This is a genomic window from Bradyrhizobium sp. CCBAU 53338, from assembly GCF_015291665.1.
In the GTDB taxonomy this organism is placed as follows: Bacteria; Pseudomonadota; Alphaproteobacteria; order Rhizobiales; family Xanthobacteraceae; genus Bradyrhizobium.
Window position 1 is genome coordinate 3,170,436 of record NZ_CP030048.1, and the last position, 115,343, is coordinate 3,285,778.

The following is a 115,343-nucleotide window of genomic DNA, read 5'->3' on the forward strand; positions in this document are numbered from 1 at the left end:
TCGACGGTTTCGACAGCGAAGGAATCTTCCCGTCGATCCTCGGCCACGAGGGCGCCGGTATCATCCGCGAGATCGGCGCGGGCGTCACCTCGGTGAAGCCGGGCGATCACGTCATTCCGCTCTACACGCCGGAATGCCGGCAGTGCAAAAGCTGCCTGAGCCAGAAGACCAATCTCTGCACCGCGATCCGCGCGACGCAAGGAAAGGGCGTGATGCCCGACGGCACCAGCCGTTTCTCCTACAAGGGCAAGCCGATCTACCACTATATGGGCTGCTCGACCTTCTCCAACTTCACGGTGCTGCCTGAGATCGCGGTGGCGAAGATCCGCGAGGACGCCCCCTTCGACAAGAGCTGCTACATCGGGTGCGGCGTCACCACCGGCGTCGGCGCCGTCGTCAACACCGCGAAGGTCACGCCCGGCTCCAACGTCGTCGTATTCGGTCTCGGCGGTATTGGCCTGAACGTGATCCAGGGCGCCAAGATGGCCGGCGCCGACAAGATCATCGGTGTCGACATCAACGACTCCAAGGAGGAATGGGGGCGCCGGTTCGGCATGACCGACTTCGTCAATCCCAAGAAGCTCAGCGGCGACATCGTCCCGCATCTCGTCACCCTGACCGACGGCGGTGCGGACTACAGCTTCGACTGCACCGGCAACACCACGGTGATGCGCCAAGCGCTGGAGGCCTGCCATCGCGGCTGGGGCACCTCGATCATCATCGGCGTTGCCGAAGCCGGCAAGGAGATCGCCACCCGACCGTTCCAGCTCGTCACCGGGCGTAATTGGCGCGGCACCGCCTTCGGCGGCGCCCGCGGCCGCACCGACGTGCCGAAGATCGTCGACTGGTACATGAACGGAAAGATCCAGATCGATCCGATGATCACCCACACGCTCAAGCTCGAAGACATCAACAAGGGCTTCGATCTGATGCACGGGGGAAAATCGATTCGCTCAGTCGTCGTGTTCTAGCTCAAGCGTCACACAAAAGGAGGATCGGCCATGACTGTTGCACTCCACCCATCGATCGATAACGGGCTCAAACAAGGTACCGGGCACTTTGCCGGCGGCACGCTCGCCTGCAAATGCAGCGATCATCAGGTCAAGGTCGGCATCAAGGGCGACGTGGCGCACAACCACGCCTGCGGCTGCACCAAGTGCTGGAAGCCGCAGGACGCGACCTTCTCGGTCGTGGCCGTCGTCCCGCGCCAGAACCTCACCGTGCTCGAGAACGGCGACAAGCTCCAGATCGTCGATGCCTCCGCGGTAATCCAGCGGCACGCCTGCAAGGCCTGCGGCACCCACATGTTCGGCCGCATCGAGAACAAGAACCATCCGTTCTACGGTCTCGACTTCATCCACCCCGAGCTGTTCCAGGAGCAGGGCTCGCAGGGGCCGCAATTCGCCGCCTTCGTCTCCTCCGTGATCGAGTCGGGCGTGAAGCCCGAGCAGATGGCGGGCATCCGGTCGCGGTTGAAGGAGATCGGGCTTGAGCCCTATGACTGCCTCTCGCCGGCGCTGATGGATGGGATTGCGACCCACGTGGCGAAGGCCAAGGCCGCCTGAGCCTGCAGGCCAACTGATCCTAAAGGCCGTGCGGTAACCGAACGGAGAGTTTCGCCAAAACTCTCCGTTCGATTCGTGAGCAGTTAGGCTAGCCAAACCGGCCGGCCTCAGGCTAACCGACTGCTCCTGACGGGGCTGGCACCCGCAAAAAGACCTGGTTTGACGGCTTTTTTAGCAAGTTTAGGCGTTCGTGTTTTCCGTGGTGTTCTTCAGATATTTTACGTGGTATGGCTCAAGCCGAGATAATCGGTACCCACGTGCTGTCGATTGCAGGCACGTTTTGGCAACGAGAGGTCGAGCTAACCTTATGGCGACACGTATGAAGAAACCGGCTGCCACGCCGGAGGCCGCGAGCGCCAAGCCAGCGAAGGGCAGGGCTGTCGGCAAAAACGCCGAGCAGTCCCCCTCTCTCGTGACGCAGGCATATGAGGAAATCAAAGAACGCATCCTGATGCTGCATTTCCTGCCGGGGCAGTATCTCAACGAGGCCGCGATATGTTCAAATTTGAATCTTGGGCGTACGCCGGTTCATCTTGCTCTGCAGCGGCTTCAAATTGAGGGCCTCATTGAAATCCTTCCTCGAAAGGGGATCGTCGTGCAGCCGGATAGCTTTGCTGAGATCATCAAGATTCTCGACTCGAGGCTAACGGTAGAGCCTGAGTTGGCCCGTGGAGCCGCGTGCCGCGTTGGCGCTGGCGAAGTTGATTCCGCCGCGATCGAGAGATTGAAGCAGCTTGCGACGGCGACCGATCCAAAGCAGATCCCCCCCGACATTGCCGGCTTTACTGTCTACGACCGACGTTTTCATCAAGAGGTGGCGACGATTTCGGGCAACACTGTGATGAGTGATTTCGCGCGCAGGTTGCACGAGCGGTCGACGCGATTTTGGTATCTCAATCTTTGGCAAACGATCGATGTGAAAACCTCGAACCGACAACACGCCGCTATCGCCCAAGCGATCGCAAATGGCAATGAAGACGCGGCCGCCGACCACATGCGCGCACATATTCAGGCCGTCCGCGACCGGCTCGAGAAAATCCAACTGAGCTCGCCGAACGCACTACGGCGCCCCTCTGGCTTTTTCACGCCGGTACTTCCTCTCGCGTGATATATCTGTTGATGTTTTTTGGAAAGTACGATAGCTCCGCAGCGGACTTGGGTGAGGATGACGCGTTTGTGCGCCCCAAGCCGATGACGGAGTGCAAAAGTGCCCCAGGATTTTCCTCGTCAGAGGTTTGGCTTTGCGCCGATCAATAAGCGCTCGCGTCTAAATCTGCCCAATCAAGCGCGGATCGCGGTTTATCTGATCGTCAATATTGAGGTGTGGCCGTTCGACAAGCCCGTTCCTCGCCAGTATTTTGGCGCGCCGGGAGGCGCCGCCGTGGTGCCTGACGTACCAAACTGGTCGTGGCACGAATACGGCATGCGCGTTGGTTTTTGGAGGTTGATGGATAGCATCGCCGCGCGCGGGATCAAGGCATCTGCTGCTATCAACGGCGAAGTCATTAGCTCCGAATACGAGCCGGTGGCGCGTGCGGTGCGCGATGCCGGCTGGAATTTCATGGGACACGGCTACCATCAGCGGCCGGTTCATTTGTTGCAAGATCAAGCGGCCGATATCCGGCGCACCTTTGAGGTCATCCGAGACTATTCGGGAAAGCCGCCGCTCGGCTGGCTCGGACCTGGCTTACATGAGACGGCGGAGACCCTCGATCACCTGGCTGAGGCTGGTTTCAAATTTGTTGTGGATTGGCCGCTGGACGATCACCCCGTCCGGATGAATTCCAAGAACGGCGACATCTTCTCTATTCCGTATTCCGTCGAGATGGGCGATCTGCCGCTCATGGTTGCCCACCAGCATGAATCTCCAGCTTGGCTCACCCGCGTCATCGATCAGTTTGATCGCCTCTACCTTGAAGGCGAAACGCAGCCGCGCGTGATGTCGATGAGCGTTCATCCTTACATTATCGGAGCGCCCCACCGGCTGAAGTATTTCGAATTGGCCCTCGATTACATCTTGAAAAGAGACGGGGTCTGGTTTGCGACTCCCGAGGAAATCTACGAGTGGAGTGCGCGTATCATCTGATATATCACTTGACATTGTACTCGTAGCCGCTAGTGCTCTCTTTCATGAGAGTGGGGGCGCTCTCGGGATGGAGCTGTGGCCTTGACAGAAATGGTGTCGTCCGCTGCATATATCCTCGCGAATGAAAGAACGGTTCCCGCTCTGCTTGCCAAACAAGCTGCGCGCTATGAGGACCAAAAGCTCTTTGTCTGCGGTGGGGCCTCGTGGACATATCGGTCCTGCCGCGATACGGCCGCGTCTTATGCGGGGTGCCTTCTCCAAGCCGGCATCACAGCCGGAGATCGCGTCGCAATCTTTTGTGGCAACAAGCCGGAATTGCTGGCTGTCTTTCTGGGGTGCGGCTGGATTGGAGCTGTCAGCGTCCCGATCAATACGGCTGCGCGTGGGCATCAACTTCAGCACATGCTCAGCACATCGGGTGCCAAGCTTATCATGATCGAAGCCGAGCATTTGCATGTGCTCGAAGCAATTGATTTCGCACGATTGCCGCTTGCCTCGGCCTGGATTTTAGGCGAGGGGGCATCCGAGGCGGCGAAGAGTCTTCCGGTCAAAACGAGCCGGCTGCCTGATCCTGGGCCGGCCGCAACACCTGCGGCTATCAAGCCTTCCGATCCTCTGACGATCCTCTTTACATCCGGAACGACGGGGCCATCCAAAGGGGTGGTGTGTCCCCACGGGCAATTTTTCTGGTGGGGCATCTACACTGGAAAAGCGCTGGGGCTCGTGGAGCGCGATGTTCTCCATACCACTTTGCCCCTGTTTCACACGAACGCCTTGAACTGCTTCTTCCAGGCTTTGCTGCACGGAGCAACCCAAGTCGTTGATGCGCGCTTCTCCGTCTCAAATTTCTATGAAGCCTTGCGGCAGTCTGGCGCCACGGTAACGTATGTCCTTGGAGCGATGGTGCCGATGTTGCTATCGCGCCCGGAGGAGCCAAGCGAGCGGCAGCACACGGTGCGCTGTGCTCTCGCGCCGGGCGTGCCGGAGCAGGCAAACCGAGACTTCGAGCGCCGTACGGGGATTGCTCTCCTGGATGGGTTCGGGTCGACAGAGAGCAACGCCGTGATCTGTTCGACGATGCAGCATCGCAAGCCCGGCTATGTTGGCCAGGTGATGGATGGATTTGAAGCTCTCATTGTCGACGAGGACGACAACCCCGTCCAAGATGGTCAGCCGGGTGAGCTGCTCCTGAGGGCACGCGAGCCCTTCGCTATGGCGCTCGGCTATTTCGGCATGCCCGACAAAACCGTCGAGGCGTGGCGAAATTTGTGGCTGCACACTGGCGACCGGCTTGTGCGAACCCCTGACGGCTATTTTCGTTTCATCGATCGGTTGAAGGATACGATACGCCGCCGCGGCGAGAACATTTCGTCTTTCGAGGTCGAACAGGTTCTACTCTCTCATCCCGATGTTGCGCTAGCAGCGGTCTTTCCAGTCTCGTCCGATTTGGCAGAGGATGAAGTGATGACCGTTCTCCTCCTGAAAGATGGCGCGACGCTTCGTCAAGAAGACGTTGTTCGCTTCTGTGAGGGCAAGCTTTCCTATTTTGCGATACCGCGCTTCGTCGAATTCGTAACAGATATGCCACGAACTGAGAGCGGTAAGGTACAAAAGTTCAAGCTTCGTGCCCGTGGCAAGACTGACGCGACCTGGGATCGGGAAGCAGCTGGCGTGACGGTGAAGCGGTAGATTATTAGGTACGCCGGTTGTCAGCCTGGAGGCGTTGACGGCCGACCTCAAGGACGCAGGAATCGCCGCTATTCCATCTTGATCCTTGCCCCCTCGATCACGGCGCGCCACATAGCAGTATCAGCCTCGATCTTTTCGGCAAGATCCGCCGCGCCTTGCCCCAGCGGCTCGACGCCGGCGGAGGTGAGCTGAGCTTTGACCTCGGGGTCGGTCAGGACAGCGTGAAGTGTTTCCTCAAGCTGCGTACGGATTTCCTTCGCAGTGCTGCGGGCAACCAGCACAGCGAACCAAGCGCTGGTGTCGAACTTAGACAGCCCTGCTTCGGCGAGCGTAGGGACGTTGGGAAGAAGCGAACTGCGAGTTCCGGTTGTCACGGCGAGTGCTCGCAATGTGCCGGCTTGTATTTGAGGCAGTACCGTCGGCAAATTGTCAAACATGAGTTGAACCTGCCCCCCAAGGAGATCGGTAACTGCGGGCGCACTTCCTTTATAAGGGACATGCAGGAGCCGGATGCCAGTTTGCATCGCAAATAACTCGCCATTGAGGTGCCCGTTCGAGCCTATTCCCTGTGACGCGTAGGCGAGCTTCCCGGGATTTGCTTTCGCGAAGACGATCAACTCAGCGACCGTTTTTGCGGGGACGGAAGGATTTACCACAAGCACGTTGGGGACCTGACCCGTGCGCGTGATAGGCGCTAGATCCCGCTGAACATCGTAGTTCAGGTTTCCAAAAATCGACGGATTCGATGTCAACGCGCTCGATGCGACAGCCAGCCAGGTGTGCCCGTCAGGGGCTGTACGCGCGACCGTCTGGACGCCGATGGCGCCATTCGCTCCCGGACGATTCTCGACGAGGATTGGCTGGGACCAGCGCTCGCGGAGCTTCTGTGCAATCGTTCGCGCGATGATATCGCTGGTTCCGCCTGCCTGATAGGGGGAGATAATCGTGACGGGACGGCTTGGAAACGATTGAGCCCACGCCAAGCTATTTGTGAGCGTCAGCACAACGGCCAGCAATATCCGCTTCAACATCGATTCAACCTCTCGTCTACAGCCATCGATTACCAAGAACCCGCGCCTAAGCGACGTGGCTTGTTGGTGCGTTTTTCTAAAACTCATTCTCATCCACAATCATGCCTCATCGATCGCAACCCTCGCATGCGGGTCCGGTCTCCTATCGAGCTGGGCGGCAGGCCACCGGTTGTGCCGAGCCTCTGCCCACAAAACCACGTGCGGCATCAATTGACAAAGACGATATTTCAGATATTTCAGGTGGTGTGCAAGCTGAAGTTACACTAAATGAGGATTCTTGGGCTGTTGCGCAATCGCGAATGTGGGTGTCGTCCGCCGCAAGGGGTGCATCAAGCTCATCCGCGGCCGTCGGAGAGGCTATGCCATTCGGAATAGTGGAAACCAGCGATATGATCTCTCGTGAAGCCGAGCAGGGTTTGTTGGAGTGGGGGCGTTTCCTCGCCGCGGGCGCTCAGGCTGCGTGCCCTGCGCTTCGCCGCGGCTGCGCGGGACTAAACAGAACTTGGTTCGCGCGAGCCGCCGACACGCCGCGCGGTGCGGACGAAGATGTCTATTCACGTCGAGATGAATCGGGAGAATGATTACGTGACTACGCAACCCAACATGCCTGCTAACATGCCGAAGCTCGACGAAGTGCTGATCAAGAGCAACGAGCAAGACTGGCGTCCAAAGTCCTTGAAGGGCGTGTACGAGAAGGTGCTTTGGCGTGATGACGAGACCGGAGCGTCGATCTGCTTGATCAAGTTCGACAAGGGCACGAGTATCCCGGAACCCCACATGCATGCCTCCAACCAGTTTATGTTCGTGCTGGAGGGGCACTACGAGTACAAGCATAATGGGCTCGTGTTGCGGCCGGGTTCATTCTATTGGAATCCCAAGGGCAATGTGCATGGCCCGACGATCGCGCACGAAGACACGGTCGTTGTCGAAATCTATGATGGTCCGCATTACCCGCAGCGCCCGAGTTGGTATGACAACGATCAGGATGCTCGCTGATGGCCGTCTCGAACCCGAAGCAAGTAATCGAGGTTGGGGCTGCGCGTCTGGCGCGCGACGTTGCGTCGATCTTTGTGGCTGCGGGAATTCGTCATGAGGATGCGGGCATCGTCGCGGAGGACATCGTGGCGGCCGATCTCGAGGGGGTGCCGTCGCACGGCGTCATGCTTGTCCCGATGTATCTGGACCGCGTTCTGCGCGGTTCGATCTCGAAAGCATCGGGCGGTGATGTGGCCGTTGATCGTGGCGGTGCCGTTGTTCTCGATGCAAAGAACGCGTTCGGACAGTTGACTGCACGGCAGGCCGTGGAACTCGTGTCCAAGCGCGCGCAAGACGTGGGTCTTGCAGCAGTCGCGGTCCGAAATGCGTTTCACTTCGGAACGGCGGGACGTTATGCCCGCATGCTCGCGGATCGAGGCTGCATCGGCATCGTGATGTCGAACACGCGTCCGCTCATGCCCGCGCCCGGCGGTGCCGAGGCTCTTGTTGGCAACAATCCGCTCGCTATCGCCATTCCATCCGGCGGTGACCATCACGCGGAAGTCGATCTTGCCATGAGCGCTACCGCGATGGGCAAAATTCGGCTGGCTGCGGCATCGAGATCCTCGATCCCGGAAGGGTGGGCCGCCGATGCGCAGGGTCGTGCGACAACCGATCCCGCGAAAGCTATTAAGGGCATGCTGCTGCCGGCGGCGGGTCCGAAAGGGTTCGGTCTCGCCTTCATGATCGATATGCTGAGCGGAGGGCTTTCCGGGGGTGCCGTTGGTGCCGAGGTGCGTCCGCTCTACGGCGACCCTGCCGACCCGTACAATTGCAGTCAGTTCTTCATTGCGCTCAACGTTTCGCACTTCGCCGAGGACGGGTCATTTAAGGCTCGCGTAGCTGGCCAGCTCGAGCGAATCTCGTCGTCCAAGCGTGCACCCAATGTCGACCGCATCTATGCACCAGGCGAGCTCGTGGACGCGACCGCGAAGAAGAGTGCGGGTGTCTGTCACCTTGCCCCCGAGACCGCGCGAAGTCTGAAGGAAGCAGCCGCCAAGGTTGGCATCAATCTTGACGCTCCATACGTAGCTTAAGAAGGATCGTTCCATGAAGAAGCAAGTTACCACTGAAAAGCTGCGCCAGCCCAATGGCCACTTCTCCCAGGCTACGACAATTGAGGCGCGCGGAAAGCTGGTCTTCGTTTCCGGCATGACCGCCCGCAAGCCTGACGGCTCTATCGCCGGCGTCGGTGATGTCTCTGCGCAGACCCGGCAGGTCTGCGAAAATATCAAGGCTGCGGTCGAAGCCGCCGGCGGCACGCTCGACGACGTGGTGCGAGTCGATGTCTATGTGCGGAATATGGAGCATTTCGATGCCATCCACGCCGTTCGCCGGGAGTATTTCAAGCCGCCGCTGCCGGCCTCGACCATGGTTGAGATCTGCAAGATGACCCATCCGGATTATCTGATTGAGATCAATGCCATCGCCGTGCTGCCCAACGCCTGACGGAAGTAACTAGGATGCGGTTTGCTAGTCTAAATTTCGCCGGCAAGGAGCGCGTCGGCATCGTCGAAAATGACGAAGTCCTCCTGCTGCCAGAAGGGTTGGCTGACGTCGCCGACTTTATTGCACTCGGTGGCGACGGTCGCGATCTGGTCGCTAAACTGCGTCGGGGCGACACGGCGCCGCGCGTTGCTCTTGCGCAGGCGGTGTTGCTGGCCCCTGTTCGACGCTTTCGACGGGACATCATGTGTACGGGGTGGAACTATTGGGACCACTTTGAGGAGGGACGTGGCAAGCGGGAAGGCCAAGAGGTCGATCGTCCCAAGGCGCCGACGTTTTTCAGCAAGGGACCTGGTACCGTAATCGGTCCAACCGATGACATCGCCTTCGACGCGCGGATCTCGGCCAAGTGGGACTATGAAGCGGAATTGGCCCTTGTCATCGGCAGGGCAGGGCGCAGCATTCCCGCTTCACAGGCGCTGGATCATGTCTTCGGTTACTTCCTGGCCAACGACGTGTCGCAGCGCGATCTGCAGCGACGTCATGGCGGTCAGTGGTTGAAGGGCAAAAGCATCGACGATACGATGCCGATGGGGCCTACTGTCGTCACCGAAGACGAACTCGAAGTCCCAGAGATCCGGCTCGAGTGCCTTCTCAACGGTCAGGTGATGCAGAGCGCACTCGTGAAGCAGATGGCCTTCTCCATCCCGGAACTCATCGCCGAGCTCTCGTTCGGGATGACTCTCATGCCCGGGGATGTGATTATCACCGGGACGCCAGCCGGTGTCGGCAATGCGCGCGAGCCGCAGATATTCATGAAAGCTGGCGATCACGTGCTCGTCCGCGGTACAGGGCTGGGCGAGCTTAGCAACCGACTGGTCTCGCGCGATCTCTATGGTGCCAGCGACGTGCCGGCAATGAGTGCATCCTGATGAAAGCGTCGTTCCAAGCCCAAGACGATGTCATCGTTATAACCGGTGGCGCAAACGGAATTGGCCGCGAGCTTGCGCTCGCAGCCACCGAGGCAGGCGCCCGGGTCGTGGTGTGTGACGTTGACGAAGTCGCCATGCAGTCCTTGACCAAGGCGAACAGCAAAGTCTCAGCGCGCCGGCTCGATGTCGGCGATCGTGCTGCCGTGATGACCGCTTTTGCAGATATTGAAAACGAGTTCGGCCATATCGATGGTCTCGTCTGCGGCGCGGCCATTCAGCCGAGGGCTGAAGTTCGCACGATGGACCCAGCCGATTGGAGGAGGGTGATCGCCATCAATCTTGACGGGGTGGTCTGGTGCTATCAGGCCGTCATCCCGGGCATGACTGCGCGACGGAAAGGGAGCATCATCGCGTTTTCATCCGGCCTTGCGCATCAGGGATGGCCGGAGGCGTCGGCCTACGCCGCGACAAAGGGCGCTCTGATCGCCTTTGTCAAAAGCGCCGCAAAAGAGGTGGCCCAGCACCGCGTGCGTTTCAATCTCATTGCTCCCGGTGTCATCGATACACCCCAGTACCGTGCCGCAAACGCCGGAGGCGACGACGCGCGCTGGCGCGCCTCGATCGGCGTCGGATCGCCGGCAGACGTCGTTGGCCCGTTGATGTTCTTGCTCTCGGACGCTGCGACGATGACAGCATCCCTTCTGAGCCGAGACTTTGCTTATTCAGCGTGTGATGCATGACCGAGCCGGGCGCAACGAAGCCAATACTCATCGTCGGCGCGGGTCCGGTCGGGTTGACGACGGCGCTTGGCCTTCACTTCTACGGTCTTCCGTTTCAGCTTTTTGAGGAAGATGACACCCTCTCGCTCGATACGAAGGCTGGCACGATTCTTACGCGGACGATCGAAGCCTTTCGGCGCTATGGCGCAGCCGATGCCGTCCTCGAGAAAGCTCTGCGCCTGGACGAGATCGGCGGGCTCGACCGAGCAACAAATACGCCCACACTGTCGGTGCGCACTGAGGTACTAGCGGAAGATACGAGATATCCTTTCGTCATCAATCTTCCGCAGCATCACCTCGAGCCGATATTGCACGCGACCGTGGACCGTGTAAGTCCGGGCGCCACGCTATTGTCTCATCGGCTCAAATCCTTCCATCAAACCGACGACGGTGTTGTCGCCACGTTCGAGACTCCCGAGGGCGATCGCGAGATCGAAGGATCGTACTTGCTGGCCTGTGACGGCGGGCGCAGCACGGTTCGCACGGCGCTCGATATTCCTGTCGAGGGCGTTTCGCATGACGTGCGCTATATGCTGGTCGATCTCAAGGTTGATCTCGACCTCGCCAATCCGCGCGATTATCCCTATCTTGCCTACTTCTCCGATCCGGAAGAGTGGATGATCTTGGTGCGCCAGCCGCATTGTTGGCGCTTCCTGTTCCCGCTCGCGCCGGGGATAGAGCCTCCGAGCAATGACGCATTCGGCGAGAAGGTCCGCCGCTTCATTGGAGATGTCGACAAGCTCGAGGTTATCAATACGGTCGTGTACCGTGTGCATCATCGCATCGCGACCGAGTGGCGGCGGGGAAATATCTTCCTGATGGGCGATGCGGCCCACCTGATCACGCCGATGTGGGCGTTGGGCATGAATACTGGTATTCTCGATGCCATCAGTCTGCCGTGGCGCCTGGCTTGGGTCATGCGCGGCTGGGCCGACACCTCACTTCTCGACGGATATGCCCGCGAGCAAATGCCGCTTGCGGCGAACGGTTCGGGCGAGATGGCAGAGCAGGCCCGCAAGTATATGGGCGGCCAAGGCGACGTTGCGGACCTGATGTCAGGTAGCGCCTGGGGGCTTGCTGCCACCCGGACAATGCTCGGCGTCCGCCTCGGTGTTGATGAAAGTGCGCACTGGTCCATGGTCAAGATGGACAAGGGGCCGCCCTTGGTTGGCGATAGAATGCCGGATTTTGAAGTGCAGGCGCCCGATGGTCGACCTCATCGCCTTCATGATCTCATCGACAATACCTTCGTCGCCCTCTATTTCACGGACGCGCGACGGCGACCGGATATTCCAGCCGACAGGCCCGGTCTCAAGCATTACATCGTTTCTCGCTGGGACGCTCCGTTGGATTCCGGCCTCCGCCAGCGAGCTCTGCTGGACGTCGGCGAAAGGCTGCTCAAGCGCATGGGATGTCCACGTGACACGCTGGTGCTGATCCGTCCGGACGATCATATCGCCGCGATCTTGCCGATGGCTGAGGGCAACGCCGACGAGGTCTATCGGCGGATCGTCGGCAAATAGGGTGGGGCCGTTGGAAACAATCGCGCTCGATATTCATACGCATCTGATCCCGGTCCAAGACGCTGCCGTCGTTGCGAGCGAAGGCGTGTGGTGGGACGCAGGGTCATCCAGCCTTACGATCGACGGCCATGCCGTGGGTGTTAAGCGACTGTTTTCTCCTTCAGCCTTGCTTGAGTGGCTAAGCTCGAACAGGATCGGCGCCGCTTATGTATCGGCGCCCCCGCCACTCTATCGTCAACATTTAGCCGAAGAGGCCTCGGCGCAATGGTTTGCTCGCGTCCACGACGGTCTCGTCGCGCAAACCCAGGTTGATCCAAGCCGGCTGACGGCACTCCCTCATCTCCCGATTGAACATCCGGATCTTGCGGTCCAGATTGCAGGCGATGCCGTCAGACGGGGTATCACGCGTTTCAGTGCACCGTCCGGTGCCCCGGGCCGGATGCTCTCCGAGAAGGCCTATGAGTCGCTCTGGCGCGTGCTCAACGACGGCAAGGCCTTTGTCCTTATACATCCAGGCGAAGCTACGGACGAACGCCTCGCGCCATTTTATCTAGGGAACTTGTTGGGCAACCCCTACGAGACGACGGTCGCGATCGCGCATCTTGTGTTCGGCGGAATCGTCGCCCGCTTTCCCGATATTACATTTTGTTTCGCGCATGCAGGCGGGGCTGCGGCGATGCTTGCGGGACGGTTTCAGAAGGGATTTGAAACCGATCGGCCAGGAGTTGATCGGTCGCTGCCCGCGCCCCGATCGCTGTTGAAGCGGCTTGCTGTCGATTGCATTGCGCACGATCGCGAGGCTTTTCGTCTTACCCAAAGCATCTTTGGCGCGTCACGCATCGTGTTCGGTTCTGATTGGCCATTTCCCATGGGCCTGCTTGATCCTCACGCGCAATTGTCCGAGCTTTCCCCAGATGATCGGGCAGCAATTTTTCAGGGTAACAATGCGGCCGTCGTTGGTTGAAAATACGGAGTAAATCATGAGCGATGATGTTGGCTACGATCCGACCAAGCCGCTGGGAAACATCGGAGATGAGATCGTTTTCGAGAATGAGCATGTTCGCGTCTGGGGGCTGAGCTTGGATCCAGGCGAGCGCCAGCCGTGGCACCGCCATGATCTTCCCTATATCGTCGTACCGCTAACCGATGGCGACAACGAGATGATCTTCTCCGATGGCCGGCGCAAGCCGACAAAGGAGACCCCCGGCACGGCACTGTGGCGCGAGCCCGGCATCCCCCACGAATTGATCAATCGTAGCGGTTGGCGCTACCGGAACATTCTCGTCGAACTGAAACTGCCAGGCTTCTCGAAAAGCTGACGCTATATCGGATCGTTCTTTGTGGCAGCCTGAACCCCGTCGCAGGGGCCGAGGGGCGGCGGCATCCTGTCGCTCCATTGCCGCCGCGACGCCAAGCGAAGTGATGCGATTGTATTCGGTCGAGCTCTAGTATTCGCGGCAACTGTCGAGCGAAGACTTAACCCCGTGTTTCAAAAAGGGGGGGCGTCCTTGCCGTAAACGGTTCTTGCTGCATCAGTCCGTCCATGCCTGAACAGAACAGCTCCTTCCGCTTGTTCGGCATCGTCCCGGACAATTAGTCACAGCCACTCGTGCAAGCACAGAGCTACAAAACGCCAAAAAACGCTTCGGCTTTATGCATATCACGAGAAATATCAGTTGCGATGCACGCCCCCTTTGATAACTTTAGCGCGTAAGACCGAGCTCATCATTCGCACTTTGGCAGGGATCTCATGACCATACATTCCCTCAGCGCCGTCGTATCAGGAGCCTTGCGAAAGGGGCTCGCCGCGATCGTGACTTGCTCCGCCATGGCAATAAACGTGCCTGTGGCAAGCGCCGATCCAATCACGGTGAGTGTTGGCATAGATCCCGCTTTTTCTCCGGTCTATGTCGCTCAGCAGCGCGGCCTCTTTGCTAAGGCGGGCCTTGACGTAAAGCTCTTGCGCGTCGCCCAGGGCGGTGAGGCGATGGATGCAATCATCGCCGGACAGGCCCAGCTTGGCGTGGCGGCGGATCAGACCGTCATCCTGCGTCTCGGGCGGGCTGATCTGCGACCGTTGGCTATTCTGCACGACTCCGAGGACTACCTGCGCGCCGTGGCGCGACCGGGAGTGGATGAGCCTGCGCAAGTCAAAAAGATGGGCATCGTCAAAGGGACTGTCAGCGAATACTGCGCGTCGATGTTTGCCGAGAAATATGGTCTCGGCTCGAACATCACCTATGTGAATGCCAGCGGTCCTGAATTCGTCGCTCTGCTTTTGCGCGGCGACATCGATGCGTTCTTTTCGTGGCCTCCGTTTCCGTCCATGGCCCTCAAGCAAGGGGCAAAGGATTTGGCAACCAATGGAAAGGTTGGCTATCTGAGCACAATGTGGGTGACGGCGTCGCCCAGCTGGGTGGCATCGCACGAAACGGAGGCGCACAAGTTCCTCGCCGTTCTTGCTGAGGCAAATCGGCAGATGACGGCCGATCTGCCGGCAGCGGCAGCCGATTTCCAGAAGCAAACCAAGCTTTCCGCCGCGGACACGCTCCCGCTTTTTGGCCTGCTGCGCCTCAAGCTGCGCGATTTCGCAGATGACGATCTCAAGAGCTTCGACAAGATGGCGGAGTTCCAGTTCAGTCGTAAGGCGACGCCCTCAAAGGTTGACGTTAAGAGCTTTCTGGCTCGTGGCTTCGTGAGGGAGCCCTAGGCGTGAGCATTCCCATCGAGCTGAAAGGCGTTTCGGTGAAACTTGGCGATATGGTCATCGCCGATCAGATCAATTTAGACATCGCGCCTGGTGAATTTGTCTGCCTTCTGGGGCCTTCCGGGTGCGGAAAGTCAACGCTCTTGAACGTGATCGCTGGCTTTGTCGAGGCCCACGGCACGGTGCTTGCCGGAGGCATCCCGGTGAAAGGCCCCGGGAAGGAGAGGGGCGTCGTCTTTCAAAGTTCGGAGGCGCTCTTTCCCTGGCTCAGCGTACGCCAGAACGTCGAATACGCGGCGCGTCTTCGCGGCGTGGGTCGTGCCGAACGCGAAGAAAAGGCCGATCGCTATCTTCGGATGGTCGGGCTGTCAGCTGCCGCCAATCGCTATCCCGCAGAGTTGTCGGGTGGAATGCGTCAGCGCGCTCAAATTGCGCGCGTTCTAGCCAATGAGCCCTCTGTCATTTTGATGGACGAGCCCTTCGGTGCGCTCGATGCCCAGACGCGAGAGGTCCTGCAGGTTGAGCTTGAGCGGATCTGGCGCGAGACAGGAGCATCCGTGCTTTTTGTGACGCACGACATTGGCGAAGCCATATTGCTGGCCGACCGCATCGTGACAATGAGTGTCGGTCCCAGAGCCAGGATCAAGACCGTGGCAAAGGTCGATATCCCGCGTCCCCGCGAGCTGGCCAGTACGCGCGCGATCGAGCTTTTGCAGAGCTTGCGCAGCGACATCGCAGTGGAAGTAAACAAGGTATTGGCTTCGCAAGGGCTGACGCAAGGAAGCAGAGTATGAAAGCCATCAGCATGACACCGAACGTTTCGGTATCGTTCGCAAGGCTTTTCAAGAAGCTTTCCGTTGGGGGACTGCTCTACCCGACTTTGTCGATCCTGTTTGGACTGGGTGCCTGGCAGCTGCTCAGTCTCTGGTTTCTTCCTATCTTTCTGCCATCTCCCGCCCTTACCTTTCGGGCCCTCGTCGAACTCGCGCAGGATGGTAGTCTTTGGCAATCCATCGTTGCTTCAACGTTTCGTATCTTGAGTGGCTGGTTCGCAGGCGTCATCGTGGGGATCCCTTTGGGTATCGCCATGGGATATGTCGGCGTCATCCGCAGACTTTGTGAGCCCTACATCGAGTTCTTCCGCTTCGTGCCTCCGATCGCGTTCGTAACTTTGGCCGTCATCTGGCTGGGTCCGGGCGAAGCATCGAAGATCGCATTGATCTTTTATACGACCGTCTTCGCGGTCACTCTGAACGCTATCGCAGGTACCATTGCGGTTCCGGAGATAAGGCTGCGCGCCGCAGCAGCTCTGGGGGCCAGTCGACCGGCCATCCTACGGACGGTCATCGTTCCTTCCGTGGTGCCGCATCTGGTGACCGGCGCTAGGATCGCCATGGGCAACTCGTTTCTCACCATCGTATCCGCGGAAATCGTCGCGGCTGATGTGGGACTCGGCGCTCTCATCTGGAACGCGCGAAATTATGGCCGCACGGATTGGGTCTTTGCCGGCATCCTTACATTGGGATGCCTTGGCTTCCTATACGACCGAGTGTTGCGCGCGCTCTCTTCGGCGGCGTTCAAGCGCTTTGGAGTCAATTTCTAGAGGAGATGCACGATGGATGCGCGAGCCACAGTCACTCACCTGGTGAAACATCTGGCGAGCGGAGCGGTCAAGGTCGTCGATCTGACCGCACCTCTCGGCCCCGATACGCCGGTGATCGAACTTCCGCCGGAAGCCGGCAAAAATTCTCCACGCGTAAAAGTGCACAAGATTTCGCGCTATGACCAGGATGGACCTCTTTGCGCGTGGAATTGGATGGAGCTCGGCGAGCACACCGGCACCCATTTCGATGCGCCGGTTCATTGGTATACCGGCAAAGCCCTCGCAAATGCGTCGACGGACACCATACCGTTGCAGGATTTTATTGCCCCAGTCGTCGTGATTGATCGTTCCAAAGAGGTACAGAAGAACCCCGATTATTTGTTGACGGCCGAAAGCATCCGTGAGTGGGAAGCCGAACATGGCACGATCACTCACGGCAGCTGGGTGTTACTCCGGACCGATTGGCATAAACGGAACACGTCGACGAAGGAGTTTCTGAATGTCGATGGTAACGGACCGCATTCACCAGGGCCGGCGGCTGACGCGATCGCCTATCTGCTGGACAGAGGAGCCCTTGGTTTTGGATCCGAGACAGTTGGGACTGATGCTGGATCCGCCTTTATGATGGATCCGCCATTCCCGGCGCATCACTACTTGCATGGCGCAGGTCGTTATGGACTGGCCAGCCTTGCCAATCTCGACCAATTGCCGCCGACCGGCGCAATCCTCATCGCGGCGCCGTTAAAATTGGTCGGCGGAACTGGCTCGCCCCTACGCGTAGTCGCGATCGTCCCAACCTGATCGCATAAGCATTGTTCCCAGACGCCGCGAAGCCGGCGCCATGAGGACAGTGTGGCTTATGGGAGAGGGCAGCACTCATTCATCGGGCGCGCCACAAGCATCAAATATCGAGGAAACAATGGCTCACACGCCAACTTCGAATATCGATCTCTTCACGCAGGACAGCATCACGAATCCTTATGCTCTGTACAAAGAGCTAAGGGATCTCGGGCCGGTGGTGTGGCTCACCACCAACAAGATCTGGGCCATTCCCCGATATGAAGAAGTCAAGTTTGCGCTGAAGACCTGGGACACGTTCGTCTCGTCTCGAGGAGTGGCGATGGATGCCGCCGTCAACGCTGCTACGTCGGGACCCAAAGCGAACTCACTCACCACGGATCGGCCCCTCCACGACGACATTCGGCGAATTACATCCGCGCCGCTGCTTCCTGGTGCCCTGAAGGATATCAAACCCTTGATCGAAGAGACCGCCCGAAAGACGATTGAGGAGCTTTGCGGACGCGAATCTTTCGAAGGGATGAGTGAGTTGGCGCAAGTGCTGCCTCTGACGATCGTATCCGATCTTGTCGGCCTTCCCACGTATGGCCGGGAGTCGATGCTGCGATGGGCGGCAGCGACCTTCAATGCCATGGGCCCGATGAATGATCGCGGCAAGAGCGCCGTTGAGGAAATCAAGGAGCTTCACGAATTCTGTTTGAAAGAGGCTATCCCCGGAAAGTTGCGCCCGGGAAGTTGGGCCGATCGAATCTATAAGGTTGTCGGCGACAACAAGGCCCTTGTTGATCGTTGCCCGGCAATGATGCGGGAGTACATCGGACCAAGTCTTGATACTACCATCTTCGCGACGGGCCACATACTTCGCCTGCTCGGAGAGAACCCGTCCCAGTGGGCGTTGCTGCGTAACGAGCCGGCGCTTATCCCCGCGGCGATCGATGAGGCGCTGCGCCTTGAGTCCCCGGTGCGGACATTCACGCGCTTCGTCCAGAAAGACACGGAACTTGCCGGCACGGTGCTACCGGCAGAATCCCGCGTTTTGATCATGTTTGCATCGGCAAACCGAGATGAGCGCAAATGGGAACGGCCGGAAGAGTTTGTCGTCACGCGCCGCCCCACCGATCATTTGGCTTTCGGTCACGGCATCCATACCTGCGCCGGTATGCATCTTGCGCGACTCGAGATCACGAGTTTGCTCACTGCGATGATCGAGAAGGTCGACACCATCCAAGTGGGGAAGCCCGAAGTATTCTTCAACAATACGCTCGGTGGCTACGCATCGCTGCCGATGAGATTCAACAGGGGATGAAGATCGCTTCATTCAGACATAACAATCTGCGGGCGTCTCGTCGACCTGCATTCTAGACTGAGAGCGCCTTTAGGATGCCAAACTTGCTCAATGTAAAAATTGCGGCCAAAAGGCCGATCGCTACGGATATCTGCCTGCTCGAACTCTCAAGTGTGAGCGGCGAGCCGCTACCAAGCTTCAGTGCCGGTGCCCATATCGACGTCCATGTCTCAAATGGGGTCGTGCGCCAATATTCACTCTGCAATGCCGTTGGTCAGGACCACCGCTATCTGATTGCCGTGCTTCGAGAGCCTGAGTCGCGTGGTGGCTCCAGCGCCATCCACGACAAGCTAGGGGTTGGCGATGTCATCGAGATCAGCGAACCCCGGAACAACTTCCCCTTAGCGAAGCCGGGCGACAAGGTCCTTCTGCTGGCCGGCGGGATCGGCATTACGCCGCTGCTGTGTATGGCCGGACGACTGCACCAGTCGCGCGCGCCGTTCGAATTGCACTACTGCGCTCGGTCAATCGACCGGATGGCATTTCGCGAGTACCTGGCGACTTGCGATTATCGGGAGCAGGTGCATTTTCATTTCGACGATGGAGACGAAAATCAACGGCTGAATCTGGAGAAAGTTCTTCCGGCGCTGGGCTCAAAGTCGGATATCTATGTCTGTGGGCCGAGCGGCTTCATCGATTGGGCGCTTAAAGCAGCGCAGGCCGGTGGAATACCTTCTGATCGGCTGCACAGGGAATACTTCTCGGCCCCACCCGTCGCGTCCGGACCAAATGATGCGTTCGAGATCGTCGTTGCGAGTACCGGTCAGACGCTCACGGTTCCTGCAGATCGGTCGGCCGCGAATGTGCTGATCGAAGCGGGCGTTCCGCTTGCTGTATCCTGTGAGGAGGGAATCTGCGGATCGTGTATCACCGGCGTGCTCGAGGGGATTCCAGATCACCGCGACGCGGTGTTTACCGATGAAGAACGCGAGGGAGGAGATCGCTTTACGCCGTGCTGCTCGCGAGCGAAGTCGGCGCGCTTGGTGCTGGATCTCTAAGGGCCGCGCTTCGCCACGTCGAAAATAGTCGAATGAAGTGTTCTCGGGCTGCGCCGCGGTAGTGCAGGAAGGGACGCGTCATATGTGTGTGGCGTAAACGGCGCCAATGCTCACGCGATGGTCGGTACGAACGCCCGCATTCGACAGATCAGCACGTACAGGGCGACGATCGCCATCCGAGAGAACCACATTGCCAACCGCATCGGACTGTCGCTGTGCGCCGCTCGGCGCGGGGGAGCCAAGATCCTGATGGATATTGGTGGGGAGGACGCGTTTTCAGGCTAACTTGAACCGGAGTTGCTTGAGGCGGCATGCAGGCAGGCGGCTCACGACGACGTCCGGGATGCGACCATAGATCTTACTTCTTATCGACATTCTGGATAGACATTTGGCATACCGAACGCCTCGCCGCGGGAACGGCGATCTGGCCGTTTCGGGAGGTGGCCTAAGAGCATCAATGGGATATTCGAGCGGCTGCCGCGGCGCCTGGCGTCCTGGTCTGGCGGCAAGAGGACGTCCGGGCTTTCGAGGGCGGTCTCGATCGCCTCAGTCGGCGCTGGAACATTTCGATACGAGAGCCAACACGCGCAGTGGACTGCCGGAGCCATTTCTGATCTTGAGCGGCGCAGCAATGATTGTCGCCCCTTTCGCGGGAAGCTTGTCGAGATTGCAAAGGCATTGCAGGCCGTATCGTCCTGCGCCGTGGAGGTAGTGATGCGCCGGGTACGGCGGCTGAAAGTGGCCGGCTTGACCCGCATCCGTGCCGATTGTTTCGGTGCCAAATCCCAAGACATCACGCTGCTCGACCAGCCAACGGATGACGGACGCGTCTGGACCGGGGGTGTGCGCGCCATCATCCCGAAGATTGGCATAATCCCGACCGGTTCGCTTCGACCAATCCGTCCTCAGGAAGACCCAGCAGCGGGGGGGAATGGCGCCGTGCTGTGCTTCCCAGGTCTCGACAGCAGACACGGTCAGTAGAAAATCGGCATCCGCTTGTGCTGATTGCGAGCAATCTATGACGCATGCGGGCGCGATCATGTGCTCGACGGGCATGGTTTCGACTGAGTTGCTCGGCAGGTCTCTGCCTGTAAACCAGTGTATTGGCGCGTCGAAATGAGTGCCGGCATGCTCACTGAACGAGACGTTATTCCAGTAGGCCGCAGGCCCTCGCGAATCGTAGTGCGAGATTTCTTCGATCCGAATGGCGGCCGCCTGGCCGAGTTCAGGCGGAAGCACGATCACCGGAAAGTCAGGGCTGAGCGTAAAAGTTAGATCGACGATGCCGAGCTCGCCCGTTGCAACGGACGTCACCAGGTCAAGGGGGGCGGTGGCGTGGGGCATGACCGGTTTCATTTGGGCAAAGTGCGACAAGGGGCGGGAGCGGCTTGGCAAATCAATGCACATTGGCAAGATGTTCGCTGCAGAATTCAGCTCGTGTGTATACTGAAATATCTTATGATGTGCATGTGGTCAATGAAGGCTGAGGGGGTCTGTTGACGGCCGAAAACAGGGGAACGACGAGGCAGTGTCCTTCGCTGTACCGTGCCATCGAAGCCCTCTCCAAGAGATGCCGCCTCCGACAACGCCGATCGAGGCATCGGCTGTCAGCGACGTGCCATCGTGCCACCTGACGCCTTTGCGAATCTCCAGCGAAAACCTCTTTCGAGAAGCGTGGGGCGGGGAGCTTCGAAAGCAAGCCGATAGGCACGGGCCTCCTTTTTTAAACGAATGACGTTCGCGGTCTGTAGGATCGCGGGCGTAGCTTTTGTCGTTTTCCTCCCGCTCCGTGTGAGAGGCAATGCCAGATTTGCGGGCGACTCCGTCTCGCATGCAGCGCTGTCGCCTCGGGATGCGGCGACCTCACTGTCACGGTTTGCAAGTTTGGCGCTGACGCAATCCGCCGGACAGGCTCGGCTATTCCGGCAAGATCGGCGGCTTGGGCGTGAAGCCCGGTTCATACACCTGGTCGGCTTCAAGCTTACTCCCTGTGACCTGCACGTTCGAATTGATGAACGCAAAAGTCTTCGCAAATTTTTCTGGGCTGATATGACCGAAGCCGTTGGTCCTGACATCGGCGTTAATCGCGATCCGCTCGAGCAAGTCAATTTCGTCGCGAACGATGCTGCGATCGAGCGCCGGCACCCGCTTGACCATGATCGCAGCGGCTTCATCGCGATGAGCCAATGCATATTGCCAGCCTCGGATAGCAGCACGCACAAAGCCGCGTACGGTTTCCGGATTGTGATCCAGAAAACTCTTGTTGACGCCGATTGAATTCGAATAGAGGTCGAGACCGTAGTCAGCAGCGAAAAGGCACACGGCCTCTTTACCGGGCGCCGCACGACGAATGGCGGGAGCGGCCATCAAGAACTGATCAATACCATCAACTTGCCCGGCAGCAAGCATCGGAACACGTGCCGCGGCATCGATATTGACGACTTCCAGCTTGGAGCCGTCTAGATGGTTCATGTTCATGAAGGCGCGCCAGATCTGTGGGATAAAAGACGCAGAGCTCGATCCGAACTTCAATCCCTCAAGCTGCGCAGGTCTTGTAACGTTGGCGCCTGGCTTCAGGGAATAGACGCAATAAGGTGCCTCGACATAGGCGGCCGCCACGATCTTAATGTCGCCACCGGCCTTCCCCGATGCAACAAGGCTGGGGACGTCGATCAGGCCAATCGGGGCCAGTCCGGTGACCACACCACGGATCGCGTCGGCTGTTCCTTTCGAGGGGAGTATTTCGACATTGAGGCTTTCTTCCTTGAAGTAGCCCTTCTCGAGGGCGACGTACCAAGGCGCGTGCCGGCCAAGGCTGATGAAGTCGAGCATAAACTTGATATCTGTTTCAGCGGCCGATGCAGCGGGCAAATGAGCCGGGATGATCAACGCCAGCGCAGCGGCGATGCCGCCCAATTTCTTTAACATTGGTATTAGCTCCGTTGCGCCCCTTCGAGCTCGCAATTATTGACCAGAGCAACATCATAAGATATTTCAGTAGACATACAAGATAATCCATCAATCAGGTCCTTATCGGCTTTTTCCGAAAAGGCCAGCGACGGGAATTGGAAAGAAGGGGGATGAGCTTCGTCGAAATCCTAAACGTCCGTAAGGTGTTCCGGAGCGACGGAAAGGAAGTCGTCGCGCTGGACGAGGCAAATCTGAGCTCTGACGAAGGGGAGTTCGTCGCGCTACTGGGTCCGAGTGGATGCGGGAAAACGACACTACTGCTGGTGGTTTCGGGGCTTTTGTCGAAGACATCCGGCTCAGTAAAGATCGGCGGTCAAGAGGTCGATGGCCCATATGCGAACTACGGCTTTGTCTTCCAACAGCCGAGCTTGATGCCTTGGCGCTCGGTTCTGCAGAACATCCTCTTTCCCATGGAGATTCTGGGCCGTAACGATGGGAAGGCGAGGAGAAGGGCGGGCGAGCTCCTAGAAATGACTGGCCTAAAGGCGTTCGCAGAAGCCCGCCCGCACGAGCTTTCCGGAGGGATGCAGCAGCGAGTTTCGCTTTGCCGCGCGCTAATTCACAAACCGAAGCTGCTGCTGATGGATGAACCGTTCGGCGCACTTGATGAGTTTACGCGCCTTGAGATGAACGACCTGCTTATCACGCTACAGGCTGAGACCCGCGCGTCTGTCTTGTTCGTGACGCATTCGATATCGGAGGCGATCTACCTCTCAAATAGGGTGCTGGTTTTCAGTCGTCGACCGGCTCGTGTGGCCGCTGAATTCCGGATCAACTTACCGACGCCCCGAAACCAGGCGTGCCGTTTCACTCCTGAGTTCACTTCAGCCGAGCGACGCGCGACCGAGGCGCTTGGCTTGCTCACTACGAACGAACACGAGCGCTGCAAATGACAAGCTCTCTACCGTCCCGAGTTGTCTATCCTTGTACCGGTGCCGCGATCATCCTGTTGCTCTGGTTCACAACATGCTGGTTGTTAAAATTGCCTGAGGTGGTTCTGCCAGGGCCCGATCAGGTGGCGCTTGCATTCATCGATAGTCTCGGCCTTTTGGTTCGAGAGGGGAGCGTGACCCTCGTCGAGACCCTGCTGGGCTTCCTGCTGGCGCTGGCGATTGGGCTGCCGCTCGCGATTGCAATTGCGAATTCGCGTCCACTCGATTTGATGTTTTCTCCTCTCCTGGTGGGATTGCAGTCAGTGCCGAAAGTCGCATTGGCGCCGATCGTTCTGGTCTGGCTCGGAACTGGTCTCGCATCAAAACTTGTGATTGTTTGGCTCGTGGCCTTCTTTCCGATTATTATTGACACAGCGGAGGGGCTTCGATCGACTCCTCGAGAACTCATTCAGCTTGCGCAGAGTTTGAAAGCATCGCGCTGGCAAATGTTCTCCAAAGTCCAGTTTCCGGCAGCGTTGCCATTCATTTTGACTGGAGCCAAGGTGGCTATCACGTTGGCTCTTATTGGGGCAGTAATTGCCGAATTCATGGGATCAAGCAGTGGGCTCGGCTACCTCTTGCTGAGCGCCACTTCGCAGCTCAATACGCCATTAGCTTTTGCGGCGCTTTTTGCGTTATCTTTTGTTGGCCTTGGCGTTTATGGGGGCATCGAGTTGGTCGAGGTTGCGATTGCTCGCTGGTTGCCACCCCGTTCTCACGCGCGGTGATACAGTTACGGAACAGTCGAGGCATAGATAGCATCGGCGCTATCTATCCGCAGCAGAAATGGCGGGATCACGGTTATTATCGTCGGACACTGGCGCACGGGACAACCTTAGACCTCGCGACAAAGGATCGGGCTGCGAGGCAAGGCGGAGTTCATGCAATTGAATCTCCGGGCGAGGTCGTGCTCGCCCATCCATGACGAAACCAAGAACCGGGTAGACTTGACGTAGCCCCTTGCACTTGATGACGCGTACTAAGTTACTCTGGCCGCAGCTTGCTACAAGAGTCATTGTTGCGATCTGGGCGTGACCGAACTTTGCACTGTCGATGCGTCTTTCGGCGGACCGGCGCGTCGTGGTCGGCGGTCCGTTGGCGTTTAAGAGAAGGACATTTGTCCGTTTCTCACGGGGGAGAGCCAACTTCTTCACGACTAAAAGCTCCTGATTGTCGGGTGCCTGCTGCTCATCGTGGTGCGGTTCGCGCCTATTAGACTTCCTGCTGCCTACTCTCATCGTGCGGCGGGGCGGCGATGACGCGGGAGAGCGAGGCGGTTCTGAACGTCGACGTAGTCGGCGTCCACTTCAGGGACATCAGCGCACTTTAAGAAGGTGAGCTTCGCCCAACGACGTGACGAGTTGGCTCTTCTTTTCAGCCCCCACGGCGCCGGCCAGTAGGTCAATACTTGTCATTTCTAGAGTATTAAATTCGCGATTGGCGCAAAACCTCGGTGTCGTTCGATTGCCACGACGAGTGTCCATGGATACGCTTTCATGTTGGCCCGCTGCGTGCCCTCAGCCGCCTTGGCAAGGCTCGGTAGTTCATTTCAGAAGAAGAGAAGGCTATGGTCCTAGGAGCGAAAGTCGGAACGGCGCTATATCAGTTTTCTCCGCCTCCCGGCATGCCTATTGTGGACGCGGACCCGTTTTCGGACGAAAATCTCGCATCGCCCTACGAGCTGCACCAGCTCGTACGCGAGGCCGGGCCAATTGTCTGGCTTTCGCGTTACAATATCGCCGCCGTCGCTCGCTATGCGGAGGTACGTGAAGTATTCGCAGATTGGCGCGTCTATACATCGACGCGAGGCGTTGGAATGGCTGACTATGTCCGACACGGCCGATTTCGAATTCCGAGCCTCATTCTTGAAGTGGATCCTCCTGAACACACGAAGAATCGCTCGATCATGATGCGTGCTATGTCACCTGTCGTCATGGACGAGCTTCGGGACCATTTCAAACAAGCCGCAGACAGAATGGTTTCGAGCCTAGTCGGGCGTAGGCGATTTGATGCGATAAGCGACCTCGCGGAGGCTTACCCACTGCTTGTCTTTCCGGATGCGATCGGCATGAAGCGAGAAGGTCGCGACAACCTGCTTCCATACGGGGATATGATCTTCAATTCGTTTGGACCTGCCAATCATCTGTTCGAGGCCTCGGCACCGCGAGCCGAGCAGGCATTTCCCTGGGTAAGGGATCAGTCTCTGCGGAAGAACCTGTCCGCTAGCGGGTTCGGGATGATCATTTTTCAGGCGGTGGACGCAGGAGAGATTTCCGAGGAGGACGGTGCGCTGTTGGTCAAGTCATTCTTGACTGCCGGGGTTGATACGACAGTGAGTTCACTGGGCGCCGCACTTTATTCGCTCGTCCGATTCCCTGAGGAATGGGAAAAGCTGCATGCAAATCCGAGCCTCGCGCGAGCCGCATTCGAAGAGGCGATCCGCTTTGAGTGCCCGGTGCAGACGTTTTTTCGAACGACGGCCCAAGAGACCGAGTTTGCCGGCTTCACGTTGGAAGAGGGAACAAAAATCTTGTTGTTCCTAGGAGCAGCCAACAGGGATCCGAGGCAGTGGCCGAATCCGGATCGCTATGACATCTTACGGCGAACAATTGGTCACGTGGGCTATGGGCACGGCATCCACGTCTGCCTTGGTCAATTGCTTGCGAGGCTAGAGGGTGAGGCAGTCCTTTCGGCTTTGGCAAGGCAGGTCCGCTCAATCCGAAGTGTGGCTGAGCCGGAGCGACGTTTAAATAATACATTAAGGGGGCTGAAGAGCCTTCCGATAGAAGTTACGCCGGCGTGATGTGCTCCAAACTGCCGGTCCTGATTGGTGTCGGCCGCAGGAGAAACGTTGAAGATGAAAATCTGAAGAGACGGGCTGTTCAGCCAAAAACCCATGCGCAGGCAACGACCAAAGCTCGCAGCATTGCTCATTCGTTCTGCAAAATCGCCATCCCTCATTGAGGGTCTCCAGCGAGTTCATTCGCTCTATCGGGGAGAGTGTTAGCTGAATAGCCCGGACCGTCGAACCCAATCGCGGACCGGTCGCTCACGATCAACCCGACGTCTGAGAACGACGCGTGCAGTTGAAGATGTCCTGAACGTGGGACAGATGCCGGGCATTGCAACGACTTGTCGTCTTGTCGGGTGCGGCGGCCGCAAAAAAACTGATCTCGTTTCGATCAGGAAAACCAAACGATTCGTCCTTGGTTTATGCTCTTCGTTTTCGGCGCGTTGCTCGAAAAGTGATCCATTGTCATGATCGGCGCGGCTCCGCTAGCATTCTTCAAATGTGCAGTATGCTGGAAGAACAGCGCGCGCTCTAAGACGCCGAGTCGCGGCTGCCTTACCAGCTTCGCCTTTCGCGATGAACCCAATGGCGTCAAGCTACCGGCAAGCGCCAGTAGAGCAGGAAGGCCTGATGTCTGAGCATCTCACCAGACGCCGAGATGTAGTCATCGAGGGCGAAGGTAGCCGGAGCTGGTGGCGCAGTGGCCGCACATGTTCGTTTCCTACGAGCGGATCGTTTTTACCAGCGGGCGTCATGATCGAAGAAGGATCTCTGGCCAACGGATACTTTCGAACAGATACGAGGCACCCTACAGTCTGCCGGGCCGAAGCATCGAGCTCGTCGCGAAATTATCATAGTCGGTGGGAAGCGGTTGGATGAGGGCGCTCATCGTAGGCTGCGGGATCGGCGGCCTTACAATCGCACTAATGCTTCGCCAACGCGGCATCGAGTGTGAGCTCTACGACCAGGCAATGGATCATGCCGGACCAGATGTTGGAATCCATTTGCTTCCGCGCGCCGGACGAGAATTGGTGCAGCTTGGTTTGTTGGATCAATTGGATAACGAGGCCCTACGAATTTACGAGTCGGTGTATGCCGACGCGTTGGGCCGGGAGCTTCGGAGGAAGGCCCCTGGCGCCGATGCGCGCTTCGAATATCCTCAGTTTTCGCTGTCTCTAGGACGTCTGCAGAAGATGCTCAGCACCGCCGCATTAGCTCGGTTAGGATCCTCGCGCATCTATTTTGGACATCAACTTAAGTCCTTTACCCAGGACGAAGGAGGCGTTAGAGCCTATTTCTTCGACGAGCAGGGATCGTACTGCAGGACAGCAAGGGGCGACATTTTAATTGGTGCAGACGGGCATCATTCATCGGTTCGTGCTCTACTGTTTCCACATAATACGGGGCGCCGCTTTACTGGAAGAGTAGTCTGGCGCGGGATGCACAATTGGCCGATGTTTCTGACAGGACGTTCGATGTTCATCGCTGCGGCGTCCGCGTGCAAGCTGCAGGTATATCCGATTGCCAAAGGTCCACTGCAAAATCAGTGCTTGACGAACTGGAGCGTGCTTGCCGACATCGGACAAGCTAGGGAAGAACGGCAGGAGCCAGGTCCAGCGCGCCACGGATGCCTGGACGACATCATGCCTTATGCGCGGCGCTTCAGCATTCCTTATTGCGACACATCGGCCCTAATCCAAGCGACCCGTGAAGTGAGGGAGTATCCGCTGTACGAACGGGTGCCACTGCTTCGGTGGTCGTGCGGTCGTGTGACTTTGGTCGGAGATGCAGCACATTCAACCTATCCTGCCATCTCCAATGGCGCGTCTCGGGCGATATTAGGAGCGCGGTGTCTTGCCGATAAGCTAGCTAGTGCGGAACATCCCCGCCACGCTCTTCTCATGTATGAGGATGAATGCTTTCCCAAAGGGCTCCGTCGTTCGATGGCTCCCGCTGCAGATCAACCTTCCTCCACGAACAGCCGTTCGTGGCATGGCTCACAGCACTCAGTTACTGACAAGCCGTCGAATGTTGTAAGTCTGCCGCGACCACGCTCTAATGCGTCCGAGGATCATCCTCTCTGAGGAGGGCTCGCAGTTTAACACGCGCAGAAACGGATCGGTTACGCTATGCGTGCGAAGCCCTCGGGAGAACCGGGGACGATGATCCCGCCTGGGAGGCACGCAGACATCATGTCCGACGGTTGCGAAAACCTCCACCAGGCCGCGTTCAATCAGGACCTTCCAGTCGTGCCTGCTAAACTTCAGGTCCGCCGCCGCGTTGCGGCGTGTGACGCCTATGGATGTGCAATTTGCGAAGTGGCTTCCGAACGCTCGTCGCTTCCTCAGCACCATAAGGACAGAATGTGTTGATCCATGATGTCTGCGATTAGACGTTGATTTGACTTCAGGGCTCTTGGCGCGTCCCCTTGGAAAGAGTTGCCGTTGATGGCGTCTATCCCCTTGTTGACGCCGATCTCATATTTCTTCCTTAGAAATCTGTTTGCTGGAAGCGCATAGAAAATTGATTGGCGCTGCAGATCTCGCTCCGGATTTAGGAGTTCGTTGCGCCCGAACTGCCAGGCGGTATAGCGCTATGGCAACAGCTAAGCCACTGAGAATTCGTAAAGATCGCGCCGAACGTCGCTAATGCGATTTGCCAACTCGGACGGTACCACCGGGTGATGGTAGCGAAGGCGCGCTCTCTTTACCGCAAATCCCGTCCGGCTAACATGAAGCCGCGCGAGCACCGAGCGATCATTGGCATTCGCTTGGTCAGCGTCGGGCAACATTTACCGCGCAGCTTCGGAGAAAGCTTCGATGATCCTCATCTTAGGAGCAACGGGCCAGGTCGGGACACGTATCCTCAGCTCACTCTTGGAGGGCGGCATTGGCTCGACTCCCATTCGGGTGCTCGCGCGTCGTCCCGAAGCTGTACAAAAATTCGCGGGTTCAATCGTAGATGTTAGAAAGGGCGATTTCGAAGATCGCGAAGAAGTGGTCCGAGCCTTGGACGGCGTCACGGACGTTGTGCTCGCCACGGGCGACGACCCCGGGAATGCCGAGCGGGAGATTCGCTTGATCGAGTGGGCAAAGGACGCGACGATGCCTCGCATTGTCAAAATATCGGCAATCACCGCGAGTCTGACACCGCGGGTTAGCGTCGGCGTTGCTCATGGTGCCGTCGAGGATCATCTCAAAGCATCAGGTTTAAATTGGGTAATCCTGCAGCCGACGTTCTTCCTCCAGTCTCTCGCACTGTTCCGCGATCCCGTCCGGAAGCAAAATGTCTTTCCGCTTCCAACGCATGGTGGGGCCGTCGCCTTTGTCGATGTCAGAGACATTGGCGTCGCTGCCGCGCGCGTCTTGCTCGACCTGTCACTTTCGCGGAGAACCTTCATCCTTACCGGGCCGGAAGCCTGGACTTTGGGGCAGGTGTGCGCGGCGCTCAGTGAAAGGCTCGGGCGCAGGATCCGTCACGTCAACCCGCCTCATGTATTGTTCAAGGTAATGCTGTTTACGTTTGGCCGGATGCCGTGGAGCCATGCCAGCCTCATTTCCGGAGTTGCTAAGGCGTGCGCTGCGGGCGACGAAGCGAGTGTGATGACCGACTTGCGCGATCTGATCGGTCGACCCCCGCTCGGTTTGGACGCGTATCTCGATGAGACGATTGACCAATTCAGATAGTCGAATTTGCTCGGCCGTCGCTGGCAACCCAACGCTCTTGAGCCCGCATCCGGAGTTCGGCGATCACCGGTGATACAGCGCGTATCGGCTCGGGCTCAAGCCGTAACGCTGTTTAAATGCACGACAGAAATGAGAGATATCGCGAAAGCCGCATTCGAGCGCAAGTTCTGAAATCTGCTGCTGACCTTGCTTTGCTGACACGAGCTTCTGGGCGGAAGCCGCCAATCTCATATTGAGCAACATCTTGCCGAAGCTTGTTCCGCTATCCTGGCATATCTTGTGCAAGTTGCGAACTGACCAACCCAAGGCTGTCGCCGCGATCGCCGGTGTTAGGCATTCCTCTCGATAGGTCTGCGCCAAGTAACGACGCAGCAGTCCCGCGCGCATGGCAACTCCGGCAGCCAGTGGACCGTTGCCACATTCGGCCCCTTTAAGACTAGTGGAAAGCACGTCTAGGAACAGTTCAACCGAGATGTCGTCTTTCGATCCTGGTACATTAGACTCAATCAGCGTCTCTACGGCCGCAGCCAGCACACGAGGCGCGCCGGTATCTCGCGGCAACCGTCTAGCTATCGAAGAGTCGAGGTTGCTTTCGCCACGTTCTCTAAGCCAGCTCTGTGGAAATTGGATACATGCAGCGCGGAACGGATCACGATAGTTGATCCTGTACGGTTGCATTGCGTCAATCAACACGGCCTCGCCTGCATTAATTTGTGAGACGCCGTCCCGATGTTCCACGAAGCCATTTGCGTGTAGGTGAATATTTAGAAAAAATGTCTCGACGGGCGCTTTGCGAATACCCATCATCGAACGAGTGGCAGACTGACCCGGTGCAAGGAGAAAAGAGACTTTCAGTTCGCCTCTGTCCAAAGTGCTCAGGCGCGCCGAAAAGCTGCTCGCACTAAAGGGTTCGATTTCCAAATCGCAAAAAGTCTTGCGAAGTCGTTGTTGCCACGCATCAACGTCAGCATCCGCGCTGTGCGTAGCGCCAGCAAACGGAGCCGAAGGATCTTGCCGATGCGCACTTGCGCGCAGTGCCAAAGAATCAAGCACTGTCGTCCAAGCCGGCGTATTTGGCGCCGGATAGTATTGAAGCTCGTCACGGGGCACGGCTTCTCCTCCCTGTGACGACAGTAACATCAACTTCAATCTGGAGTCGACGAATGTTGTTCGCTTTCCTTCGGGGCTCACCCAGGGGTTGCAGCGCGGCGTGGCCATCTCCAGGCGGAGCTTTTGCTGCAATGCAACGTTTGAGACGGCCTTCGTGCGATATCCAATCCTCTGTAGGTGAACTTCGATCCGCCCGCATCGGAGAATAGTCGCGACCATCTGGAAAGCATTGCAAACCCTTCAGCTGGCTACTTCCGCTCAATCAGCTGGCCCACTTTCCCAAGGGGGACCCCATGGCCGCTCAACACACAATCGAAACGAAATTCACTCGTGAATACGGAGTACGTTATCCATTTGCTTGCGCCGGAATGGCCTTCGCTGGTTCAAGCCCGGCACTCCCCATCGCAGTCGGTCAAGCTGGAGGTATTGGTGCGTACGGCGTTGGCCCGCTTCCGGCCCCGGTGGTAGCTCAGCACGTCGCGGCAATTCGCGCGGCGGTAGATGCACCTTTGAACCTCAACTTCATTACACTTTTGACCGATGAGAGTCACATGGCGCTTTGCGAGGAGCTGCGACCTGCGATCGTCTCCTTTCACTGGGGACACCCTCGTCGACAATGGATCGAACGCCTACATCGAGCCGGGTGCAAGATTTGGGAGCAGGTTGGTTCGGTTGACGATGCTCGCCGTGCCGTGGGTGACGGCATCGATCTGATAGTCGCGCAAGGGACTGAGGCTGGTGGACACAACTATGGCAGCCTTCCGACATTCGTACTTGTTCCGGCGATCGTTGACGCGGTTGCTCCGGCGCTCGTGCTTGCCGCGGGAGGTATCGCCGACGGGCGCGGTGTAGCCGCAGCGTTGGCCTTGGGTGCTGATGGTGTCTGGGTTGGCACGAGAATGGTAGCGACGACGGAAGCGGACGTCTCCGCTGAGTACAAGGAGCGCTTGACGCGCGCCTGCGGTACCGAAACGACGTTGACCAGCCTTTGGGGCAGGCAGATGGGTGGGTTCAACCCGATGCGTGTCGTTGTCAACAAGATAGTGGGCGAGTGGGCTCATCGCGAGAATGCCGTTCCAAGTGATGGCGAGTCACAGCCGGTCGTCGGCGAGATGACGATGGCTGGTCAACGTATCGTTATGCACCGCTTCAGCAGCTTCGTTCCGCTGGCGTCCGCCGTCGCCGACATAGAGCAGATGCCCCTATGCAGCGGGCAAGGTGTTGGCGTCATCAAAGGGATCGAACCGGCCGCCGTGGTTATCGAGACGATGATGCGCGACGCTTGCGATATCATTGCCAATCTCAGCCCGAGGTCGAGATAGTCAGGGCATGCGCTTGGGATTGCAACGTTAACCGACAATGTCGCAACCGACGCCAAAACCTACGAGACCAGAGATGAGGCGCGAGCCCAGGTTGCTACTACATCGCACGATTTACAGCACGGCCCGCCGGCGCGCGACCATCGGCTATCTGCGGCCGATTGAGTGCGGGCGCATGATCGAATTGACTTAACTTGGTGTCCACCAAATCGGCAGCAGCTCGGTGGTCGAACGCGTGATCGACGCAGCGGTTCGCGGCTTCTCGCTCTCTTCCGTGCGATTTGCCTGCGATAAATTGCGTATAGTGAGGGCGCCTTGATTGGAGCTGTTTCTAAGCAAAGATTAGAGTGGCTTCGACGAAACTATTTAGACGTTCGGCGAGACGATCTTCCAACTTCGATGCTTGATTGCTGCGCCCATATGTTGCTTTACATCGAGCAGCCATATGAAATGCAGCAGATCGCGCTGGCTCATCTAATCGACCGCTTCAATGCGACTAGGGCGGACATCGGATTTGGATCGCCGTCCGATCTCATCTATCAACCGTGCGCGGCGCGACACCGGTTGGATTGCAGTGTGCCGGAAATATCGGGTTACTCGCTGCCAAATCGAGAGCCTGGCCTTCAGATCGTGTGGCAATCCGGTCGCGCAGTTCAAATCGATACCGCGCATGATCCAATTTCCCGCCGATTGAAAAGCTCCATTGAGGAACTCAGAATCCGCGTCAAGATAGCGCGCCGCTTGCAGGTTGCAGATCGGCCTTTTGGCATAGTCTGCGTTGACCAGACGGAAGACCCTCAGCTCTGGGGTTCTAGGGACATTGCATACTTCGACCTCTTTGTCGCAAGCGTTCTGTCGCCGCTCGTTGCCGAAAGCTTGGAGCACCCTAGTGGATTGAATGTCACGCTCACGGCCGCTGAACGGGCCGTGGCGGAGCTGGCCGCTCGAGGGCTCAGCTATAAATCCATTGCGAAGGTTTTGGAAAAATCTCCCAATACAGTTGACAATCAGCTTCGGTCGATCCGCGCGAAACTCGGTGCTCACAATCAGATTGAGATGATACGCGCGCTTGACCTGAATTGCTGACCTGGTCCGGCTCGCGGGTTCACGCCCAGCTCTTCATTTACGGGCGGGATCGGTGAGGAGGTCCAAATTTTCGACGGGCTGAAAGCGAGCTTTGTTTGTGACGAAGATCCCGCCGACCCGAGGCTGTTAAGACCGCATTTTTCTTAAGCGTTTGGTGCCAGCTCTTGGAGCTGTTCACCACCCAGCTTCCGCTTGATTACAAAGGGGAGGGGTGGAGCGATAGAGGCTCATTGGCTCGCCCGTGTCACCGTTAATCCAATATCCTTAGTGAACCTTCACTATTGGCGAAGGTTCGCAGATCTGCTTCCTAGACTTATAGAGCTGGCGCCGTGCCACCCGCGGCTTACGTCGCGAGTCTCCAGGGAGTCTTTGAAAATGAGCTTGCATGTTACGCCAGTATCGCTCCAGGATGCTCTTCAACCCAATCTATACATTGACGGTGCCTTTCGTGAAGCATCCAAAGGCGAGGTTCTAGACGTCATCAATCCGACGACGGGCACGAAAATGGCCAGCGTTGCAGCTGGCGACGCTAGTGATATAGATGCCGCCGTTCAGGCCGCTCATCGCCAATTCGAAGAAGGCGCATGGCGCCGCCTAAGCGGCGCAGATCGCGGCAAGTTGATGTTTCGCGTAGCCGATCTTATCGAGCGCGATCTGAATCTCATTGCGGCAATGGAGGCGACGGACAACGGTAAGCCGGTTGGAATGGCCGCGAATGTTGATCTGCCGAACACCATTGATACGCTTCGCTATTACGCGGGTTGGGCGGACAAGCTCGAGGGACGCAGTATACCCACGGCCGGCGCTTTTGGGCGGCCGACCCTGTCATACACAATCCGCGAACCGCTCGGCGTGGTTGGAAGCATCGGTGCGTACAATGCGCCGACAATGTATATCGGCTGGAAATGCGCCGCTGCTCTCGCGGCAGGCAATACCGTGGTGCTAAAGCCGGCTGAAGAGGCACCCCTCACGTCTTTGTATATCGCCAAGCTGTTCGCCGAAGCTGGAGTTCCCAATGGCGTGTTCAACGTCGTTTCCGGTTATGGGCCCGTCGCGGGCATGGCGCTGCTGCGGCATCCCCTCGTCGCGAAAGTCAGTTATACCGGCGGGGGAGCCGTTGGCCGACTCCTGGCAAAGGAAGCTGCCGAGCTGCTCAAGCCGATTACTCTGGAACTGGGCGGCAAAGCGCCAATGATCGTGCTTGGAGATGCCGATCTCGACGCAGCGATTCCGTTTCTAGCCATGGGTCTTTTCGCTAACCAAGGACAAATCTGCGCCGCCGGAACACGCATTCTGGTTCATCGGTCGCGCCTGGACGCGGTCGCCGAGGCACTCGGTACGGTTGCCAAGCAGCAGGTTCTTGGCGATCCACTGGACGCAGCCACCACCATGGGCCCACTAACTACACAGCGGTCCCTCGATCGAGTGCTCGGCTATATAAACACCGGGCGCAGCGAAGGCGCGAAGCTCATTGCAGGCGGTGAGCGCGTCAAACGCGACGGCTACTTTGTGCAGCCAACTATCTTCAAGGGGCATAATGATATGCGTGTTGCGCGCGAAGAGATATTCGGCCCGGTTGGGGTTTTGATTCCATTCGATTCGAACGAGGAAGCGCTCCAAATCGCGAATGCGACCGAATATGGACTGAATGCCGGAATATTCAGCCGTGATCTACGGGCAGCAAACCTTCTGGCCCGTGGGATTCGGACCGGCGCAGTGTGGATTAACGGCTTTGGGTTGATCGATGCGCGACTGCCGTGGGGCGGAGTGAAAGCGTCCGGTTACGGGCGGGAGAACGGTGCAGCAGGCCTCGATGACGTGACACATGAGAAGGTCGTTACGACGCTGCTGTAACGGCATTCGCTGCGAATTTCCAAACGATCTAAAAGATCAAGAGTGCATTGGAAAAAGAGGTATCGAATTCCTAAGTCATCCGTCTCCAGGAGTTCGCATGAGCCAACCATGCAAAATGGCGCCTCGCTAAGGCAAGATTGTGATCGAACGACTGCTCTCGGCGTTGGATTGCCCGCGAGCTTCCAGACGATGACCTCAGTGAGTGGGGTTGCGATGGTCACTATCATCGCAATGAAGATGCGAGCATTGAGTAGCCATCGGAAAGTCCTTTGGCGCCGGGATACGGGCGGCGTCCTTGGGCCTAGCTGAGAGCCTATCGGAGGGAAAGCTAAACGGTTCGTCGTTGGCTTATACCATTCGCTTTTAGGGCAGTGCTCGGAGCGCGTTCGATTGTCATGCAGGGTTAAGCTCAGCTAACGTTTCCACGATGTGCCGTGCCGGCGAGAGGGTCGGTCAGTGCAGTTATACGCGTCGCGGGACGCGGAAGTTCCGGCTTTGCTTTGCGACGTCGGTGAAGGAAAAGCGCAATCACATCGCTTGGGTGTTTTTGGAGCAGGGAAAGCAGTCGGCAATGCGGAGCTTGGTAGTAATCGATCGTTCGGGTGGCGAGCACGAGCTCTCTGGCGAGGGGTTGGGCAATCGTAGTGTCATGGAAGTCATCCGCGACAGCGGAGTGGAGCAGATCTTGGCTGTCTGTGGTGGCTGCTGTTCTTGCGCCACCTGCCACGTCTACGTCGATCCATCGTTTGTTGATCGGCTTCCGCCAATGAGCGTTGATGAGAGGGAGCTCTTGGACGGTTCTCAGCACCGGACAGAAGCATCGCGGCTGGCCTGTCAGCTCAGATGCTGCGACGATCTCGATGGTCTTAGGCTTACAGTGGCTCCAGAAGATTAAGATGAAGGCTCTGACGCGCGAGGATTTCACGAAACGGTACGACGTCGTCGTCGTCGGAGCGGGCCATGCGGGTGCCCAAGCAGCGATCGCGCTCCGGCAACACAAATTCGTCGGCACGATCGCGATTGTCGGCGACGAGCCGGACCTCCCCTACGAGCGACCGCCGCTTTCGAAAGACTATCTGTCGCGGGAGAAGCAGTTCGAACAGATCCTGCTGCGCCCCTCGCGATTCTGGCAGGATCACGGGGTGGACATGCTGCTGGGTCGTGAGGTTGACATGGTCGATCCCGCCGACAAGAAGGTGATTGCCGACGACGGCAGCGTGATCGCATACGGAGCGCTGATCTGGGCGGCAGGAGGTCGCGCGCGACGTCTGCCTTGTCATGGGGGAGAATTGAAGGGCGTCCACGTCGTGCGTACGCGGGCCAATGTAGACGCGATCCTTTCACACCGAGACGGGGTCGAGAAGGTTGTCGTGATCGGCGGCGGCTACATCGGCCTCGAGACCGCCGCTGTTCTGTCGAAGCTGGGCAAGGACGTCACCGTCTTAGAGGCGCAGGATCGTGTACTTGCGCGTGTGGCGGGGCCGACGATTTCGCGCTTTTACGAGGCCGAACACCGAGCGCATGGCGTTAAAATCAAACTCGGCGTCGACGTGCAGCGGATAGAGGGCGAGCAGGGGCGTGTGGCTGGGGTTTGCCTGGCCTCAGGCGAGGCGCTGGATTGTCAGATGGTCATTGTCGGGATCGGCATTACCCCGTCCATCGACGCGCTGATCTCCGCGGGTGCTCGCTACGGCAACGGTGTCGTCGTAGACGAGTGCTGCCGCACGACACTTCCTGACATATATGCCGTCGGGGACTGCGCGCTCCATACGAGCACATTTGCGGATGGAGACGAAATCCGGCTGGAATCAGTGCAGAACGCCAACGACATGGCAATGACGGCGGCAAAGTCTATCGTGGGAGAGCCGAACCCCTATCGCGCCGTGCCATGGTTCTGGTCGAACCAGTATGACTTGCGACTTCAGACAATTGGTCTATCGATGGGGTACGACGCGGAGGTGGTCCGCGGAAACCCGGCATCGCGCTCCTTCTCGGTGATCTATCTCAAGAAGAGTCGAATCATTGCCTTGGACTGCGTCAATGCGACCAAGGATTTTGTGCAGGGCAGGCGTCTGGTCGAGCGCGGGCTGCTTGCAGCCGCCGAGATACTCTCTGATACGAATGTCGCCTTGCGCGACATACCCTAGAGACCAGAAGTCATGGGTCACTCAGTCGTATTTTCAATGGCCTCCAAACGGCGGAGCGACCCGGGTCAAAAAGTTGCGCTCAACGACATCAGTGCAGTTCACTTAATGGCGGACCGGTCCGACGTCTCAAAAGCACCAAGGAGGATCTGAAAAGGCTCGTTCGCGGCATTGATTTCGATAGGCAAGAAGCGTCTCGCCTAGACGAGACCTCATCATTACCCTGATCAAAAGGAATCCCCCCATGCAGAAAGACACGTTCGAATCGCGAATTGATAGGCTGGTTTATCCGGATCACGTTCATCGGGATGTCTACACCGATCCCGAGATCTTCGAGATTGAGATGGACCGAATCTTCGGACGTGCATGGATCTATGTGGGGCATGAGAGCCAGGTCCCCAATGCAGGGGACTATTGGACGACCGTAGTCGGCAGGGACCCTGTAATCATGGTGCGCGACAAGGCGGGAAATGTCCACGTGCTGCACAACCGATGTCCGCACAAGGGCGCCAAGGTCGTTGCTGAAGGCTGCGGCAATACCGGGCCGATCTTCCGCTGCCCATACCACGCCTGGACGTTCAAGCTCGATGGAGCCCTGATGGGCGTTCCGCACCGGAGCTGGTATGACGGGACCGGTTTCGACCCGAAAGGCGAGGACTTCTCGATCCAGTCGGTTGCGCGTGTGGAATCCCATCGGGGGTTCGTGTTCGCAAGCCTGAGCAAGGAAGGTCCGAACCTGAAGACGTTTTTGGGCGGCGCGATCACCACGCTCGACAACTTCGCCGATCGTGCCCCCGAAGGACGAGTGATCGTCGCGGGGGGGGTCCAGCGCGTCTGGCAAGAAAGCAACTGGAAATTGTTTCTAGAAAATATGAATGATACGGCCCACGCGCCCGCCACACACGAGTCGTCGTGGACGGCCGCCAAGCAGACGGCAAGCAGCCGTTTCGGTGGGAAATCTCCATTTCAGCTTCATATTATCGAGGGCAATGGCGAGCCGAACGCCTTTTGGGAATCGCTCGATTTTCGTTGCTACGATTATGGCCACAGCTACTTCGACGCCATTTTCAACGCTCCCGGCGACAGGATTTCGGTCGAGTACCGGGAACAGTTGAGCGATGCTTATGGCAAGGAACGCGCCGAGGAAATCTTGAAAATCAACCGGCATAATACCGTGCTGTATCCGAGCTGTTCGCCTCATGTCGGATTCCAGCAAATGCGCGTTATCCGCCCGATGGCGGTTAACCGGACCATGATCGAATTCTTCACCTTCAGGCTGGCGGGCACGACGGACGAGTTCTTCCAGAGAACAATCAACTATACCAACATCGTCAACTCCCCTTCGTCAGTCGTGATGGTTGACGACGTTGACCTCTACCGTCGCTGTCAGGAGGGCATGCTTTCTGACGGTGGCCAGTGGATTAGTCAGCACCGCAACTACGGAAAGGATATCCGCGGTGATCACGAGATAATCGGCAAGGGCGTAACCGAACTTCCCATGCGCAACCAATTCGCCGCCTGGAAGAAGTACATGAAGCAACCAACGAGCAGGGCGTCCAACGGACGCGTGATGGCGGCGGAATAGGTGCACGAAGATGAAGGCGATTAAGCTACAGGACGCTGGGTCGGCGCTCGCAACACAGACGACCCCGGAATTCCAGCACGAGATCGAACAGTATCTCTACCGCGAAGCCGCACTTCTAGATGACCGAGACTGGGAAGGGTGGGAAGCGCTCTTCACAGATGACGGCACTTACTGGGTGCCACTAACCCACGGCCAATTGGACCCGCTCAATCACGCCTCACTGTTCTACGAGGATGGAATGATGCGCGAAGTCAGGCGACGTCGGCTGGAGCATGTCCACGCCTGGTCGCAGCTGCCCGTGACGCGTACTGCGCGCGTCGTTGGAAACGTCATGATCCTGTCGGGGGCAAAAAGCCTGGGTCAGTTGAGGGTGCGCTCGACGTTCCAACTGACTGAGTGGCGCGCGCGACGCGACTTGCGTCAGCAAGCGGGCCACTATACGCACTCGCTCATACTTGTCGACAACCAATGGAGGATTCAGCAGAAGCGGGTCGACCTGATAAACTGCGATGGTATTCACAACGCGCTCGAGGTGTGTATTTGATGGGACCGAGCTTGCGGAGCACGGCTCTGGTCGCCCTGCATTATCAAAACGACATCCTTCATCCAGATGGCAAAATTCGGCTTGGGTTTGGTCAGGATGCGACTAATCGAACTGGGGTCATCGATGCGGCCAGACGCCTGCTGGGCGGTGCTCGAGCATTGGGGCTGCCAATCGTGCATGTTCGCACGGCAAGATCCGCTATCGCGGGCACATTTCGCGAGAATGCGCCTATATTCCGCAACGTTGTTGCGCTCGGTGCAGTCATTGAGGGCGAGTGGGGCTCAGAATTCTTTGAGGAACTTGCTCCGTTACCGAACGAGACCGTCGTGGTGCACAATAGAGTGAATGGCTTCTACGAGTCTTCGCTTGAAATGCGGCTCCGCGAGATTGGAGCGGATCGTCTTATTATGTCGGGCGTTGCCACAAATTCTTGCGTAGAGCACACGGCGCGGCATGCCGCGGATATCGGATACGATGTGATCGTTGCTGAGGACGCATGTTCCGCATCGCGGCGCGACGTGCACGAGGCAGCGCTGTTCAACATCGGCCTCATTGGATCCGTTACCACCGTCAGTGATCTCGTTCTGGCAAAATTCCAATGATACGTCTTGATGGCAAGAATCTGATCGTTACGGGTGCGACCCAGGGACTCGGCGCCGACATAGCGAAGCGCTTGATCGAGGCAGGTGCCTGCGTTGCTATCGTGGGGCGGGGCGCCCAAAAGGGTAAAGCGTTGGAGCGGGCATTGGGAGCTCGTGCACGCTTCGTTGAGGCCGATCTTTCTTCCGATCGGGATATTGAGGTATGCGTCGAGAAAGTCATAGGCCTGTTCGGGGCCATCGATGGTCTCGTCAACAACGCCTGCATTTACGATGACCCCGGGCTCGCGGCGACTCGCGAGCAATGGCATCGTTTGTTGGACGTAAATCTGATTGGACCGGCGATACTCAGCGCGAAGGTAGCAGAACGTATGCCCGAAGCGGGCGGGGTCATCGTAAATATCGGTAGCATCGGGGGCAAGACCGGCGCGGCCAACCGCATGTTATATCCGGCCTCGAAGGCAGCCATCCTGCAGATTACCAAGAACCTTGCCGTCACCTTGTCGCCCCGGAACATCCGAGTGCTTTCGGTCTCGCCGGCCGTAACATGGTCTCCGAGCGTCGAGTCCTCGACGGGGTCGATCGACAAGGCCGACGAGCGGGGCGCAGTTCTTCATCCTCTAGGGCGGATCGGTCGGGGGTATGAAGTTGCGAATGCGGTCCTCTTCGCCTGCTCGGAGCTTGCGAGCTTTATGACTGGCACCGACATCGCGGTCGATGGTGGCTATACGAGCGTAGGCCCTGATCAAGGGCTCGGACCGCGCCCTTGGATGAGCGGCCTCCCGATCGTCCCGTGAATTGTTCAGATCAGGCGTAGTCTGTAGAGCTGCGCGGGGTGATAACCATCAGCGTTCGCCCTTACTCCAGACAAGCACCGATGAGATCACTTGCTGTAAAATCCGGGGGTCCAGGGCTTACAGCAAAATTGTCGTTTCAAAGCTAGGAACGCGATCTTGGATCGTGGCAAGATAGGGAATTGGGTCCGATGTCCCCAAGGCTCTGCCGTAGGGCGTTGTGCCCCTAGGGCTCGCGGACGACATCGCCCGAGAACCGTTTTTTATGGACCGTTCTTTGGTTAGTCCAACGCCGACGCGGCCAAGTAGCCGGAGCCGCCGCCGAGGCCGGGACCAGGGTGGACGGATGCGCCAATATGGTAGAGGCCGCGTATGTGGGTGTGGTGATTGACGCTCGTCTTAAATGGGCGCCAGATAAAAAATTGATCTATCCCGCAGAAGCCACCGTAAGGATCGCCGCCCACCAAATTGACATTCAATTTCTCTAGATCGGTCGGAGAGTATGCGCGGCGGGCGATCTTGATTTCTGCGAAATTCTCGATGTGCGTAGCCAAGCGTCGCTCAACTCGGTCGGCATATGCCTCGCGCAGCGCTTCCGTCCAGATGCCATCCTCCGGCGATTGCAGAATTCCTGCGGCATCTCCCTTCACTTTGCAGGGTGCCTCCGGTAGCTGTAGCCAGAGTATCGCCTCACCCGGGGGAGCCCGTGTCGGATCGAGAGCGGTCGGCTGTCCGACACAGATGGTCGGCTCACTAGGTAGCAGCCCGCGTTCTGCCTCGTTCGCTGCGCGCGAAACGCCATCGATGCCGGATGTGAGGTGAAGCAAAGCCACTTTCCCGAGCTCTGGATCGCCCTTCCAGTGCGGCGGCGCCGACAACGCGTAGTGGATCTGCATGTTACCTTTGCCGAAGTGCCGAAGCGGTAGCGCCGCAGCCCTTCAGTCACTTCATGAGGCATTTCCTTCCAGCCGGCCAAGAGGCGTCCGTAGAGCTGTTGGGGAGTGACCGAGCAAAGAATGCCTTTGCGTGCAGCCAAGATCTCGCCACTCGCAAGACGAACGCCGCTGGCGCGCCGCTTCGGTCCGGGCAGTACGGCGTCGACCTCGGCTGAGGTGCGGATCGTGCCGCCCTGATCAGTTATCAGGCGCTCGAAAGCCGTGAGCAGCGATCGCGCGCCCCCCACCGCGATTGGGCAACCCGCCGCCTCGGTCGCAAACGCGATGACCTTTGCCATGGATGCAGAGTAAGCAGCCTCGGGTCCAAGCCCCGTGTGGAGCACCCACGGCGCCCACAAAGCTCGAATAGCTGCTGATGTGTAGGTACTCTCCAGATAGTTGCGCGCGGGTGTCAACGCCTCACCGAACCAGGATGCGAGCCCGCGCAGACCACGCCGCCAGACCTCTCGCGCGATCAGCCTCGCCGTCCGAAGTGACCATAGTTCACCGCCCAACAGGCCGAACAGGAACCCTGCGTCGGCGCCCAATTCGTCCATCTCGCGCGAAAAAGTCGTGCCGTCCCCCGGCGCGAGCGCCTCGAAGGTGGCGACGTTTCGCTTGCGATCCATGGCGAAGATCACGCTGGTACCGTCCGGCATCAATACGCCTGTTGGTACCGGGGAATCTGCCCACTTCAAACCACGTGCCTCAAGATCCTTTCCGAGTAGAGCATGCGCCGGTGAGACACGGAAGAGAACCAAGGTCGTCGCCATCACGTCATGAATGAAGCCGGGAGAAGTGATTTCTTCTGTGCGTAGACACCCCCCGATTTCCGGATTGCGTTCGAGCACCGCCGCCTTTCTTGCCCAACATCGCGGCAGCCACGAGCGCGTTGATTCCACTGCCGACGATTACATAGTCAAAGTCCACGCGCTTCTCCCCACAATAAATATTCATGGCGGCGCTTCGCGCCCTCAAGACGCGCCCTCGGGCCAGGCGGAACCGTGAGGTCGATAATTGTGGCCGCTCCAGAGATAAGGTCGGAGACGAAATCTGCAAAAACTTTGCTGCTGATTCTCTTTCCTGAATGACGTCTCCGCCTCGCTCAACCGACAAGGGTTGCGTCGCGTTCCGTTTGATCGCGTCTCCAGACCAGAACGATAAATAGAAACACCGGACATAGCCAATATTGTCGCGTGCCCCCCACACGCAGCAATTGGGCTAAATACGCACAAAAAGTTGCCGTTTGCTCGCACGGACTTGCATTGAGCAATGGAGATAGATGAGGCTGACGCCGTTGGCACGTTTGCACCGGAGTTCTTGACGCATGCTCGCTGCCAGTAGTTCGAGACGAATACACACAGGGAGCATGAGATGGCCAAGTTCACGCAAGTGAAGGACCGGGGATGGATTACGGAAAAAGTAGTGGGGCACACGATTGATCGTTGCAAGATGTGGTATGATGGAGAAGGCGTATCTGTCTCTCTTGTTAAAATGCCCGCCAAACACCGGCTGGATATTCACCGACATGAGACCTGGGTCAGTGTGTTATCGTATCTGGCTCGATGGTGTGGGAGAGCAAGGAAGAGAAACGCGTTCTCGGCGCAGGGGGACTACTATTTTGTCGAGCCAGGCGAGGTGCACATCGAGACCTCAGTCAACGAGACAATTGTGCTGATCACGAAGGCCGAGCCCAATATCCAATATCCGATCGACGCAAGCGGGAAAAACATCGGCGCTTCTGCACCGGCTTTAAGACGTATGGCAGACGCCTCTTGATCGCGTGGTTTGGGGTCCGCTGTGCGAAGAACCTCGCGGGCGAGGTTCTTCGCGTCCTTCGAAAGGCTTAGAGCCATCCGCCCCAGCTGAATCGGTTGACTCAAACTGTTTCAGGGATAGGGGAATACGACAATTTCGAGGGGCATAATACCGAGATGCAGCGCGCTTTGGCGCATTGCGATTGTGACAACACAGTTAAGCATAGGAGCGTACGGAAATGAGTCGCAGCAAAGAATATAAAGTCGAAGGTGTTCGCGTTGAAACGGCTGAGCCAGCTAAATCAGACCAGCGGCCGCCGATTGTGTTTGTCCATGGGGGATGTCATGGAAGCTGGTCGTGGGAAAAGTTCTTGCCATACTTTGCAGATGCTGGTTGGGAGTGCCACGCACTCAACTGGTACGGTCATAATGGGTCGGATTCCCTTCCGAGAGAACGGTTCGTCCGGCGTAGCATTGCCGATGTAACCGAGGAGATTGGCCATGTGGCCAGCCGGTTTGCCACTCCGCCGATCGTCATCGGCCACAGCATGGGCGGGCTCGCATCTCAGAAGTATGCTGAGCAGAACCCAGTTGCTGCTCTGGTTCTGACCGCGTCAGTGGTACCCAAGGAAGTTGCCGGTATGAACATTGAGATACCGGTGGATATGGCCCAACCCTGGGGTCCCCCGTCATTGGAGGACTCCTTGCATATGTTCTTTCAGGGGCTGACAAAGAATGAAGCCGAGCATTATTACCCTCTGCTCTGCGCTGAGTCGCCGCAAGCGGTGATTGAGGCGACACGTTGTACGGTATCCATCGACAAAACTCGCATATCGGGTCCGGTCCTGGTCCTCGCGGCGGAACTGGATGGGTTAACACCCCCCAATACTGGGCGGGCATTGGCGGAATTTTACGGCGCCGACTATCGCTACTTTCGAGGGCGTGGGCATAATTTACTACTTGAGCCCAGATGGCAGGAGACGGCTGGTATAGTTGCCGATTGGCTGGAGCGATCGGTACTTTGACCTAGGGTTTCTAGCCATCAATCATCCAGACGGCCCTGCTGCTAACTGCACCGGGGATTGCCGCATATCGGCACCTCTCTTAAGGGCCTCCGATCAAAGCTCGTCTTGTTCGATCTCGGATCATAAGTCCCGCTAGCAGACCGGCAGTCTGCTCCTCCCAAGACTTGGCCGCCGCTCGTTGCGGCGGCCATTTTCGATTGGTCTCACGATTCACTTGAATTTGGCGAAGCCAGGATAGCAGATCGCGCTTGGGTAACTTAGTTTCGTCACGCATGCGGACTTTGCCGGCAAGCCAAGGTAAACCGGGCATCACAGCCTTTTCGAAACATTCCTGAGTTCGGCGGCAGCCAATGCAGCTCCGACCATCCTGGCGATATTTGGTCCTGAGGCGAGTTGCGCGGCCACGCCGCCGAAGCCCGACGATTGTTATTTCGCGGCGTCGGCCACGTAGAACCTATTCGCGGAAAAGGGCAGAGGCTCCTCGAGGTAATCGTGAGCTCAAGGTAATCGTGAGAGGGGCCGGAGGCCGTCCCATGATCTCCTCGGAATCGATGCTCACTGAACTTCGCCTCCCTTGGCAAAAGCCTTGGCGCGCTAGCGGGAGTCCTGGCGCTGTGCAGGTTGGTCTAAGGATCTGAAGCTCTCGACGGGAGCTTGTTATCATCCCGCTGAGCAAAACGAGGACAAGCCGATGTGGTTCATGGCCAATCCGAACGTGCCATCGGGACCTCGTCGCTGCACAGGTTGAGCGGGGCATGACGAAGGTTCAGGTGGGCGCTTCGAGAGCAACCTAGCTGATGATTTGGCCGGTAGCTCAACTGACGAGGGGGCCAAGGTTACTGTTGTCTCGGATATTCGAGATAGATAGCGCTGCAAAGCTCAACCGCACTCACAGACTACATCTTCGCAAAAACTTGGAAAACGTCGACCGCGCGATACTTCGTCGGTCGATGAAGTCCACAGATAAAGCGGGTCGCACACCCCACGACAATTCGCTTTCTGAGCATCTGATTCGTTTGTGGCCTAAAGCGTCCTTTTCGTCTGATTGACGGCTTACCTCGCCTTGGATAGCCTTTTTTTTATCGAGAATAGGACGCAACGGCAGCGCCTAGCGCGGTGGATGGAAATCTCGTTCATGACAGAAGCGTTGGAGCATGTTTCTGGTCCTAGCGACCTAGAAGATCCGCGTGCGGCATTGCGCGAGCGTTACGGCCCCCCCCTCGATCTGGGATTGATGGCCCACATCGACTATCTTCACATGCACTATGCTGACTTCATCCGGCGCAGTCCGTTTTGCCTGCTTGCGACAAGCGACTTGCAGGGCCGTCCGTCGGTTTCACCGAAAGGCGATCAGCCCGGATTTGTCGAGGTCGTCGACGCACATACAATCCTGTTTCCTGATAGGCCCGGGAATAATCAAATCATCTCGATGCAAAACATCGCGGTCAATCCAAAGGTTCAGCTGATCTTCCTCGTGCCGGGACGCCTGGAAACCTTGCGCGTAGATGGCCTAGCAAGCATCTCAACCGATCCCGATCTGCTCAAGCGCATGAGTTTTCGTGATAAACCTCCAAAATCTGTGGTCACCATCAAGGTTTATGAAGCCTTCATGCACTGTGGGAAATCGGTCATTCGCGCCCAGCTGTGGGATCCATCAACGCAAGTAGCGAAGGGAGAAATGGCGAGCATTGCGCGCGTCACCAAAGACATATGCGTCGATGCGCCCTACAGCTACGAGCAGATGGAGGAGCTCACACCGGTCATCTACCAAGCGACGCTATACTGAGAGACTTTTGAGAAGAATGAAACGACCAAGGACATATTCGGTCTGATGTCGCGATCTGCGACTTCTTGATCGAGAAGGAGTCGCCCACGACCGTATTGCTCGACGATTTGAGCCATCAGGGTGTGTAAGGTTCCGGAACGAATGCCGCGATAGCGGCGTTGCATCGATGAGATGTACAACGCGCCACAGCTGAGCGAGCTGACAACATCAGAGAACGGGTCCTGATCGTGATCGAGGTCATTTGATCGACCGACGGGCTGTCGCTGCCTGCGGCGGGGCGCTATCACTTCGCGGCGAGCCGCAACCTTCATGATCATGAGCGTTCCGACCCGAGGCGTCGGCATTCTGCGTTGGAGTGCGTGCCGCTTCGTGCCTGGCAATCGCCGTCAATTAGGGCGCTCCAGCCGCCGATGGACACGGTCGAACGCCCGCTATTTTCGTTAAAATCATTTGGTCGGACCAGTTTGTGCGGGGTGATGCACCGCAAACGCGGATGGAGGAGCTTTTTGCGACGCATCGCGATGCTCACCTGGCCGAAAAGCACTTGACAGTTGCTTATATCGAAAATACTTTAAGTATAAAATAATGTTGCAGTTCGCGAAACGCGAAAGTGAAGAGGGAGTGCGCATGGAGTCTATCTGTGGCGGGTCGACTCGTTGCTAGGCGGGTCACTGAAAACGCGCCGCATTCACACATTCCGTGATGGTCTTTTCAAGTGCAACGCCTGGAGACGCATGCTCTCAAGGTTGTAGGTGATGCGGGTGGCTGATTTCGAGAGCGCTGCCGATATCGACGACGTCTTCGATCTTTGGACGTGACATCAAGTTTCTCTTCATGGAGACGCTAAAGCCCATGATCAGCCGCTTTCATCGGTATCGGAGGCAAATACCCTCCAACAAAAGCACTTGGCTTCCGGCATAAGGTCGAGCTCTCGCAGCAATCTCTGTTTTCCACGTACTTTTTGATTGGTATGAACCAAGGGGATGCAGATGTTTGGAGCGCAGGTATTTCGTACAGCTGACGTTGACGAAATGATCTCTATAAGCTCCCGCTCTTTGAGCGCGCACCGACTTATCCTCAAGGATCGTCACGCCTTCAACGGAAGATTATCCCGCGCTCAAATTGGGGCGATATCAATTAATCATCTCAGCTATGGAACGGAGCTAGAGGTCCGGGCCGAGAGTATGGGGGATGACCTCTTCTTTATTGAGGTGCCCCTCTCGGGCGAAAGTGTCACGAGTCTAGGCGTAGCCAAAGTTATAGGGAATGCGAGCACCGGATGCATTTTGTCACCTGACACCGCGTTCTCGTCGATCTGGAGTGCCGATTGCACTAAGCTCCTTATCAAGATAGGTCGCGTCAAGGCCGAGCAACACCTTAGGTCTTTGACCGGAGCGGACCTACGCAAGCCACTTCGTTTCGACATGGAGATGCATTTTGGCTCAGATGCGGTTCGCCCGCTGCGAGGCTTGATCGATGTGTTACTGGCCGAAGCTGCCGTTTCGGAGAGCCAGTGCGACAGAGCTCCATTTCATCGGTGTCTGGAAACAGCCTTCTTAACCGCATTGATATGGACACAACCACATAACTACTCCAGTCAACTTGAAAGACTAAGAAAGCCAGCAGCCGTTCCGTGGTATGTGCGACGCGCTGAAAGCTACATCAAGGTGCACTCATCCAGGCAGCTGTCCTTGGATGAAATTGCAGCTGACGTTGGTGTGAGCGCGCGCACACTTCAGATTGGGTTTCGGCAGTTTCGGGGTGTTTCGCCGATGGCCTATTTGCGGAACTACAGACTTGATCAAGTCATGATGCGACTAGAGCACGCCAACGGCAAAGCCAAAGTGTGCGACTTCGCGCGCAGTGCGGGATTCGTCGACATGAGTAAGTTTGCGCGTGCATACCGAATACGCTTCGGTTGCGGCCCGCGCGAGACACTGCGCAATAGAGCGCCCCCATTATCAGACCTGTCGTCCTGATTGTGACCTACTACTGAAGTGTCATCCAGCGGGAGTTAGAGTCTCGGGGTGTTGTACGCCAAGTGGCGTGGGTGGAGCAACGGATGATCGGCGGAGCTGGTCGGGGTTGCGCAGCCGATCGTCCGTTGCGATGAGGTGGGCGGCGTAGGCCGCTGGTGTCAGTTATGTCAGCGACAAGCGTGACTGGAGATTGTAGTCGGGAGCCAATTGGCGATCTTGGCGCGGGCGTCATCGAGATCGAAGAATAGGGTCTCGTTGAGCAAACTCATCGCGCATCCGGCCGTTGAAACTCTCGACAAAGCCGTTCTGCATCGGTTTTCCCGGTGCGATGAAGTGCCAATCGATGACGGGTGCCCTTGCACCAAGCGAGCATGGCGTTGCAGGTGAACTCGGTGCCATGGTCGGACACGATCATTCCTGGCTTGCCGCGTCGCTCGACGATTGCCGTCAGTTCGCGGGCCACGCGCCGCCCCGAGATCGATGTGTCCGGAATGGCGACCAGGCATTCGTTGGTGACGTCGTCGACGATGTTGAGAATGCGGAAGCGCCGGCCGTTGGCGAACTGGTCGTGGACGAAATCCCGTGACCAGCGCGCGTTGGGCCTCGCCTCGATCAGGATCGGGGCACGGGTCTCCACGGCCTTGCGGCGAGCCCGCCGCTTGCGGACGGTAAGCCCTTCCTCGCGATAGAGCAGGTAGATCCGATTGATCCCCGGCGGCTCGCCGTATCCGTCCGGTGAAGGCCGCCTTGCCGAATGAGGCGTGTTGTTGAGAACTGTCCTTATGGACAGTGATAGGCGCAGTGCCCAAGTCGAACGGCTTAAAGTGGTGGACACGGGTCGGCGGCGGCGCTGGTCCGAGGATGAGAAGCTCAAGATCGTCCTGGAGAGCTTACAGGCGCCGCGCCAGGTGGCGGCAACAGCGCGACGGTACGGCGTTTCGCGCTCATTGCTGCTGCGATGGCGACGCTCGTTTCGGCCGGAGCCGAAGGATGCCGTCGATCAACCTAGCTTCGTACCGGCGATAGTGGTCGCGGAATCAGAGCCGACGCCTTGTCCAGCCGCACCGGCCGGTAGCGGCGGGTCGATCGAGATTGAGTTTGCGACCGGGGCTCGGATGCGGATCACGGGTGCGGTCGACGCGGCGACGCTGAACGCCGCCGTGGCGGCGCTGGCAGATGGACGCTTGCGGTGATCCCCATTGCGTCGGGCGTGCGGGTGTGGATTGCGACTGGCCACACCGATATGCGTCGCGGCATGAACTCGCTGGGCTTGCTGGTGCAGGAAGCCTTCAAGCGAGATCCGCACGGCGGCGACCTCTATGTGTTCCGTGGCAAAAGCGGCAAGCTGATCAAGATCCTTTGGCACGACGGACTGGGCATGTCGCTCTACGCCAAGCGGCTGGAGCGCGGCCGGTTCCTGTGGCCGTCGTCAGCTGATGGCGTGGTGACAATCACCCCAGCCCAGCTTGGATACCTGCTGGAGGGCATCGACTGGCGGCTGCCGCAACATACGTGGCGACCGCAGGCGGCTGGCTGATCGCTGGGATTTGAATCGGTGGCAGGATCATCGGTTCGGACAGAGATCGCGTCTTGTGATTCTCTGGTCGGCGATGGGCAATGATGATTCTCTTCCCGACGATGTGACCACGCTGCAGGCGATGCTGCGCGCCGAGCGAGCGGCCCGTTTGACCGCGGAAGCTGAGGCCCAGGCGGGGACATTGCTGATCGAGAAGCTCAAGCTCACGATCAAGAAGCTCCGACACGAGCAGTTCGGACAGTCCTCCGAGCGAGGCGCATTGCTCGACCAGCTCGAGCTACAGCTCGCCGATCTGGAGGAGAACGTCGTGCAAGCCGAGACCGCGGCGCAGATGGCAGCTGAGAAGATCGTGGTGCCATCGTTCGAGCGTCGCAAGCCAGCCCGCCGGCCCTTGCCGGAGCATTTGCCGCGGGAGCGCATTGTCTATCCGGTGCCTGCCACCTGCCCATGCTGCGGCGACAGCCGATTGCGCAAGCTTGGCGAGGACGTGACCGAGACGCTGGAGCTCGTTCCGCGCCGGTGGAAGGTGATCCAGCACGTGCGCGAGAAGCTCGTCTGCCGGGCCTGCGAAGCGATCACCCAGCCGCCGGCTCCCTCGCATCCGATTGCGCGCGGGCGTGCAGGGTCCAAGCTGCTGGCCCATGTCCTGTTCGCCAAGTACGGCCTGCACCTGCCTCTTCATCGTCAGAGCGACGTCTACCAGCGTGAAGGCATCGAGCTCGACGTATCGACGCTCGCGGACTGGGTAGGTGCCTCCGCGGCAACCCTGATGCCTCTGGTCGATGCGATCCGGAGCCACGTCTTCGCAGCCGAGCGCATCCACGCGGATGACACCACAGTGCCGGTCCTGGCCAAGGGCAAGACCCGGACCGGCCGGCTCTGGACTTACGTGCGCGACGACCGTCCGTTTGCCGGCCCAGATCCGCCGGCGGCCGTGTTCTTCTACTCGCCCGATCGTGGCGGTGCGCATCCGGAGCAGCATCTGGCGGGCTATGCTGGACTGATGCAGGCCGACGCCTACGCCGGCTTTGGTAGGCTTTACGAGGCCAATCGCAAGGGCGGCCCGATCATCGAGGCCGCATGCTGGGCGCACGGCAGACGCAAGTTCTTTGATCTGGCACGGCTCACCAAGGCGCCGATCGCGGCCGAGACGGTCAAGCGCATCGATGTCCTGTTCGCCATCGAGCGCGAGATCAACGGTTTTACTGCGCAGGAGCGTTTGCGTATGCGCCAGGAGCGTAGTCGCCCCCTGATCGTCGAGCTGGAGGCCTGGTTGCGCGAGCAGCGCGCCAAGCTCTCCAGGAACAACGACACGACCAAAGCGATCAATTACTGTCTCAGCCGCTGGGATGCATTTAGCCGCTTCCTTGATGACGGACGGCTTTGCATGTCGAACAATGCTGCTGAGCGTGAGCTACGGGCGGTCGCCGTGGGACGAAAAAATTGGACCTTCGCCGGGTCCGATGAGGGCGGCCGGCGTGCGGCTGCCATCTACAGTCTCATCGCCACCGCCAAACTCAATGACATCGACCCGCAGGCTTGGCTTGCCGACGTGCTGGCGCGCCTGCCGGATCACCCTGCCAAGCGCATTGACGAACTGCTCCCTTGGAAGTGGCAGCCTCAAAGCGTCGCTCACGCCGCTTAAGTGCGATACTGTCGAGACCGCGATACGGTCTCGTCCGGACTGGCTTTTGGACAGCCCGCGATGCACACTCCCAGCCGCGAGCGACGAAAGGACGAGCGATGACCTTGGGAAAGGGCAAATATGACGAGCTATGCCGCGAGATCCGCGAGAAGGTCGGCCTCGGTGGTGGGGAGATCCCACAAAGCGGCGGCGTGCTGCTGATCGTGATGGGCGGCGAGCACGGCAACGGTTTCTCGTGTCAGGCCGACATGGATACGATGCTTGCGCTCCCGGATCTGTTGGAGCGCGTGGCTCGCCAGATCCGGGAGACGGGTCCGTTCATTCCTAACCGAAGTAGTAGACCGCGATGAGCGCGAGAAGGGCCAAAGCCCCGAGCAACTATTAGACGCCGCTCGGAGAATACTCGGATCGTCTGCAATCCGCACACTCAAAGCATCGCTCAGGCCGCCTAAGCGCGATCAGCCTTCCGCCAAAAACGGTTTGCGCGGGGCCTTCGCCGGACGCGTACGGCTCGCCCTCCCGGGCTCGCGGACGAAGGGGCAGACTTTCCGAAGGATCGATGCTCCGGCGACCGAGAGGACGCGCCAGTGCGAAGCGGTTTTCCCTTGCTCGAGGTTCTCTTTTTTAAGCTGACGTTCGCCCGCGCTCGACGTCGGATCACCGCTGTACACTTTTGACGGTTTCGCGTCGGGACGGCCGCGAAGCGGCGCGACAACGCGATCTACTCCAAAAGCGAAGCGCTGCCTAAAAAAACGAAATAATCTGAGTGGTGACGTCACTGCTGCCGTTGGCGATCAAGCTCGAGGCGAATATCACAACAGGCAGGGGAGCCAAAGCACCTGCTCAATGAAAGCCTTTCCGGGAAGTCGAGAGCAGGTTCGGGAGCGGTCTCTTTAAAAAACGTTCGAATTAAAGACGGCTGCGCATTGTGTTTGCGTAAAGGCCGCTTGGTGGAAGAGCTGCGTTTCAGTCGCAGAAGGGGAAACAAAAATGAACTTGAATATGCTCGCCGAAAAGGACCAAGCGCGGATCTGGCGTTGGCAGATAGCCATACTTGCACTCGCTCTCATTGGAGAGGTTTTTCTCGCTGCCGACTGGTACGCATTTGCTGCTGTGATCTCCTTTGTGTCCGAGACACTGCAGCTCGATCACGCTCAGGCTGGATTTGCACAAGGCATCTTCGCCTTGGCTTACGCACTCGGCATGGTTGCGTGGTCTCCGGCGAGCGCGCGCATGAGTGCGCGAAATATGCTGCTTATCGGGCTTGTCGGAACCGGCGTGGGAATGGTGTTACAGACCTTCGTGCAAAGCTATGCTCAGCTTATCGGATTGCGGCTGTTCATCGGCCTCTTCGATGCCGCCATTTTCCTGGGAAACATGAAGCTGATTTTCGGTTGGTTCCCGCAATCCCGCAGAGCAAGCATCGTCGGCTTGGTGCTAGCGGCGTACAGTCTTGCTATCACACTCGATTTTGCCGTTGGTGTGCCGCTTACCCTAGCTGTTGGTTGGAGGGCGTTTTTTGGAACGCTCGCCGCGGGCACATTGGTCATGGGGTTGGTAAATTGGCTATTGGTCCGGAACGGGCCAGCTGAGATCGGATATTCCGGCTTTGCGTGGGAGGAAGCCGATGGGATTGCGTCGCGCGTGCCCTTCCGGCTGATCTTTGCGCAGAAGTGGTTCTTTGTAAGTGCCTTGGGAATTTGCTCCGGTGTCGGCGCGATTGCTGGCACAGCGACGTGGGTGGTTCCCGCTTACATCAAGGTCCAAAACATGCCTGTAGAGAGCGCAGCCCTGATTGGAGTGGCAATGGGGCTATCCCAAGTGGTCTTCTTGACTGTGGGCGGGTATATATCAGATCACGTCAGAAAATCGGTCATGATCAGAATTGGCGCCTTACTCGCTTTGGTTTCGGCACTTCTTTTCACAGTCTCGACGATTTATCCAATGAGCTTCATTTTGCTCCTGGTGTTCGCGGGACTTAGCGGGATGTGCGTAATCGGAGGAGGTGCCATCTTTTCCTTGCTCAGCGAAAAATATCCCCCCTCCATTGCTACAGCCGCAGTGGGCTACGCAGAGATATTTGGCATGGGTGCGAACTTTCTTTCTCCTTGGATCATGGGAGTGGTTCTAACCGAAACGGGAGGTTCATTCACTCACGGCTTCCTGGCTTTCGCCGCACTGGAAGCCATATTCGTCGTGGCGCTGCTTGTGCTGGCGCTTGAACCGAGAGCCGCGAAGAGTATCATTGATGTACGTAATCGCGTGCCGGCTAACTGAAGCGCTGCTTGGTAGTCACAATCCTGCAAAGGATGAGGCCAAACCATTTGAGGCTCTCAAGAGATCGATAAGTTGGTGGGTGCCGCGCTGATACCTGTTCGTGAGCCATCTCGATTCGAGAAAAGGGAATGAAGCAGGTCGATGGTTGAGCAACGGCAACACCACACCAGTGCATCGAAGGCCCTAGGCTTGGTCGACAACAAAACGTTCGTGCGGGTGCGATCCTGCACGAACGGAGGGACCTAATAGTTTAGCTCGAACCGAATGAGATTGTACGCGCTGCACAATCATCGAAGGGCTTCGATCTTATGTCGCACCACGGCTTGGCCGCGAGGGGCAGCGGTGCAGCCCGGCTTGTGCCAGTGGACGCTGCTCAAAGCGGTTCTCGGGGACGACAACAGTAAAACAGGCATGGAGAGTACGATGGCCAGTAATGGCGCGATGATCACACCGGAAACATATTCAGTCGATGGCATTCTCGTTGAAAGGTACTGTGCCGAGCCGGGGTCCGGGTCGCCGCGTCGAAAGATTGTTTGCGTGCACGGGGGAACGCAAGCATCGTGGGCTTGGCAAGATTGTGCGCCGGCTTTTGCAGCTGCGGGCCTCGATGTGCATGCATTAAATTGGCTCGGCCGTAACGGTTCGGCACCGCTCGAGCACGATCAATTGCTCAGAATGTCCATTGCTGATGTAGTGCAGGATATTCGCAAGGTCACCCAACGATTCGATGCTCCCCCGCTGCTTGTCGGTCATTCAATGGGAGGCTTAGCCTGTCAACTCTATGCCCAGACGTACGAAACAAAGGCACTTCTCCTGCTCGCGCCTGTCGTTACGCGGGAGACGAACTCCGATCCAATCGAAATGCCGATATCCATGGACAGTCTGTTTTCTCCGCCGCCCAGGGAGATGGCGTACACCATGTTTTTTCAAGCCCTCGATCCCGCGAGGAGCAAGCATTACTACGACCTGCTCGTTCCGGAGTCTCCAGTTCGCTGCTACGAGGCTACCCGTTTTACGCTCTCCGTGAACCCAGCGCGCATAAATGTACCGGTCCAGATCGTTTCAGGAGCGCTCGATATCTTGACGCCAGCGCCTACGGGTGAAGCGCTTGCGAAGCTTTATAATGCTGAATATCGCGTTGAACCGGAACTCGGACATAACTTGACGCTAGGCGATAAGGCTAAATGCCTAGCGGAAAGTCTGGCTCCCTGGCTCAACCAACACGCTTAGGTAAGGGGCGCGACCCAAGCCAGCCCGGACTCTCGCGCAAGCCGATCGACCGAAGGGCTTAGCGCTATCAAAATGTTGTTGTCGAGCGCAAAGCGACCAGGTTCTGGCACCTTCTCGGCGGTCTTGATTATCAGTCGGGCATTTGATTGTTGTGAGGACGGCGATGGCGTTCCTCGTTTCCTCGGTATGAGCCGCAACACGCCATCAGGCAAGTTGTCCCGTAGCAGTGTCGGCCAGGAGTTCGCGTATGAAGGACAATTACAGGTGGTCGGGCTATCGGCAGGCGCTTCACATGCTGACACATGAGTGCACCCATGTAGAGTTTACCGAACGCTGAACGCTGCCTTTCCCGATATGCTCTTGCAGACCACGATCGGGGCTACGAGCGCTGCCGTTGGGACATTATCAAGGCTTGTTGGGACGAATAAACCGAAGCGCGGATCGATCTCATCGCAAAATCGCGTCTTGAACCAGCTGATCGCTGATCGATCGAGGCGCCGCCGCTCGTGCCGCGTTGGGTTGTCGGTCATATTCATGCGTGCCGTGTGAACGATTCAGCGCGGCCTTTTCACTTGGTCGCGGTAGCGAGCCTCTGGTGAGCATACGAAGCTGGCTAGGCAATCAAAATGCTGGCTGGCTTGGTGTGATCAACAATGCCTTACGCCCTGGTGTGCATCGACCGCGTACGGTACAACGTCGGAAATTCACCCGGATCAGGAACTTATTCCGGCGGGTAATGGACACGCGGGGGTTTCAACTCGCCGACATATGCTTCGACCTCGACCATGGCATGCTGGCCGGAACATCCTTGAGACAGACGCGAGGACCCCCGGTCGCTGGTCAGGACATTCGGATTGCCGTGCCAGCAAAATCTGGCGTCGCTGGGGTCCGGGTCATACCATGCTCCCGTTGGAAGCTGCACAACCCCCGGTCGCACATTTGAGCTGATGCAGAGTCCGGCCAAACACGCGCCGACTTGGTTAAAGACCCGCACAATCTGGCCCTCGACAAGACCACGCGCGGCCGCATCGTCGGGATTTATTCGCAGAGGCGCGCGACCAGAAATCTTCTTTGAACGGCTATACTCGCCGACATCCAGTTGACTGTGCAGTTTATCGTGTGGCTGGTTGGCGATGAGGTGTAGCGGAAAGCGCTTCCCCCTTCCGTTTGCTCGCCAGTCCTCAGGCTCAAGCCACACTGGATGGCCCGGGCAGTCTGCATAACCGAAACTGTCGATTCTTTCAGAAAATATCTCGATGCGTCCGCTAGGAGTAGTTAGCCGATTGGCATCGGGATCAGTGCGGAAATCCGCCAGCAGCACCTGATCGTTCTGACGAACGGGAATTTCAATATAGCGGCTTACCCAAAAGTCTTCATACGATGGCACGTGATGTCCATCTTGCGCTAGCGTTGTGCGCCATTCCTCGTAAAGAGAACGGAGCCAGTCCTCAGCCGTGCGTCCCTCGGTAAATTTGCTGCCAACCTCGAGGCGCTCAGCGAGGCGCGCGAAAATTGAGTAATCGTCTTGAGCCTGGCCATGTGGAATGGTTAGCGCCGGCATAGGGAAGAGGCGCGGGTCGCCCATGCCGGAACCGAAATCATTGCGTTCTATCGTCATCGTGCAAGGCAAAACGATATCCGCTTGTCGCGCCGTTGCCGTCCAAAAGGCATCATGCACGATCACGGTATCAGGCCGGCCGAACGCGTCGTGTAATCGACCAAGGTCCTGGTGGGCATGAAAGGGATTACCACCAGCCCAATATACAAGCCGTATGTTCGGATATTGAAGCCTTTTCCCGTCGTAGTCGTATTCCGAGCCTGGATTGAGAAGCATATCAGCAATTCGGCTTACCGGGATGTATTTGTCGATCAGGTTCCTCAGTTGAGGAAAGGTCGGCGCTGAGGCAATGAGGTCAGGTAGGCCCAGCGCTGCGCCAGATCCGTAACCGTGACCAACACCGCCACCGGGTAGTCCCATTTGGCCGAGCATTGCAGCCAAAACCACACCTAACCATACGGGTTGCTCACCGAACTGGGTCCGCTGTAACGACCAAGCCACCCCTATCATTGTGCGAGATCGCGCCATTTCGCGAGCCAGCTCTCGTATGCGTTCCGCAGGTATTTCACAGATGCTCTCTGCCCATTCGGGAGACTTCGGGACGCCATCGCACATGCCGTGAAGGTAGTGCGCAAAACGGTCGAAGCCAACGGTGTAACGCTCAAGGAAACGATGATCTGCGAGTTGCTCGGTATCGAGAACATGGGCCAGCGCCAGCATCATCGCGGCGTCCGACCCCGGCCGAGCAGCGATCCATTCGGCGCCCGCCGAAGGTGGATCGTCATATACTGGGCCCACCGAGATGAAGCGGCAGCCACGTGCTTTCGCTGAACTGATCCACTTCTCCGTTTCGTGGCGGCTAATTCCGCCGGGGGACACTGCAAAGTTCTTGGCTGGCAGACCACCGAAAGCGACAAACAACTCGGTGTGCATTGCGATGACCGACCAAGCGGTCGCCGACTTGAGTTCCCAATACATGGATCCCAGCACATGCGGCAGGACCACGCCCGCTGTGCCGAAGCTATAGTTTCCGACCGAAGCGACATACCCGCCGAGGCAGTTCAGGAATCGGTGCACTTGGCTCTGTGCGTGATGAAAACGCCCCGCACTAGCCCAGCCGTATGATCCTCCGTAGACGTGGTCGGCACCGAAGTCTCGGTAAACACGCCGCAACTCCGCGGAGGCGAGATCCAATGCCTGCTCCCACGACACAGCTACAAATCGGTCATTCCCCCGCTTCGTGGTAGGCCCCGGCCCTTGCTCCAACCACCCCGCGCGTACGTGCGGGACCGCGATTCGAGCGGGATGATGCTGTGCGGACGCCACGTTTGCGATCAGACCATTCTCCCCTGGATCCTCGTTCCATGAGCGAACATTGGTCAGCCGCTTACCATCACTTTCCGCGTCGAACGCGCCCCAGTGCGTAAGGTGCAATACCACTTCCTGGTCCTCCTTCTTTCTGCAGGCAGTGAGGCCGATATCAAAAGCCATAATGAGATTTTTGATCTGAAGCTGAGTAGAACGTCCTAATTCAAGGACACCTGAATTGTCTTGATCGCGCCGTCCAGTTCGACGCCAGCCTCGTCAATAAGCGCTGCACGTTTCAAGCGATCGAGCCAATCCGCACCGTCATTTCGCCCTACGAGCGCCGGCACGGTATTCATGACGCGATCGAACTTGGACAGACCGCGGGCGTGGGTGTCCGAGTAGCCCTTCACCAGCCGCCGACAACGTAGAACCTCTACGGCCAGCCGGTAGTTTGTCGGCAGGGTCTCGCAGGCCGTCGTGAGCCATTTCTCCAGATGCTCAACCTCGTGCTTGTGCCGAAGGCTCGATAGTCTTGTCCCTCTCAGGGAAGCCACGATATAAAGCTGGAGAAATCCTCCGAGCCTTCGAACTTCGACTCGTCGGCCGCGATTGACGAAACGGTCTAGCGCGCGAAAGAGCGCCGGACGGTCTTCGACAAATTTTCCGATTCGCGCGGGAAGCATGCCGCATATCTCTTCCGCGCGAGGGTGAAGATACTCCGTCGAATAAACGATTTGATCGTCCTTGGCGCCAATTTCCTTGCGCATCCTAGTAAAGCGAGAAGACCTCACTTTGATGTCCGCGACGCGGATGACGTCGTCGTAAGCCATCGCGATAGCCACGTACTTTGCGGCTTCCAGGCTGAACGAAAATCCTGCCACTTCGCCACCATGTTTGCGATCGAGCTCGCTCAGTCGCTTCAGGCGATCTAGATAGGTATGTGCGTATGCTATGTTTTGAAATTCAACTAAGCGCTTCAAGCCTACGAAAGCCATCGGCTGAGCTGGCTCAGGGATCTCCGATCGCAGACGTCTCAGCAACGCATCGAGCTTGGGATGACCGGCGCTTGCCGGGATCGGATCTGACCTCTTCTCAGCTCCTCGCCGAGGCGTCTCGCGGGGGGCAGTTCGTGTTCGGTCGAACGCGGCTGCAAACGCCTTCAGACTCGCAGCAGCTCCTTTTTTGCCACCTCCAATGATCTTCTCGTAGGTCTGCTTCGGGAACGGTAGCGTCTCGGACGCTGCCAGGGCCCCCAGCATGGCTGCGGAAATCATGCTTCCATTGGCAAGAGCAAGTGCTTCCATATCGAAGGCGATAACCTTTCGCGCGGCAACGTCAGTTGCTTCGGTGACCGCGATAGGATCTCCTATGCCATCGCCCGGTGCTACCTTCTCCAGGACAGCAAAGGCCCGGTGCGTAGAGGCAATCAAGGTCGTGCGATCAGGGGTGACCAGACCGCGCAAGACCGAACGTCCGGCCTCCATAAGCTCGGCGGCGATGACCACGTCGACATCACCGGGCGTCGGCATCAGTGACAGGACAGGTGATACCCCATCGCGTGGTAGAAGGGCTTCGATATAGTAGATGGTCGCGCCGGTACGCTGTGCCACACCGGGCACCGAAGTTGACTGTGCGACCCAGCCTTCGGCTTCGGCAACCTCAACAATCCAATCGGCCAGTACCCCGCCACCTTGACCACCCATGGCCAAAACGGCGATCGATAGCGGCTTCTCGCGCGAAAGTTGGTCGGCCATCGGACTCAAGGCGTCCATTCTTGGATCCTCACGAAAATACGATACGTCGCGCCTCACGGCGGCGCTGCATCCATCCAATCACCGCACCGCGCATCTTAGCCAGGAAGCGGTCCCATCGCGTCGGGTTGAAAATGACGTCTGCTCGATAGAAGGAGGGGCATAACACGGCCGCCTCGGACACCTCGCCGCAGTTTCCACAGCCAACACAGCTATTGTCTATCGCGGCGACGGGATCATCCTTCAGCGGATCGTCCGTATGCTTGAGCGAGAGCGATGGGCAGCCGGATAGGCGAATGCAGGCGTGATCTCCGGTGCAGATGTCCTCATCGACGCCAAAGCGCTCCTTCACTGCGCGCTCGCCGGCGGCGACCTTCTTGTTGAACTGGGGCTTTACGCGGCGCTGCTTGTTCAACATGCATTCCGAGGACGCCACGATGATCTTCGGACCCGGCTCTTTGGTCGTCAACGCCTCGCGGAACGTGTCCCGCAGACGCCCAACGTCGTAAGTTCGATCGATTTGCTTCACCCAGGTGGCACCGACTCCCTTCACGGCTTCGACGATCGAATTCTTAGTCTTCCGCCGCGGATTGTCCGCACGCGAGGAGGGAATATCCTGCCCGCCGGTCGCGGCGGAATAGAAATTGTCGACGACGACTATGACGGTGTCTTGCTTGTTAAATACCGCATTGCCCACAGACGAGGCGATTCCGTTGTGCCAAAAACCGCCGTCACCCATGATCGAGATGGCGCGTTTGTCCGCGGGGACGTTGAACGCCGAGGCGGATGCCGACCCGAGGCCGTAGCCCATCGTTGTCCCACCGATGTTGAAAGGCGGCAGAATCGAAAACAGATGGCAACCGATATCCGCCGAAATGTGATGAGACCCAAGCTCCTTCTCGGTCAACTTCAGAGCGGCGAAGATAGGCCGCTCTGGGCAACCAGTACAAAAGCCCGGCGGCCGCGGAGGAACGACCTCCGCCAGTGTCTTCACCTTCTCGTGCGCTAGAATCGCCGAAGGATCAGGAATCGGGGGCTGATTTCCCAGCAGCGGACGCGCATGCGTCAGGAGGAAATCCCGTACGCCCTTTACAACCACAGGCGCCGTGTACTCTCCGCCCATTGGCAGGACGTTCTTGCCGTCCACCTTCGTATTCAGGTCGCGCCTGCGCAGTAGCGTATTGAGTGCCTGTTCGAGAAAGTCGGGAGCGCCTTCCTCGATCATCAAAACCGCCGACTTGCCGGCGCAGAAGTCCGCCATTTCATCTTCGATAATGGGGTAGGCGACGTTGAGCACGTAGAGCGGTATCTTGGACTGTCCGTAAACGTCGGCCAAGCCGAGTTGCTGCAGTGCACGCATGACGGTGTTGTACAACCCGCCTAGCAGGATGATCCCGACGTCACCCTCGTTCGGTCCGAAGAACTCATTGAGGCGCCTGTTTTTGATGAACCCCACCGCCGCGGGCCAGCGCCTTTCCAGTTTTTCCTTTTCGTGCAAGAAGGAGGCTGGCGGTAACACGATGCGATTTACGTCTCGTGACGGATTCTCCATCGCCTGCCGCAGGGTAAACACCGGGCGTTTGTTGTCCTTGGCTACGAAGTGTCCGTGAACGTGACAGGTCCGAATGCGCACCTGCAGCATGACCGGCGTATTGGTGGCCTCGGACAGCTCGAAGCCTTGCTCGACCGCCTGAACTAACATCGGCAGATTTGGCCGTGGATCTAATAGCCACATCTGCGACTTCATTGCGAAGGCGTGGCTACGCTCCTGCATGATGGAGGAGCCCTCGCCGTAGTCTTCTCCGATAATGATCAGAGCGCCGCCAGTGACCCCACCCGAGGAAAGGTTCGAGAGCGCATCCGCAGCAACGTTCGTGCCGGCCGTTGACTTCCAGGTCACGGCGCCTCTCAACGGATACATCACGGAGGCCGACAGAGTCGCCGCCGCCGCGGCTTCGGAAGCCGAGGTTTCGAAATGCACTCCAAGGTCGTCCATCACGTCCTTGGCGTCGGCAAGCACGTCCATCAGGTGTGAAATGGGCGACCCTGGGTAACCGGCCACATAGGACACGCCGGACTGCAGAAGAGCTTTGGTGATGGCGAGAATGCCTTCGCCCCGAAAAACCTCTCCCTCGCCAAGTCGTAGATCCTGAACCTCGCGCTCGAACGACCGCTCCGCCATGAGCTGCTTCCCTCCTGAATTAGTTGCATAAGCATATTTCCGACCAAATCCCTTGTCAAACAGTCTCAAGATATCCCGAATTTTCGCGAAGAATTGCGTGGATTTCATGTGCGGCCAATAAATCCAGATTCATACATCTTGAAAAAGTGGTGTGCCATGCTATGCTCCAATAGTTTAGACCTAAAACAAATGGCCGAGCTTGTGACGCGACCGCATGTGCTGATGGCGTCCGATGGCCTGGTACGAGGGGAGGGGACTATGCTGCTGACTAGGCGTCAGTCGCTCGCACTGGGTGCGAGCGCTTTTCTGAGTGAAGTACTTTTCGCAAATTCGCATGCCATCGCCGCCGGCAAGGATACGCTGACGATCGCATTCAACGTCAACGTTCCGTCGTTCGATCCGACGTCCGGTCCATCCTCCGTCAATCCGACGATCCAGGCGATCTACCGCTCGATCTTCGACCAGTACATCGGCCAGAAGCCGGATCTCACGTTTCAGCCTGGACTTCTGACTGGGTGGGGTTGGAACGAAGACAAGACCAAGCTCTGGATGGATGTCAGAAGCGGCGTAACTTGGCACGATGGATCGCGTTTCAGTCCGGAAGACGTTGTGTTTTCTCTTGAGCGCGCAGCCAAAAAGGACGGAGGCAACCCGGTCCAGTTCATCTGGGCAACTGCCGCAAACTACAAGATCGACGGAAATCGAATCACGGCTGACGTGGTGCGGTACGAGCCAACCTTTTTTATGTGGATGGCTTTCCTCACCGGCTTCGTACTGCCGAAGGCTTACTACGAGAAGGTGGGCGCGGAAGGCTTCGAAAAGAAGCCGATTGGGACCGGGCCGTTCATGGTCGAGGAATATTCCGGTAATGCTTTCCTTCGCCTGAAGGCCAACCCGAACTACTGGGGTGCCAAGCCGGCGTTCCAGACGGTGATTTTCAAGTTCATGCCCGATGCCACCACCCGCGTGGCCGAGATCGAATCCGGCTCATCCGACATCACGCTGGAGGTGTCTTATGAAGAATATGACCGGTTGATCAACAAGCAGGGTCTTGCCGGCGTGGCAGCGCCAATCTCCGATATCGGCATGATCTTCATCACGAACAAGGACGTGATGCTTGACAAGAACGTTCGTTTGGCGGCGATCCATGCCATAGACAAGAAGGCGATCGTCAGCCGTCTGCTGCGTGGCTACGGCGTGCCGATTGATACGCTCGAGGCGCCTGAGTATTCGGCCTACGATCCTTCGATCAGGACGCAATACGACCCAAAAAAGGCCGTCGAACTGCTCAATGCCTCAGGCTTTTCGCCGGAGAAGCCCGTCAAGTTCACGATCCAGACAACGCGCGGCTTCAAGCCTAAAGATTTCGAGATGATCCAGGCGATCGTCGGCATGTGGCGCAAGGTTGGCATCGAGGCCGAGATCGAGGTTTACGAGATTGCCAAGCACTTCGAGCTTCGTACTACTCACAAACTGGCGCCGGCTGCCTTCTACAATTGGGGCAATGCGATCGCCGACCCGACAACCTCGACGGGCTTCGCCATGTTCGGTCCCTCGCCACACTCAGCTTGGAAATCGGATGATCTCGATGCCAAGATCGGTCCGCTCTGGGGCGAAAAGGACGAAAAGAAGCGCATCGAGGGCTGGAAAGCGGTCGACAAGTACATCGCCGAGCAGGGCTACGTTATCCCGCTGCTGCAGTATGTTCAGCCGATCGTCTACAAGTCGGAGCTGAGGGTTACACCAAATACATCGGGTGCGCTGCAGCCGACCCTTGTGGCGCGCGCGTGAACGCAAACGATGTTGGCGCCGCACGGCTTGCGGCACGAGTCTTCGGACGTCCCGTGCCGGTAAAGACCGGCACGGGCAAACCAGGGCTTTGGCAATGATTGCAATGGCCCTTTTTCGGCGACTGACCACGGCAGCCGGTACGCTCGCCGGTGTGGCGATCGTCGTCTTCGTGCTGCTTCGAATCGTTCCGGGCGATCCGGTGGCGATGATGATTTCTCCTGGCGCCAGCGCGAGCGACGTTGCTGCGCTACGCGCGCATTATGGGCTCGATGGTAGCCTGCTCTCGCAATTCGGCATTTGGCTCAAGGCGCTGTTGAACGGCGACCTTGGGGTTTCCATTTCGCTTCGTCGCAGCGTTATGGAGGTGCTCCTCGAGCGGCTGCCGGCAACGCTCGAGCTTTGTATCGCCGCCCTGGAGCTTGCTGCTCTCGTTGGCGGCACGGTTGCCATCATCGGAACCGTTTGGCGCAATTCGTGGGTCGAGGACCTGATCGACGCCGTCAACGGACTTTTGCTCGCCGTGCCGGATTTCGTCTGGGCTCTCGCTCTCGCCTTGCTCCTTGGCGTGTTCTGGCCGGTCCTTCCACTCTCCGGGCGTCTGAATCCTGGCGTGGCCTCTGGCATGGCCACTCCATTCTTTTGGACGGAGAGCATTTTGCGGCTTCGGTTCGACATGTTTTGGGATCTCTGCCGCCATCTCGTTCTGCCAGTTTTCGCGCTGGGTCTGCCGCTCGCCGCGGTGATCGCTCGCGTATTGAAAGGGGCGCTCATCGAAGCGATGGCCCAAGACTATGTTCTTCTGGCAAAGCTGAAGGGAATGTCCCGGTTACGCCTGGTGCTTCAGGAAGCATTGGGTAACGCGATCGGTCCGACACTTGCGCTGACTGGTGTTCAGTTCACATTCCTGGTCGGCGGAACCGTCATCACCGAGCGCATTTTTGCCTATCCGGGCATCGGCAATATGGCCATCGATGCGGTCATCAACCGTGACCTTCCCCTCATCCAAGGGCTCGTCCTCGTCTTTGCCGTGATCTTCATCGCGGTCAACATGCTGGTTGATCTTCTGCAGCTCGTCTTCAATCCGAGGCTGCGTCATGGATGATGCTGTCTCCCTTTCCGGACCTACGAGAGTGATCCAAGCGCAGTCCAACATTGGCTGGCGTCCGCGCCTGGCGAGGTTGGTGACAGAACCGAAGATCGCGATGGGCGGTGGGTTTATCCTTTTGCTCGCGATCGTGGCGGTCCTGGCTCCATACATCGCGCCGCATGATCCACTTGATCAGGACTTGATGACGACGGCGCTTCCACCTGCGGGCTTTGTCGGTGCTGAACCAGGTTATGTGCTGGGGACCGACAATCTTGGTCGAGATGTTTTGTCGCGGCTGATCTACGGTACCCGCATCGCGCTGATCGTCGCGTTCGTGGCAGCGGGCCTCGCGGCCGCCGTCGGCACCACGCTCGGGCTGCTGGCCGGCTGGTATCGAGGCACGGTGGACGCGGCGATATCCAGGTTGGTCGACATCTGGATGTCCTTTCCCCCCGTGCTGCTGTCCATCTTGCTGGTGGCGGTGATCGGCTCGGGAGTGACGTCCGTGATCGCAGCCATCGCCATTATCGACTGGACGCGCTTCTGTCGGGTCATTCGCGCCGAAACCATGGCGCAAGCGCAGCAAGATTACGTGCTCGCCGCTCGCGCGGTCGGCTATCGGCGCCTGCACATCCTGTTCCGGGAAATCTTTCCCAATATCCTGCCAGTGCTGTTGGCGCTCGTAAGCCTCGAGATGGGCATAGCGGTGATCGTTGAGGGCATTCTCTCCTTCGTCGGCCTCTCGGTGTCCTCGGAGACGCCGACGTGGGGCGGCATGATCGCGGAGGGCCGCCAGTATATCCACCAGACCTGGTGGGTTCTGGCCGCGCCACTCGCAGCTCTATTCGCCACCGTGCTGTCCTTCAATCAGTTGGGCGAAGGCTTGCGGCGGGCTCTCGATCCGGTCTTGCGCCGATGACCAATTCAATCCTCAAAATCAGCGATTTGCATGCGATTTCCGACCTGGACGGTCGGCGGATCTTGCGCGGAGTCAGCCTCGACGTTGCGCCAGGCCAGACCCTCGGTCTGGTTGGCGAAAGCGGAGCCGGCAAGTCGTCGATAGCCAAGGCGTTGCTGGGAATATTGCCCCGGACCGTGCGAATAGCCTCGGGGCGTATCATATTCGATGGGCGCGATCTGCGGGAGCTTCCCGAGCGGGAGCTCAATCGGATATTCGGCGACCAAATTGCGCTGATCCCGCAGGATCCGCTCACCGCCTTGAATCCCGGGCGCCGCATCGAGCGTCAGCTCACGGACGGTTTGCGTCTGCGCCGCAAGCTGCCGTGGAGGCAGGCGCGAATTCGCGCGCTTCAGTTACTCGAAGAGGTACGGATCCGGGAGCCAGAGCGCGTCATGCGCTCCTTCCCGCATGAACTTTCCGGAGGAATGCGCCAACGCGTTCTTATTGCAGCAGCGTTCGCTCTCGAGCCAAAGCTCATCATCGCGGACGAGCCGACCACGGCTCTGGACGTCACCGTTCAGAAACAGGTCTTGCGCCTGATGCGGGATCTGCAGACGCATCACCGAACGGCAATTGTGTTCGTCACTCATGATCTTGGTGTGGTTGCTCAGATCTGCGATCGGGTGACGCTCCTTTTCGAGGGGCGCGTCGTCGAAGCCGGGACGACCGCAGAGATGCTGGAGACGCCTCAGCACCCCTACACCAAGGCGTTGATCGCCGCAGGTCCACGCTACGATCGGCCGGATGCCGGACTGCAACCCGTGCCGGACGGGATCATCAGCGCACTCCGGGCCGATATTGTCGCGTCAGACGGAAGAACTCATGGCTGATACCTTGATCGCAGCGAACGGCATCGAAGTCGTTTACGGCGCACGCCGTCGCACCGGGCGAGGGGCGGTCGGCGGCATGAAGGTTCTTCACGGCGTCGATATTTATATCGATCGTCACGAGACAGTTGGGATCGTCGGCGAATCAGGTTCAGGCAAATCCACCCTGGGTCGCGCACTGCTGAGGCTGACCGATGTCGCTGCCGGCAGCATTGCGTTCGAGGGGCGCAATATAACGCATCTGCCGGATTCGCAGATGGTTCCTCTGCGGCGACGCATGCAGATGATCTTTCAGGATCCTATGAGCTCGCTCAATCCACGGCGAAGCATACGCCAGATCTTGACCGAACCCCTGCTTTTCCACCGTGTCGCGACGGATAAAGCCGACGCGGAGCGGCGCGTGCGACGATTTTTCGAGCGAGTCGCTCTGCCGTTGAGTTGCCTGGATCGCGCTCCGCACGAACTATCAGGCGGGCAACGGCAGCGTGTCGGAATCGCGCGCGCGGCGTTGCTCGAGCCGGATTTCGTCCTGGCCGACGAAATTGTTTCCGGACTCGACGTGTCGACGCAGGCACAAACCCTCAACCTCCTGAAGGATCTCTCACGCGAAATGGGGCTCGCGATGGCCTTCATCAGCCACGACCTCTCGGTGATCCGATCGGTCTGCGACCGCGTGTACGTCATGCGTCACGGAGTGATCGTCGAGCACGGTCGATGCGACGACGTTTTCGCGCACCCCAAGGATCCATACACCCAACTTCTCATCGATGCGATCCCGCTGCCGCGCATCGACGCGGGTTGGCTTAATCGAGGACGGTTGGAGGAAATCAGCGAAGGATCTTTGACGATCTGATCAGCGTACGCGGAAGCGGCACCTCAGTCCATCCTGTTCCTGATCGATACAACGGGGGCAGATAACTTCGATGACGGGTGGGTCTCGAGGATGCGTTGCGTCATGTCGACAAGGTCGCGACCTGATCACGGCGATCGCAAAAACAGACGAAGCGGCTTGCTCTGAATGCGAGAATTGAGGCGCGGGCGGGCATCCTAAGCGCCGGATTTGCAATCGTTGCGCAGGAAGTGAAGGAGCTTTCGAGCCAAAGTGCATAGACTGAGATCGCATCATCCATGATGCAACGCGAGGTGGAATCATAGATAAGGCTACAAGCATCGACTTAACATCTATCGGATAAATGTGGAGGTGCGTCGGCTGATTCCTCGTCCTGAGATGCGTGTACATGGGCGCGAGGTGAGGTCGGCCACAACAATGTGGAGACGACTGCTGTGACCTACAATGCGGTACGCACGATCCAGTTCGGACAGTGCGATCCTTCGAGTCTCGTCTATTTTCCGACCTACCTCGATATTCTGGTGGGGGTGGTCGAGGAGTTCTTTGAGGAGATTGGCTTCGCCTGGCCGACTCTCATTCGCGAGAGAAAACTCGGACTTCCGACGGTTCGGCTTGATGTTACATTCAAGCAACCCGGCTTTCACGGCGACCGATTGAATTTCGCGCTGCGCGTAAGGCAGATCGGAACCTCATCACTCGATCTAAATCACCACATTACCCATCAGGACAAAACGCTCTGGTTGGCAGACCAGAGGATCGTTGCCACGTCACTCGAGACCCATAGCGCAACGGAATGGCCAAGCGATCTCCGCTCGGCGCTGGTTCAACGCCTTGACCACCAGGGCGCGCCGCCGCATGGCGAATAGCAGGAAATGAAACGTGACCACAACAACCGTCCGGGAGGTTCAGGAAATCGACCACTGCGACTTTGGCCGGATCCCCACTCGTGACAAGGCGCTGTTGGCGGCAGCATCAACCAACGCAGTTAGACGGTCGAGATCGATTTTCGAGGTGAAGAGTCCGTTGTCGAACAGAACAACGCCATTCACGATTACCGTCTGTGCTCTCGCGCTTCCATTGCCGTAAACGAAATCGGCATCAGAGTTTCAAACCTGCTCGGCATCCAATAGGTAGCCGTCGAAAGCGGCGGGATCGGCGGCCTTCCTCGCTTCGATCGAGTCGATTCCAAGGTCATCCGCGCATCGGTGCCATAGCCCATGCGTCCAACACCCAGGTTTTAAGTTGGACGGCGTTCGGCCATCCAGTTGGTTGCCTTTTGGACAATCGGTGCAGATCATGTTTGCAAAGCTTTGACCTACGCTTTATCGAACTTCCTCAAAGTCGCGTGAGAAAGTGCGCTGGTGGGAGGCGAGGGGGCGGAGGCGGCGATCCCGGCCATCGGAGTCCTCTATTCGTGTTTACCGTGATGCTGTTGCTCAATTATGAGTCAGATCACCTAACGCAGAATAGCCCTTCGACGGCTCTGAAGCATGGCGGCTTCCACCGCACGCAGAGTGCAGAATAATCGGTAGCTTGAACGGCTTGTGGCATCGAGATAGGCGGGAGCCGCGCCTCCGAGATGCGGCTTCCGCAATTCGCCAACCACTGTGTAAGCAGAGGGGCGTGGCCTTCAGTGGCCTGGATTCTTCGGATCCCATAGCTTGACGTTCGATGTCTTCTCGTACGCCATACCCTGCGGATACGTGATTGCTTCGAACTGCAGTCCCCAGGGAGCCTTAAAGTATAGGATCGACTGACCGGCGGCTGCCCCTTCGGTAATCGGGATAGGACCGGCGAACGTCTGAACGCCTTTGGTCTTGAGATATTCGGCCGCGGCCTTGATGTCATCAACGTAAAGGGCGATGTGGTAGCCGCCTACGTCGCTGTTTTTCGGTTGAACGACCTTTTGATCGGGCGAGCTGTAGCTGAAGAGCTCGATATTTGAGCCCGATCCACAACGAATGAGAACGATCTGATTGATGACAGCGTGCTTATCGACGTCGAGCACATCCTGCATGAAGGTGCCCTTGTCATCAGAGAACGGACCGAAGGCGGTTGCCTTCTGGCAGCCCAGGATGTCCACGAAGAAGTTGACGGCCTGGTTCATATCGGGAACGGTAATGCCGGTGTGGTCGTGACCGCGCAGTGTTGGTAGACCTTCGGCCTTTGCAGACGAGGAAACTACAAGGAGGGAAAGGCCTGCTGCGAATACACGCGCGACACGCGTAGAGCTAGTCCCTGACATTTGGGATGATCCTGTGATTTCGGAGAAAGCCCGGCGCGCGATGCGGCTCGAGCTGATGATCGGTGCTTCTGGACTAAAAAATGAAATTAGAATATCAGGGCACAGCAAGGCCTCCCTGATCTGATCAGATTTCGTGCTTTCGGATATTGCGCAGAACCTGATGCAGGGTGTTGACGAACGAACGGTACTCTTCTTCCTGGACACCATCGAACAGCTGCCGGAACTGTTCGTAGAGGATCGGCCAAATCTTTTCGAAAGCCTGTCGGCCCTTTTTGGTAATTGAAACGTCGCGGATCCGCCGATCGTCCGGTCGAGCGATCCGACGAATGAGGCCTTGCTCTTCGAGTTCGTCGAGGGTGCGGCTCATCGTGGATTGCTGCGTGACCGTATAAACGGCGAGTTCGTTGATCGTGATAGATGAATTTAGGCTGAGGATCGCCAACACCCGCATATCGGTTGTCGTGATGCCTAGCGCTTTCAGCGCCTCCGCCATGTTGGCATTGTAACGCGCGGCGATGCGGTTGATCAGATAAGGGGCGAAATGATTGATACCGATTTCGCCAAGGGTAGGCCGGGGGGCTTCCTGGTCGCTCCCATCCTGCATGATGTTGCCGTAAAAGCGCTCGTTCATGAAAGTCCCTCATGAGACGGTCACTCCAGCGAGGAAGCGGCTAGGAAGCCGGAACCGCCGCTAAGGCCTGGCCCGGGATGGACCGATGCGCCTATGTGGTAAAGACCGCGGATATGAGTTCGATGGTTGGTACTGGACTTAAATGGACGCCATATGAAGAATTGGTCAAGCCCGCAGTATCCCCCATAGGGGTCTCCCCCCTCCAAGTTAACATTCAGGGCCTCCAGATCGGCGGGAGAGTAGGTGCGTCTCGCCAGTCTAATCTCAGCAAAATTCTCAATATGGGAAGCGAGCCTGGCCTCGATGCGATCGGCATAGGCTTCGCGCAACGCCTTTGTCCATCGCCCGTCCTGCGGCGTAGGCAGGATCCCGGCCGCATCTCCCTTGATAAGTCGGGGCGTCTCCGGCAATTGAAGCCAAAGGATCGCCGCGCCAGGAGGAGCCCGACTTGGGTCGAGCGCCGTCGGCTGTCCGACGCAGATTGTCGGTTCGGCTGGCAACAGGCCCCGTTCGGCCTCGTTGTTGGCTCGCGATACTCCGTCCAACCCCGGGGTGAGGTGCAGCAGAGCAACCTTCGCGAGCTCCGGGTCACCTTTCCACCGTGGCGCTCGGGAGAGAGCGTAGTGGATTTGCATATTGCCCTTGCCGTGCCGAAATTTTCGCAGTCCCTCCGCGATTTCTTTCGGCGGAGGCCCCCACTCGGCAGTCAGATGCCGATACAACTGGTTGGGCGTAGTCGAGCAGATGACGCCCTTGCGAGCGTAAACGGCCTCGCCATTCGACAGGCGTACGCCGGCGGCGCGACCCTTGGGGCCAGCAAAGACCTTCGCAGCCTCGGTTGAGGTGCGGATTGTTCCTCCTTGGTCAGCAATGAGGCGTTCGAAGGCATCAAGCAACGATCGGGCGCCACCGATCGCGATTGGGCAACCCGCCATCTCAATGGCGAAGGCAATGACCCTCGCCATCGCGGCGGAATAGGCGCTTTCGGGTCCGAGACCGGTATGCAACACCCAAGGAGCCCAAAGCGCATGGACCGCGTCCGAACAATAGGTGTTTTCCAGGTGGTTTCGCGCAGGGGCCAGAGCCTCGCCGGCCCAGGCAGCTAGATTGCGCAGACCACGCTTCCAGGCCTCCCGGACGACCAACCTCGCGGTGCTCAAGGACCATAGACTGCCGCCGAGTAGACCGAACAAGAAGGGAGCGTCGCCGCCAAGGGCGTCCATTTCACGCGCAAAGGCTATGCCGTCCCCTGCTGCAAGTGATTCAAGAGTGGCGACATTACGCTTGCGGTCCATCGCAAAGAGAACGCTAGACCCGTCGGGACGAAGAACGCCCGTCGGCAAGGGAGAATCTGCGAAAGCGAACCCTCTCGCCTCGAGGTCCTTTCCGAGAGCCGCATAGGCTGGAGAAGTGCGAAAAAGCACCAAAGTGGTGGCCATGACGTCATGAATGAAGCCTGGCGCCGTGATCTCTTCAGTGCGTAAGCAACCCCCTATCGTCGAATTACGCTCGAGCAGAAGAACCCTCGCGCCCTTCTTGCCCAAGACGGCAGCAGCAACAAGTGAGTTGATGCCGCCCCCCACCAGTACGTAGTCATAGGCACTCACGCGCCACTCTCCGGTTGTCCGATGACGTTGCTGTTGCGAACGTGTGCGACCGCGATCAGGGAACGAGTGCGAGTGCTCGGATAGGCGAACCCGTTCCGTTGACGAACTTCAATGGCGCAGCAATCAGGATTGCTCCCTTCGGCGGGAGCAGGTCGAGGTTGCAAAGGCTCGCGAGGCCGTATCGGTTTGATTGGTGCACCAGATGGTGAGCAGGAAACGGTGGCGTCATGCCGGCGGCAGAACCCGCATCGGTGCCAATGGTCTCTGATCCCCATCCAATAATGTTCTTGCTCAGCAGATACTGAATAGCTTCCGCAGTCGGACCGGGTGAATGCGGCCCGCTTGCATCGGCGTTCAGGAACGTATCGCTGGATCCATTGCGCTTGTACCAATCGGTGCGCAGCAGCACCCACGATCCAGCTTCAATGGCGCCGTGCTGCTTCTCCCAATCGCGGACACTGTCGGCGGTGAGCAAATAATCGTGGTTTTCCGACGCTTCCTTCGAGCGGTCGATGACACAAACGGGCGCAACGAAATTCTTCACGGGGATTCGGTCGGTCGTGCCGTCCGCGTGGTCCTTTCCGGAAATCCAATGAACCGGTGCATCGAAGTGCGTTCCCGTGTGCTCGCCAAGCTCGAACCAATTCCAGGCCCAGAAGGGGCCATTCTTGTCGTAGTGCGAGATTTCGTGGACCTTCAGGGCCGGGGTATTCTTGCCGATCTCGGGGGGCAAATAGAGGATCGGCGTGTTGGGGCCGAGAGGCGCGGAAAGGTCGACGACTTTCACGGCGCCTGAAATGAGCGCCGTGGCAAAATCTGCAAGAAGTTGGCTCATCCTGTTTTCTCCCTGGAATGTATGCGTCCCGAGGCGTGGTGTAATGCGCCACGCTGGTTTGATTATCAGCGCAAGCTAGATCAAGACATATGAAAATGCAAGTATCTGGCTAGTCGCCTCAAGGTCCGGAGCCGCATTTGAACGGCAGCATATTCTTTCAATGGGGCAGAAATCTCGGATAAAACCACGAAATCAAACTTTAGCGATCCGCGTGGCGTCTGAACTAAGTTGCGGGTTGTGATCAAAAAGATATATGCATCGGTATGTATTTGGGAAGATGGAATGAACACCTTTGACGCGGTAGTGGTGGGGGGCGGACACAACGGGCTTGCTGCCGCGGTGCATCTCAGTAGGCGTGGTTGGTCAGTCGCCGTCGTGGAGGCCGGCGCAGCGGCCGGCGGCGCGGTAAAGACGGCCGAGCTCACGCTGCCGGGGTTCAGGCACGACGTTTTCGCAATGAATTTGTCGATGTTCGCTGGGTCGCCATTCTTTGCGACTTATAAGGATGAGCTCGTTGCGCACGGACTTCGATTTCTGCCTGTTTCCGACTGCTTTGCCAGCGTCTTTCGTGATCACACTTATCTCGGCGTAAGCGCGGATCTAGACAAAACCCTCTCCGCCATATTCGCGATATCGAAGAAGGATGCAGTAGCCTGGCGCGATATGGTGGAACGCTTTCGCGCCGACGCGCCGCATATATTCGCCTTACTTGGGTCGCCGATGCCATCGGTGGCTGCCGTGCGCGCTGTCGTCTCGGCTTGGCGTAAGCAAGGAGTAGCTTGGCTCGCCGACACTGCGAGGCTACTGCTGGCCACTCCGCGAGACTTCCTGGATGCGCATTTTCATTCGCCCCAGGTCAAAGCGATGTTGGCCGCCTGGGGTATGCATCTGGACTTTGCGCCCGATACGGCCGGCGGAGCACTCTTTCCCTATATTGAGGCGATGGCTGATCAGTCCTTTGGAATGGTTGTCGGCGATGGGGGCGCGGATACCATCATCAAAGCCATGTGCGGGCTATTGCGCGCCGAAGGTGTCGACATCCGCTTGAGGTCGCCCGTTGTGGAGATCGAAACAAAGATGGGAGCAGCATGCGGGGTGCGGCTTGCAGACGGAACGCGTATAGGAGCGCGTCGCGCTGTGGTCGCCAACCTGCACCCGCAGCTCGTCTTTGGCTCGCTCCTCCCGCCCGATCCAGGGCGCGCTGAGTTTGATGCTCGTGTTGCGCGTATTCGTCCTGGGCCTGGTACCATGATGATTCATCTGGCGCTCGACGGCCCCCCCAGCTGGCGCGCTGGCGAGCCTCTCGGGCGGTTTGCGTACGTCCACATTGCCCCCGACCTAACAATGATGTCCAAAGTTTATGCGGAGGCTGCGAGCGGTCTATTGCCGGCGGAACCGGTGCTTGTCGTCGGACAACCGACTGCCATCGATCCGAGCCGTGCTCCCGAGGGAAAGCACATCCTTTGGGTGCAGGTACGGGCTTTGCCGTCCGCGATTGTTGGCGACGCCGCCGGCACGATTGAGGCGCGGGACTGGGATCGCGCCAAGGAGCCTTATGCCGAGCGCGTGCTGGAGCTGCTTGAGCAGTATGCGCCGGGCCTGCGCTCGAAGCTGATCGGCCGGGCCGTCTTTTCACCGCTGGATCTCGAACGCGAGAACCCTTGTCTTATCGGAGGCGATAACCTCTCGGGGAGCCATCACCTCGACCAGAATTTCATTTTCAGGCCGGTTGCGGGCTATTCACGATATCGCACGCCTGTTCGCCGGTTGTATATGTGCGGAGCTTCGACATGGCCGGGCGCAGGCACCGGCGCTGGTTCGGGTTTCATGTTGGCGAAAATGCTAGCGGGATCAGCCAAAGGGACCTGACCTAGAACATTCCCTTGACAAGATGCTTTATGCTTAAATATTTTAAGCTTAAAATATTTGTGGAGCGAGGATATGCGCATAGTCTGTATCGGCGGCGGCCCCGCCGGTCTCTATCTGGGCCTCCTGATGAAGCGCCGACATCCAGGGCACTCCATCACGGTGGTCGAACGCAACAAGCCCTACGATACATTTGGTTGGGGTGTCGTGTTCTCCGACGCCATGATGACTGCAATGCGTGTCGCCGATCCCGAAAGCGCCGCCGAAATCGAGGATGCGTTCAACCATTGGGATGACATCGAGCTCATCTTCAAGGGAACGCGCCAGCGCACGAGCGGCCATGGCTTCATCGGTATCGGACGCAAGCATCTGCTCAACATTCTGCAACGGCGTTGCGAGGCTCTAGGTGTCGAGCTGATCTTCGAGCGTGAGGTGGAGACTGATCTCGATTTTCCGGACGCCGATTTGATTGTCGCCTCCGACGGTGTCAATTCCCGGATCCGCACGCGTTATGCCGAACAATTTCAGCCGGACATGGTGATCAGGCCGAACCGCTTCATCTGGCTCGGCACCAAGAAACTGTTCGACGCGTTCACGTTCGATTTCCAGAGAACCGAGCACGGCTGGTTCCAGGCGCACATTTACAAGTTCGACAGCGAAACCTCGACCTTCATCGTCGAGACCACGGAGGAAGCCTATAAGGCCCACGGGCTTGACGAGCTCGATCAGCAGGCTTCGATCGACTTCTGCGAAAAGATCTTCGCCGAGACGCTCGATGGCGCGAAGCTCCTGACCAATGCCCGCCATCTGCGCGGTTCGGCTTGGCTGAATTTCAGCCGCCTGATCTGCGGCAAATGGAGCGTGTTCAACGGCAAGTCGCATGTCGTGCTGATGGGAGATGCCGCGCACACCGCGCATTTCGCCATCGGCTCAGGCACCAAGCTCGCGCTCGACGACGCCATCGAACTTGTCAATCAGTTCGACCGTCATGGTCACGATCGCGCCAACATTGCGACCGTGCTGGAGGCCTATGAGGAGGTGCGCCGTGTCGATGTCGCGCGCATCCAAAATGCCGCGCGGAATGCCATGGAGTGGTTCGAGGTGGTGGGCCGCCGCTATGCCGACACACTCGAGCCGCCGCAATTCTTCTATTCTATGCTGACGCGCTCCCAGCGCATCAGCCACGAGAATCTCCGCCTACGCGATCGCACCTGGCTGGAGGATTTTGAGCGCTGGTACGCGGCGCGTGCGGGCATCAATGTCCGGGATGGCGAGCGGGTGCCGCCGCCGATGCTGACGCCACACCGCGTGCGCGGCCTGACGCTTGCGAATCGGATCGTGGTCTCGCCGATGGCAATGTATTCGGCGCAGGACGGGCTCATTAACGACTTCCACATCGCCCATTTCGGTGCGCGCGCCATGGGTGGTGCCGGGCTGATCTTCGCCGAAATGACTTGCGTCTCGTCGGATGCGCGTATCACACCAGGCTGTCTAGGGCTCTGGAACGACGCGCAGGCTGAGCAGTGGCGCCGCCTCGTCGATCTGATCCACAGCCTTGGGCATGCCAAAGTGGGCATTCAGCTTGGTCATGCCGGGCGCAAGGGTGCGACGAGAGTCGCCTGGGAGGGAATAGATCAACCTCTTAAGTCTGGCGACTGGCCTTTGATCTCTGCATCGGCGTTGCCTTACCTCCCTCACAGCCAGTTGCCGCGGCCGATGGATGGCAGCGACTTGGATCGCGTGCGTGACGATCACGTTGCCGCGACGCGTCGGGCAGCTGAGGCTGGCGTCGACTGGCTCGAACTCCATTGCGCTCATGGCTACCTCTTGTCGAGCTTCCTGTCGCCATTGACCAACCGGCGGTCCGATAGGTACGGCGGTAGCCACGAGAACCGAGCGCGCTATCCATTAGAGGTGTTCAAGGCGATGCGGGCGGTATGGCCGTCGGAGCGACCGATGTCCGTTAGGCTCTCCTGCCATGACTGGACTGAGGGCGGCAACACGCCCGCCGATGCAGCGATCTTTGCAACAATGTTCAAGGATGCGGGCGCCGACGTGATCGATTGCTCGTCGGGGCAGGTCTGGAAGGAGGAGCGGCCGATCTATGGGAGGCTGTTCCAGACGCCGTTCGCCGACCTGATCCGCAACGAGATTGGCATCGAGACCATCGCCGTGGGTGCGATCTCGGAGGCAGATCACGCCAACTCGATCCTGGCAGCCGGCCGAGCCGATCTCTGTGCGATTGCGCGGCCGCATCTTGCCGATCCCGCGTGGACCTTACATGAAGCAGCGCGTATCGGAATCACGGCCGTCAATTGGCCGAAACAGTACCTGTCGGCAAAAGTACAGTACGAAACCAATCTGGCGCGCTCCGCAGCGGCAGTGTCAGCAAAATGAGCGCAATCCAACCTCTCGCCGGCCGACACGCGCTCGTGACCGGCGCCGGCAGTGGCATTGGGGCAGCTATTGCCACTTCTTTGGCGGGTGCCGGTGCGCGTGTCAGTCTAGCCGGCCGTAGACGTCAGCCTCTCGATGACGTTAGTCGCACGCTGCCGAGGGGAGCAAGTCTCGTAGTTGACGATTTCGATGTGACCGATCAGGCGGCGATCGCTCGTGGCATTCTGGCCGCGCGCGAATTGTTTGGTCCGATCTCGATCTTGATCAACAACGCAGGGGAAGCACCCAGTGCGCCGTTCGAGAAGACTGAGGTGGCAGTATGGGCTCGAGTACTGTCGGTTGACCTCACCGGGATCTTTCTGGTCACTCAAGCAGTGCTGCCAGACCTCAAGCAGTTTGGTGCCGGCGCGCGCATCGTGAACGTGGCATCAACCGCCGGCCTGGTGGGGTACGCCTATGTAACGGCCTATTGCGCGGCCAAGCATGGTGTCGTGGGTCTTACCCGCGCCCTGGCGCTCGAGGTTGCGCGCAGCGGAGTAACAGTAAACGTGGTTTGCCCGGGCTTTACGGAAACGCCTCTCATCGAGCGCGCCATCGACACGATCGTCGCAAAGACTGGAAAATCCCGCGATGCAGCGATCGCTGAGCTCGTCAAATCGAATCCGCAAGGAAGGTTGGTAAAACCCGACGAGGTTGCCGACGCCGTGCTCTGGCTCGTCTCGCCGGGGGCGTCGTCGATCAATGGCCAGGCGATAGTGGTTGCAGGTGGAGAGGTGATGGCAGGATGAGTGAGCAATCCGCAATGCAGGAAGGACGTCGACCGTTCGCGTCCTACGCCGCGAAACACCTAAGATTCGAAGCCAGTACCGATGGGCGTGTTGCGATCATTCGCCTGAACCGTCCCGAACGCAAGAATCCGCTGACGTTCGAGAGCTATGCCGAATTGCGTGATCTATTTCGTGATCTCGTCTACGCGTCGGACGTTCGGTCGGTGGTGTTGACGGGCTCCGGCGGAAACTTCTGCTCGGGTGGTGACGTCTTCGAGATCATCGAGCCCCTGACGCGAATGCGGATGCATGATCTTCTTGCATTCACGCGTATGACGGGCGACCTGGTTCGTGCGATGCGCAAATGCCCGCAGCAGATCATCGCTGCTGTGGATGGAATATGCGCCGGCGCAGGAGCAATCCTGGCAATGGCGTCGGATTTGCGATTGGCCACTCCTGAAGCCAAAACAGCCTTTCTCTTTACGCGCGTCGGGCTCGCCGGGGCGGATATGGGAGCATGTGGCATCTTGCCGCGCATCATCGGTCAAGGACGTGCGGCGGAGCTTCTTGCCACGGGGCGCGCTATGACAGCCCAGGAAGGCCATACGTGGGGCTTCTACAACGCCCTGCATTCGCACGGCGATTTGGAGGTTGAGGCGGTGGCATTGGCCCGCACTCTTGCCGACGGACCGTGGTTTGCGCACGGAATCACCAAGGCTATGATGAACCAGGAATGGGCCATGGGCATCGACGAGATGATCGAGTCCGAAGCGCAGGCGCAGGCAATCTGCATGGCCACGGGAGACTTCCGTCGAGCTTTTGAGGCCTTCGCTTCCAAACGCAAGCCAACCTTTGAGGGTGACTGATGGGTTTTCCCGCAAAAACGATTGTCCGCGATTGGATAGAGTGGCCGTTCTTCGATCAGCGTCACCGAGCTCTCGGAGATGAGCTCGACCATTTCGTAAACTCAGGTGCTATCGCAGCGATCGATCACACCGATGTCGATGGCGCATGCAGAAAGATCGTCCGGGCGTTGGGCGAAGCCGGCCTACTAGATTGCGCGGTTGCTACACCGAATGCTGACGCTGGTTCGATTGACTCTCGATCGATCTGCCTTGCTCGCGAATCTCTTGCCTACGCCGATGGCCTGGCGGACTTTACATTTGCCATGCAGGGCCTCGGTTCTGGCGCAATCGCAATTGCGGGCTCGCCCGAGCTTCGGTCACAAGTGCTCCCCAAGGTACGGTCGGGTGAGTGGCTTGCGGCATTCGCCCTTTCGGAGAAGGAAGCGGGCTCGGACGTTGCGGCTATGGCTTGCTCCGCTCGCGCCGAGGACGGTGCCTACATCCTCGACGGCGAGAAGACCTGGATCTCCAATGGAGGGATCGCCGACGTCTACACATTGTTCGCGCGAACCGGCGAAGCGCCGGGTGCTCGCGGCATTTCTGCGTTTGTGCTGTTTCCCGATGACCCGGGTTTCAGCATCGCCGAGCGGATCGATGTGATCGCTCCGCACCCGCTAGCCACACTGCGTTGCACTAATTGTCGGATACCCGCCGAGCGCATGTTAGGAACGCCAGGTGGAGGCTTCAAGATTGCGATGCAGACGCTCGACATCTTCCGTGCCTCTGTTGCGGCAGCATCCCTTGGATTTGCGCGCAGGGCACTCGACGAGGCGCTTCTGCACGCGCGCAATCGCCGGATGTTCGGTGCGACGCTGTCGGACCTTCAATTGACTCAGGCCGCGTTGGGCGACATGGCGACCGAGACCGACGCCGCGGCTATGTTGACGTACAGGGCCGCGTGGCGCCGCGATGTACAGAAGCTGCCGACCACTCGGGAAGCGGCGATGGCCAAGCTGGCAGCTACCGAAACGGCCCAACGCGTGATTGATCGCGCAGTCCAGATGTTCGGCGGTCGCGGTGTAAGAAAGGGGGAGGTCGTGGAGAGCCTCTATCGCGAGATTCGCGCGCTGAGAATTTACGAAGGTGCCACCGAGGTACAGAAATTGATCATTGCACGCGAATTTCTCAAGTCGCGGTGAGAGGACCAGATATGTCGTTACAAGAGCTTGATTGGAATGATCCGTTTGCCCTTGAAAGTCAACTGACGGAAGAGGAGCGGATGGTCGAAAAGACAGCCCGAGACTATGCACAAGCCAGGCTCGCGCCACGAGTTAGAGATGCTTTCCGTCACGAGAAGACTGACGTGGCAATCTTCAGGGAAATGGGTGAACTCGGATTTCTTGGATGTACCGTCTCGCCTGAGTTCGGTGGTGCCGGCCTAGGCTACGTTGCCTATGGCCTCATTGCGCGTGAGGTCGAACGCGTCGATTCGGGATATCGCTCGATGATGAGCGTACAGTCGTCCCTCGTTATGACGCCGATTGAATCGTTCGGCTCTGTCGCTCAGAAGCAGAAGTATCTTCCGAAGTTGGCGACGGGCGAGTGGATCGGCTGCTTTGGCCTGACAGAGCCGGATCATGGCTCGGACCCAGGATCGATGGCCACGCGGGCCAAGAAGGTAGTCGGTGGATACTCCCTCAGCGGTAGCAAGACGTGGATTACAAATGCCCCCATCGCCGATCTCTTTCTGGTCTGGGCAAAATCCGAGGATGGTCTAATCCGTGGATATTTGATCGAGAAGGGCGCGAAGGGTCTGAGTGCACCGGCTATTCATGGGAAGGTCGGACTGCGTGCTTCCATCACCGGCGAGATCGTTCTCGATGGCGTGTTCGTTCCGGAAGAGAACGTTTTGCCGAACGTAACGGGATTAAAGGGTCCATTTACTTGCCTCAATTCGGCAAGGTTCGGCATCGCGTGGGGTGCCCTGGGCGCAGCCGAGGCGTGCTACTCCGTCGCCCGGTCCTATGTACTGGAGCGCAAACAATTCGGGCGGCCGCTCGGTGCCAACCAGTTGATCCAAAAGAAGCTCGCGGACATGGTGACTGAAGTCGGTCTCGGTTTGCAGGGGTGCTTGCGGCTCGGTCGAATGAAGGAAGAAGGGCATCCGCCCGTTGAGTTGACCTCGATCCTCAAACGCAATTCATGCGGTAAAGCCTTGGAGATCGCTCGTGTCGCGCGCGACATGCTTGGTGGAAATGGCATCTCAGACGAGTTCGCAGTCGCTCGGCATCTCGTAAATCTCGAGGTGGTCAACACCTATGAGGGAACACATGACGTCCATGCTCTCATCATCGGTCGGGGACTTACTGGGATCGCTGCATTTGCGAACTAGGCGGATGCTTAATAGGAGAATTGGGAACACAGATGTACAAGACTCTACAACCTGAAGGCTGGGCTAAGCCGATCGGCTATGCCAACGGCGTAAGCGCGAGAGGTCGCACCGTCTTCGTTGGAGGACAGATTGGCTGGAACAAGGATTGCAAATTCGAAAGCGACGATCTGGTTGACCAGATCGGTCAAGCTCTTGAGAACATCGTTTCGGTCCTGGCGTGCGATGGCGGAGGACCCGAGCACATCACGACCATCACCTGGTATCTTACTGATCGTCGGGACTATCTGGCACGGCTTAGACAAATCGGAGAAACGTATCGTCGAGTGATGGGACGGCACTTTCCTGCCATGACAGCCGTCGAAGTGTCTGCACTGATAGAAGACCGCGCTAAAGTCGAAGTGCAAGCGACCGCCGTTATTCCTGATTGAGAAGCGTGCCCTACGTCGGGCGATGCGGGCTTCGTGATCTACTGTGCGTCGATGAGGCTACACGGATTGTGCAGCCCGCTGGCCGATACCTAAAGGTTATACCAATGGCGTGGCCGCGGAAGGGCGAATCGTCGTCACTGGCGGCGTGATCGGCTGGGACGCTGAGGAACGTCTTGCCGATGGCTTCGTGCCGCGCGTCCGTCAGACCTTGAGCAACATCGCGGTCATTCTTGCCGAAGGCGGCGCGCGGCCCGAGCATCTCGTGCGTCTCATCTGGTACGTCGTTGATATGGACGAGTATCTGGCGAATCTGACGGGTTTGGGCCAGGCGTACCGTGAGATATTTTTTTCGGCGATGGCACTGGTTCAGGTCGTTCGCCTGGTCGAGAAGGCGGCGCGAGTTGAAATCGAGGCGACGGCCGTGCTACCGCGCGCTGATGCGCGAACAAGGCTGCGAAGAAAGCAGACTAGCGTTGGCAGAGGCCATGAAGGAGAGTAAGCCGTGAGCGAAGTGGTCAAGCTTGAGCGTCATGATGAAGTCGGGATCGTCACGGTCAACAGCCCTCCGGTCAATGCGCTGAGTGCCGCAGTCCGCGGTGGAATTCTGGAATGCGTCAAGGCCGCGATCGCCGACCCCGCCATCAAGGGCATCGTGCTGACCTGCGCCGGCCGCACCTTCATTGCGGGTGCCGACATCACCGAGTTCGGCAAGCCGCCGAAGCCGCCGGCCCTCAACGACGTGCTGTCCGAGATCGAGAATTCGCCAAAACCCGTCGTTGCTGCGATCCATGGCAACGCGCTCGGCGGCGGCCTCGAAGTCGCGCTCGCCTGTCATTTTCGCGTCGCGGTCAAGGATGCCAAGCTCGGCCTGCCCGAGGTGAAGCTCGGCCTCCTGCCGGGCGCCGGCGGCACCCAGCGCCTGCCGCGCGCGGTCGGTCCCGAGCTCGCGGTCAAGATGATCGTCGGCGGTGACCCGATCGGGGCAGCCGAAGCGCTGAAGAACGGCCTGATCGAGGAGATCGTGGAAGGTCCGGCCTCCGGCGGCGAGGCCTTTGTGCGCAAGCTGCTGGCCGAGAAGCGCCCGCTGCGCCGTCTGCGCGACGACGATTCCAAGATCGCGGCCGCGAAGGCCGACCGCTCGATCTTCACCAATGCCGTCGCGGCGATGACCAAAAAGTCGCGCGGCCTGGAGGCGCCGTTCGCGGCGGCCGACGCCGTCGGCTACGCCATCGACCTGCCGTTCGACGAAGGTCTAAAGAAGGAGCGCGAGGGTTTTCTCAAGCTCGTCGCCTCCGATCAGTCCAAGGCACAGCGCTATGCCTTCTTTGCCGAGCGCGAGGCCAACAAGATCGCGGGCGTGCCCGAGGGCACCAAGTCGCGTCCCGTTAACCGTGTTGCCATTCTCGGCGCCGGCACCATGGGCGGCGGCATCGCGATGTCGTTTGCCAATGCCGGCGTGCCCGTCACTTTGATAGAGATGGGTGAAGAGCAGCTCAAGCGCGGCATGGGCATCATGCAGAAGAACTGGGAAGCGACCGCGGCGCGCGGTGGCATCCCGGCGGATGCACCGGCCAAGCGCATGGCGCTGATCAATGGCGTCGTCGGGATCGAGAATGTCGGCGATGCCGACCTCGTCATCGAAGCCGTGTTCGAGACCATGGCGGTGAAGAAGGAAGTGTTCGGAAAGCTCGACCAGTACGTCAAGCCGGGCGCCGTGCTCGCTTCCAACACCTCGTACCTGAACATCGACGAGATCGCGAAGGCGACCAAGCGCCCGCAGGACGTGCTCGGCATGCACTTCTTCTCGCCGGCCAACGTCATGAAGCTGTGCGAGATCGTCCGTGCCGACAAGACCGCGCCGGACGCGCTGGTGACGGCCGTGACCATCGCGCGCAAGATTGCAAAAGTGCCCGCCGTGGTCGGCGTCTGCGACGGCTTCGTCGGCAACCGTATGCTGGCCCAGCGCGGCAAGCAGTCGGAGAAGCTCCTGTTCGAAGGCGCGCTGCCGCAGCAGGTCGATGCCGTCGTCACGAAGTTCGGCATGCCGATGGGACCGTTCGCGATGGGCGACCTCGCCGGCCTCGACATCGGCTGGCGCTCGCGCAAGGACCGCGGCATCAAGTCGGAGATCGCGGATGCGCTCTGCGAAGCCGGCCGCTTCGGCCAGAAGACCGGCAAGGGCTATTACAAATATGAAGCTGGCTCGCGCGCGCCGATGCCCGACCCCGAGGTCGAGAAGCTGATCGACGAGACGCTGCTGCGCCTTGGCCGCAAGAAGCGCGTGGTCAGCGACGACGAGATCCTCGAGCGCATGATGTATCCGATGATCAACGAGGGCGCGAAGATCCTCGAAGAGGGCATCGCGGCCCGCCCGTCCGACATCGACGTGGTCTGGCTCTACGGCTACGGCTGGCCGATCTACCGCGGCGGCCCGATGTTCTGGGCCGACAGTGTCGGCCTCAAGCACATCGCTGATCGTCTTTCGTACTACGCCAAGGAGACCAACGACCCGAGCCTCGAACCCGCCCCGTTGCTGAAGAAGCTTGCGGCAGAGGGCAAGACCTTCGCCTCGCTGGCGGCAGCATCGAAAGCAGCGTGATGAGAGCGGGTACCTCACCACCATCGTCAGCGTTTAGCACGCTGACGATATCAGTTCCTCGGTGAAGCTATCAACGACCTGAGAGGACGGTTACGTACGCCCGGGCAGGTTTTGACGAGCTGAGCGGAAATGCCCGCTGGCTGCTCGCGTCGGGGACACCTGGGCTTGCGATTGACGGCAAGCTACCGTCCGACATCGCAGGCCAGGCTGATCTGGCGTGGCGCAAATTATCGACATGCTGGCGTTAGCCGGATGACAGTGCACGTAAAGGTGACGCACTATCTGCTGCGCGCCGAGGATATTCCTGCCTATGTCGAGGTTCGGACAGGATTCCTTTGAGGACGCCCGGCCAGCCCCCATGCTGTTGGCGAGCGAATTTGCAGTAGTTTCAAGGAGCTTCCTGCAATTCATCGGATCGAGGACGCGCTCTCTCCTGCATTGATGCATGGCGGGCCGATCATTCATCCGCCCCTGATCCTGATGAATGCTGGTCCCTGAAATTTCTGGCGTGGTACGATATTCATAAAGAGGGCACGCAGCCATCAGTACGTTGGGTCACTCGGATATGAGCATCTCCCATTGGGGACTTCTTCGCCGTCTTTGTGCGCCTGATTGCAAGTCTGTGGGCGCTATGCGAACCAGATCAACTGAGACAATGGCGATGAAATCTCGCTGCACGCAGCTCACCGGATTGCGCATGGAGCCTCGATACGTCACGCAAAGGTTGAACGGAAGGGCCCGGTCAGATACCTCGCTTTTGAGATACGAGAGCGAGATCGAATACGCGATGTGTAGGAAGGGCCAATATTAGTCGCTCTCGGCTAAGCGTTTCCAGCTGGCGTTCGCTGCGTCAAGGTGCTCGACCTTGCGGCGAGCCAGCCGAGTGTCGCAATTGGCGTTCATTCGCGAGCGCGGTCATAAGAACATCTTCGGGTATCGAATTGCCCCAATCATTCATGTTGTAGAGGATACCTTCAAGCGAGAATCCCAGGGGCGTTAGTTCGTAAACCACCCTTGGAGGCGTTTCGGCAAAGGCCGTGCGTGTCACAAGCCCATTCTGCTCGAACCGGCGCAGTCGATGAGTAAGCGTGTGTGCGCTGATACCTACCAACGCTTTGCGTAGGTCCATGAAGCGCTGAGGACCGTGCAAAAGCTCTCTAATAATAAGGGTGGCCCAAGGGCCGCCGAGGAGGAGGAGGAAGCGTTCGACTCCACATGACGGTAACTGTGCCTTTCGAGCCATATGAAAGTTCCATTAGTGCATTTGACGTAACCGATGCGGTAAATGCATTAACATAGACGCAGTTACTGCACTATTGAGATTTTCGTGTCTCATATATTGGCCGTTGCTCCGGAAGTGGATCCCTCGGGATTGCTATTCGAACGTATGGGCTCGGCTAACTCGCATCGAAGCCGCTACAACATGGGCATGAGAGCAGGGGGAGCGATGATATCGAAACCAGGTTTAGGATGGCCCTTTGATCAATCTCCGTTTCACCAAGGCGAGCGGGCGTTGCACGAGCTGTACGGGCGAAGGCAGCAAATTGACTTCGCCGCGCGCCGAGTGATCCAAGACCACTTAACCGAACAGCATCGCGTCTTCTTTGGTCAGCTTCCGTTTGTTCTGATCGGAAGCGTTGACCATGAAGGGCAACCCTGGGCATCGATGCTGGTTGGGCGGCCCGGTTTCGTGGACTCGACTGATCCGGTAATTCTTCGCTTCGAAGCGGATCCACTCCCGGGCGATCCATTACTTCGCCACTTGGTCGATGGCGCACCGATCGGTGTGCTCGGCATCGAGCTTCCGACGCGCCGCCGTAATCGTATCAGCGGTCGTTTTCAGACGCTGGATGAGAGGGGCTTTGCAATTCGAGTGGTTCAGAGTTTTGGGAACTGCCCGCAGTACATTCAAGGACGCGACTTGGAGTTTCTACAGGAACGACCGAGTGCGAACATTGAGCATTCCGATCGGCTTACTCTGCATGACAGAACTATGCTTGCTGGTGCCGATACGTTCTACATTGCGAGCGCCAGTCCGGGCGGACCCGAAGATATTTCGGCGGGAGCTGACGTGTCGCACCGTGGCGGGCGGCCCGGGTTTATTCGTATTGATGATGATAGAACGATTACGACCCCAGACTTTGTCGGAAATTATGTCTTCAACACACTAGGCAACTTGTCAGTAGAGCCGCGTGCTGGTTTGCTGTTCGCGGACTTCAAGTCTGGGGACGTAACCATGATAGCTTGCCGATCCGAGGTGATTTGGGAGGGAGAAGAATTAAGGAGCTTTGCGGGCGCGCAAAGGCTTGTCCGCTTTCACATTAAACAGATTATCAGGTTGCGCGGCGCGTTACCGTTTCGAGCGGTCGGATCGACAGAAGTGTCAACCGAGATCGAGGGAACGGGTACCTGGTCGGAGGCGGTACAGGCCCAGAAAGCAAGCCGTGAATTAGCGCGGTGGCGACCATTTCGAATTGTCAAGAAGGATAAGGAAAGTAGAAACATTCTTTCCTTTGTGCTTGAGCCGGCGGACGATGGAGGCGTTGCTGCGCACCTGGCCGGACAGTTTTTGCCTATCAAAGTGCTAGCTGGGGATGACGGCTCGCATCTAGTTAGGTCTTACTCGTTGTCTGAGGTGGCCAATGGCCGGACCTACAGAATTAGCGTGAAACGCGACGGGATTGCCTCTTGTTGGCTTCATGACCGTCCCACAGGCGCAGTTATTGACGTGCTCCCGCCGCGAGGCGAGTTTATCTTCAACACTGCCACTCGAAAGCCAGTAATGCTGATCTCCGCTGGAGTCGGCGTTACTCCAATGGTGGCGATCGTGAATAGTCTTCTAGTCAATGACATGCGGACGCGTCATGCTGAGCCGATCATCTGGCTGCAGGCGGCTCGGAATGGTGGCGATCTCGCTTTTGCTGCACACATAATTCACAAGGTCCGTCATCATGCGAACTTGTCAGCGCACTTCGTTCTCAGTGCGCCAAACCGGGAAGACCAGGCTGGAAGGCTTGCTGACCACGTCGGCCGGATCGACCGCGACGTTCTGGCCCGTTTGTTGCCCACATCCGACATAGACGCGTATTTGTGTGGCCCTGGCGGCTTCATGCAGTCGATCTATGACGCACTCCTCGGCCTGGGGGTGCCGGACCGACAGATTCATTTCGAGTCGTTCGGCCCGGCAAGGGTATTGCGTAAGCAAGAGAAAATACGCCCCGCTGGTTCGAGCCAATTGATCAGATTTGGGCGTACTGGAAAGGCCATCGCCTGGAGTTCGTCTTTTGGCTCTCTACTCGGCGCGGCTGGTGTGGCGGGTGTTACTGCTCCTTATGGCTGCAAATCGGGTGTATGTGGATCTTGTGCCGCGCGCTTGGTCAGGGGATCTGTGACTTATACACTGCCACCTGTCGCCGAACTGGACGATTCAGAGATATTGCTTTGCTGCACGGTGCCGGAGGGCAAAGATGAGGTCGTCATCGACGTGTGAAATTGCGCTTGCTGGAGCAAACCAAGGGAACGTTGGGTGATACGAAGCGATCATCGAAGTCGAAGAACAACATAATGGGAAGCGGTTCCTGGCCGAGGGAGATGGAATCAACAACGCGCAGGAGCAGGCGAGCCCAGTTGGAGTCGCCAAAGTCGATGACATTTCATCGGTCTCGCGGGAAACCTTGGCGCGGATTTCATCGACCAATGTCTTTCGAAATGGCACGCCATCCTTGTACCAGTGCCATGTCGCATGTGGTGCTGGCCGTCGGAGCTCAGGAACATCGCGTCCTGCACGATCCCAGCAGATGCGCGGTCGTCCCCGAGCCGAGTACTCGAACCTCGCGTCAAACGCCAATTTACGACGCCGCCGTCCTCCCAGCCATATCGCGCCTTCTGCCGATAGGCGACACTCGTTTCATCCAGAAACGCTGATCTCAAGGTCAAAGCGATAAACGATCGACAACGGTGCCGGCGAGGTCAACTTTAGTGCAAGTGCTTGTCCAGCAGCCGGCAACGCGCGCCCGCACGAATGTATAGTCGTCGATTAAGGACATGTGCACTTTTGTTCGGGTTGGGAGCGCCATCGCAATCGGGCGTGCGCGGCGTTGTATCCAGACAAAGCCGTAGGACCGATTATAGTGTCCGCAATATCGTGGAACGGCTTACCGTCAACGATGGAGCCGAGGGGGCAATTGGCACAGGCGATACCTCGCGTGTCGAAGAGGGGGCATTAGTCCATCCCGACTCGGACCCACCACGCCTGAGATGCAGTTGTAGCTTCCCGGTTGCCCATCCTCGGACGAGCCAAAGTCGCTGGCGACGATTGAATAGAGTTTACCTTCATATGCATGAGGCGCCACGTTTAGTGATCAAAGCTGAAATTGGATCGTCGAGTTCGACAGGTTGGCAACTTGGAACTGTCCGCGACCACGCAGGCGGTCTCGATTGCTGGGTCCGTGTCACCAACCCGAGCGGGCTCAACCAGTGCATCTGGTGGAGCAGTGTAAGGTGCCGCCCCAATCGGTTGCCAAGTAGCAGCACGTTTACGACAAGATTTTCCCATTAGTGCATTTGACTTAACCGGTGAATCTCTTGCACCAACAAATTCTCAGTAAATGCCTGATACTAAGGAGAGTTCATGGCTTATGTCGTCCACGGCGCCACAGGCGCACAGGGTGGTCCCCTTGAGGCCATTTGTTAGCTGCAGGGAAGGTGAGTGCTCGGCACGCACGGTAAAGGCGAGCGGAGCGTTCTGGACCACGGCTCCGTGAACTCCCGGCCAACGTTATCGACGAGCGCACCAGCGCACAAAGGCTGCTGGCTGAACGCCGCGCACCGTGAGACAGTAGCTCGCCGAAATCTAAAACGTCACACGGGCGAAATGCCTGATCACAAAACATTCGCTCCGCGGCGCTCGCGCCGGAGCTCCCGCTCCATCAATTTAGCTAGGCCTTAGGAGGTCATCATGAGCATCAATCCTTTCGGCGCTGATCTGTTCGCTGGATTCTATAACGTTAATAATCCCGAGGCCGCGACGCGCCTGGTAGCTGAACGGGTCGCTGACGACTTCGTCGACCATGCGCCGGCCTTCGGGGCGACGCCAAATAAGGCGGGATTCGCCAAGACGGTCGGCTTCATCAACAGCGCATTCCGCCAAGTGTATCACATTGATCGTCTCATCGAGCAGGGCGAGACGGCGGTGGCGATCTGGCATGCGGACGTCACACATGTTGGACAATTTCTGCACGTCGCCCCAACGGGACGAAGCTTCCGCCTGAATGGCATCACCGCCTATGCGATACGCAACGGCAAGATCACTGCACATTGGGAACAGTTCGATGTGCTCGCAATTCTCGTGACATTAGGAGTCGTCCCTCCGCTGGGGGGGTAATCATCTCCGTTATCCAGTTGAGGCCTGCTTTCGCGTTTATCCGCGAAAAGCAGGCTCACTGCTATGCCCTAATCGAATTGAGCTCGGTTAGCCCCTTCAGCTCGAAGTGCTGCTTGCTCGCACTCGAAGCGGGCCTGCCGGCGGGCGTCTTCAACGTCGTCGCCTGGCCGGGCCGCGTCGTCGCCGACGCACTGGTCAATCACCTTGATTTCGACAAGGTCACCTTCACCGGGTCGCCGGGCGTGGGTCGTGGAATGATGAAAGGCGCGGCCGGCAAATTCAAGCGCGTCTCGCTCGAGGTCGGCGGCAAATCGGCCAAACGTTATCTTCGACGATGCCAATCTCGAAGCAGCTTCGAAAGCCGCGGCCTCCCGGATCTTCTCCAACGCCGGCCAGATATGCTCGGCCGGCTCCTGCGTGTTGGCGCAGGAGAGGGCCTATGACGAAGTCGTCGAACGTCTTGCTGCGCGCGCCAAGTCCCTGAAGATGGGCGAGCCGCTCGACAGCAAGACTGCGCTTGGCCCCGTCATCTCCGAGAAGCAGATGAAGTCGATCCTCGACTATGTCGACATCGGCCGTCAGGAGGGGGCGAGCCTCGTACCGGCGGGAAGCGGGTCGCCGAGCGCGGCTACTTCATTGGCCCTGCGGCGTTTGCGAATGTCGAACACGAGATGCGGATCCCGCAGGGGGAAATCTTCGGCCGGGTTTTCAGCGTCATCAAGTTCAGGGATGAGGCCGGCGCTTTGCGGATCGCCAACGGCACGGCCTACAGCGTCGCCGCTGGCGTCTGGAGCGGCGACATCGGCAAGCTCCAGCATTTTGCGGGCCCGCGTCGGCTCGGTCCGGATGAATACCATGGTTACACCGACGTGCGCCTGCCCTGGGGCGGCGAACGCGACTCCGGCCTTGGCCGCGAGCACAGCACCGCTGCGCTCGAAAATTTTACCGAGTGGATACGTTCCGTTCGTCTGGAGCGCATTGTTCGGGGTCGGCGAAGCGCGCTTCGACGACGCCTATTTCAGCACCAGCTTCTACACGGCGCGGCCCAAGGAATTCCGCTTCGCCGGAGATACGCCGCAGGCGGTGCGCGTCAGCGATCCCTTCGCGCAGTTCGCGCCGGGCGAAGCCAAGCCGAACAGGAGCTACTCGTCGCTGACGACGATCGTTCGCTGAGGGAAGACGCCGGTGCAGGACGAAGCCCCCCACCAGACCCGTTGAGATCTATTCCGCGGGACTTTCCATGGTTACTTCCTGCCTGACGTCGTCGCGGGCGAGGATCATCAAGAGGCCGACGATGATGAACTCGACCACGGCAAAGGCAATGAAGGCCCCGGTGAACAGGCCGGCGGAGGCGTCGATGATGGCGCCCATCATCCAGGGGGCCACGAACGCCGAGAAGATGCCGAATACTTCGGCATAGCCGATCGCCGCCGGCGCGAGCGCATCGGAATACTTTTCGCTCAACAGGGCAAAGATCGCGCCGCCGCCAAGCAGCGCAACGCCGCTGAGCGCTGCAAACAACACCAGCATTCCGAATGGCATCGGCGTGACTACGCTCCACAGGAACATCAGTGCCGTGAGAAAGGCAAGGAACGAGGTGAGCTTGATCATGAAGAGCTTGCCCAATCGATCAGACATGTAACCACCGATCACCAGGAACAGCACCTGAGACAGTCCCATCACGGTGCCGATCACGGCGCCGGAGTCCGGCGCCATGTGCTGCACGGTGATGAAGGCCGGCACGACCCAGGTGGCCGTGCCGGCGATCGCGAAGGTGCAGGCCACGATGCCAAAGCCGCCCACCGCGATCCATTTCGAACGGAAGATTTCGCCGAGTGGCAGATGCTGGTGTTGTGCCTCGTTGCCCCAGGTGAAGCCGTCGAGGCCGAGCTCGCGCGGATTGTTGCGGACGACGAGCGCATCGATCGCTGCAACGATCAGCGTGCCCATTGCCAGCACGGCGAAGAAGAACCGCCAGCCGGCTGCGATCGTCAGGGGAATGCCGAGTGCGAAATCCATGGTGATGGCGAGGCTGTAGGCGGCGAGAATGATGCCTACCACCGAGCCCCGCCGACTTTGAGGAAACCAGCCGAAGATCAGCTTCATATTGCCGATGAAGATGCCAGCGTCGAAGAAGCCGATTGCGAGCCGCAGCAATACGAGCTGCATGTAGCTCTGTACGAACACCTGGAGCACCATGCCGAGGCCGGTGCCCGCAAGTCCGATCAGCAGCATATTGCGCGCCGTCATTGCGCGGCTGACCGGCGACCACACCACCATTCCGACGCCGTAGGTCAGCGCAAAGATGCCCTGTGCCAGCCCTGCCTCAGCGGGATTGAGTTTCAGGCTTTCCGAGACGAAGGGCAGTACTGCGGCGAAGGCGTACCAGTCCGCGGCAAGAAAGATCTCGCAGAGGATGGCGAGTGCCAGCATTCCCTTCTGCCATCGTCCAATCCGCTGGCGGTCGCTCTCGGAAATCGTCGTCCAGTTGGTCATCAGCATGGTCATCATCCGTCCTTGCGGGGTGCGTATCGTCGGGGCAAAAGCGCGGCGTCAGGTCGGCGCCGGCAGGAATTCGACCTCGTGCTCGGCGGCGCGTCGCACGACCTCCTGCGGATCGGGGAGGTTATGGATGCGCTCGAACAGCTCCTTCAGCGAGCGCGTTGGAGCCACCCAGAACAGGCTTGTCGCTGTCTCGCCCGACTTGTTGAAGATGCCGTGGGGAATGCCCTTGGGCATGCGCACGAGATCGCCGGCTTTGGCAACGAAATCTCTGCCATCGAGCCAGAGATCGTATCGGCCGGTCAGCACATAGACGAACTCGTCCTGGGTCCAATGCACGTGCGGCGGCACGAAGGTTCCGTCCGGAAACACGGCGTGCCAGGCCATTGAGGCCTCGGAATGTTGCTTGAGCGTGTAGGTCTGGCCCAGAATGTTCCAGACGATGTTGTCGAAACCTTCCTTGGAAGGGGTTACGCCCGGGGGCATCTCGATCATGCTTATGTCCTCTATTGCTGGATTCAATCGGCAAGGAAGTCGATGACGTGTTGCGCGGCAGCGGGCGTCTCTTCGAAGACGAGATGGCCCGTCGCGGGCACCAGCGTCATGCGGGCGTCGGGTAGGCCGGCCGTCCAGACGTGCGCCTGTGCCGTCGGACGCAACCGGTCAGCCGCGCCCCACAACACCAGCGTCGGCATCGAAATCCGATGCAGCCAGTTCGCAAGCTTCGGATTACCCTGCGGCTCGCTGCGGATCAGCTTGGCAAAGCCCGTGACCTCCCGACCCAGGCGCTCGTCGAAGCTGGGATCGGGCACCTTTGGGAAGTAACGCAGCGCCGCTGCGGGATCGTGCGCGAGATAGGCCGGCAATTCCTGCGGCGCGATCTCGAACAATCCCGGGGCGGGCGCGCTCGGCACCACGAGGCCGGCTGGCGCGACCAGCACCAGCTTGCGCACGCGCTGCGCCTGGCGGATCGCGTACTCTGCGGCGAGCCATCCGCCAAGCGAGAAGCCGGCGAGGTCGAACTGCGCAAGCGCGAGCTTGTCGAAGAGATCCATGTAGTGGAGGACGTGATCCTCGATCGTGTCGATCGCAGCGGCATCACCGGAGTCGCCAAAGCCGACGTGATAGGGAATGATCACGGTGTGCCGCTTCGCCCAGTCGCGCGCCATCTCGAAGCCGGTGAAGGTGCCGGTGCCGTGCAGGAACACCAGCTCCGGACCGCTTCCGATCGTGTGGACGACCGTCCGCACTCCGTTGATATCGTACTCCGCGCGCGTGAAGCCGGTGAGATCGGGCGAGGGTTTGACGGTATCAAGCATGGCGCTATCTCCGGTTGAGGTCGTCAGGTCGTGTGATGCGAAGGACTCTCATGCGGCGTTCGCCTGGCGACCGTTGAGAAGCATGGCGAACTGCTCGACGGCATTGGCGAGCCGTGCTGCGATGATTGGAGAGAGCGATTCATCCGGCTCGAACTCGCCACTGCTAGCGTAGATCGCGGTCGAGATGGTGCAAGCCTCGAAGAACCCGAACAGGGGACGGAGTTGGTGCTCGACCACCAGCGAGTGGCGCAGGCCGCCGCCGACGGCGGTGAGCAGCACCGGGCGATTGCGCAGCGCGCCTGGTTCGATCAGGTCGAATACGTGCTTGAACAAGCCTGGATAGGAGCCCTGGAATACCGGGCAGCCGATCACAAGGCCGTCGGCCTGCTCGATCGCCTCGACGACGGCGCGGGCCTGGCCGTCGAGGCCGATGCGAGTAAAGGTGGCTACGCCTGAGCCGGCATCAACGAGGTCGAGGACGTCGGTCTCGAGTCCATGCTGCCCGAGCAGGTCAGCCGCGACGGCTTCCACCAGCACGCGCGACTTCGCCGGTCGCCAACTGTTACCGCAGAATCCAACGATGCGGGATGTCCTCACGTTCACGCCCTTCATGTCTGGCCGCACGCTCAGCCCGTTACCCCGAACACGGTCCACTGCGCATCGGGACCGGGGAGCCCGAGCAGGGCGCGGCCGCATTCCTCGACGATCTGGTCGGCCATCAGGATGTGCTGGGTGCCGGAGTGGATGTCGCGATAGAACCGCTGCATCGGCGTGTTGTGCAGCGAGGCGCCTCGGGCAGCGCGGTGCGCGAAGGTCCCGACATCAGACAGCACGTCGTGGATGTGGCGCAGCGACAGCTTCATCATGGTCATCTGGTCCAGCGACGGAGGTTCGCCGCTGGCGCAGGTGTCCGAGACCTCCTTCCAGGTTTCGTGCACCAGCGCGCAAGCCGCGCGGAAGTGCGCTTCGGCCTGAGCGAACTGAAACTTGAAGCTCGCGCTTTCGCACGATTTGCCGAAGGGATCCTGGCGCTGGACGATCACCTTCACGAGTTCGTCGAGCATGCGGCGTCCAGCTCCGACCGCCCAGGCCGAATGCGACCAGGCGCTGTAGCCGGCCAGTCCCAGAGCACCCTGCACACCGCCGCGCCGCGGCGCGCCGATGTCGAAGTCGTAGGTCATGTGGGTCGGCACGAACAGCTCGTCGCCTTCGCTCAGCGTATAGTCAAAACTTCCGGTGGCACGCAGGCCGAGCACGTCCCAATTGCCCATCAGCTTGATCGTCGAGCGCGGATGGTGGGTTACGACGATCTTGGGCTTGCCGTTTGGGCCGAGCACCATGTTCTTGCCGGATGCGTCCGTCAGGAAGCAGCCGGAATGCACCCACTCGGCATGCTGGATGCCGCTGCCATAGGCCCAGTTGCCGCGGATCATGTACCCACCGTCGACCGGGCGGGCGAAACCGCGTGGAACGCCGTTGCCGGCAATGGTAATATCGGGGCCGCCAGCGAAGACTTTTCTTATGCCCTCATCCTCGATGTAGATGGCGAGTGTCGTTCCTTCCATGTTGCAGCCGATCGCACACCAGCCAGCGGATGCGTGGGTGTAGGCGAGACGCTCGATCACGGTCATGGCGTCGTAGGGAAGAAGCTCAGCGCCGCCGACCTCCTTAGGAAACAGCATGTTGTAGATGCCGGCCTTGCGCAGCGCGGCCACCACGTCATCGGTGAGATAGCCCTGCGCCTCGGCCTGAGCGGCCCTGGATTCGACCAATGGCAGCAGGGCGTCGAGGCGCGCATGAAATTCGGCCACCGTTGGCGTTGCGGTTGACTTTACGGCGCGCTGCACAGAAAGGCTCATGGTCGATGTCTCCACGTCAGGCTGTTGGCCGCCCGCGCGGATTGACGTCGGCGGGAAGGCTTGGATCGGCGGGAACACGGGGGCGGCTTTTCGCAAAACGATTCCGCCGCGCGCCAATGCAGTTGGCACGTGTGATGAACGGCTTGCGATGGTGTCGACGTGTCCCTGTCGGAACCGCGCAAAGGTCGTCGCGCGATCACGATAGTTGAAGGCTAGCGACGAGTTGGGCGAACCGGCAATCCCCCATCATGGGGGGGCGAGCGTGCGCTGCCGCAAAGCTGAGCCGGTAGAACGAGGCTTTGCCGCATCTTTTCGCTTGACGGAGCAAAGGCCTCGGAAGAAACTTTAGGCTTATAATAATCGGCAATTCCGCGTCGTCGCTTCGGGCACGACACGATCTCGCGAGGAGCGGTGGTGATAGCCGAGCAGGAGGATTTGGATGGTCTGCCCGAGCGTCAGCTCGCAGATCGGCTGCTGTCGATCGCCGAGAGCCGGTCGGTACGGTCGCTCGGCATTGCCTGCTGTTCCGCGATTGCGAAAATGACGGGATCGCCGACCGTTGGTCTCTATCTGCTCGATGGGCTCACGCCCGAGTTAGTCTACAGTAGTCACGTCGCGGAAGGCCTGCTCGAAAACTACAAGGCCGGCTTCTGGAAGTGTGATCCCGTGCTCGACTCCATCATGACCAGGGGGCGCGCGGCAGACGGCGAAACCGTGGTCGGCCCGCAGCGGTGGCGGCACAGTCCGTCCTTCGAGATGCTGCATGAGTGGGGTCTTGCCTACAACATGGGCGGGCCCCTATGGTCCAGCCACAAGATCGTCGGCGTGCTGTTCACCGCGACGACAGATATGGACGCGCCCTACACGTCGCGGACGCGGCAGCGCATGGAAGTGCTGTGCCGTGCCGGTTCGCTTGCTTTGACGAATATGATGAATGCGGGCGAGATCGAGGCGCATCGCGGCGCCATCTCGGCTCCCGAGCCTGCCGCGACGCTTTCGGCATCGCTTCCGCGGCGTTCGGCCGATGTGGCCGTTCGCGTCTGTCGCGGCCAAACCAACAAGGAGATCGCGCGGGAGATGGGGATCTCGGATCAGACCGTGAAGGAGCACGTCGCAAACCTGTGTCGCCGCTTCGGAGCGCATAATCGCACCGAGCTGGCGGCCTTCCTGCTGAGCCCGGCCAGCCGGCAATAGGCGACGAAAGCATGGGCCGCGCCCGCAATCCCTTGCGTCGCCCTCACTCGCCCTGGAGCCATTCCGCGACGCCGCGCCACAGCCTGTCGCAATGCTGGCGGCGGAAGAAGTTGAAATGGCCGATCGCCTTGGCGCCGACGTCGGACGGCTTCACTGTCAGCACCTCCGGCTTGATCGCCGTGAACCCGGCTCGCGGCATGCCGGAGGGTAAGCGCGACGTGGTCCTGGGTCCGCACCGTCATGCGCGCGAAGTTCTTGATCAGCCACTCGCTTCGATCGTCGACAATGCCGTTCTGGAGCCATGATCGTACGATCAGGCCCGCATCCGTCGGCCGAGCCTCGATGAGTTCTAGTAAGAAATGGCTGCAAGTTGAGCAGTTTCGCACCGACTGGGCGACGAGTGCTCCGCAGACCTCCGCCAACAAACCTTTCCGCGAGACTTCGCGAAGCACGGCACCTGCAAGTTTGGCCCGATTATCTTCCAAACAATGTCGAGATCATCCTTCTCTCTCGCCTGCTCGAATAGGTCCGGCAAGACAACCATTCCACGAGCACACGGAGAGTCTTGGGCTCTTTCAGGACGAAATCGGCCAGGGTTAGGCACAGACTCGTCGAGTAAGACCCCGCGAAAATGTCGGATTCTTCCACATCCCGTCGAGCCGCCCAATGAGCGGGAATCTCGGAAAGACGTCGCGCCACGCGATCGCCGAGAAGCCTCAAGAGTTTCATCCACAATGAGGCAGGCATGGGCAGATCGCTAACTTCGCGCCCCATGTATTCGGCGAGATAGTCGTGTTTCGTGAGTTGCTTCGCGATGGCTTCCAATTCAGTCTGGTACTCTGAAAGCGGAGCGCGACGTTCTTGGTGGTCGAGGGAAGATCACAGGCCAAGATGATCGCAATCCACGATAATGCGCTTTTAGAGCATCTAATTCGTTTTCGGCCTATTAAACCCGATCTTGTCTGTAGGACCGTTAGTGATGTTTTAGCATCAAAACCTGAAATTTGCCGAGGCAGGCTCGCGATTTGCTCTTGCTCAGAGAAAAGTTCACTTGAGCCACGGACCGTTGAGGAAACAACCATGACTGTACTGTCTCGCGGCGCAGACCGTTTTCTTGTGCCGGCGTCGCTCGGCGCAGTGCTCATCGCAAATCATGATCCGTCATCGACCGGCCTTTGGCTGGGTCTCGCAGCGGCGGCCGCTCCACTCGTCATGAGCTTCGTGTCACGATATCGATCAATCGGCAACGAAACTTCGACGGAACTGGATGAGCTGGCGGCTAGCGCGTTCTCTGCGACGCCGGACGGAATCGCCATTTTTGATCAGGATAAGTGTTTGATTGCAAACGACGCCGCAGCGCGGATTGTCGGCCTGAAATCCGGCCGCGAGATGGCTGGCCTTCAGCTAACGTCTATTTCGCTCGACCCTCAACCGGATGGCAGGAGCGTCGCGGAGTCCTTCGCGGAAACCGGCGCGCTTTTAGCCAAAACCGGGAAGGCTGCGTTTGAATGGTGGGTTCGCCGAACGGACGGCACCGCCACTCCCATTCGAGTCGCTGTGGTGGTGTCAGAAACACGCAACGGCAGGCGGGTCTCGGTCGCCTCTTGGCAGGACATCTCGGCATTAATCGAAATACGCGAGGGGCGCGCGCGAACGATGAATGCACTGGCGGCTGACCTTGATCGCAGCGTCATGGGAATTGTTGAAGCTGTTTCGTCGCAGGCTGTCGAACTCAACGTCGCAGCGGCCTCCCTTTCGGGTTCCGCCGAGCAAAATCAGCAGGAAGCTAAGGCAGTAGCCCTCAGCGCCGAGCAAGCATCGCTGAACGTTCAATCGATGGCTTCCGCTACGACGGAGTTGGCTTCGGCTATCCGGGAGGTCGGTCGTCAAGTGGAGGACTCTGCTGCGGTTACCAAAGATGCCGTGGCAGAAGCTGACAAGGTGAACGGAATCATACGAGAGCTAGCGGCTGCCTCCCAGAAAATCGGCGACGTAGTCAACCTGATCAACGCCATCGCGAGCCAAACCAATCTACTTGCCTTGAACGCGACGATCGAGGCCGCACGAGCAGGCGAGGCCGGCAAGGGGTTCGCGGTGGTCGCACAGGAGGTCAAAGCGTTGGCTAGTCAAACGGGTAAAGCGACCGACGAAATTGCCGCGCAAATCAACTCTGTTCAAACGGCCTCGCGTAATGCCGTCGGCGCGATTGAAGCGATCTCAGGTACGATCGAAAGGATCAGCGAGATTGCGGCCGCCATCGCCACCGCAGTGGAGCAACAGGGGCGAGCAACGACCCAAATCGCCGGCAACGTGCAACAGGCCTCAGATAGCGTCGATCAGGTAAGCGGGCGCATCGTGAACGTCACTCGGGCCTCGACCGAGACTGAAGCGGCTTCCGGAAAAGTAGTCAGCTCTGCTCAGCAGCTCTCGCAGCAGGCTGCGCGTCTCAAGACCGACGTCAGCGACTTCGTGCTCAGGATTAGAGCGTCTTAACAAACAGGCCGTTCTCGCGTCATGACATGTTGCTCATCGAGCAACGGCTGGACGGCGTCCGGTTCAGCCTAACCTTGTTACTCATACCGGCGGGGTTAACGCTGAGGTCTGCTATCATGGCTTTGATCATCGTTGCCCATGGTTCTAAATGATTGGACGTTATGCAACGACGCTCAGTGAGACACAGTCAGGATCGATCTTGTTGGCGCTTCTGATCGATTTCCGCGCGCTGGCTGTTGGTGAGCGCACTAGAATTCACCATCAATCGTCGTCGTTAGAACGAGCGGGACCCCGACCAGGTTCAGGCGACCTCCCGGCAATCTTGATCGTCAGTCGAGCAATAGTTTGTGGTGAAGGCGATGGTTGTTCGTAACTATCCAAACCGCGTTTTCGGGTTCTGTCGGGTTCCCGCCGTCGATTATTGGTCCATCTAGTTGGCATTGGAAAGACGAACCGATCACGCGTTCGATCAATTGTCTGATCGCGAGCGCGATGATTGGCACCGGTACGGTCCGCGGTGCATTCAGAGCTGTCTACAGCGTCAACTAGCAATGCGAGTCGGATCCGTCTCAATTATGGCTCAGCTCGTGTCGATGTGCGATGCCCGCAGCCATCATAGTTTCTATTGCCCATCGTGGCCGAAGTCGGCGCGGCTACCGTTCTTAGCTACGCAGTTCTTGGCGAATAATTTCCCAAAGAGTGCGCCGGGCGCGCCAACACCATTCTCGACTTCTGCCATATCGGGGCAGCCTTCCTGCAATTCCCGACGAGCGTCGTCCTACAACGGCGGGCGCCTGATGCCGGACATTATCCGGAAACCGCCTATGAAACGGCATTCGCTCTCAACCTCGGGTTGGAGCATGGCGAGGTTTTGGGCTGCCTTGGCTTCTCCGCGCAATCAGGGGAATTTTCGCACTTCTTCGAACGTCCGATGTGCCTGCAAAATACGACAGGTGTCGCCGACATCGGTCTCTGGTTGTGTGTCGCGTTCCGAGGATAGCCAGGCGCTTCAACAATTCTCGACGCCGATCCCGCTGGGGCTGGTCGCATGTACCGCAGCGGCCATTACACCCGCCGACCGCGTTCTGGAGCCTTCCGCCGGGACAGGCTTGCTCGCCATCTTCGCCGAGCTCGCCGGCGGCAGCCTGATATTGAACGAGCTGGCCGAACCCCGTGCGGCATTGCTCGATCGTCTGTTTGCCGGCGTTGAGGTCACCCGGTTCGACGCCGTCCAGATCGATGATCACCTCGAAGCCGGTGTCGTACCTAGCGTCGTCTTGATGAACCCGCCGTTCTCGGCGCTGGCAAATGTCGATCGACGAATGGCCGACGCGGCGCTTCGGCACATAGCTTCGGCCTTGGCGCGCCTTTGCAACGGTGGGCGTTTGGTCGCCATCGCCGGCGCAAGCTTCGGGCCGGACAATCCGGCATGGCGAGATGCCTTCGTTCGCCTTCAGGAACGCGGGCGTGTCGTTTTCTCGGCCGCGCTCGATGGTGCCGTTTACGCGAAACACGGAACTCAAGCCGACACAAGGCTGCTTGTGATCGACAAGCAGCCCGCGGCGGATCCGAACGTCTTGCCGGCCTCGCTCGGCATGGCGGGCGATGTCGCTACCTTGCTCGGCTGGGTGAGCCAGCATGTGCCTCAGAGGTTGCCCGTTGCCGCCTCTGTCGTGATCGACGTCGGCAGACACCCCGAGAAGTCTCGATCCCTCGGCGCTTCCGCGCCACGCCTATCCTCCACTTCGGGCGTCGCCGCGCCAGCAAGCGTAGAGCTCGCATACGAAATAGTCGAATGGTCGCCGCCGAAAGGTGCCCGGCTTACCGATGCGCTTTATGAGGAATACGGATTGCAATCGGTCCGCATTGCGGACGCGCAGGCGCATCCGACCAAGCTCGTGCAGTCGGCTGCAATGGCATCCGTCGCGCCGCCACGACCTTCCTATCGGCCGCATCTGCCAGCCAGTCTTGTGGCGAATGGCAGCCTGTCGGACGCCCAGCTTGAGAGCGTCATCTACGCTGGCGAAGCGCATTCCGAGTTCCTCGCTGGCTCCTGGACGGTCGATGCGACCTTTGACGTCGTGGCGGCCGCGCGCGACGATGCGGAAAATGCCGTCCGCTTTCGCCGCGGCTGGTTTCTCGGCGATGGGACAGGCGCTGGCAAGGGGCGGCAGGTCGCGGGCATCCTGCTCGACAATTGGCTCAAGCATCGCCGTCGCGCAGTCTGGATCAGCAAGTCCGATAAGCTGATCGAGGATGCGCAGCGTGACTGGTCCGCGATCGGCATGGAGCGGCTGCTTGTAACGCCGCTATCGCGTTTCCGCCAGGGCACGGCCATCCGCCTTTCTGAAGGCATCCTATTTACCACTTACGCTACGCTGCGCACCGACGAGCGCGGCGAAAAGCTTTCGCGCGTGCGGCAGATCGTCGAATGGTTGGGCTCGGATTTCGACGGAGTGATCGTCTTCGACGAGAGCCACGCCATGCAGAACGCGGTCGGGGGCAAGGGCGAGCGCGGCGACCAGGCGGCCTCTCAGCAGGGGCGTGCGGGCCTGCGGCTCCAGCACGCCTTGCCAAATGCGCGCGTGGTCTATGTGTCGGCAACCGGCGCCACCACTGTGCACAACCTTGCTTATGCACAGCGGCTGGGATTGTGGGGCGGTGATGATTTCCCGTTCGCCACCAGGGGCGAATTCGTCGAGGCGATCGAGGAGGGCGGCGTCGCGGCGATGGAGGTGCTGGCGCGCGACCTCAAGGCGCTCGGTCTCTACGCGGCCCGCTCGCTCTCCTACGAAGGCGTCGAGTACGAGCTCGTCGAGCACCAGCTCACGCCGGAGCAGGTTCGCATCTACGACGCCTACGCCGAAGCGTTCGGCATCATCCATAACAACCTCGATGCTGCAATGCGGGCCGCCAACATCACCGGCGAGACCGGAACGCTGAACGGGCAGGCCAAATCCGCGGCACGATCCGCCATCGAAAGTGCGAAGCAACGCTTCTTCGGGCACCTATTGATCTCGATGAAGACGCCGTCGCTGGTCCGCTCGATCGAGCGTGATCTCGACGCCGGCCATGCCGCCGTCATCCAGATCGTCTCGACAGGCGAGGCCCTGATGGAGCGCCGGTTGGCCGAGATCCCGACCGAGGATTGGGGCGATGTTCGCGTCGACATCACTCCGCGCGAGTACGTCCTCGATTATCTCGCCCATTCCTTCCCGGTTCAGCTCTACGAGCCCTTCACCGACTCCGAAGGCAACATGTGCTCCCGTCCTGTCTATCGTGACGGCCAACCGGTCGAGAGCCGGGAGGCGGTTGCCCGCCGCGACGGCCTGATCGAGAAGCTGGCGTCGCTTCCTCCAGTACCTGGCGCGCTGGACCAGGTCGTGCAGCGCTTCGGCACCGACATGGTCGCCGAAGTGACCGGCCGCTCGCGCCGCATCGTTCGCAAGGGCGACCGGCTGGTGGTCGAAAACCGTGCCGGCTCGGCCAACCTCGCGGAGACCTCGGCCTTCATGGACGACGTCAAGCGCGTCCTCGTGTTCTCCGATGCGGGCGGCACGGGGAGGAGCTACCATGCCGAGCTATCGGCACGGAATCGGCGCCTGCGGGTTCACTATCTTCTTGAGCCCGGTTGGAAGGCCGACGCCGCGATCCAGGGCCTCGGCCGGACCAATCGGACCAACCAGGCCCAACCGCCGCTGTTTCGTCCCATCGCGACCGATGTGAAGGCCGAAAAGCGCTTTCTCAGCACCATTGCCCGCCGGCTCGACACGTTGGGAGCCATCACGCGCGGTCAGCGCCAGACCGGCGGGCAGGGCCTGTTCCGGCCCGAGGACAATCTCGAAAGCCAGTATGGCCGTGACGCATTGCGTCAGCTCTACATGCTGCTGGCGCGAGGCAAGGTCGACGGCTGCTCGCTCGAGCGGTTCGAAGATGCGACCGGCTTGAAGCTGACGGATGCCAATGGGCTCAAGGATGAGCTACCGCCAATCACGACCTTCCTGAACAGGCTGTTGGCGCTCACCATCGAGCTACAGAACATCCTGTTCACCGCCTTCGAGCAGCTGTTGACCGCTCGGATCGAGGGCGCCGTCGCATCGGGCACCTATGACGTCGGGCTGGAAACGCTTCGTGCCGAGAGCTTTGTCGTCACCGACCGGCAGACGATTTACGCGCATCCGGGCACTGGCGCTGAGACCCGGCTTCTCACGATTACCGAGCGCCTGCGCAACCACCCTGTGGGTCTGGATGACGCTCTTGCTCGTCTTTCCAATCCTCATGCCGTCCTGCTGATCAACGAGCGCTCGGGACGATCCGCCGTGCAGGTGCCAGCCCCGAGTTTCATGCTCGACGACGGCGAGATCGAGCGGCGCGTTCGCCTGATCCGGCCGATGGAGGGACACAGTGTCTCCCTCACCATGATGGCGGAAAGCCATTGGGTCGATGCGGATCGCGAACGCTTTGTAGCAGCCTGGCTGGCGGAGCTCGCCGAGGTCCCCGAGTTCACGGAAAGCACGATCCATGTCGTGGCGGGCTTGCTGCTGCCCATTTGGAAGCGGCTGCCGAATGAGTCGACCCGGGTCTATCGGCTTCAAACGGATACGGGCGAACGCATCATTGGTCGCAAGGTCTCGGCCACCTGGGTCGCAAACGTCTCTGCGGCGGTCGCGCCGGCGTTGACGGCGGACGCCGCCTTTGCCGCGCTAATGGAAGGACGGACCGTTCTTGATCTTGCGGAGGGGCTCCAGCTTCGCCGTGCCCGGGTCATGGGCGCGTACCGCATCGAACTGGCTGAATTCAATGAAACGATGCGCGATCGTCTCCGGGCTTATGGGCTCTTTGGAGAGATCATCTCCTGGAAGCTGCGCATGTTCGTGCCGACGGACGCAAGCGGCGTCGGGGTTCTGACAAAGGTGCTCGACACCTATCCGGTCGCGAGCATTAGTGAGCGAGAGGCCGCGTGATGCCCCGCGATGCGTCCGAACTGGCACGCCGGCTCGCGCGCGAGGCCGAGGCGGTGTGCCGACATTATCTTTCCCAAGGCAAGCGGGAGGGGCGCTACTGGCTGGTCGGCGACGTTCACAACACGCCAGGCCGCTCGTTGTTCGTGCGGCTATTGGAGATTCCAGACTGGATATTTGTCGTGACGATAGGCGCGATAGGCCGCACGCGCCTTGTTGTCGAGTTCCCCCTCATTGGCGAATTTGACGAGGCCCTGATTGAGCACCAGGCCAACGACGATCCGAACCGTGAAGGCACCACGGCTGAAGCCAAAGGCATAAATCTTGTCGCCGTCCTGGTAATTGCGGCAAAGGAATTTGTAGAGATTGATGACGTTGCGCTTCAGGCCATACCCGAACGCTCCGCCGAGGATGGCCAGCGGCTTGAACGATGATGTGCCGACACCATCATCGTAGATTGCGATCTGGTCGGACGTCTTGAGATCGAGCGACTGAAAGGTCCGCCAGACGTTGGTTCGCCAAACCTTGCCGGCTGCGTTGCCCGTGCCATCCGATAGCAGAACGATATTCTTGGACATCGGCTTCCTCCAGACGAATAGGGGTCATCAATTTTCGCGAGCAATCACAGGCGTCGGTTCAAACAGGTGGGCTCGGCGGAAAGATCAACAACAGCAGGTTCAGCGCGCCAAGGAATGCGAACTGGCCGATTGCCAGTGTCACCGTGGCGAGTTTGAGAGAGGTGAGGATCGAGAGGAGACGGAACGAGGTCGGAGTGAGCCTGATCCACGACTTCAAGGTCGCCACAAGGCCGGCATCTTCAGCAAGATCCGACGCCATGTAGGAGGCGGGGATGATCCACCAGATCCACGCCGGCACGGCTGAGAGGAATCCCAGCCGTTCAGCGAGCGAGGCGGATGCAAGGGCAAGGAATAGCCCAAGGCAAATCAGGAAGAGGACGTCGAGGGGGAACAGGACGGGAAAAACATATCCGCTGATCGCTCTGGCATGCGGGCTGTCTGCGAGCCAGCGAGCGAGTGTCGCCTTGCTTAGAACCTCGGTCTGGGAGGGAATATACTTGAGCCGCTCGAGAAATCGTTCGGCGACGTCCTCGCCATATCGCGGCGCGACAAGATACTTCAGCACGAGAGTCAACGCTAGCGTCAGTCCGAACAGCAAAAGGATCGTCCGCACAAATATGCCCCCCAACTAAAATCGCTGCTCGATCGAAGCCGCTCTCCTGCGCAACGCGGGACTTTCGGGCACTTCTGCCGAGCGGAGCGGCCCCGCGCCTCAGTGCAATTTCGTGATACTGTCACACTTTCAAGTTGCTTGGCTATATCAATGCAGCTTTTCCCCAGCGCGGGCCGGGGGCTACATCGCACCGATGCGAGGGAGTACCTGATCAGACATGCAGTCCTGATCGGCTGTGCTTATCCTCGCCAATACGCTGCAGCCATCTCCTCCGACAAGATGGTGCAGGATGCGACGTCGCGTTGGGACAATAGCTACGACGGACTGAAGCAGTCGCTCACTATTCAGTCTGCCATTGTCAGCGGGTTGGACCAGGACGGCCAGACGCTTCGAACGCTGATGGCAAACTCGTCCGCTGCGGTCGGTTCGTTGCAGGCCCAACAGTCCGGCAACGAATTGCTGGCGTTGCAGATCAAGCAGTCCTTGCAGACACAGGCATTGATGGCAACACAGGCGCGCGCGGACACGCTGCGCGCCGCCGAGCAGCAGGCATCGTCGGCAGCCGCGAAGGAGCGATTTACTCGCTTCATCGGCGACGGCCATGCCTACACCAGCGGCAAGTAGGGGAGGGCATCATGGCTGATCTTTCCGTCATTGACCGCTTTACCGAGACCTTCTCGCGCTACATCGACTCCGGGTTTGGTCTTCTATCCGGCGATGTTTCCTTCTTGAGTTCAACGCTGATCGGCATCGACCTGACGCTCGCCGGACTTGCCTGGGCTATGCGAGCCGACGACCACATCATGGTCACGCTCGCCAAGAAGGTGCTTTACGTCGGCGCCTTCGCGTTCATCATCGGCAACTTCAAGAGCCTTGCCGATGTCGTCTTCGCGTCCTTCTCCAGCATCGGGCTGAAGGCATCAGGCGGGAGCTTAAGCGCCGCTGACTTGGCGCGGCCAGGCTTTGTCGCTTCCGCCGGGTTTGCGGCCGCTCATCCGCTTCTGGAGGAGACCGGCCAATTCTCAGGCTTTGATGTCCTGACCAACCTCCCAACCATCCTGATCCTGCTGTTCTGCTGGATCCTGATCGTGCTCGCCTTCTTTGTCCTCTCGGTTCAGCTCTTCGTCACGCTGATCGAATTCAAGCTCACAACGCTTGCGAGCTTCATCCTCGTACCGTTCGCTCTGTGGGGAAAGACCTCGTTCCTGGCGGAAAAGACACTCGGCAATGTGGTCGCGTCGGGGGTGAAGGTGATGGTTCTCGCGATCATCATCGGCATTGGCTCGACCATCTTCGGCCAGCTCGCGAGCACGCTGACCCGGCCGGTCGATATCGTGTCGGCCATGAGCTTGTTGCTGGCGGCCCTTTCGCTGTTTGGCCTTGGCATCTTCGGACCGGGGATCGCAGCGGGATTGGTCTCGGGTGCGCCCCAGTTAGGCGCCGGTGCAGCCGCCGGAACGGTGGCGGGCGCGGCGGCAATCGCGATCGGCGGTGGAGCGGTTGCCGCGGGCGGACTGCGCCTTGCGGCAGGCGGTTCAATGACTGCGGTTCGCTCCGCAGCATCGCTTACCGGGGCGTCTTCGGCCGCGGGTACGCCAGCTCGGGCCGCAACCGTGGATCAGCTCTCTAGCGCGGGCGCTGGCGGTGCAACGAACGGCGCGGCTGCTTCAGGCGCGGGTCGTGCGGCTGCATCGTCTGGCCGGGGACACGCAAGGGAAGCAGCGCAGGTTGCTGCTCACACCCTGAAGGAAGGCGACAAGGGCGGGCATTCTTCGGGTCCGAAGTTGGGGGAGGAATAGGGCATGTCAGGTCATCCCTTTCAGCGCGTGTCCGTCCGGTACGGCGAAACGCCGGCGCCGGTAACGCCCTATCAGAAGGCAGCCCAGGTCTGGGACGAGAGGCTCGGGTCCGCCCGGGTGCAGGCCAGCAACTGGCGGCTGGCAGCGCTGGCAGCCATCGGCCTGTCCAGCGTCCTCGGATTGACGATCTTCACCCAGATCGCTCGCTCGGGCGTCGTTCCCTACGTGGTCGAGGTCGATCGGCTCGGTGAAGTCCGAGCAGTCGGGCCAGCGCTCGAGGCCTACCAGCCGTCAGACGCGCAGATCGCGCATTTCCTTGCGCGGTTCGTCGAGAACGTCCGCTCTCTGTCGATCGATCCGGTCATCGTTCGGGCGAACTGGCTGCGCGCCTACGACTTCGTCACCGATCGCGGCGCGCAAGCCCTAAACGACTACGCGCGCGAAGCCGATCCGCCGCGGACATTCAGCGGGTGCTGGGCTGCCGCTGCTGTCGACCGCGCCTGCCGCGGTCTCGTGGTAGGAGACGCCGCGGCAGGTCATGTGCTGGAACGTCTTGTTGAACACCAGCCTGGGGTCGTATCGCCAACGCTCCTTGCCTGTCGCGGCGTCCAGCGCAAACAGCACCTGGTGTTGCGAGCAGAGATAGAGCGTGTCGCGCACCTTGATCGGCGTCACCTCGAAGGTCGTCTCGCCGGAATCCTCCGGCGTCGCCACGTCGCCGGTGCGGAAGGTCCAGGCGACCCGGAGCTTGCCGACATTGTCGGGCGTGATCTGCTTGAGCGGTGAATAGCGCTGTCCGAATTGCGTGCGTCCATAGGCGCGCCAGTCGCCAACCGGCTGAGGGTCGGATTCGCTTTGCGGCACTGTCGAAGCCTGCGCGGCGATCATGCCGTCGACGTCGTGATAGCTCGACCGAAGTCCGATGAGGAGGACGACGGAAGAAGCGGCGACGCCGATCCAGAGCGGCAGCGTCGCGCTTCGGTACGACACCGGCTGGTCTCGCAGCAGCCCGCGAACGATCACCGGCGTCAGCAGCCAGAGCGCCATGGGGAAGACGATGTCACCGCGCGAGGCGAGCGGCCACCAGTCGAATTGCACCTCCGAGATGGCCCACGCCACCGTGCCGACCAGCACGATCGCAAACAGCCACAGCGCCGAACGGCGCCGCGCCAGCAACAGCGCGGCCGTCGCGACAATGCCGACACCGAGAACAACATAGAAGACGGACCCGCCCAACGCGGCGAGCCAAAGGCCGCCCCCCGCAAGGAAGAGGCCGATCACGGCGTAGACGAGACCCGTGATGAAGACGGCCCTGGATCGCTGCATGGCTGTTCCGGCGCGGCAAAGAGATCGGGCCAGTCCAGTGCAACCGCAGCAGACGGCGCTCACATGCGATCACTGTGGTCCAATCAACCACAACTGGCAACCTTCAACTGCTGCGCCGATGCAACATACGGGCGCATTAGGTTGCGATCTGATGTGGCAAGATTCTGTCTGGAATTGCGCCTCCTTGAATACGATCAAGACCGTTCTCGTCGATGGCGCGCAGCACGTGATTGCGAGCGAGAACGGGCCTTGACGAGCGCCTCGCCGCATCCGGGCCGTTCGAGCAGGATCCCGCGCAGTGGATCGCGGCGCATGAGCCTGAGATCTTTGCGGCGACGTGCGGACCTTAGGGCCGTCGAGGTCTGACGTCCTGTCCTGCACCGAGATGTTCGGATCTCCCCGCCGGGGGCCATATCCTCCCGGGGCTAGAGGCCTGCCGCGCGGGCTGAACCTGAACGGGCGGCGCTTTCGCGTTCGTTTCCCTAGAACACGGTTCCAACTGGCAATTGCCACTTTTTCCCGATTGAGCTAGTTTCTGTCCGACCGTCGTCGCCGACATCTCGCAAAGACGTAGGTCACCGGCAAGGAAGCAGGCCAGGGGCGTCAAGACTGAATCGCCGCACTCCTTAAGGATCTGGGCTATGGCAGGTGCGACCGGATTGAATATCGCGCATTGGGCTACTGGTTACGGGCACAACACCGACATTCATTTTTTGAAGCTGGATTTCGTGGACGGTAAATCCGTCACGGTGGCTCTGCAGCCGGCACAGGCTGACGAGATAGCTCAGGCTCTCTTGAGGCAGCTATGCCAAAAGCCACCAAAACCGAACCTGAACTGATGTCATAAGCCAAGCCCGTTGCGTGAAGGACGAGCTGGATATCGATGTTTTGGATCACCTCGCGCTCGCCGGCGAACGCCTCGACCGCCTGCGCAAGCCGATCGGGGATTCCGACATCAGATCGAGGTGACCCTGATCTGCCTTTCGGGGAGCGCGGCGTATAGCCGCTTGTGGGCTGGTTTCGCGGCTTCGACGCCAGTCTCTGGCTCTGTCTCAAAATAAGTCAAAAAGATTAAAATAAGACATAAAATCAATTAAGTCGACGTTGTCATCGCGCCAGCTGAACTTGCCCGCCCCCTGCGCATACCCCTCAAAAATAAGGTCAGGATCATTGGTAGATGAATTTGATTGGATTATAAGGAACTCGTTAAAAGATAAATAAATCATTAATTATTTTGGGGCGGCTTCATGTTTCCCGTCGGGGAGGATAGCGGCGATGAATGGGGGGCCGCCCTGCAGCCGGGCGGCGCGCCGGGCGTGGTGGATATGGCAAATCCCGCTCGCATTGTGGTGCCGGACGCCAGTCTTCTGTTCTCCGGCGAGTTCAAGCGCGCGGGTGTCGACCTCGAGCTTTCGCGCGATGACCGCCATTTCCTGATCCGCGATTACTTTCGCGGCGAACATCGCGCAGGCTTGGCGTCACCTGATGGGGCCTGGCTCACCGGCGATGTTGTCACGGCCCTGACCGGCCATACCCAGTATGCGCAGGCTGACGGCAGCACCAGTGCCGGCAAGATCATTGGTCACGTCACCAAGCTCGTCGGCAATGCCACGGCCATTCGCAACGGCGTTTCAATTATCCTGAACCTCGGCGATAACCTGGAAAAAGGCGATGTCGTTCAGTCAGGCTCGGATTCCAAGCTCGGAATCACTTTTATCGACGGCACCGTATTCGGGCTCGCCTCCAATTCACGAATGGTGCTTAACGAAATGGTCTACGACCCCAACGGGTCGAACAACTCGTCGTTGTTGAGCCTCGTCGCGGGAACCATCACTTTCGTCGCCGGACAGACTGCCAAGCATGGTGACATGAAGGTCGATACCCCGGTTGCGACTATGGGCATCCGGGGTACAGCGGTCCTGGTCCAGAAGATTGAATTTCTTGTTTCAAACGTGTCGCCGAACGGAGGCCAGGGCCAGGTCACGGCAGGTTTCCAGGTTCTGGTAGAACCGGATGGAACAACCGGATCCTATATCTTGATGGACCGGACCACACTTGCTCCGATCGCGACCGTTGACGACGCCGGCAAGCTCATCACGTACAATCAGGGCGTGTTCAGTACGGCGGCCGCCGCGCCGCTGTCGGCTGAAATCCAGCAACTCATCTCCGATGTGTTTGCGCTGAAATTTACCGACGCAAACCCGAAGGCTCTGAATCAATTTACCGATTCCATCGTGCCGGACGGTATTCCGCACATTCTGTTTGCCGGTGACGATGGCTACAGTTCGAAGTATTCGGTGAGTTTTCAGCTGGGCCCGGTAACGGCAACTGCAACCTTCGAGTTCGTCCCGGTGTACTTGAACTTTCCGCCAACCGTCAATGTGACGTCAGGCGAGTTCACAGTGCGATCTGCTGCTGCCAACCGCGCGAATGTCGATTCCGTTTCGGGGATCATCACCTTTGAAGACGTCAACCGCGGCGACGTTCCGACGGTCAAAACCAATTTTGTCTCGTTCAAGGTCCTGGATGCCCAAGGCAGGGATATCACCGCGACGCTGACCGCCAAGGAACTGGCGGCAATTACAGCAGTGGAAGTCGACCTTGCCGTGGTGCCAGCCCCCGGCAATAACAGCTCTGGCTCAGTCAGCTGGACCTACAGTGTCGCAGACAGGGCGTTCGATTTCCTTAGATCCGGCAGAACACTGGTACTGACCTACAACGCTCAAGTCGACACCAACAATATTGGTTACAATACGACGGTCCAGAAGCCGTTTACGATCACGATATCCTCCCCTCCCTCGGTAGAGTGGATCCCGAACGAGGGTTTCTGGAGCGTCGGTTCAAACTGGTCGTCGGGCCTCGTTCCAACGGCGCTCTATGATGTTTTCATTCCCGCCGAGGTTATCGTTGGCGGCGCCGACCAGAATACGGTGACCATCGTTGAAGCAGCGTTTGCTAACTCTGTGACACTGGGGGTGGCCGGTACCAGCGGCGGCGCGCAACTGATCAACAACAGTACCTTGACGACTGGCAATGCGCTGACGCTTTACGGCGAAAGCACATTTTACAATTTTGGCACGACTATCGTAGGCCTGCTTGAACTCCTGGACCGGAGTGCGTTCCACAACTCCGGTCGCACTGTGCTGATGGATGGTGGAGATTTCATCGATCAAAGCTCCGTTTCGAATGATGAAGGGGGAATGCTCGAACTGGCCGGCGGTACGCTTAATGTTGCCGTCAACGTAGCAAATTCAGGCCTTGTGCTAATCGATCCGGGTGCAGACTTGTCGCTGTACGGCGCCTCGTTCAATGGCAGCATCGAGAACAAGGGGACTATCGACCTCACCGGTCGTGCCACGCTGATCAACGGCTCATTGGATAACTTTGGTCGCATCAACGTCAGCGGCACTGGCAATGCCTTCCACGACGAGATCGTCAGCAATTTTGGCGCCATCGCTGTCACGGGGCAATTGACCTTCGATTTCGGTACCACGATCACGGGCGGCACCATTTTTAACGCCGGTATCGTCAAGATTGAGAGCGGACAGGGTGCGACGCTCAATAGCGTCGACGTTGAGAATCTTGGCGGCGTTATTCAGGTCGGAAGCACGTCCGATGATGGTGTGACCTTGACCTTGAACGGTACCCTCATCCTCGGGGGGGTCGTCAATGACAACGGCGTCATTCACGTCACCGGCAACAGCGCCATTAACAATGCAGCGATATACGGTGGCCAGATCTTCGTCGACGATGGCTACACATTGACGCTGAATGGCACCACGGTGACAGATACCGTGATCCACGACGCCGGGGTCATCCAGGTCGATGTCAACCAGACACGTATGCTGGACCATGTGGCGATAGACGGTGGGACGATCAATAACTTGGGACTGCTCGAGATCATCGGGGATAGTTCCATCAGCGACAATACTCTGAACAACAACGTTCTGACGGTCGACGACGGCAAGACACTGACCCTTTCTGGCGTTAGGATCAGTGGTGGCACCATCAATGACGGCAACGTGCTCGGCGCCGGTGTCATCGTCATCGCCAGCTCGAGCAAGATCAGCGACGCCGATATGGACGGCGGCCTGGTGACGATCGATGCCTCGACGCAGCTGACGCTGGACAATGTGACGGTGACCGGCACGACGATCACCGACAAGGGCACGCTGGCGCTGGCGGACACGGTGACGCTGGCGGGGATCGACATCATCACCGGGACGGCCGGGAGCACGATCAGCAACAGCGGGCTGCTGGACATCACCGGCACGACGACGCTGAACACCGACAGCGTGACCAACGGCGGCACGATCAGGGTCGGCAACACGCTGAAGCTGAACGGCACGACGATCAGCGGCGGCACGATCACCGACAACGGGCTGATCGAGACGGTGCAGGGCGTCAGCACGATCACCGGCAACGCGCAGCTGAACGGCGGCCTGGTGACGATCGACGCCCCGACGCAGCTGACGCTGGACAATGCGACGGTGACCGGCACGACGATCACCGACAAGGGCACGCTGGCGCTGGTGGACACGGTGACGCTGGCGGGGATCGACATCATCACCGGGACGGGTGGCAGCACGATCAGCAACAGCGGGTTGCTGGACATCACCGGCACGACGACGCTGAACACCGACAGCGTGACCAACGGCGGCACGATCAGGGTCGGCAACACGCTGAAGCTGAACGGCACGACGATCAGCGGCGGCACGATCGCCGACAACGGGCTGATCGAGACGGTGCAGGGCGTCAGCACGATCACCGGCAACGCGCAGCTGAACGGCGGCCTGGTGACGATCGACGCCCCGACGCAGCTGACGCTGGACAATGTGACGGTGACCGGCACGACGATCACCGACAAGGGCACGCTGGCGCTGGCGGACACGGTGACGCTGGCGGGGATCGACATCATCACCGGGACGGGTGGCAGCACGATCAGCAACAGCGGGCTGCTGGACATCACCGGCACGACGACGCTGAACACCGACAGCGTGACCAACGGCGGCACGATCAGGGTCGGCAACACGCTGAAGCTGAACGGCACGACGATCAGCGGCGGCACGATCGCCGACAACGGGCTGATCGAGACGGTGCAGGGCGTCAGCACGATCACCGGCAACGCGCAGCTGAACGGCGGCCTGGTGACGATCGATGCCTCGACGCAGCTGACGCTGGACAATGTGACGGTGACCGGCACGACGATCACCGACAAGGGCACGCTGGCGCTGGCGGACACGGTGACGCTGGCGGGGATCGACATCATCACCGGGACGGGTGGCAGCACGATCAGCAACAGCGGGCTGCTGGACATCACCGGCACGACGACGCTGAACACCGACAGCGTGACCAACGGCGGCACGATCAGGGTCGGCAACACGCTGAAGCTGAACGGCACGACGATCAGCGGCGGCACGATCGCCGACAACGGGCTGATCGAGACGGTGCAGGGCGTCAGCACGATCACCGGCAACGCGCAGCTGAACGGCGGCCTGGGGACGATCGATGCCTCGACGCAGCTGACGCTGGACAATGTGACGGTGACCGGCACGACGATCACCGACAAGGGCACGCTGGCGCTGGCGGACACGGTGACGCTGGCGGGGATCGACATCATCACCGGGACGGGTGGCAGCACGATCAGCAACAGCGGGCTGCTGGACATCACCGGCACGACGACGCTGAACACCGACAGCGTGACCAACGGCGGCACGATCAGGGTCGGCAACACGCTGAAGCTGAACGGCACGACGATCAGCGGCGGCACGATCGCCGACAACGGGCTGATCGAGACGGTGCAGGGCGTCAGCACGATCACCGGCAACGCGCAGCTGAACGGCGGCCTGGTGACGATCGACGCCTCGACGCAGCTGACGCTGGACAATGTGACGGTGACCGGCACGACGATCACCGACAAGGGCACGCTGGCGCTGGCGGACACGGTGACGCTGGCGGGGATCGACATCATCACCGGGACGGGTGGCAGCACGATCAGCAACAGCGGGCTGCTGGACATCACCGGCACGACGACGCTGAACACCGACAGCGTGACCAACGGCGGCACGATCAGGGTCGGCAACACGCTGAAGCTGAACGGCACGACGATCAGCGGCGGCACGATCGCCGACAACGGGCTGATCGAGACGGTGCAGGGCGTCAGCACGATCACCGGCAACGCGCAGCTGAACGGCGGCCTGGTGACGATCGATGCCTCGACGCAGCTGACGCTGGACAATGCGACGGTGACCGGCACGACGATCACCGACAAGGGCACGCTGGCGCTGGCGGACACGGTGACGCTGGCGGGGATCGACATCATCACCGGGACGGGTGGCAGCACGATCAGCAACAGCGGGCTGCTGGACATCACCGGCACGACGACGCTGAACACCGACAGCGTGACCAACGGCGGCACGATCAGGGTCGGCAACACGCTGAAGCTGAACGGCACGACGATCAGCGGCGGCACGATCACCGACAACGGGCTGATCGAGACGGTGCAGGGCGTCAGCACGCTCACCGGCAACGCGCAGCTGAACGGCGGCCTGGTGACGATCGATGCCTCGACGCAGCTGACGCTGGACAATGTGACGGTGACCGGCACGACGATCACCGACAAGGGCACGCTGGCGCTGGCGGACACGGTGACGCTGGCGGGGATCGACATCATCACCGGGACGGGTGGCAGCACGATCAGCAACAGCGGGCTGCTGGACATCACCGGCACGACGACGCTGAACACCGACAGCGTGACCAACGGCGGCACGATCAGGGTCGGCAACACGCTGAAGCTGAACGGCACGACGATCAGCGGCGGCACGATCGCCGACAACGGGCTGATCGAGACGGTGCAGGGCGTCAGCACGATCACCGGCAACGCGCAGCTGAACGGCGGCCTGGTGACGATCGATGCCTCGACGCAGCTGACGCTGGACAATGTGACGGTGACCGGCACGACGATCACCGACAAGGGCACGCTGGCGCTGGCGGACACGGTGACGCTGGCGGGGATCGACATCATCACCGGGACGGGTGGCAGCACGATCAGCAACAGCGGGCTGCTGGACATCACCGGCACGACGACGCTGAACACCGACAGCGTGACCAACGGCGGCACGATCAGGGTCGGCAACACGCTGAAGCTGAACGGCACGACGATCAGCGGCGGCACGATCGCCGACAACGGGCTGATCGAGACGGTGCAGGGCGTCAGCACGATCACCGGCAACGCGCAGCTGAACGGCGGCCTGGTGACGATCGATGC

Annotated in this window: 88 protein-coding genes and 10 pseudogenes (2 of these 98 cut by a window edge); 74 read left to right on the forward strand and 24 right to left on the reverse strand. The window is 59.1% G+C overall.

Going from position 1 to position 115,343, the window contains the following annotated elements:
- The 5 genes from XH90_RS14765 to XH90_RS14785 form a co-directional block, all read left to right on the forward strand.
- Nucleotides 1-971, forward strand: the 3' portion of a protein-coding gene (locus XH90_RS14765) for an S-(hydroxymethyl)glutathione dehydrogenase/class III alcohol dehydrogenase (protein WP_194482156.1). 139 nt of this gene lie to the left of the window's left edge; only the last 971 of its 1,110 coding nucleotides appear in the window; the start codon falls outside the window, past its left edge; its stop codon occupies nucleotides 969-971.
- Between the two features lie 30 nt (nucleotides 972-1,001).
- Entirely contained in the window at nucleotides 1,002-1,565 is a 564-nt protein-coding gene (gfa, locus tag XH90_RS14770; RefSeq protein ID WP_194482157.1) for an S-(hydroxymethyl)glutathione synthase, read from the forward strand.
- 319 nt (nucleotides 1,566-1,884) lie between these two features.
- On the forward strand, nucleotides 1,885-2,673 hold the full coding sequence (locus XH90_RS14775; RefSeq protein WP_194482158.1) for a GntR family transcriptional regulator: 789 nt from the start codon (nucleotides 1,885-1,887) through the stop codon (nucleotides 2,671-2,673).
- A 99-nt stretch (nucleotides 2,674-2,772) separates the two neighbouring features.
- Nucleotides 2,773-3,651, forward strand: a complete 879-nt coding sequence (locus XH90_RS14780; protein ID WP_194482159.1) for a polysaccharide deacetylase family protein — start codon at nucleotides 2,773-2,775, stop codon at nucleotides 3,649-3,651.
- Nucleotides 3,652-3,741: 90 nt separating this feature from the next.
- Nucleotides 3,742-5,340: an ATP-dependent acyl-CoA ligase gene (locus XH90_RS14785; RefSeq protein ID WP_194482694.1), complete on the forward strand. Its 1,599-nt coding sequence runs from the start codon at nucleotides 3,742-3,744 to the stop codon at nucleotides 5,338-5,340.
- Between the two features lie 68 nt (nucleotides 5,341-5,408).
- Here XH90_RS14785 and XH90_RS14790 read toward each other — a convergent pair whose 3' ends face one another.
- Complete coding sequence (locus XH90_RS14790) at nucleotides 5,409-6,371, reverse strand: tripartite tricarboxylate transporter substrate binding protein (RefSeq protein ID WP_194482160.1); 963 nt, start codon at nucleotides 6,369-6,371, stop codon at nucleotides 5,409-5,411.
- 585 nt (nucleotides 6,372-6,956) lie between these two features.
- Between XH90_RS14790 and XH90_RS14795 the strand changes: the two genes are divergently transcribed.
- From XH90_RS14795 to XH90_RS14860, 14 genes are all read left to right on the forward strand, one after another.
- The gene (locus XH90_RS14795) at nucleotides 6,957-7,367 is read left to right on the forward strand and encodes a cupin domain-containing protein (protein ID WP_246755821.1); all 411 of its coding nucleotides are present in this window, start codon (nucleotides 6,957-6,959) and stop codon (nucleotides 7,365-7,367) included.
- Nucleotides 7,367-8,443 (forward strand): Ldh family oxidoreductase, encoded by a 1,077-nt coding sequence (locus XH90_RS14800; RefSeq protein WP_194482161.1) that lies wholly within the window; start codon nucleotides 7,367-7,369, stop codon nucleotides 8,441-8,443. Before XH90_RS14795 ends, XH90_RS14800 begins: the two co-directional genes overlap by 1 nt.
- 13 nt (nucleotides 8,444-8,456) lie before the next feature.
- Entirely contained in the window at nucleotides 8,457-8,855 is a 399-nt protein-coding gene (locus XH90_RS14805; protein WP_194482162.1) for a RidA family protein, read from the forward strand.
- A 14-nt stretch (nucleotides 8,856-8,869) separates the two neighbouring features.
- Complete coding sequence (locus tag XH90_RS14810) at nucleotides 8,870-9,784, forward strand: fumarylacetoacetate hydrolase family protein (RefSeq protein ID WP_194482163.1); 915 nt, start codon at nucleotides 8,870-8,872, stop codon at nucleotides 9,782-9,784.
- Complete coding sequence (locus tag XH90_RS14815; protein WP_194482164.1) at nucleotides 9,784-10,524, forward strand: SDR family NAD(P)-dependent oxidoreductase; 741 nt, start codon at nucleotides 9,784-9,786, stop codon at nucleotides 10,522-10,524. The genes XH90_RS14810 and XH90_RS14815 overlap by 1 nt, the downstream gene beginning before the upstream one ends.
- Nucleotides 10,521-12,086: an FAD-dependent monooxygenase gene (locus XH90_RS14820; RefSeq protein ID WP_194482165.1), complete on the forward strand. Its 1,566-nt coding sequence runs from the start codon at nucleotides 10,521-10,523 to the stop codon at nucleotides 12,084-12,086. Before XH90_RS14815 ends, XH90_RS14820 begins: the two co-directional genes overlap by 4 nt.
- 10 nt (nucleotides 12,087-12,096) lie before the next feature.
- Nucleotides 12,097-13,050 (forward strand): amidohydrolase family protein, encoded by a 954-nt coding sequence (locus tag XH90_RS14825; protein WP_194482166.1) that lies wholly within the window; start codon nucleotides 12,097-12,099, stop codon nucleotides 13,048-13,050.
- Nucleotides 13,051-13,066: 16 nt separating this feature from the next.
- On the forward strand, nucleotides 13,067-13,405 hold the full coding sequence (locus XH90_RS14830; protein WP_194482167.1) for an AraC family ligand binding domain-containing protein: 339 nt from the start codon (nucleotides 13,067-13,069) through the stop codon (nucleotides 13,403-13,405).
- 431 nt (nucleotides 13,406-13,836) lie between these two features.
- Nucleotides 13,837-14,796, forward strand: a complete 960-nt coding sequence (locus XH90_RS14835; protein ID WP_194482168.1) for an ABC transporter substrate-binding protein — start codon at nucleotides 13,837-13,839, stop codon at nucleotides 14,794-14,796.
- 2 nt (nucleotides 14,797-14,798) lie between these two features.
- Entirely contained in the window at nucleotides 14,799-15,587 is a 789-nt protein-coding gene (locus XH90_RS14840) for an ABC transporter ATP-binding protein (protein ID WP_246755823.1), read from the forward strand.
- Nucleotides 15,584-16,396, forward strand: a complete 813-nt coding sequence (locus tag XH90_RS14845) for an ABC transporter permease (protein WP_194482169.1) — start codon at nucleotides 15,584-15,586, stop codon at nucleotides 16,394-16,396. Before XH90_RS14840 ends, XH90_RS14845 begins: the two co-directional genes overlap by 4 nt.
- Before the next feature lie 12 nt (nucleotides 16,397-16,408).
- Entirely contained in the window at nucleotides 16,409-17,197 is a 789-nt protein-coding gene (locus XH90_RS14850; RefSeq protein ID WP_194482170.1) for a cyclase family protein, read from the forward strand.
- Between the two features lie 118 nt (nucleotides 17,198-17,315).
- Entirely contained in the window at nucleotides 17,316-18,500 is a 1,185-nt protein-coding gene (locus XH90_RS14855) for a cytochrome P450 (RefSeq protein ID WP_194482171.1), read from the forward strand.
- 74 nt (nucleotides 18,501-18,574) lie between these two features.
- The gene (locus XH90_RS14860; RefSeq protein WP_194482172.1) at nucleotides 18,575-19,537 is read left to right on the forward strand and encodes a PDR/VanB family oxidoreductase; all 963 of its coding nucleotides are present in this window, start codon (nucleotides 18,575-18,577) and stop codon (nucleotides 19,535-19,537) included.
- A 546-nt stretch (nucleotides 19,538-20,083) separates the two neighbouring features.
- Here XH90_RS14860 and XH90_RS14865 read toward each other — a convergent pair.
- Together XH90_RS14865 and XH90_RS14870 are read right to left on the reverse strand one after the other, a co-directional pair.
- Complete coding sequence (locus XH90_RS14865; protein WP_194482173.1) at nucleotides 20,084-20,881, reverse strand: cyclase family protein; 798 nt, start codon at nucleotides 20,879-20,881, stop codon at nucleotides 20,084-20,086.
- 573 nt (nucleotides 20,882-21,454) lie between these two features.
- On the reverse strand, nucleotides 21,455-22,465 hold the full coding sequence (locus XH90_RS14870; RefSeq protein ID WP_194482174.1) for an ABC transporter substrate-binding protein: 1,011 nt from the start codon (nucleotides 22,463-22,465) through the stop codon (nucleotides 21,455-21,457).
- Nucleotides 22,466-22,617: 152 nt separating this feature from the next.
- Between XH90_RS14870 and XH90_RS14875 the strand changes: the two genes are divergently transcribed.
- The 5 genes from XH90_RS14875 to XH90_RS14895 all read left to right on the forward strand — a co-directional run bounded on the left by XH90_RS14875 (nucleotide 22,618) and on the right by XH90_RS14895 (nucleotide 29,916).
- The gene (locus XH90_RS14875) at nucleotides 22,618-23,400 is read left to right on the forward strand and encodes an ABC transporter ATP-binding protein (RefSeq protein WP_194482175.1); all 783 of its coding nucleotides are present in this window, start codon (nucleotides 22,618-22,620) and stop codon (nucleotides 23,398-23,400) included.
- Nucleotides 23,401-23,573: 173 nt separating this feature from the next.
- A complete protein-coding gene (locus XH90_RS14880; protein ID WP_246755825.1) occupies nucleotides 23,574-24,167 on the forward strand; it encodes an ABC transporter permease in 594 nt (197 codons plus the stop codon).
- An 839-nt stretch (nucleotides 24,168-25,006) separates the two neighbouring features.
- Nucleotides 25,007-26,242, forward strand: a complete 1,236-nt coding sequence (locus tag XH90_RS14885) for a cytochrome P450 (RefSeq protein ID WP_194482177.1) — start codon at nucleotides 25,007-25,009, stop codon at nucleotides 26,240-26,242.
- 863 nt (nucleotides 26,243-27,105) lie between these two features.
- Nucleotides 27,106-28,314, forward strand: coding sequence for an FAD-dependent monooxygenase (locus tag XH90_RS14890; protein ID WP_194482178.1), 1,209 nt, complete (start codon nucleotides 27,106-27,108; stop codon nucleotides 28,312-28,314).
- Nucleotides 28,315-29,049: 735 nt separating this feature from the next.
- A complete protein-coding gene (locus XH90_RS14895; protein WP_194482179.1) occupies nucleotides 29,050-29,916 on the forward strand; it encodes an NAD(P)H-binding protein in 867 nt (288 codons plus the stop codon).
- Nucleotides 29,917-29,979: 63 nt separating this feature from the next.
- Here XH90_RS14895 and XH90_RS14900 read toward each other — a convergent pair whose 3' ends face one another.
- Nucleotides 29,980-31,056, reverse strand: a complete 1,077-nt coding sequence (locus XH90_RS14900; RefSeq protein WP_246755876.1) for a helix-turn-helix domain-containing protein — start codon at nucleotides 31,054-31,056, stop codon at nucleotides 29,980-29,982.
- A gap of 263 nt (nucleotides 31,057-31,319) precedes the next feature.
- On the opposite strand from XH90_RS14900, the gene XH90_RS14905 reads away from it, so the two are divergent.
- From XH90_RS14905 to XH90_RS14945, 8 genes are all read left to right on the forward strand, one after another.
- Nucleotides 31,320-32,348, forward strand: a complete 1,029-nt coding sequence (locus XH90_RS14905; protein ID WP_194482181.1) for a nitronate monooxygenase family protein — start codon at nucleotides 31,320-31,322, stop codon at nucleotides 32,346-32,348.
- A gap of 417 nt (nucleotides 32,349-32,765) precedes the next feature.
- Nucleotides 32,766-33,431, forward strand: coding sequence for a helix-turn-helix transcriptional regulator (locus XH90_RS14910; protein ID WP_194482182.1), 666 nt, complete (start codon nucleotides 32,766-32,768; stop codon nucleotides 33,429-33,431).
- Nucleotides 33,432-33,806: 375 nt separating this feature from the next.
- Complete coding sequence (locus XH90_RS14915; RefSeq protein WP_194482183.1) at nucleotides 33,807-35,285, forward strand: aldehyde dehydrogenase family protein; 1,479 nt, start codon at nucleotides 33,807-33,809, stop codon at nucleotides 35,283-35,285.
- Nucleotides 35,286-36,181: 896 nt separating this feature from the next.
- A complete protein-coding gene (locus XH90_RS14925; protein WP_194482184.1) occupies nucleotides 36,182-37,432 on the forward strand; it encodes an NAD(P)/FAD-dependent oxidoreductase in 1,251 nt (416 codons plus the stop codon).
- Nucleotides 37,433-37,673: 241 nt separating this feature from the next.
- Nucleotides 37,674-39,014, forward strand: coding sequence for an aromatic ring-hydroxylating dioxygenase subunit alpha (locus tag XH90_RS14930; RefSeq protein WP_194482185.1), 1,341 nt, complete (start codon nucleotides 37,674-37,676; stop codon nucleotides 39,012-39,014).
- Nucleotides 39,015-39,024: 10 nt separating this feature from the next.
- A complete protein-coding gene (locus tag XH90_RS14935; RefSeq protein WP_194482186.1) occupies nucleotides 39,025-39,558 on the forward strand; it encodes an aromatic-ring-hydroxylating dioxygenase subunit beta in 534 nt (177 codons plus the stop codon).
- Nucleotides 39,558-40,160 (forward strand): cysteine hydrolase family protein, encoded by a 603-nt coding sequence (locus XH90_RS14940; protein ID WP_194482187.1) that lies wholly within the window; start codon nucleotides 39,558-39,560, stop codon nucleotides 40,158-40,160. Before XH90_RS14935 ends, XH90_RS14940 begins: the two co-directional genes overlap by 1 nt.
- Complete coding sequence (locus XH90_RS14945; RefSeq protein ID WP_194482188.1) at nucleotides 40,157-40,954, forward strand: SDR family oxidoreductase; 798 nt, start codon at nucleotides 40,157-40,159, stop codon at nucleotides 40,952-40,954. Before XH90_RS14940 ends, XH90_RS14945 begins: the two co-directional genes overlap by 4 nt.
- 278 nt (nucleotides 40,955-41,232) lie before the next feature.
- On the opposite strand, the pseudogene XH90_RS14950 reads toward XH90_RS14945, so the two are convergent.
- Nucleotides 41,233-42,843 (reverse strand): annotated as a pseudogene (locus tag XH90_RS14950) (phytoene desaturase family protein).
- A 417-nt stretch (nucleotides 42,844-43,260) separates the two neighbouring features.
- Here XH90_RS14950 and XH90_RS14955 point away from each other — a divergent pair.
- The 3 genes from XH90_RS14955 to XH90_RS14965 all read left to right on the forward strand — a co-directional run bounded on the left by XH90_RS14955 (nucleotide 43,261) and on the right by XH90_RS14965 (nucleotide 46,454).
- On the forward strand, nucleotides 43,261-43,665 hold the full coding sequence (locus tag XH90_RS14955; RefSeq protein WP_194482189.1) for a hypothetical protein: 405 nt from the start codon (nucleotides 43,261-43,263) through the stop codon (nucleotides 43,663-43,665).
- 217 nt (nucleotides 43,666-43,882) lie between these two features.
- Nucleotides 43,883-44,668 carry an alpha/beta hydrolase gene (locus XH90_RS14960; protein ID WP_194482190.1) on the forward strand — a complete coding sequence of 262 codons (786 nt, stop codon included), beginning with the start codon at nucleotides 43,883-43,885 and terminating at the stop codon, nucleotides 44,666-44,668.
- 1,135 nt (nucleotides 44,669-45,803) lie between these two features.
- Nucleotides 45,804-46,454 (forward strand): MSMEG_1061 family FMN-dependent PPOX-type flavoprotein, encoded by a 651-nt coding sequence (locus tag XH90_RS14965; RefSeq protein ID WP_194482191.1) that lies wholly within the window; start codon nucleotides 45,804-45,806, stop codon nucleotides 46,452-46,454.
- On the opposite strand, the gene XH90_RS14970 is transcribed toward XH90_RS14965, so the two are convergent.
- Nucleotides 46,433-46,771 carry a hypothetical protein gene (locus XH90_RS14970; RefSeq protein WP_194482192.1) on the reverse strand — a complete coding sequence of 113 codons (339 nt, stop codon included), beginning with the start codon at nucleotides 46,769-46,771 and terminating at the stop codon, nucleotides 46,433-46,435. The two genes, XH90_RS14965 and XH90_RS14970, sit on opposite strands and share 22 nt — an antisense overlap.
- 672 nt (nucleotides 46,772-47,443) lie before the next feature.
- On the opposite strand from XH90_RS14970, the gene XH90_RS14975 reads away from it, so the two are divergent.
- Nucleotides 47,444-48,433, forward strand: a complete 990-nt coding sequence (locus tag XH90_RS14975; RefSeq protein ID WP_194482193.1) for an AraC family transcriptional regulator — start codon at nucleotides 47,444-47,446, stop codon at nucleotides 48,431-48,433.
- Between the two features lie 21 nt (nucleotides 48,434-48,454).
- On the opposite strand, the pseudogene XH90_RS39805 reads toward XH90_RS14975, so the two are convergent.
- Nucleotides 48,455-49,136: pseudogene (locus tag XH90_RS39805) on the reverse strand (integrase core domain-containing protein); the annotation flags it as partial.
- A gap of 79 nt (nucleotides 49,137-49,215) precedes the next feature.
- On the opposite strand from XH90_RS39805, the gene XH90_RS14985 reads away from it, so the two are divergent.
- The 6 genes from XH90_RS14985 to XH90_RS15010 all read left to right on the forward strand — a co-directional run bounded on the left by XH90_RS14985 (nucleotide 49,216) and on the right by XH90_RS15010 (nucleotide 55,122).
- Nucleotides 49,216-49,626: a transposase gene (locus tag XH90_RS14985; RefSeq protein ID WP_194478155.1), complete on the forward strand. Its 411-nt coding sequence runs from the start codon at nucleotides 49,216-49,218 to the stop codon at nucleotides 49,624-49,626.
- Nucleotides 49,623-49,970, forward strand: coding sequence for an IS66 family insertion sequence element accessory protein TnpB (tnpB, locus tag XH90_RS14990; RefSeq protein ID WP_194478154.1), 348 nt, complete (start codon nucleotides 49,623-49,625; stop codon nucleotides 49,968-49,970). Before XH90_RS14985 ends, tnpB begins: the two co-directional genes overlap by 4 nt.
- Nucleotides 49,971-50,043: 73 nt before the next feature.
- Complete coding sequence (locus tag XH90_RS14995) at nucleotides 50,044-51,615, forward strand: IS66 family transposase (RefSeq protein ID WP_194482698.1); 1,572 nt, start codon at nucleotides 50,044-50,046, stop codon at nucleotides 51,613-51,615.
- A gap of 98 nt (nucleotides 51,616-51,713) precedes the next feature.
- Nucleotides 51,714-51,965, forward strand: coding sequence for a hypothetical protein (locus XH90_RS15000; RefSeq protein ID WP_194478153.1), 252 nt, complete (start codon nucleotides 51,714-51,716; stop codon nucleotides 51,963-51,965).
- Between the two features lie 640 nt (nucleotides 51,966-52,605).
- Nucleotides 52,606-53,892 carry a nitrate/nitrite transporter gene (locus tag XH90_RS15005; protein ID WP_194482194.1) on the forward strand — a complete coding sequence of 429 codons (1,287 nt, stop codon included), beginning with the start codon at nucleotides 52,606-52,608 and terminating at the stop codon, nucleotides 53,890-53,892.
- A gap of 423 nt (nucleotides 53,893-54,315) precedes the next feature.
- The gene (locus tag XH90_RS15010) at nucleotides 54,316-55,122 is read left to right on the forward strand and encodes an alpha/beta hydrolase (RefSeq protein WP_194482195.1); all 807 of its coding nucleotides are present in this window, start codon (nucleotides 54,316-54,318) and stop codon (nucleotides 55,120-55,122) included.
- Between the two features lie 721 nt (nucleotides 55,123-55,843).
- On the opposite strand, the gene XH90_RS15015 is transcribed toward XH90_RS15010, so the two are convergent.
- The 3 genes from XH90_RS15015 to XH90_RS15025 are packed head-to-tail and all read right to left on the reverse strand — an operon-like array spanning nucleotide 55,844 to nucleotide 61,921.
- Nucleotides 55,844-58,171 carry a molybdopterin-dependent oxidoreductase gene (locus tag XH90_RS15015; protein ID WP_194482196.1) on the reverse strand — a complete coding sequence of 776 codons (2,328 nt, stop codon included), beginning with the start codon at nucleotides 58,169-58,171 and terminating at the stop codon, nucleotides 55,844-55,846.
- A gap of 35 nt (nucleotides 58,172-58,206) precedes the next feature.
- On the reverse strand, nucleotides 58,207-59,760 hold the full coding sequence (locus XH90_RS15020; protein ID WP_194482197.1) for an indolepyruvate oxidoreductase subunit beta family protein: 1,554 nt from the start codon (nucleotides 59,758-59,760) through the stop codon (nucleotides 58,207-58,209).
- A 10-nt stretch (nucleotides 59,761-59,770) separates the two neighbouring features.
- Nucleotides 59,771-61,921, reverse strand: a complete 2,151-nt coding sequence (locus XH90_RS15025; protein WP_194482699.1) for an indolepyruvate ferredoxin oxidoreductase subunit alpha — start codon at nucleotides 61,919-61,921, stop codon at nucleotides 59,771-59,773.
- Between the two features lie 258 nt (nucleotides 61,922-62,179).
- Between XH90_RS15025 and XH90_RS15030 the strand changes: the two genes are divergently transcribed.
- From XH90_RS15030 to XH90_RS15060, 7 genes and pseudogenes are all read left to right on the forward strand, one after another.
- Nucleotides 62,180-63,712 (forward strand): ABC transporter substrate-binding protein, encoded by a 1,533-nt coding sequence (locus XH90_RS15030; protein WP_194482700.1) that lies wholly within the window; start codon nucleotides 62,180-62,182, stop codon nucleotides 63,710-63,712.
- A gap of 94 nt (nucleotides 63,713-63,806) precedes the next feature.
- Complete coding sequence (locus tag XH90_RS15035) at nucleotides 63,807-64,814, forward strand: ABC transporter permease (RefSeq protein ID WP_194482198.1); 1,008 nt, start codon at nucleotides 63,807-63,809, stop codon at nucleotides 64,812-64,814.
- A gap of 100 nt (nucleotides 64,815-64,914) precedes the next feature.
- Nucleotides 64,915-65,718: an ABC transporter permease gene (locus tag XH90_RS15040; protein WP_246755877.1), complete on the forward strand. Its 804-nt coding sequence runs from the start codon at nucleotides 64,915-64,917 to the stop codon at nucleotides 65,716-65,718.
- A complete protein-coding gene (locus tag XH90_RS15045) occupies nucleotides 65,715-66,590 on the forward strand; it encodes an ABC transporter ATP-binding protein (RefSeq protein WP_194482200.1) in 876 nt (291 codons plus the stop codon). The genes XH90_RS15040 and XH90_RS15045 overlap by 4 nt, the downstream gene beginning before the upstream one ends.
- Complete coding sequence (locus XH90_RS15050) at nucleotides 66,583-67,440, forward strand: ABC transporter ATP-binding protein (protein WP_194482201.1); 858 nt, start codon at nucleotides 66,583-66,585, stop codon at nucleotides 67,438-67,440. Before XH90_RS15045 ends, XH90_RS15050 begins: the two co-directional genes overlap by 8 nt.
- A gap of 118 nt (nucleotides 67,441-67,558) precedes the next feature.
- Nucleotides 67,559-67,694 (forward strand): annotated as a pseudogene (locus XH90_RS15055) (methyl-accepting chemotaxis protein); the annotation flags it as partial.
- A 177-nt stretch (nucleotides 67,695-67,871) separates the two neighbouring features.
- The gene (locus tag XH90_RS15060) at nucleotides 67,872-68,303 is read left to right on the forward strand and encodes a thioesterase family protein (RefSeq protein WP_194482202.1); all 432 of its coding nucleotides are present in this window, start codon (nucleotides 67,872-67,874) and stop codon (nucleotides 68,301-68,303) included.
- A gap of 764 nt (nucleotides 68,304-69,067) precedes the next feature.
- On the opposite strand, the gene XH90_RS15065 is transcribed toward XH90_RS15060, so the two are convergent.
- The 4 genes from XH90_RS15065 to XH90_RS15080 all read right to left on the reverse strand — a co-directional run bounded on the left by XH90_RS15065 (nucleotide 69,068) and on the right by XH90_RS15080 (nucleotide 72,755).
- On the reverse strand, nucleotides 69,068-69,682 hold the full coding sequence (locus XH90_RS15065) for a VOC family protein (RefSeq protein WP_194482203.1): 615 nt from the start codon (nucleotides 69,680-69,682) through the stop codon (nucleotides 69,068-69,070).
- A gap of 124 nt (nucleotides 69,683-69,806) precedes the next feature.
- Entirely contained in the window at nucleotides 69,807-70,313 is a 507-nt protein-coding gene (locus tag XH90_RS15070; protein ID WP_194482204.1) for a MarR family winged helix-turn-helix transcriptional regulator, read from the reverse strand.
- Nucleotides 70,314-70,333: 20 nt separating this feature from the next.
- Nucleotides 70,334-71,920: an NAD(P)/FAD-dependent oxidoreductase gene (locus XH90_RS15075; protein ID WP_194482205.1), complete on the reverse strand. Its 1,587-nt coding sequence runs from the start codon at nucleotides 71,918-71,920 to the stop codon at nucleotides 70,334-70,336.
- Between the two features lie 55 nt (nucleotides 71,921-71,975).
- Nucleotides 71,976-72,755, reverse strand: coding sequence for a cyclase family protein (locus XH90_RS15080; protein ID WP_194482206.1), 780 nt, complete (start codon nucleotides 72,753-72,755; stop codon nucleotides 71,976-71,978).
- 282 nt (nucleotides 72,756-73,037) lie between these two features.
- Here XH90_RS15080 and XH90_RS15085 point away from each other — a divergent pair, with 282 nt between their 5' ends.
- The 10 genes and pseudogenes from XH90_RS15085 to XH90_RS39030 all read left to right on the forward strand — a co-directional run.
- A complete protein-coding gene (locus XH90_RS15085) occupies nucleotides 73,038-74,624 on the forward strand; it encodes an NAD(P)/FAD-dependent oxidoreductase (RefSeq protein ID WP_194482207.1) in 1,587 nt (528 codons plus the stop codon).
- A gap of 72 nt (nucleotides 74,625-74,696) precedes the next feature.
- Nucleotides 74,697-77,018, forward strand: a complete 2,322-nt coding sequence (locus XH90_RS15090) for a bifunctional salicylyl-CoA 5-hydroxylase/oxidoreductase (protein ID WP_194482208.1) — start codon at nucleotides 74,697-74,699, stop codon at nucleotides 77,016-77,018.
- Complete coding sequence (locus XH90_RS15095) at nucleotides 77,015-77,806, forward strand: SDR family NAD(P)-dependent oxidoreductase (protein ID WP_194482209.1); 792 nt, start codon at nucleotides 77,015-77,017, stop codon at nucleotides 77,804-77,806. Before XH90_RS15090 ends, XH90_RS15095 begins: the two co-directional genes overlap by 4 nt.
- Nucleotides 77,803-78,651, forward strand: coding sequence for an enoyl-CoA hydratase family protein (locus tag XH90_RS15100; protein ID WP_194482210.1), 849 nt, complete (start codon nucleotides 77,803-77,805; stop codon nucleotides 78,649-78,651). Before XH90_RS15095 ends, XH90_RS15100 begins: the two co-directional genes overlap by 4 nt.
- A complete protein-coding gene (locus XH90_RS15105; protein WP_194482211.1) occupies nucleotides 78,651-79,829 on the forward strand; it encodes an acyl-CoA dehydrogenase family protein in 1,179 nt (392 codons plus the stop codon). The genes XH90_RS15100 and XH90_RS15105 overlap by 1 nt, the downstream gene beginning before the upstream one ends.
- Before the next feature lie 11 nt (nucleotides 79,830-79,840).
- Complete coding sequence (locus tag XH90_RS15110) at nucleotides 79,841-81,022, forward strand: acyl-CoA dehydrogenase (protein WP_194482212.1); 1,182 nt, start codon at nucleotides 79,841-79,843, stop codon at nucleotides 81,020-81,022.
- A gap of 32 nt (nucleotides 81,023-81,054) precedes the next feature.
- Nucleotides 81,055-81,450, forward strand: a complete 396-nt coding sequence (locus XH90_RS15115; protein ID WP_194482213.1) for a RidA family protein — start codon at nucleotides 81,055-81,057, stop codon at nucleotides 81,448-81,450.
- An 85-nt stretch (nucleotides 81,451-81,535) separates the two neighbouring features.
- Nucleotides 81,536-81,883: pseudogene (locus XH90_RS15120) on the forward strand (RidA family protein); the annotation flags it as partial.
- 69 nt (nucleotides 81,884-81,952) lie between these two features.
- Nucleotides 81,953-84,049: a 3-hydroxyacyl-CoA dehydrogenase NAD-binding domain-containing protein gene (locus XH90_RS15125; RefSeq protein WP_194482214.1), complete on the forward strand. Its 2,097-nt coding sequence runs from the start codon at nucleotides 81,953-81,955 to the stop codon at nucleotides 84,047-84,049.
- Nucleotides 84,050-84,469: 420 nt separating this feature from the next.
- Nucleotides 84,470-84,609 (forward strand): annotated as a pseudogene (locus XH90_RS39030) (glycerol-3-phosphate dehydrogenase); the annotation flags it as partial.
- Nucleotides 84,610-84,899: 290 nt separating this feature from the next.
- Here the strand turns inward: XH90_RS39030 and XH90_RS39810 are convergent.
- Complete coding sequence (locus tag XH90_RS39810) at nucleotides 84,900-85,292, reverse strand: helix-turn-helix domain-containing protein (protein ID WP_194482215.1); 393 nt, start codon at nucleotides 85,290-85,292, stop codon at nucleotides 84,900-84,902.
- 84 nt (nucleotides 85,293-85,376) lie between these two features.
- Between XH90_RS39810 and XH90_RS15140 the strand changes: the two genes are divergently transcribed.
- The 5 genes and pseudogenes from XH90_RS15140 (at nucleotide 85,377) to XH90_RS15155 (ending at nucleotide 90,605) form a co-directional block, all read left to right on the forward strand.
- Nucleotides 85,377-87,539: a pyridoxamine 5'-phosphate oxidase family protein gene (locus XH90_RS15140; protein ID WP_194482216.1), complete on the forward strand. Its 2,163-nt coding sequence runs from the start codon at nucleotides 85,377-85,379 to the stop codon at nucleotides 87,537-87,539.
- Between the two features lie 1,467 nt (nucleotides 87,540-89,006).
- Nucleotides 89,007-89,432 (forward strand): ester cyclase, encoded by a 426-nt coding sequence (locus XH90_RS39035; protein WP_194482217.1) that lies wholly within the window; start codon nucleotides 89,007-89,009, stop codon nucleotides 89,430-89,432.
- Between the two features lie 77 nt (nucleotides 89,433-89,509).
- Nucleotides 89,510-89,875 carry an aldehyde dehydrogenase family protein gene (locus XH90_RS39815; RefSeq protein WP_371748366.1) on the forward strand — a complete coding sequence of 122 codons (366 nt, stop codon included), beginning with the start codon at nucleotides 89,510-89,512 and terminating at the stop codon, nucleotides 89,873-89,875.
- Nucleotides 89,757-90,325: pseudogene (locus XH90_RS39820) on the forward strand (aldehyde dehydrogenase family protein); the annotation flags it as partial. The gene XH90_RS39815 and the pseudogene XH90_RS39820, both read left to right, overlap by 119 nt.
- Nucleotides 90,326-90,410: 85 nt before the next feature.
- Nucleotides 90,411-90,605 carry a hypothetical protein gene (locus XH90_RS15155; protein ID WP_246755924.1) on the forward strand — a complete coding sequence of 65 codons (195 nt, stop codon included), beginning with the start codon at nucleotides 90,411-90,413 and terminating at the stop codon, nucleotides 90,603-90,605.
- Nucleotides 90,606-90,653: 48 nt separating this feature from the next.
- On the opposite strand, the gene XH90_RS15160 is transcribed toward XH90_RS15155, so the two are convergent.
- Genes XH90_RS15160 through XH90_RS15180 form a run of 5 tightly spaced genes read right to left on the reverse strand, consistent with a single transcriptional unit; the run spans nucleotide 90,654 to nucleotide 95,112 of the window.
- Nucleotides 90,654-91,940: a nitrate/nitrite transporter gene (locus tag XH90_RS15160; RefSeq protein ID WP_246755827.1), complete on the reverse strand. Its 1,287-nt coding sequence runs from the start codon at nucleotides 91,938-91,940 to the stop codon at nucleotides 90,654-90,656.
- 45 nt (nucleotides 91,941-91,985) lie between these two features.
- Nucleotides 91,986-92,429: a cupin domain-containing protein gene (locus XH90_RS15165; RefSeq protein ID WP_194482218.1), complete on the reverse strand. Its 444-nt coding sequence runs from the start codon at nucleotides 92,427-92,429 to the stop codon at nucleotides 91,986-91,988.
- A gap of 23 nt (nucleotides 92,430-92,452) precedes the next feature.
- Nucleotides 92,453-93,253 carry an alpha/beta fold hydrolase gene (locus tag XH90_RS15170; RefSeq protein WP_194482219.1) on the reverse strand — a complete coding sequence of 267 codons (801 nt, stop codon included), beginning with the start codon at nucleotides 93,251-93,253 and terminating at the stop codon, nucleotides 92,453-92,455.
- A gap of 48 nt (nucleotides 93,254-93,301) precedes the next feature.
- Nucleotides 93,302-93,850 (reverse strand): NAD(P)H-dependent oxidoreductase, encoded by a 549-nt coding sequence (locus XH90_RS15175; protein WP_246755828.1) that lies wholly within the window; start codon nucleotides 93,848-93,850, stop codon nucleotides 93,302-93,304.
- A gap of 29 nt (nucleotides 93,851-93,879) precedes the next feature.
- Complete coding sequence (locus XH90_RS15180; RefSeq protein ID WP_194482221.1) at nucleotides 93,880-95,112, reverse strand: acyl-CoA dehydrogenase family protein; 1,233 nt, start codon at nucleotides 95,110-95,112, stop codon at nucleotides 93,880-93,882.
- A gap of 414 nt (nucleotides 95,113-95,526) precedes the next feature.
- On the opposite strand from XH90_RS15180, the gene XH90_RS15185 reads away from it, so the two are divergent.
- Nucleotides 95,527-96,306 carry a LuxR C-terminal-related transcriptional regulator gene (locus XH90_RS15185; RefSeq protein WP_194482222.1) on the forward strand — a complete coding sequence of 260 codons (780 nt, stop codon included), beginning with the start codon at nucleotides 95,527-95,529 and terminating at the stop codon, nucleotides 96,304-96,306.
- A gap of 43 nt (nucleotides 96,307-96,349) precedes the next feature.
- Here the strand turns inward: XH90_RS15185 and XH90_RS15190 are convergent, their stop codons facing one another.
- Nucleotides 96,350-96,505, reverse strand: coding sequence for a hypothetical protein (locus tag XH90_RS15190; RefSeq protein ID WP_371748351.1), 156 nt, complete (start codon nucleotides 96,503-96,505; stop codon nucleotides 96,350-96,352).
- 881 nt (nucleotides 96,506-97,386) lie between these two features.
- Between XH90_RS15190 and XH90_RS15195 the strand changes: the two genes are divergently transcribed.
- From XH90_RS15195 to XH90_RS39045, 3 genes and pseudogenes are all read left to right on the forward strand, one after another.
- Nucleotides 97,387-98,799: a methyl-accepting chemotaxis protein gene (locus tag XH90_RS15195; RefSeq protein ID WP_194482223.1), complete on the forward strand. Its 1,413-nt coding sequence runs from the start codon at nucleotides 97,387-97,389 to the stop codon at nucleotides 98,797-98,799.
- 986 nt (nucleotides 98,800-99,785) lie between these two features.
- A pseudogene (locus tag XH90_RS15200) lies at nucleotides 99,786-103,763 on the forward strand (strawberry notch-like NTP hydrolase domain-containing protein); the annotation flags it as partial.
- Nucleotides 103,763-103,927 (forward strand): annotated as a pseudogene (locus XH90_RS39045) (DNA primase); the annotation flags it as partial. The pseudogenes XH90_RS15200 and XH90_RS39045, both read left to right, overlap by 1 nt.
- A gap of 3 nt (nucleotides 103,928-103,930) precedes the next feature.
- Here XH90_RS39045 and XH90_RS15205 read toward each other — a convergent pair.
- Nucleotides 103,931-104,338 (reverse strand): annotated as a pseudogene (locus tag XH90_RS15205) (phospholipase effector Tle1 domain-containing protein); the annotation flags it as partial.
- A 58-nt stretch (nucleotides 104,339-104,396) separates the two neighbouring features.
- Complete coding sequence (locus XH90_RS15210; protein WP_194482225.1) at nucleotides 104,397-104,936, reverse strand: hypothetical protein; 540 nt, start codon at nucleotides 104,934-104,936, stop codon at nucleotides 104,397-104,399.
- A gap of 165 nt (nucleotides 104,937-105,101) precedes the next feature.
- On the opposite strand from XH90_RS15210, the gene XH90_RS15215 reads away from it, so the two are divergent.
- The 3 genes and pseudogenes from XH90_RS15215 to trbF form a co-directional block, all read left to right on the forward strand.
- Nucleotides 105,102-105,575 (forward strand): hypothetical protein, encoded by a 474-nt coding sequence (locus tag XH90_RS15215; RefSeq protein WP_194482226.1) that lies wholly within the window; start codon nucleotides 105,102-105,104, stop codon nucleotides 105,573-105,575.
- An 11-nt stretch (nucleotides 105,576-105,586) separates the two neighbouring features.
- A complete protein-coding gene (trbL, locus tag XH90_RS15220) occupies nucleotides 105,587-106,750 on the forward strand; it encodes a P-type conjugative transfer protein TrbL (RefSeq protein ID WP_194482227.1) in 1,164 nt (387 codons plus the stop codon).
- A gap of 3 nt (nucleotides 106,751-106,753) precedes the next feature.
- Nucleotides 106,754-107,203: pseudogene (trbF, locus tag XH90_RS15225) on the forward strand (conjugal transfer protein TrbF); the annotation flags it as partial.
- Here trbF and XH90_RS39825 read toward each other — a convergent pair.
- On the reverse strand, nucleotides 107,174-108,076 hold the full coding sequence (locus XH90_RS39825; protein ID WP_371748352.1) for a hypothetical protein: 903 nt from the start codon (nucleotides 108,074-108,076) through the stop codon (nucleotides 107,174-107,176). The pseudogene trbF and the gene XH90_RS39825 sit on opposite strands and share 30 nt — an antisense overlap.
- On the opposite strand from XH90_RS39825, the gene XH90_RS15235 reads away from it, so the two are divergent.
- From XH90_RS15235 to XH90_RS15245, 3 genes are all read left to right on the forward strand, one after another.
- The gene (locus XH90_RS15235) at nucleotides 108,051-108,329 is read left to right on the forward strand and encodes a hypothetical protein (RefSeq protein WP_194482228.1); all 279 of its coding nucleotides are present in this window, start codon (nucleotides 108,051-108,053) and stop codon (nucleotides 108,327-108,329) included. The genes XH90_RS39825 and XH90_RS15235 overlap by 26 nt on opposite strands.
- 388 nt (nucleotides 108,330-108,717) lie before the next feature.
- Entirely contained in the window at nucleotides 108,718-108,915 is a 198-nt protein-coding gene (locus XH90_RS15240; RefSeq protein ID WP_194482229.1) for a hypothetical protein, read from the forward strand.
- Between the two features lie 408 nt (nucleotides 108,916-109,323).
- Nucleotides 109,324-115,343, forward strand: partial view of a hypothetical protein gene (locus tag XH90_RS15245; protein WP_194482230.1) — the 5' portion only. Its footprint extends 3,571 nt past the window's final position; 6,020 of the gene's 9,591 nt are visible here — the first part of the coding sequence; its start codon is at nucleotides 109,324-109,326; its stop codon lies beyond the right edge, outside the window.

What these genes read in the sequence shown, in the direction of transcription:
- XH90_RS15020 (WP_194482197.1), bottom strand. Translation starts at nt 59,760, where the DNA reads ATGGACGCCTTGAGTCCGATGGCCGACCAACTTTCGCGCGAGAAGCCG.
- XH90_RS14860 (WP_194482172.1), top strand. Translation starts at nt 18,575, where the DNA reads ATGCCAAACTTGCTCAATGTAAAAATTGCGGCCAAAAGGCCGATCGCT.
- XH90_RS15195 (WP_194482223.1), top strand. Translation starts at nt 97,387, where the DNA reads ATGACTGTACTGTCTCGCGGCGCAGACCGTTTTCTTGTGCCGGCGTCG.
- XH90_RS14800 (WP_194482161.1), top strand. Translation starts at nt 7,367, where the DNA reads ATGGCCGTCTCGAACCCGAAGCAAGTAATCGAGGTTGGGGCTGCGCGT.
- XH90_RS14805 (WP_194482162.1), top strand. Translation starts at nt 8,457, where the DNA reads ATGAAGAAGCAAGTTACCACTGAAAAGCTGCGCCAGCCCAATGGCCAC.
- XH90_RS14820 (WP_194482165.1), top strand. Translation starts at nt 10,521, where the DNA reads ATGACCGAGCCGGGCGCAACGAAGCCAATACTCATCGTCGGCGCGGGT.
- XH90_RS14985 (WP_194478155.1), top strand. Translation starts at nt 49,216, where the DNA reads ATGGACAGTGATAGGCGCAGTGCCCAAGTCGAACGGCTTAAAGTGGTG.
- XH90_RS14925 (WP_194482184.1), top strand. Translation starts at nt 36,182, where the DNA reads ATGAAGGCTCTGACGCGCGAGGATTTCACGAAACGGTACGACGTCGTC.
- trbL (WP_194482227.1), top strand. Translation starts at nt 105,587, where the DNA reads ATGGCTGATCTTTCCGTCATTGACCGCTTTACCGAGACCTTCTCGCGC.
- XH90_RS15190 (WP_371748351.1), bottom strand. Translation starts at nt 96,505, where the DNA reads ATGCCGCGAGCCGGGTTCACGGCGATCAAGCCGGAGGTGCTGACAGTG.
- XH90_RS14845 (WP_194482169.1), top strand. Translation starts at nt 15,584, where the DNA reads ATGAAAGCCATCAGCATGACACCGAACGTTTCGGTATCGTTCGCAAGG.
- XH90_RS15165 (WP_194482218.1), bottom strand. Translation starts at nt 92,429, where the DNA reads ATGATCGAGATGCCCCCGGGCGTAACCCCTTCCAAGGAAGGTTTCGAC.
- XH90_RS15080 (WP_194482206.1), bottom strand. Translation starts at nt 72,755, where the DNA reads ATGAGCCAACTTCTTGCAGATTTTGCCACGGCGCTCATTTCAGGCGCC.
- XH90_RS15030 (WP_194482700.1), top strand. Translation starts at nt 62,180, where the DNA reads ATGCTGCTGACTAGGCGTCAGTCGCTCGCACTGGGTGCGAGCGCTTTT.
- XH90_RS14875 (WP_194482175.1), top strand. Translation starts at nt 22,618, where the DNA reads ATGAGCTTCGTCGAAATCCTAAACGTCCGTAAGGTGTTCCGGAGCGAC.
- XH90_RS14935 (WP_194482186.1), top strand. Translation starts at nt 39,025, where the DNA reads ATGAAGGCGATTAAGCTACAGGACGCTGGGTCGGCGCTCGCAACACAG.
- XH90_RS15180 (WP_194482221.1), bottom strand. Translation starts at nt 95,112, where the DNA reads ATGAGCCTTTCTGTGCAGCGCGCCGTAAAGTCAACCGCAACGCCAACG.
- XH90_RS14915 (WP_194482183.1), top strand. Translation starts at nt 33,807, where the DNA reads ATGAGCTTGCATGTTACGCCAGTATCGCTCCAGGATGCTCTTCAACCC.
- XH90_RS15015 (WP_194482196.1), bottom strand. Translation starts at nt 58,171, where the DNA reads ATGGCTTTTGATATCGGCCTCACTGCCTGCAGAAAGAAGGAGGACCAG.
- XH90_RS15005 (WP_194482194.1), top strand. Translation starts at nt 52,606, where the DNA reads ATGAACTTGAATATGCTCGCCGAAAAGGACCAAGCGCGGATCTGGCGT.
- XH90_RS14835 (WP_194482168.1), top strand. Translation starts at nt 13,837, where the DNA reads ATGACCATACATTCCCTCAGCGCCGTCGTATCAGGAGCCTTGCGAAAG.
- XH90_RS15010 (WP_194482195.1), top strand. Translation starts at nt 54,316, where the DNA reads ATGGCCAGTAATGGCGCGATGATCACACCGGAAACATATTCAGTCGAT.
- XH90_RS39825 (WP_371748352.1), bottom strand. Translation starts at nt 108,076, where the DNA reads ATGCAGCGATCCAGGGCCGTCTTCATCACGGGTCTCGTCTACGCCGTG.
- XH90_RS14975 (WP_194482193.1), top strand. Translation starts at nt 47,444, where the DNA reads ATGTTTGGAGCGCAGGTATTTCGTACAGCTGACGTTGACGAAATGATC.
- XH90_RS14850 (WP_194482170.1), top strand. Translation starts at nt 16,409, where the DNA reads ATGGATGCGCGAGCCACAGTCACTCACCTGGTGAAACATCTGGCGAGC.
- XH90_RS15170 (WP_194482219.1), bottom strand. Translation starts at nt 93,253, where the DNA reads ATGCTTGATACCGTCAAACCCTCGCCCGATCTCACCGGCTTCACGCGC.
- XH90_RS39810 (WP_194482215.1), bottom strand. Translation starts at nt 85,292, where the DNA reads ATGGCTCGAAAGGCACAGTTACCGTCATGTGGAGTCGAACGCTTCCTC.
- XH90_RS15000 (WP_194478153.1), top strand. Translation starts at nt 51,714, where the DNA reads ATGACCTTGGGAAAGGGCAAATATGACGAGCTATGCCGCGAGATCCGC.
- XH90_RS15035 (WP_194482198.1), top strand. Translation starts at nt 63,807, where the DNA reads ATGATTGCAATGGCCCTTTTTCGGCGACTGACCACGGCAGCCGGTACG.
- XH90_RS14810 (WP_194482163.1), top strand. Translation starts at nt 8,870, where the DNA reads ATGCGGTTTGCTAGTCTAAATTTCGCCGGCAAGGAGCGCGTCGGCATC.
- XH90_RS14885 (WP_194482177.1), top strand. Translation starts at nt 25,007, where the DNA reads ATGGTCCTAGGAGCGAAAGTCGGAACGGCGCTATATCAGTTTTCTCCG.
- XH90_RS15105 (WP_194482211.1), top strand. Translation starts at nt 78,651, where the DNA reads ATGGGTTTTCCCGCAAAAACGATTGTCCGCGATTGGATAGAGTGGCCG.
- XH90_RS14870 (WP_194482174.1), bottom strand. Translation starts at nt 22,465, where the DNA reads ATGTTAAAGAAATTGGGCGGCATCGCCGCTGCGCTGGCGTTGATCATC.
- XH90_RS15045 (WP_194482200.1), top strand. Translation starts at nt 65,715, where the DNA reads ATGACCAATTCAATCCTCAAAATCAGCGATTTGCATGCGATTTCCGAC.
- XH90_RS15040 (WP_246755877.1), top strand. Translation starts at nt 64,915, where the DNA reads ATGGGCGGTGGGTTTATCCTTTTGCTCGCGATCGTGGCGGTCCTGGCT.
- XH90_RS14960 (WP_194482190.1), top strand. Translation starts at nt 43,883, where the DNA reads ATGAGTCGCAGCAAAGAATATAAAGTCGAAGGTGTTCGCGTTGAAACG.
- XH90_RS15240 (WP_194482229.1), top strand. Translation starts at nt 108,718, where the DNA reads ATGGCAGGTGCGACCGGATTGAATATCGCGCATTGGGCTACTGGTTAC.
- XH90_RS39035 (WP_194482217.1), top strand. Translation starts at nt 89,007, where the DNA reads ATGAGCATCAATCCTTTCGGCGCTGATCTGTTCGCTGGATTCTATAAC.
- XH90_RS14995 (WP_194482698.1), top strand. Translation starts at nt 50,044, where the DNA reads ATGGGCAATGATGATTCTCTTCCCGACGATGTGACCACGCTGCAGGCG.
- XH90_RS14855 (WP_194482171.1), top strand. Translation starts at nt 17,316, where the DNA reads ATGGCTCACACGCCAACTTCGAATATCGATCTCTTCACGCAGGACAGC.
- XH90_RS14890 (WP_194482178.1), top strand. Translation starts at nt 27,106, where the DNA reads ATGAGGGCGCTCATCGTAGGCTGCGGGATCGGCGGCCTTACAATCGCA.
- XH90_RS14940 (WP_194482187.1), top strand. Translation starts at nt 39,558, where the DNA reads ATGGGACCGAGCTTGCGGAGCACGGCTCTGGTCGCCCTGCATTATCAA.
- XH90_RS14910 (WP_194482182.1), top strand. Translation starts at nt 32,766, where the DNA reads ATGTTGCTTTACATCGAGCAGCCATATGAAATGCAGCAGATCGCGCTG.
- XH90_RS14785 (WP_194482694.1), top strand. Translation starts at nt 3,742, where the DNA reads ATGGTGTCGTCCGCTGCATATATCCTCGCGAATGAAAGAACGGTTCCC.
- gfa (WP_194482157.1), top strand. Translation starts at nt 1,002, where the DNA reads ATGACTGTTGCACTCCACCCATCGATCGATAACGGGCTCAAACAAGGT.
- XH90_RS15215 (WP_194482226.1), top strand. Translation starts at nt 105,102, where the DNA reads ATGCAGCTTTTCCCCAGCGCGGGCCGGGGGCTACATCGCACCGATGCG.
- XH90_RS14905 (WP_194482181.1), top strand. Translation starts at nt 31,320, where the DNA reads ATGGCCGCTCAACACACAATCGAAACGAAATTCACTCGTGAATACGGA.
- XH90_RS14830 (WP_194482167.1), top strand. Translation starts at nt 13,067, where the DNA reads ATGAGCGATGATGTTGGCTACGATCCGACCAAGCCGCTGGGAAACATC.
- XH90_RS14930 (WP_194482185.1), top strand. Translation starts at nt 37,674, where the DNA reads ATGCAGAAAGACACGTTCGAATCGCGAATTGATAGGCTGGTTTATCCG.
- XH90_RS15025 (WP_194482699.1), bottom strand. Translation starts at nt 61,921, where the DNA reads ATGGCGGAGCGGTCGTTCGAGCGCGAGGTTCAGGATCTACGACTTGGC.
- XH90_RS14945 (WP_194482188.1), top strand. Translation starts at nt 40,157, where the DNA reads ATGATACGTCTTGATGGCAAGAATCTGATCGTTACGGGTGCGACCCAG.
- XH90_RS15115 (WP_194482213.1), top strand. Translation starts at nt 81,055, where the DNA reads ATGTACAAGACTCTACAACCTGAAGGCTGGGCTAAGCCGATCGGCTAT.
- XH90_RS14965 (WP_194482191.1), top strand. Translation starts at nt 45,804, where the DNA reads ATGACAGAAGCGTTGGAGCATGTTTCTGGTCCTAGCGACCTAGAAGAT.
- XH90_RS15090 (WP_194482208.1), top strand. Translation starts at nt 74,697, where the DNA reads ATGCGCATAGTCTGTATCGGCGGCGGCCCCGCCGGTCTCTATCTGGGC.
- XH90_RS15065 (WP_194482203.1), bottom strand. Translation starts at nt 69,682, where the DNA reads ATGTCAGGGACTAGCTCTACGCGTGTCGCGCGTGTATTCGCAGCAGGC.
- XH90_RS15070 (WP_194482204.1), bottom strand. Translation starts at nt 70,313, where the DNA reads ATGAACGAGCGCTTTTACGGCAACATCATGCAGGATGGGAGCGACCAG.
- XH90_RS14900 (WP_246755876.1), bottom strand. Translation starts at nt 31,056, where the DNA reads ATGTTACTGTCGTCACAGGGAGGAGAAGCCGTGCCCCGTGACGAGCTT.
- XH90_RS15085 (WP_194482207.1), top strand. Translation starts at nt 73,038, where the DNA reads ATGAACACCTTTGACGCGGTAGTGGTGGGGGGCGGACACAACGGGCTT.
- XH90_RS15160 (WP_246755827.1), bottom strand. Translation starts at nt 91,940, where the DNA reads ATGACCATGCTGATGACCAACTGGACGACGATTTCCGAGAGCGACCGC.
- XH90_RS15235 (WP_194482228.1), top strand. Translation starts at nt 108,051, where the DNA reads ATGAAGACGGCCCTGGATCGCTGCATGGCTGTTCCGGCGCGGCAAAGA.
- XH90_RS15110 (WP_194482212.1), top strand. Translation starts at nt 79,841, where the DNA reads ATGTCGTTACAAGAGCTTGATTGGAATGATCCGTTTGCCCTTGAAAGT.
- XH90_RS14955 (WP_194482189.1), top strand. Translation starts at nt 43,261, where the DNA reads ATGGCCAAGTTCACGCAAGTGAAGGACCGGGGATGGATTACGGAAAAA.
- XH90_RS14895 (WP_194482179.1), top strand. Translation starts at nt 29,050, where the DNA reads ATGATCCTCATCTTAGGAGCAACGGGCCAGGTCGGGACACGTATCCTC.
- XH90_RS15100 (WP_194482210.1), top strand. Translation starts at nt 77,803, where the DNA reads ATGAGTGAGCAATCCGCAATGCAGGAAGGACGTCGACCGTTCGCGTCC.
- XH90_RS14815 (WP_194482164.1), top strand. Translation starts at nt 9,784, where the DNA reads ATGAAAGCGTCGTTCCAAGCCCAAGACGATGTCATCGTTATAACCGGT.
- XH90_RS14775 (WP_194482158.1), top strand. Translation starts at nt 1,885, where the DNA reads ATGAAGAAACCGGCTGCCACGCCGGAGGCCGCGAGCGCCAAGCCAGCG.
- XH90_RS15095 (WP_194482209.1), top strand. Translation starts at nt 77,015, where the DNA reads ATGAGCGCAATCCAACCTCTCGCCGGCCGACACGCGCTCGTGACCGGC.
- XH90_RS15050 (WP_194482201.1), top strand. Translation starts at nt 66,583, where the DNA reads ATGGCTGATACCTTGATCGCAGCGAACGGCATCGAAGTCGTTTACGGC.
- XH90_RS14970 (WP_194482192.1), bottom strand. Translation starts at nt 46,771, where the DNA reads ATGATCATGAAGGTTGCGGCTCGCCGCGAAGTGATAGCGCCCCGCCGC.
- XH90_RS14790 (WP_194482160.1), bottom strand. Translation starts at nt 6,371, where the DNA reads ATGTTGAAGCGGATATTGCTGGCCGTTGTGCTGACGCTCACAAATAGC.
- XH90_RS14865 (WP_194482173.1), bottom strand. Translation starts at nt 20,881, where the DNA reads ATGCCCCACGCCACCGCCCCCCTTGACCTGGTGACGTCCGTTGCAACG.